Origin of the sequence: Streptomyces plumbidurans (assembly GCF_019857225.1) — a bacterium.
Lineage (GTDB): Bacteria > Actinomycetota > Actinomycetes > Streptomycetales > Streptomycetaceae > Streptomyces > Streptomyces plumbidurans.
This window is the reverse complement of the sequence record NZ_JAFJSY010000001.1, coordinates 56436-170261: the sequence shown is the minus strand read 5'-3', so window position 1 is coordinate 170261 and position 113826 is coordinate 56436. Positions and strand designations below refer to the sequence as shown.

100 protein-coding genes (2 of these 100 running past the window's edge) are annotated in these 113826 nt (G+C 71.1%); 36 read left to right on the top strand and 64 right to left on the bottom strand.

Annotation, left to right across the window (positions count from 1 at the left end; all coding sequences use genetic code 11):
- From JYK17_RS00755 to JYK17_RS00735, 5 genes are all read right to left on the bottom strand, one after another.
- Positions 1–173, bottom strand: partial view of a metallophosphoesterase gene (locus JYK17_RS00755; protein ID WP_128803819.1) — the 5' portion only. Its footprint begins 1057 nt before the window's first position; only the first 173 of its 1230 coding nucleotides appear in the window; it begins with the start codon at positions 171–173; the stop codon falls past the left edge of the window.
- A 105-nt stretch (positions 174–278) separates the two neighbouring features.
- The gene (locus tag JYK17_RS00750) at positions 279–1481 is read right to left on the bottom strand and encodes an FAD-dependent monooxygenase (RefSeq protein WP_128803820.1); all 1203 of its coding nucleotides are present in this window, start codon (positions 1479–1481) and stop codon (positions 279–281) included.
- A gap of 32 nt (positions 1482–1513) precedes the next feature.
- The gene (locus tag JYK17_RS00745) at positions 1514–2332 is read right to left on the bottom strand and encodes an enoyl-CoA hydratase-related protein (RefSeq protein WP_164932314.1); all 819 of its coding nucleotides are present in this window, start codon (positions 2330–2332) and stop codon (positions 1514–1516) included.
- Complete coding sequence (locus tag JYK17_RS00740) at positions 2329–3225, bottom strand: fumarylacetoacetate hydrolase family protein (RefSeq protein ID WP_108009658.1); 897 nt, start codon at positions 3223–3225, stop codon at positions 2329–2331. Before JYK17_RS00740 ends, JYK17_RS00745 begins: the two co-directional genes overlap by 4 nt.
- A gap of 19 nt (positions 3226–3244) precedes the next feature.
- Positions 3245–4558, bottom strand: coding sequence for a CaiB/BaiF CoA transferase family protein (locus tag JYK17_RS00735; protein ID WP_108009656.1), 1314 nt, complete (start codon positions 4556–4558; stop codon positions 3245–3247).
- Between the two features lie 167 nt (positions 4559–4725).
- Here JYK17_RS00735 and JYK17_RS00730 point away from each other — a divergent pair, with 167 nt between their 5' ends.
- The 5 genes from JYK17_RS00730 (at position 4726) to JYK17_RS00710 (ending at position 9888) form a co-directional block, all read left to right on the top strand.
- Positions 4726–5979 carry a DUF3500 domain-containing protein gene (locus JYK17_RS00730; protein ID WP_108009654.1) on the top strand — a complete coding sequence of 418 codons (1254 nt, stop codon included), beginning with the start codon at positions 4726–4728 and terminating at the stop codon, positions 5977–5979.
- Between the two features lie 127 nt (positions 5980–6106).
- A complete protein-coding gene (locus JYK17_RS00725) occupies positions 6107–6856 on the top strand; it encodes an IclR family transcriptional regulator (protein ID WP_108010160.1) in 750 nt (249 codons plus the stop codon).
- 172 nt (positions 6857–7028) lie between these two features.
- Positions 7029–7421: a nuclear transport factor 2 family protein gene (locus JYK17_RS00720; protein ID WP_108009652.1), complete on the top strand. Its 393-nt coding sequence runs from the start codon at positions 7029–7031 to the stop codon at positions 7419–7421.
- 7 nt (positions 7422–7428) lie between these two features.
- Complete coding sequence (locus JYK17_RS00715; RefSeq protein ID WP_108009650.1) at positions 7429–8421, top strand: amidohydrolase family protein; 993 nt, start codon at positions 7429–7431, stop codon at positions 8419–8421.
- Positions 8422–8454: 33 nt separating this feature from the next.
- Positions 8455–9888: an aldehyde dehydrogenase family protein gene (locus tag JYK17_RS00710; RefSeq protein ID WP_108009648.1), complete on the top strand. Its 1434-nt coding sequence runs from the start codon at positions 8455–8457 to the stop codon at positions 9886–9888.
- Between the two features lie 106 nt (positions 9889–9994).
- Here the strand turns inward: JYK17_RS00710 and JYK17_RS00705 are convergent, their stop codons facing one another.
- Positions 9995–11482: an MFS transporter gene (locus JYK17_RS00705; protein WP_108010158.1), complete on the bottom strand. Its 1488-nt coding sequence runs from the start codon at positions 11480–11482 to the stop codon at positions 9995–9997.
- A 147-nt stretch (positions 11483–11629) separates the two neighbouring features.
- Between JYK17_RS00705 and JYK17_RS00700 the strand changes: the two genes are divergently transcribed.
- The gene (locus JYK17_RS00700; RefSeq protein WP_108009646.1) at positions 11630–12235 is read left to right on the top strand and encodes a TetR/AcrR family transcriptional regulator; all 606 of its coding nucleotides are present in this window, start codon (positions 11630–11632) and stop codon (positions 12233–12235) included.
- Between the two features lie 91 nt (positions 12236–12326).
- Here JYK17_RS00700 and JYK17_RS00695 read toward each other — a convergent pair whose 3' ends face one another.
- The gene (locus JYK17_RS00695) at positions 12327–12809 is read right to left on the bottom strand and encodes a MarR family winged helix-turn-helix transcriptional regulator (RefSeq protein ID WP_164932315.1); all 483 of its coding nucleotides are present in this window, start codon (positions 12807–12809) and stop codon (positions 12327–12329) included.
- A gap of 71 nt (positions 12810–12880) precedes the next feature.
- Here JYK17_RS00695 and JYK17_RS00690 point away from each other — a divergent pair, with 71 nt between their 5' ends.
- The 3 genes from JYK17_RS00690 (at position 12881) to JYK17_RS00680 (ending at position 15495) form a co-directional block, all read left to right on the top strand.
- The gene (locus JYK17_RS00690; protein ID WP_128803825.1) at positions 12881–13699 is read left to right on the top strand and encodes an SDR family NAD(P)-dependent oxidoreductase; all 819 of its coding nucleotides are present in this window, start codon (positions 12881–12883) and stop codon (positions 13697–13699) included.
- 25 nt (positions 13700–13724) lie between these two features.
- Entirely contained in the window at positions 13725–14561 is an 837-nt protein-coding gene (locus tag JYK17_RS00685; protein ID WP_164932316.1) for an SDR family oxidoreductase, read from the top strand.
- A 91-nt stretch (positions 14562–14652) separates the two neighbouring features.
- Complete coding sequence (locus JYK17_RS00680) at positions 14653–15495, top strand: SDR family NAD(P)-dependent oxidoreductase (protein WP_234547448.1); 843 nt, start codon at positions 14653–14655, stop codon at positions 15493–15495.
- Positions 15496–15587: 92 nt separating this feature from the next.
- Here JYK17_RS00680 and JYK17_RS00675 read toward each other — a convergent pair whose 3' ends face one another.
- From JYK17_RS00675 to xylB, 11 genes are all read right to left on the bottom strand, one after another.
- Positions 15588–17360, bottom strand: a complete 1773-nt coding sequence (locus JYK17_RS00675) for an ABC transporter permease (protein ID WP_206660212.1) — start codon at positions 17358–17360, stop codon at positions 15588–15590.
- 5 nt (positions 17361–17365) lie between these two features.
- Positions 17366–18103: an ABC transporter ATP-binding protein gene (locus tag JYK17_RS00670; RefSeq protein WP_108009636.1), complete on the bottom strand. Its 738-nt coding sequence runs from the start codon at positions 18101–18103 to the stop codon at positions 17366–17368.
- Positions 18100–18633, bottom strand: a complete 534-nt coding sequence (locus JYK17_RS00665; RefSeq protein WP_128803827.1) for a PadR family transcriptional regulator — start codon at positions 18631–18633, stop codon at positions 18100–18102. Before JYK17_RS00665 ends, JYK17_RS00670 begins: the two co-directional genes overlap by 4 nt.
- Before the next feature lie 563 nt (positions 18634–19196).
- On the bottom strand, positions 19197–20720 hold the full coding sequence (gene exaC, locus JYK17_RS00660; protein ID WP_128803828.1) for an acetaldehyde dehydrogenase ExaC: 1524 nt from the start codon (positions 20718–20720) through the stop codon (positions 19197–19199).
- Between the two features lie 540 nt (positions 20721–21260).
- Positions 21261–22556, bottom strand: coding sequence for a GAF domain-containing protein (locus JYK17_RS00655; RefSeq protein ID WP_222809540.1), 1296 nt, complete (start codon positions 22554–22556; stop codon positions 21261–21263).
- Between the two features lie 132 nt (positions 22557–22688).
- The gene (locus tag JYK17_RS00650) at positions 22689–23288 is read right to left on the bottom strand and encodes an N-acetylmuramoyl-L-alanine amidase (protein ID WP_222809539.1); all 600 of its coding nucleotides are present in this window, start codon (positions 23286–23288) and stop codon (positions 22689–22691) included.
- Positions 23289–23511: 223 nt separating this feature from the next.
- The gene (locus JYK17_RS00645) at positions 23512–24525 is read right to left on the bottom strand and encodes an acetamidase/formamidase family protein (protein ID WP_222809538.1); all 1014 of its coding nucleotides are present in this window, start codon (positions 24523–24525) and stop codon (positions 23512–23514) included.
- A complete protein-coding gene (locus tag JYK17_RS00640) occupies positions 24522–26006 on the bottom strand; it encodes an APC family permease (RefSeq protein ID WP_222809537.1) in 1485 nt (494 codons plus the stop codon). The genes JYK17_RS00645 and JYK17_RS00640 overlap by 4 nt, the downstream gene beginning before the upstream one ends.
- A gap of 216 nt (positions 26007–26222) precedes the next feature.
- Positions 26223–26771 (bottom strand): heme-binding beta-barrel domain-containing protein, encoded by a 549-nt coding sequence (locus JYK17_RS00635; protein ID WP_222809536.1) that lies wholly within the window; start codon positions 26769–26771, stop codon positions 26223–26225.
- Between the two features lie 189 nt (positions 26772–26960).
- Entirely contained in the window at positions 26961–28169 is a 1209-nt protein-coding gene (locus JYK17_RS00630) for an ROK family transcriptional regulator (protein ID WP_222809535.1), read from the bottom strand.
- Between the two features lie 10 nt (positions 28170–28179).
- Positions 28180–29625 carry a xylulokinase gene (xylB, locus tag JYK17_RS00625; RefSeq protein WP_108009619.1) on the bottom strand — a complete coding sequence of 482 codons (1446 nt, stop codon included), beginning with the start codon at positions 29623–29625 and terminating at the stop codon, positions 28180–28182.
- A 186-nt stretch (positions 29626–29811) separates the two neighbouring features.
- Here xylB and xylA point away from each other — a divergent pair, with 186 nt between their 5' ends.
- Both xylA and JYK17_RS40360 read left to right on the top strand, forming a co-directional pair.
- Complete coding sequence (gene xylA / locus JYK17_RS00620) at positions 29812–30978, top strand: xylose isomerase (protein ID WP_108009617.1); 1167 nt, start codon at positions 29812–29814, stop codon at positions 30976–30978.
- Positions 30979–31209: 231 nt separating this feature from the next.
- Entirely contained in the window at positions 31210–31758 is a 549-nt protein-coding gene (locus JYK17_RS40360) for a hypothetical protein (RefSeq protein WP_261995249.1), read from the top strand.
- Between the two features lie 21 nt (positions 31759–31779).
- On the opposite strand, the gene JYK17_RS00610 is transcribed toward JYK17_RS40360, so the two are convergent.
- Complete coding sequence (locus JYK17_RS00610) at positions 31780–33120, bottom strand: esterase-like activity of phytase family protein (protein ID WP_222809534.1); 1341 nt, start codon at positions 33118–33120, stop codon at positions 31780–31782.
- Positions 33121–33299: 179 nt separating this feature from the next.
- Here JYK17_RS00610 and JYK17_RS00605 point away from each other — a divergent pair, with 179 nt between their 5' ends.
- On the top strand, positions 33300–33950 hold the full coding sequence (locus tag JYK17_RS00605; RefSeq protein WP_108009613.1) for a class I SAM-dependent methyltransferase: 651 nt from the start codon (positions 33300–33302) through the stop codon (positions 33948–33950).
- A 90-nt stretch (positions 33951–34040) separates the two neighbouring features.
- On the opposite strand, the gene JYK17_RS00600 is transcribed toward JYK17_RS00605, so the two are convergent.
- Both JYK17_RS00600 and JYK17_RS00595 read right to left on the bottom strand, forming a co-directional pair.
- A complete protein-coding gene (locus JYK17_RS00600; RefSeq protein ID WP_108009611.1) occupies positions 34041–35324 on the bottom strand; it encodes an SWIM zinc finger family protein in 1284 nt (427 codons plus the stop codon).
- Positions 35321–38212: an SCO1167/SCO6262 family helicase gene (locus tag JYK17_RS00595; protein ID WP_181362416.1), complete on the bottom strand. Its 2892-nt coding sequence runs from the start codon at positions 38210–38212 to the stop codon at positions 35321–35323. Before JYK17_RS00595 ends, JYK17_RS00600 begins: the two co-directional genes overlap by 4 nt.
- 360 nt (positions 38213–38572) lie before the next feature.
- Between JYK17_RS00595 and JYK17_RS00590 the strand changes: the two genes are divergently transcribed.
- A complete protein-coding gene (locus tag JYK17_RS00590; protein WP_108009607.1) occupies positions 38573–39628 on the top strand; it encodes a fatty acid desaturase family protein in 1056 nt (351 codons plus the stop codon).
- Positions 39629–39759: 131 nt separating this feature from the next.
- Positions 39760–39942 (top strand): tail-anchor membrane protein, encoded by a 183-nt coding sequence (locus JYK17_RS00585; protein WP_108010152.1) that lies wholly within the window; start codon positions 39760–39762, stop codon positions 39940–39942.
- Positions 39943–39961: 19 nt separating this feature from the next.
- Here the strand turns inward: JYK17_RS00585 and JYK17_RS00580 are convergent, their stop codons facing one another.
- The 6 genes from JYK17_RS00580 to JYK17_RS00555 form a co-directional block, all read right to left on the bottom strand.
- On the bottom strand, positions 39962–41353 hold the full coding sequence (locus JYK17_RS00580; RefSeq protein WP_108009605.1) for a tannase/feruloyl esterase family alpha/beta hydrolase: 1392 nt from the start codon (positions 41351–41353) through the stop codon (positions 39962–39964).
- A gap of 278 nt (positions 41354–41631) precedes the next feature.
- Positions 41632–42531: a hypothetical protein gene (locus tag JYK17_RS00575; RefSeq protein ID WP_108009603.1), complete on the bottom strand. Its 900-nt coding sequence runs from the start codon at positions 42529–42531 to the stop codon at positions 41632–41634.
- 137 nt (positions 42532–42668) lie between these two features.
- Entirely contained in the window at positions 42669–42965 is a 297-nt protein-coding gene (locus tag JYK17_RS00570) for a hypothetical protein (protein ID WP_108010150.1), read from the bottom strand.
- Between the two features lie 363 nt (positions 42966–43328).
- Positions 43329–43928, bottom strand: coding sequence for a class I SAM-dependent methyltransferase (locus JYK17_RS00565; RefSeq protein WP_108010148.1), 600 nt, complete (start codon positions 43926–43928; stop codon positions 43329–43331).
- Positions 43929–44110: 182 nt separating this feature from the next.
- Positions 44111–44644, bottom strand: a complete 534-nt coding sequence (locus tag JYK17_RS00560) for a GNAT family N-acetyltransferase (RefSeq protein WP_222809533.1) — start codon at positions 44642–44644, stop codon at positions 44111–44113.
- 281 nt (positions 44645–44925) lie between these two features.
- Positions 44926–45354 carry a PPOX class F420-dependent oxidoreductase gene (locus JYK17_RS00555; protein WP_108009601.1) on the bottom strand — a complete coding sequence of 143 codons (429 nt, stop codon included), beginning with the start codon at positions 45352–45354 and terminating at the stop codon, positions 44926–44928.
- Between the two features lie 93 nt (positions 45355–45447).
- Between JYK17_RS00555 and JYK17_RS00550 the strand changes: the two genes are divergently transcribed.
- Together JYK17_RS00550 and JYK17_RS00545 are read left to right on the top strand one after the other, a co-directional pair.
- On the top strand, positions 45448–45861 hold the full coding sequence (locus tag JYK17_RS00550; protein ID WP_108009599.1) for a roadblock/LC7 domain-containing protein: 414 nt from the start codon (positions 45448–45450) through the stop codon (positions 45859–45861).
- Positions 45862–45989: 128 nt separating this feature from the next.
- A complete protein-coding gene (locus JYK17_RS00545; RefSeq protein WP_234547446.1) occupies positions 45990–47042 on the top strand; it encodes a DUF6397 family protein in 1053 nt (350 codons plus the stop codon).
- Between the two features lie 21 nt (positions 47043–47063).
- Here the strand turns inward: JYK17_RS00545 and JYK17_RS00540 are convergent, their stop codons facing one another.
- Both JYK17_RS00540 and JYK17_RS00535 read right to left on the bottom strand, forming a co-directional pair.
- Entirely contained in the window at positions 47064–47930 is an 867-nt protein-coding gene (locus JYK17_RS00540) for an acyl-CoA thioesterase (RefSeq protein WP_108009597.1), read from the bottom strand.
- A 19-nt stretch (positions 47931–47949) separates the two neighbouring features.
- Positions 47950–50463, bottom strand: a complete 2514-nt coding sequence (locus JYK17_RS00535; protein ID WP_108009595.1) for a DEAD/DEAH box helicase — start codon at positions 50461–50463, stop codon at positions 47950–47952.
- Positions 50464–50608: 145 nt separating this feature from the next.
- Between JYK17_RS00535 and JYK17_RS00530 the strand changes: the two genes are divergently transcribed.
- Positions 50609–51403, top strand: a complete 795-nt coding sequence (locus JYK17_RS00530) for a metal-dependent hydrolase (protein WP_108009593.1) — start codon at positions 50609–50611, stop codon at positions 51401–51403.
- 27 nt (positions 51404–51430) lie between these two features.
- On the opposite strand, the gene JYK17_RS00525 is transcribed toward JYK17_RS00530, so the two are convergent.
- The 4 genes from JYK17_RS00525 to JYK17_RS00510 all read right to left on the bottom strand — a co-directional run bounded on the left by JYK17_RS00525 (position 51431) and on the right by JYK17_RS00510 (position 53674).
- Entirely contained in the window at positions 51431–51703 is a 273-nt protein-coding gene (locus tag JYK17_RS00525; protein ID WP_222809532.1) for a type B 50S ribosomal protein L31, read from the bottom strand.
- Positions 51704–51732: 29 nt separating this feature from the next.
- The gene (locus tag JYK17_RS00520) at positions 51733–52203 is read right to left on the bottom strand and encodes a DUF5709 domain-containing protein (RefSeq protein WP_222809531.1); all 471 of its coding nucleotides are present in this window, start codon (positions 52201–52203) and stop codon (positions 51733–51735) included.
- 195 nt (positions 52204–52398) lie between these two features.
- A complete protein-coding gene (locus JYK17_RS00515; protein ID WP_222809530.1) occupies positions 52399–53085 on the bottom strand; it encodes a cupin domain-containing protein in 687 nt (228 codons plus the stop codon).
- Positions 53048–53674: an RNA polymerase sigma factor gene (locus JYK17_RS00510; RefSeq protein WP_222809529.1), complete on the bottom strand. Its 627-nt coding sequence runs from the start codon at positions 53672–53674 to the stop codon at positions 53048–53050. The genes JYK17_RS00515 and JYK17_RS00510 overlap by 38 nt, the downstream gene beginning before the upstream one ends.
- Positions 53675–53772: 98 nt before the next feature.
- Here JYK17_RS00510 and JYK17_RS00505 point away from each other — a divergent pair, with 98 nt between their 5' ends.
- Complete coding sequence (locus JYK17_RS00505; RefSeq protein ID WP_222809528.1) at positions 53773–54315, top strand: COG4315 family predicted lipoprotein; 543 nt, start codon at positions 53773–53775, stop codon at positions 54313–54315.
- A 212-nt stretch (positions 54316–54527) separates the two neighbouring features.
- Here JYK17_RS00505 and JYK17_RS00500 read toward each other — a convergent pair whose 3' ends face one another.
- Together JYK17_RS00500 and JYK17_RS00495 are read right to left on the bottom strand one after the other, a co-directional pair.
- The gene (locus JYK17_RS00500) at positions 54528–56312 is read right to left on the bottom strand and encodes an ABC transporter ATP-binding protein (RefSeq protein ID WP_222809527.1); all 1785 of its coding nucleotides are present in this window, start codon (positions 56310–56312) and stop codon (positions 54528–54530) included.
- Complete coding sequence (locus JYK17_RS00495) at positions 56309–58285, bottom strand: ABC transporter transmembrane domain-containing protein (protein ID WP_108009581.1); 1977 nt, start codon at positions 58283–58285, stop codon at positions 56309–56311. Before JYK17_RS00495 ends, JYK17_RS00500 begins: the two co-directional genes overlap by 4 nt.
- A 134-nt stretch (positions 58286–58419) precedes the next feature.
- On the opposite strand from JYK17_RS00495, the gene JYK17_RS00490 reads away from it, so the two are divergent.
- Entirely contained in the window at positions 58420–59157 is a 738-nt protein-coding gene (locus JYK17_RS00490; protein ID WP_128803840.1) for a L,D-transpeptidase family protein, read from the top strand.
- A 115-nt stretch (positions 59158–59272) separates the two neighbouring features.
- Here JYK17_RS00490 and JYK17_RS00485 read toward each other — a convergent pair whose 3' ends face one another.
- Entirely contained in the window at positions 59273–59728 is a 456-nt protein-coding gene (locus JYK17_RS00485; RefSeq protein WP_128803841.1) for a MarR family winged helix-turn-helix transcriptional regulator, read from the bottom strand.
- 118 nt (positions 59729–59846) lie between these two features.
- Between JYK17_RS00485 and JYK17_RS00480 the strand changes: the two genes are divergently transcribed.
- Both JYK17_RS00480 and mltG read left to right on the top strand, forming a co-directional pair.
- A complete protein-coding gene (locus tag JYK17_RS00480) occupies positions 59847–61649 on the top strand; it encodes an ABC transporter ATP-binding protein (protein ID WP_108009575.1) in 1803 nt (600 codons plus the stop codon).
- Positions 61650–61692: 43 nt separating this feature from the next.
- Entirely contained in the window at positions 61693–62538 is an 846-nt protein-coding gene (gene mltG, locus JYK17_RS00475; protein ID WP_108009573.1) for an endolytic transglycosylase MltG, read from the top strand.
- Positions 62539–62556: 18 nt separating this feature from the next.
- On the opposite strand, the gene JYK17_RS00470 is transcribed toward mltG, so the two are convergent.
- A complete protein-coding gene (locus tag JYK17_RS00470) occupies positions 62557–63654 on the bottom strand; it encodes an NAD(P)-binding domain-containing protein (protein ID WP_108009571.1) in 1098 nt (365 codons plus the stop codon).
- Positions 63655–63739: 85 nt separating this feature from the next.
- Between JYK17_RS00470 and JYK17_RS00465 the strand changes: the two genes are divergently transcribed.
- The gene (locus JYK17_RS00465; RefSeq protein ID WP_108009569.1) at positions 63740–64162 is read left to right on the top strand and encodes a YjbQ family protein; all 423 of its coding nucleotides are present in this window, start codon (positions 63740–63742) and stop codon (positions 64160–64162) included.
- Between the two features lie 60 nt (positions 64163–64222).
- On the opposite strand, the gene pntB is transcribed toward JYK17_RS00465, so the two are convergent.
- Together pntB and JYK17_RS00455 are read right to left on the bottom strand one after the other, a co-directional pair.
- Entirely contained in the window at positions 64223–65689 is a 1467-nt protein-coding gene (pntB, locus tag JYK17_RS00460; protein WP_108009567.1) for a Re/Si-specific NAD(P)(+) transhydrogenase subunit beta, read from the bottom strand.
- A 6-nt stretch (positions 65690–65695) separates the two neighbouring features.
- Positions 65696–67255 carry a Re/Si-specific NAD(P)(+) transhydrogenase subunit alpha gene (locus JYK17_RS00455; RefSeq protein ID WP_222809526.1) on the bottom strand — a complete coding sequence of 520 codons (1560 nt, stop codon included), beginning with the start codon at positions 67253–67255 and terminating at the stop codon, positions 65696–65698.
- Positions 67256–67546: 291 nt separating this feature from the next.
- Here JYK17_RS00455 and JYK17_RS00450 point away from each other — a divergent pair, with 291 nt between their 5' ends.
- A complete protein-coding gene (locus JYK17_RS00450) occupies positions 67547–68809 on the top strand; it encodes an MFS transporter (protein WP_222809525.1) in 1263 nt (420 codons plus the stop codon).
- A 3-nt stretch (positions 68810–68812) separates the two neighbouring features.
- Here the strand turns inward: JYK17_RS00450 and JYK17_RS00445 are convergent, their stop codons facing one another.
- The 11 genes from JYK17_RS00445 to JYK17_RS00395 all read right to left on the bottom strand — a co-directional run bounded on the left by JYK17_RS00445 (position 68813) and on the right by JYK17_RS00395 (position 80337).
- The gene (locus JYK17_RS00445; RefSeq protein ID WP_108009561.1) at positions 68813–69325 is read right to left on the bottom strand and encodes a hypothetical protein; all 513 of its coding nucleotides are present in this window, start codon (positions 69323–69325) and stop codon (positions 68813–68815) included.
- Between the two features lie 24 nt (positions 69326–69349).
- Positions 69350–70528, bottom strand: a complete 1179-nt coding sequence (locus JYK17_RS00440; protein ID WP_108009559.1) for a lipid II:glycine glycyltransferase FemX — start codon at positions 70526–70528, stop codon at positions 69350–69352.
- 3 nt (positions 70529–70531) lie between these two features.
- The gene (locus JYK17_RS00435) at positions 70532–71803 is read right to left on the bottom strand and encodes a nucleotide sugar dehydrogenase (RefSeq protein WP_128803847.1); all 1272 of its coding nucleotides are present in this window, start codon (positions 71801–71803) and stop codon (positions 70532–70534) included.
- 21 nt (positions 71804–71824) lie between these two features.
- Positions 71825–72895, bottom strand: coding sequence for a GNAT family N-acetyltransferase (locus JYK17_RS00430; protein WP_128803848.1), 1071 nt, complete (start codon positions 72893–72895; stop codon positions 71825–71827).
- A gap of 38 nt (positions 72896–72933) precedes the next feature.
- The gene (locus JYK17_RS00425) at positions 72934–73905 is read right to left on the bottom strand and encodes a glycosyltransferase (RefSeq protein WP_108009553.1); all 972 of its coding nucleotides are present in this window, start codon (positions 73903–73905) and stop codon (positions 72934–72936) included.
- Positions 73902–74567 carry a sugar transferase gene (locus tag JYK17_RS00420; RefSeq protein WP_108009551.1) on the bottom strand — a complete coding sequence of 222 codons (666 nt, stop codon included), beginning with the start codon at positions 74565–74567 and terminating at the stop codon, positions 73902–73904. The genes JYK17_RS00425 and JYK17_RS00420 overlap by 4 nt, the downstream gene beginning before the upstream one ends.
- Positions 74548–75966, bottom strand: a complete 1419-nt coding sequence (locus JYK17_RS00415) for a hypothetical protein (RefSeq protein ID WP_108009549.1) — start codon at positions 75964–75966, stop codon at positions 74548–74550. The genes JYK17_RS00420 and JYK17_RS00415 overlap by 20 nt, the downstream gene beginning before the upstream one ends.
- Positions 75963–77597, bottom strand: coding sequence for a lipid II flippase MurJ (locus tag JYK17_RS00410; protein ID WP_108009547.1), 1635 nt, complete (start codon positions 77595–77597; stop codon positions 75963–75965). Before JYK17_RS00410 ends, JYK17_RS00415 begins: the two co-directional genes overlap by 4 nt.
- Entirely contained in the window at positions 77594–78403 is an 810-nt protein-coding gene (locus tag JYK17_RS00405) for a polysaccharide deacetylase family protein (protein WP_108009545.1), read from the bottom strand. Before JYK17_RS00405 ends, JYK17_RS00410 begins: the two co-directional genes overlap by 4 nt.
- A 7-nt stretch (positions 78404–78410) precedes the next feature.
- Positions 78411–79193, bottom strand: coding sequence for a hypothetical protein (locus JYK17_RS00400; RefSeq protein WP_108009543.1), 783 nt, complete (start codon positions 79191–79193; stop codon positions 78411–78413).
- A gap of 64 nt (positions 79194–79257) precedes the next feature.
- Positions 79258–80337 carry a Gfo/Idh/MocA family protein gene (locus JYK17_RS00395; protein WP_108009541.1) on the bottom strand — a complete coding sequence of 360 codons (1080 nt, stop codon included), beginning with the start codon at positions 80335–80337 and terminating at the stop codon, positions 79258–79260.
- A 364-nt stretch (positions 80338–80701) separates the two neighbouring features.
- Between JYK17_RS00395 and JYK17_RS00390 the strand changes: the two genes are divergently transcribed.
- From JYK17_RS00390 to JYK17_RS00345, 10 genes are all read left to right on the top strand, one after another.
- On the top strand, positions 80702–82357 hold the full coding sequence (locus tag JYK17_RS00390; RefSeq protein ID WP_108009539.1) for an FAD-dependent oxidoreductase: 1656 nt from the start codon (positions 80702–80704) through the stop codon (positions 82355–82357).
- A gap of 162 nt (positions 82358–82519) precedes the next feature.
- Positions 82520–82996, top strand: a complete 477-nt coding sequence (locus JYK17_RS00385; RefSeq protein ID WP_108009537.1) for a hypothetical protein — start codon at positions 82520–82522, stop codon at positions 82994–82996.
- Between the two features lie 121 nt (positions 82997–83117).
- Complete coding sequence (locus tag JYK17_RS00380) at positions 83118–83831, top strand: class F sortase (protein ID WP_222809524.1); 714 nt, start codon at positions 83118–83120, stop codon at positions 83829–83831.
- A gap of 124 nt (positions 83832–83955) precedes the next feature.
- The gene (locus tag JYK17_RS00375) at positions 83956–85098 is read left to right on the top strand and encodes a SchA/CurD-like domain-containing protein (protein ID WP_222809523.1); all 1143 of its coding nucleotides are present in this window, start codon (positions 83956–83958) and stop codon (positions 85096–85098) included.
- Between the two features lie 63 nt (positions 85099–85161).
- Positions 85162–85572 (top strand): cupin domain-containing protein, encoded by a 411-nt coding sequence (locus tag JYK17_RS00370; RefSeq protein ID WP_234547434.1) that lies wholly within the window; start codon positions 85162–85164, stop codon positions 85570–85572.
- Positions 85569–86837, top strand: a complete 1269-nt coding sequence (locus tag JYK17_RS00365) for a beta-ketoacyl-[acyl-carrier-protein] synthase family protein (RefSeq protein ID WP_222809522.1) — start codon at positions 85569–85571, stop codon at positions 86835–86837. Before JYK17_RS00370 ends, JYK17_RS00365 begins: the two co-directional genes overlap by 4 nt.
- Complete coding sequence (locus tag JYK17_RS00360) at positions 86834–88075, top strand: ketosynthase chain-length factor (protein WP_108009527.1); 1242 nt, start codon at positions 86834–86836, stop codon at positions 88073–88075. Before JYK17_RS00365 ends, JYK17_RS00360 begins: the two co-directional genes overlap by 4 nt.
- A gap of 35 nt (positions 88076–88110) precedes the next feature.
- A complete protein-coding gene (locus tag JYK17_RS00355) occupies positions 88111–88365 on the top strand; it encodes an acyl carrier protein (protein WP_108009525.1) in 255 nt (84 codons plus the stop codon).
- Between the two features lies 1 nt (position 88366).
- Positions 88367–88846 carry an SRPBCC family protein gene (locus JYK17_RS00350; protein ID WP_222809521.1) on the top strand — a complete coding sequence of 160 codons (480 nt, stop codon included), beginning with the start codon at positions 88367–88369 and terminating at the stop codon, positions 88844–88846.
- A gap of 23 nt (positions 88847–88869) precedes the next feature.
- Positions 88870–89202, top strand: coding sequence for a TcmI family type II polyketide cyclase (locus JYK17_RS00345; RefSeq protein ID WP_108009521.1), 333 nt, complete (start codon positions 88870–88872; stop codon positions 89200–89202).
- Positions 89203–89280: 78 nt separating this feature from the next.
- Here JYK17_RS00345 and JYK17_RS00340 read toward each other — a convergent pair whose 3' ends face one another.
- Together JYK17_RS00340 and JYK17_RS00335 are read right to left on the bottom strand one after the other, a co-directional pair.
- Positions 89281–90309, bottom strand: coding sequence for a methyltransferase (locus JYK17_RS00340; protein WP_108009519.1), 1029 nt, complete (start codon positions 90307–90309; stop codon positions 89281–89283).
- Positions 90310–90340: 31 nt separating this feature from the next.
- Positions 90341–91399 (bottom strand): right-handed parallel beta-helix repeat-containing protein, encoded by a 1059-nt coding sequence (locus JYK17_RS00335; protein ID WP_108009517.1) that lies wholly within the window; start codon positions 91397–91399, stop codon positions 90341–90343.
- A gap of 120 nt (positions 91400–91519) precedes the next feature.
- On the opposite strand from JYK17_RS00335, the gene JYK17_RS00330 reads away from it, so the two are divergent.
- A complete protein-coding gene (locus JYK17_RS00330; protein WP_222809520.1) occupies positions 91520–92695 on the top strand; it encodes a cytochrome P450 in 1176 nt (391 codons plus the stop codon).
- A 91-nt stretch (positions 92696–92786) separates the two neighbouring features.
- On the opposite strand, the gene manD is transcribed toward JYK17_RS00330, so the two are convergent.
- Positions 92787–93995 carry a D-mannonate dehydratase ManD gene (manD, locus tag JYK17_RS00325; protein WP_234547425.1) on the bottom strand — a complete coding sequence of 403 codons (1209 nt, stop codon included), beginning with the start codon at positions 93993–93995 and terminating at the stop codon, positions 92787–92789.
- A gap of 112 nt (positions 93996–94107) precedes the next feature.
- On the opposite strand from manD, the gene JYK17_RS00320 reads away from it, so the two are divergent.
- A complete protein-coding gene (locus JYK17_RS00320) occupies positions 94108–94833 on the top strand; it encodes a GntR family transcriptional regulator (RefSeq protein ID WP_222809518.1) in 726 nt (241 codons plus the stop codon).
- 61 nt (positions 94834–94894) lie between these two features.
- Here JYK17_RS00320 and JYK17_RS00315 read toward each other — a convergent pair whose 3' ends face one another.
- Positions 94895–95887: a helix-turn-helix transcriptional regulator gene (locus JYK17_RS00315; protein WP_222809517.1), complete on the bottom strand. Its 993-nt coding sequence runs from the start codon at positions 95885–95887 to the stop codon at positions 94895–94897.
- Positions 95888–96011: 124 nt separating this feature from the next.
- Here JYK17_RS00315 and JYK17_RS00310 point away from each other — a divergent pair, with 124 nt between their 5' ends.
- A complete protein-coding gene (locus JYK17_RS00310; RefSeq protein ID WP_222809516.1) occupies positions 96012–96410 on the top strand; it encodes a VOC family protein in 399 nt (132 codons plus the stop codon).
- A gap of 33 nt (positions 96411–96443) precedes the next feature.
- Here the strand turns inward: JYK17_RS00310 and JYK17_RS00305 are convergent, their stop codons facing one another.
- From JYK17_RS00305 to JYK17_RS00260, 10 genes are all read right to left on the bottom strand, one after another.
- Positions 96444–97919 carry a tryptophan 7-halogenase gene (locus tag JYK17_RS00305; RefSeq protein WP_234547423.1) on the bottom strand — a complete coding sequence of 492 codons (1476 nt, stop codon included), beginning with the start codon at positions 97917–97919 and terminating at the stop codon, positions 96444–96446.
- A gap of 25 nt (positions 97920–97944) precedes the next feature.
- Complete coding sequence (locus JYK17_RS00300; RefSeq protein ID WP_222809515.1) at positions 97945–106176, bottom strand: type I polyketide synthase; 8232 nt, start codon at positions 106174–106176, stop codon at positions 97945–97947.
- Positions 106177–106364: 188 nt separating this feature from the next.
- Positions 106365–106598, bottom strand: coding sequence for a hypothetical protein (locus JYK17_RS00295; protein ID WP_222809514.1), 234 nt, complete (start codon positions 106596–106598; stop codon positions 106365–106367).
- A gap of 48 nt (positions 106599–106646) precedes the next feature.
- The gene (locus tag JYK17_RS00290) at positions 106647–107021 is read right to left on the bottom strand and encodes a hypothetical protein (protein WP_108009501.1); all 375 of its coding nucleotides are present in this window, start codon (positions 107019–107021) and stop codon (positions 106647–106649) included.
- Between the two features lie 100 nt (positions 107022–107121).
- Complete coding sequence (locus tag JYK17_RS00285) at positions 107122–108714, bottom strand: MFS transporter (protein WP_108009499.1); 1593 nt, start codon at positions 108712–108714, stop codon at positions 107122–107124.
- A 166-nt stretch (positions 108715–108880) separates the two neighbouring features.
- Positions 108881–109723 (bottom strand): PaaX family transcriptional regulator, encoded by an 843-nt coding sequence (locus tag JYK17_RS00280; RefSeq protein WP_308011618.1) that lies wholly within the window; start codon positions 109721–109723, stop codon positions 108881–108883.
- Positions 109724–109784: 61 nt separating this feature from the next.
- A complete protein-coding gene (locus JYK17_RS00275; protein WP_222809513.1) occupies positions 109785–110591 on the bottom strand; it encodes a hypothetical protein in 807 nt (268 codons plus the stop codon).
- Positions 110588–111853: a glycosyltransferase family 4 protein gene (locus JYK17_RS00270; protein ID WP_222809512.1), complete on the bottom strand. Its 1266-nt coding sequence runs from the start codon at positions 111851–111853 to the stop codon at positions 110588–110590. Before JYK17_RS00270 ends, JYK17_RS00275 begins: the two co-directional genes overlap by 4 nt.
- A gap of 118 nt (positions 111854–111971) precedes the next feature.
- Complete coding sequence (locus tag JYK17_RS00265; protein WP_222809511.1) at positions 111972–113330, bottom strand: vWA domain-containing protein; 1359 nt, start codon at positions 113328–113330, stop codon at positions 111972–111974.
- A protein-coding gene (locus tag JYK17_RS00260) for an AAA family ATPase (protein WP_128803858.1) crosses the window boundary here: on the bottom strand, positions 113327–113826 show its 3' portion. 733 nt of this gene lie beyond the right edge of the window; the window shows 500 of its 1233 coding nt (coding positions 734–1233); its start codon lies beyond the right edge, outside the window; its stop codon occupies positions 113327–113329. Before JYK17_RS00260 ends, JYK17_RS00265 begins: the two co-directional genes overlap by 4 nt.

The window sequence follows — 113826 nt, the reverse complement described above, 5'->3', positions numbered from 1 at the left end:
AGCGTGACGGGCAGCGGCCAGTCCTGGCCGCCGTAGAGGAGCACCCAGCAGGGCACGGCCCACAGCAGGACGGGGGCGACCATGGGGATGTAGCGCAGCAGGCGATGCAGGCGGCTTTGCCGCGGCGCCCGCGCCTCACCGTCGGCGGTCCGTGTTTCGCTGGTGTCGGTCACGCTTCCCCTCCTGACCAGGCTGCCCTCTCGCGCACTGTATCCGGTGCGCTTCGGGGCGGCTGGACCGGAGTTCCCGGGGAGGTTCCCTGCGGACTGCGGTGTCGCTCACGGCCCCACGGAAGCCAGCTTCGCACGTGCGGCAGCGACATCGTCACGGACGTCGTGGCCGAACAGCCAGGCGTTGGCGCGCAACGGGCTCGGGCTGGCCGGATCACCGAGGAAGGCATCGCGCCGCTGCTGTTCCGGTCCGTCGGGGAGGTGGAACGTCGTGGCGTTGCGGAACGAGGCGTCCTGGACCTGCCGGATGCGTGGCACCCGGATGCGGGAGTAGGCCGACAGCACCCGGTCGAGGCCGAGGGCCGGTGCGTCGGCGACCAGGGCGCTGAGTACCGCCGCGTCCTCGAGCGCGAGGCTGGCGCCCTGCGCGAAGAAGGGCAGGACCGGGTGAGCGGCGTCGCCGAGCAGAGCGACCCGGCCGAAGTCGAGTCGGTCGCGGACGGGACGGTCGTACAGGCCCCACAGGGTGACCGAGTCGGTCGCGTCGAGTATCCGCCGCACCCGAGGGTCCCAGCCGGTGAACGCCCGGCGGACGTCGGCGATGTCGCCCGGTGAGCTCCATGCCTCCGTCTCCTGGCGGGAGGTCGGCACGATGGCGACGAAGTTCAGCAGCTCGCCGCCGCTGATCGGGTAGTGGACGAAGTGCCGGTTCGGGCCCAGCCAGGTGTTGTGCGACTCGCCGGTCTCCGCGATCAACTGCCGGGGAGCGAAGCCTCGGTAGGCGGCGAAGCCGCTGGGGCGGGCAACCGTCGATTCCCCGAGGGCGGCCGCCGCGGCGGAGCGCGTCCCGTCGGCGGCGATCACGAGATCGGCGCGCTCGACCGTGCCGTCCTCGAACGTGACGGTGACGCCCTCGTCGTCCTGGACGAGACCGCTCAGGCGCTTGCCCAGGTTCAGGGTGCCGGGCCGGAGGCCGGTGGCGAGCGCGTCGAGCAGATCCGCGCGGTGCATCGCGACATAGGGGGCTCCGAAGCGTTCGACCGCGACCGGCCCCAGCGGCTGCTCGCTGATGGTGCTGCCGTCCTGCCATCGGCGCAGGTGCAGTGTGGGCGGCTGCACGCTGCCGGGTACCGCGTCGATGCCCCACTCGTCGGTGAGCAGGCGGTGGGAGTTCGGGGCGATGATGACCCCCGCGCCGACGGGCGTCACGGCCGACGCCTGTTCGAACACCGCGACGTCCAGGCCGCGTTGCTGGAGACCGAGGGCCATCGCGGTCCCTCCCACTCCGGCACCTATCACGACGATGTGCATCAGTACTCCCGCTGGTTGTCGGTGTCGGCCCGTCAGCGGCCGGTGAAATGGGGTGTCCGCTTCTCCAGGAACGCGGTGGTTCCCTCGCGTCGGTCCCCGGAGGCGGCGCAGCGCGCGATCTCGGCCTCGGCGCGGCGTGTGATCTCGTCGTGGTCCGGCGCGATGCCTGCCGTACGGCGCACTGCTGTGATGGCGGCTTTGGCCGCCCGGACCGAAAGGGGCGCGTTGGCGGCGATCGTCGCCGCGAGTCCGTCGACGACCTCACCCAGCCGCTCGGGCTCTACGACACGATCCAGCAACCCCATGGCCAGGGCCTCGGCGGCGGGGACACGGCGGCCGGTGTAGAGCAGGTCGGCCGCGGCCGAGGGCCCGACCGTGTGGACGAGGTCGGCGGTTCGCGCCAGTGGATAGCCGATGCCCAGCCTGGCGGCCGGGATGCTCAGCACCGTGCGGGTGTCGGCGCAGCGCAGGTCCGCGTGGAGCGCGACCGCGACGCCGGCGCCCAGGCAGTGGCCGTGAATGCGGGCGATCAGCGGGACGGACAAGTGGGCGAGGCGGGTGAACAGCCTGTCCAGCGCCGCGTCGAAGCGCTCCTGTGCCTCTTCCCTCCCGGCGCCGAACTCGCTCTCGCTGAGGTCGGCCCCCGAGACGAACGCTTCCTCGCCCGAGCCGCGCAGGACGACGACGCGGACATCGGGGTCGGAGTCCAGGGCGTGCAGGGCCGCGGAGAGATCGAGCATCATCGACACCGACAGCGCGTTGCGACGGGGCGGGTTGCTGATCTCGATCGTGCCGACGCCGTCGTGCACCCTGGTCGTGATCGCCGGTTTGCCGGTGGTCGTGGCCGTCACCGGGGCACCTGCTCGGTGACGTAGCGGTTGCGCAGCGAGCCGATGCCCTCGATGCGCACCTCGAACTCCGAACCGTCCGCGAGCCACAGTGGTGGTGTCCGGGCGGCCCCGACGCCTGAAGGGGTCCCCGTCAGGATGAGGTCACCGGGCTCGAGCGTCATCACCGTGGTGATGTAGGCGATGAGTTCGGGAATGCCGAAGAGCAGCTTCGCCGTCCGGTCGTCCTGGACGACCTGGCCGTTGAGCAGCCCGGTGATCGCGAGATCGGGGCGGGCGCCGCCCAGCTGTTCGGCGGGCACGACGACCGGCCCGAGCGGAGTCAGGGAGTCCCACGCCTTCCCGGCCGTGCGCTGGCCGGTGTGGACCTGGTAGTCGCGTACCGAACCGTCGCCGGCGGCGGTGTACCCGAACACCACGTCGGCGGCGTTCCCTGCGACGACCCGGCGGGCGCGTCGGCCGATGACCACGGTCAGTTCGCTCTCGTAGTCGATCTGGTCGGACTCCGGCGGCAGGGGCACGTCGCTGTAGGGGCCACTGAGGCATGTGTGCCACTTGGGGAACAGGTCCGGATGCGCGGGGCCGTCGGTCCGGCCCCCTTCGTGGACGTGGTCGAGGTAGTTCTGGCCGACGCAGATGATCTTTCCCGGCCGGCCGACCGGGCTCAGCAGTGCCCGGTCGGGAGCGTCGAGCGGGTCTCCGGCCGTGATGCGCGACGGATCGCCGTCGGCCGCCTCCAGCAGAGCGGGCAGGTCCGGAAAACGCCGGCCGTCGACGAGTGCGATCGCGGCGGCGGGATCGGCGTCGCGGCGCAGAACGACGAGGGGCCCGTCGCCGGTCGCGGTCCGTGCGAGCCCCAGGCCGTCGGACCAGTCGACGGCGGAGTATGCGGTCATTGCAGTGTCTCCTGTCTCATCACGGTGTCTCCAGTCTCATCGGGTCGTGGCGGGGGAGACCGGGCCCGGTCGACGCGTCGGCACCCGTCGGGACCGGTCGCTGGTCGACGTGGCCCGTTCCGACCGAGGACGCGGCCACCACGCCGGCCTCGATCAGGGCTTCGACGCGCTGTTCGTCGTAGCCGAGTGAGGCGAGGACCGTGCGGGTGTCCCGGCCCAGTTCCGGCGCCGCTCCCCGCGCCCGGGGTGCTCCGTCGGAGATGATCGGCGTGTTGACGATCGTCGGCTGACCATGGCGGTCCTCGTCGTGGACGAACAGTCCGCGCGCGAGGAACTGCTCGTCGCCGACGATGTCGCCGATCCCGTTCACCGGCCCGCACGGCACCCCGGCCGCCCGCAGGGCCGCCATCCAATGGGCACGGTCGGCGGTGACGAACTGCTTCTGCAGGATCTCCGCGAGGGGCTCGCGGTGCACGAAGCGTTCGTATTCCGTGGCGAATCGCGCGTCGCCGGACAGGTCGATGCCCAGCACCCGGCACAGCGCCGTCCAGGCGCGCTCGACCGCACCTATGACCAGCGTGTTCCCGTCGGCGCAGCGGAAGGCCTCGTAGGGTGCGGCCAGCCGGTGCGCCGTGCCGAGCGGCCCGGGCTGTACCCCCGTCGCGAGGTAGTCGGCGACCTCCCACAGCGACCACGCCGCCACCGAGTCGGCCAGGGCTACGTCGATGTGGGCGCCGCCGCCACCGGCCCGGGAGCGCAGCAGAGCGGCGAGCACGCCGATGGCTCCCCACATGCCGGTCCCGACATCGGACACGGGAAAGCCCGCCTTCGCCAGCCGGCCGTCGGGCGAACCGGTCACCGACATGAGGCCGCTGTACGCCTGCGCGATCAGATCGATGCCCTTCGCGTCGCGCATCGGTCCGAACTGCCCGAAGCCGGAGATCGAGCAGTAGACGAGGTCGGGGCAGTCGTCACGGAGGTCCTCATAGCCGAGCCCGAGCCGGGCCATCGCTCCGGCGCGGAAGTTCTCGACGAGGACGTCGCTGCGCCGGGCCAGGTCGCGGACGATCTCTCTGCCCTCGTCCGACTTCAGGTCCGCCGCCAGGCTGCCTTTGTCGCGATGGATGAGATCGAAGGGCAGCGGTCTTTGTCCGGGCCCCATCCGCCGCGTGCGCATCGTGTCGCCGCCCACCGGCTCGACCTTGAGCACCTCGGCTCCGAGGTCGGAAAGGATCGTCGTGCAGTAGGGGCCGGCCAGGGCGCCGGTGATGTCCAGAACACGTACGCCTTGGAGGAACGGAGGCCCGTTCGGACGGCTGGTGGATGTCGTCATCGTCTCCCGACCTCTCGCCTATTGGTCCACGATGCGGACCACTGGACTGCATTGCGATCCTCTGGCAAATTAGGTCGGGCGTTCCGGAGGCGTCAAGAGCGGCGTGCCGGTGGACGCGTCAGGGTTCGGACGGGTCGTCGTAGTCCCGTCCTCTGGCTGGAGGTGACATGGCCGGCGATTTCAGGGATCACGTTTTCCCGCTGGACCACCCGCGGTTGGCGGCGTATCGGTCGTGCGACCCGCGCAGCTACGTCGACGAGATGCGTCAAGTGCCCGCGGTCGACGAGGCGTTGTCCGGCTGGACCGAGCTGTTCGAGAAGACCCGGTTCAAGGGCGTCACCACCGACGGGTACGTGCGACCGGGCCTCTTCGAGCTGGGGCCCGACGAGGCCGCGCCGACGGGTGCGGCGGTGGCGGCCGCCGAGGCGCTGATCCGCTCCCTGAGCCCCCAGGAGCGGGAGGCGACCGTGCACCCGCTGGACAGCAGGGTGTGGCGCGCGTGGATGAACCCCGAGTTCTACCTGAACCGCTTCGGGATCCGCCTCGAGGAAGTCGACCGTGCGGTGCGGAACCGCGTCTTCGATCTGGCCGACGCGTCCTTGAGCCCCACCGGCGCACGGACGGTCCGTGACGTCATGCACGTCAACAAGTTCCTGGGCGAGCTGGTCGGCCTGCCACGCATCCTCAACGAGAACAGCTACAACCTCAATCTGTTCGGAACGCCCTCGGCGTCCGAGCCGTGGGGCTGGAATCTGTGGGGCCATCATCTGGCTCTGAACTGCCTGTTCGTCGGCGGCCGGCAGGTGTTCACGCCGGTCTTCTTCGGGGCCGAGCCCAACCGCGTCGACCGCGGCGAGCGCGCGGGGCTGACGCTCTTCGGGGAGCAGGAACGGGCGGGCCTCGCCCTCGCGCAGAGCCTCACGGACGAACAGGCCGGGCGTGCCGTGCTCTACCGGCACAAGCGGGACCCGGCGATGCCTCCGGGCCGACTGCACCCCGGCGACGAACTCCACCTGGGCGGCGCCTTCCAGGACAACCGCGAGATCCCCCTGGAGGGAATCCCCGCCACGGGGCTCGACGGGATGCAGCGGCGGCGGCTGCTGGAGATCGTGCAACTCTTCCTCGCCTACCAGCCGGACGGCCCCCGCGCCGCGCGGATGCGGGCGGTCCGCCGCCACCTCGACGAGACGTACTTCTGCTGGATCGGCGGCCGCGGGCACGACGACCCGTTCTACTACCGGATCCAGAGCCCGGTCGTACTCGTCGAGTTCGACCACCACGCGGGGATCTTCCTGGCCAACCCCGAGCCGGAGAAGTTCCACACCCACACCCTCGTGCGGACGCCGAACGGCAACGACTACGGAGTCGAGCTCGTCCGGCGGGCGACCGGCGGCGCGGGTCTCCTTGACGGTCCCGAATGAGAGTCGAAGAATGACGGCCGGATACACGGAACGCAGCGAGTACGAGCCAGTGACCATCGCGTTGACGAGCGTGCGCGGTGATCGAACGGAGGACACCGTGCCAACCGCCGGGAGACGTGGCACGGCCATGCGCAGCGTGACCACCGCGCTCCAGGTCCTCGAAGCGGTGGCGGTCGACCAACCCGTCGGGCTCAGCGCGCTGGCCCGGACCCTCCGACTGCCCAAAGCCACGGTGCAACGCAGCCTGGCCACGCTCGCCGAGGCGGGTTGGATCGAGCCGTACGAGGACACCGGTCGCTGGCAGGTCGGGGTGCGGGCCTTCGTGGTGGGCAGCGTCGTCAGTTCTCGCGGAGGGCTTCGATCGGCAGCGCTGCCGGTCATGAAGGCCCTCAGTGCCGAGGTGGGCGAGACCGTGCACCTCGTGGTGCCCTCCGGTCGCGACGCCGTCCTCGTGGAGCGGATCGACAGCCCACGGCCACTGCGCGCGGTGGTGTCGCTGGGCACCCGCGGCGCGTTGCACGCCACGTCCAACGGCAAGGCGATCCTGGCCTCGCTTCCGTCCGAGGAAGTCGAGGCTTACCTGGCGGAGGGCCTGGCGGCCACCACCAAGCGGACCATCGTCGACCCCGCCGTACTGCGTGCGGAGCTCGCGAGGATCACCGAGCTCGGTTACGCGGTCTGCCACGAGGAGATCGAGGAAGGCGTCGTCTCCGTCGGCGCCGCGATCCGGCAGGGTGGCCACACCGTCGCTTCACTGTCGATCTCCGGGCCCGCGAGCCGGATGCCCGACGAGCTGCTCGACGACTACGGCAAGAAGGTCCACCGGGCCGCGGAGTCGATCTCCGGCGCCCTGCCGGCGCGATCCGACCTGACCTGACCTGGCCTCACCTGGCCTGACCTCACCTGACCTGGCCTGATCCGACCCCAGGTACTTCTCCACTCCTTCCCGACCGACCGTCCGCCCCGGCACCACGGGGCGGTCGTCGGCGACGCCGTATCCACCTCGGGAGCGTTCCACCTCGGGAGCGCATCCACCTTGGGAGGAAGACATGACCGACGCATCCTCTGTCCCGAACGAGGTCGCGGCCTACGACGACGCATGGCAGAAGGCCATGGGCGCCGGAGACATCGCGACGCTGCGCAAGCTGCTGCGACCGGACGCAGTCGTCGTCCACCACGACGGCCGGTTCGAGACCGGTCGCGCCTACCTGGACCGGAACGAGCAGAGCGACGGACCGCGCATCGTCGAGTTCACGATGACCGAGGGGCCGAGCCTGCACTTCGACCACACCGCCGTGATCACCGGCAAGATGCAGGCCACCGTGGCCCGCGGAAACCAACGACGCCCCTTGGTGGCCAGCGTGACGCGTACCTGGGTCCGGGACAGGTCCGCAGACGGCTCCGGCTGGAGTCTCGTCGCCACCGCGTCGAGCGGGAGCTGAGGCCAGGATGAGGATCATCGCCCTGGAAGAAGCGTTCCGGATCGCCCCGCCCCGGTCACCGGACGTGCCCCCCGGCGGCCGGCCGATGAGCGCGGTGGAGCGCGTCATGCAGCCCGCCATGCTGACCCATGTCAGGCAACGCATCAGCGACTTCACCGAGTACCGGATCCCGGACATGGACGAGCACGGCGTCGACGTGCAGGTTCTGTCCCTGGGATCGCCCGGCGTGCAGGGTCGGACGGACGCGGTTGCGGCGGTCGACGACGCGCGGCGCGCCAACGACTTCCTCGCCGAGGTCATCGCCGCGCACCCCACCCGTTTCGCCGGGCTCGCCGCGCTGCCCCTGCAGAACCCCGACGCCGCCGCCAAGGAACTGCGGCGCGCGGTCGTGGAGTTGGGGCTCAGCGGCGCACTCGTCAATGGCCCGACCCTGGGTCACTACCTGGACGAGCCCCGCTTCGACCCGGTCTGGGCCGAACTGGAACAGCTGCGCAAGCCGCTCTATCTGCACCCCCATCCGGCGCCCGCCGACGACGCGTGGAAGGTGCTCGACGGCCACCCGGAACTCGGCGGTGCCATGTACCGCTGGGCATCCGACACCGGAGCCCACGCGATGCGCCTGGTCTTCGGGGGTGTCTTCGACAGGTTCCCGGGTGCCCGTCTGATCCTGGGGCACATGGGGGAGTTCCTGCCCTTCCAGCTCGCCCGGTTCGACTCCATGGCGCAGAAGATCAAGCTGCCTCGTGAACTGACGAAGCTTCCCTCCGAGTACCTCCGGCAGCGCCTGGCGATCACCACCAGCGGCGTGTGCTCACCGGCCGCGCTGATCGGTGCCGTCCACGCCCTCGGCATCGACAACGTCATGTTCGCCATCGACTACCCGTACGAAGAGACCGGCCCGGCCGTGCGGTTCCTGCACGAGCTGGCTCTGGCGCCCGCGGACAAGTGCAAGATCGCCCACAGCAACGCCGAGCGCCTGCTGGGCCTGGACCCCGTCTGAAAACAGCACCCGCACCGTCGAAGGAGTACAGCAATGACGCTGACCACACCTGACCACGCCCCCGACGCGGGACCGGTGTTCGAACGCCTGGAGCCGCTGACCGGCAAGGTCGCGAGCACGGCGCCCGCGATGACCGTCGCCGAGGCGACCGCCGCGGTCGACCGGGCCGCTGCCGCCTTTCCCGAGTGGTCACAGACCAAGCCCATCGAACGCAGGCGGCTGCTCCTGCGGGCGGCCGACCTCCTCGAGAAGCGCGGGCCGGACCTGCAGCGGCTGCTGACGTCCGAGGTGGCCGCGACCGGCCGCGCGATCGGTCACAACATGGCTATCGGGGCCAACAACCTGCGCGAGGCCGCGTCGGTGTGCACCCGGATCAACGGCGAGGTGATCCCCTCCAACCTCCCCGGCGTCTTCACCATGAGCATCCGTCGGCCGCTGGGCGTGACGCTGGGCATCGCGCCGTGGAACGGGACGATCTCGCTGTCGACGCGTTCGGTCGCGATGCCGCTCGCGTGCGGCAACACCACGGTCATGCGCGGGTCCGAACTCAGCCCGGCCACCCATCTGCTCATCGGTGAGGTCTTCGCCGAGGCGGGCTTCCCGGAAGGGGTGGTGAACGTGGTCGTGAACGCACCCGAGAACGGCCCGGACATCGTCCGCGCGCTCGTCGCTCACCCCTCCGTACGGCACGTCAACTTCACCGGCTCGTCGAAGGTCGGCAGGATCGTGGCCGCCCTGGCGGGCGAGCACCTCAAGCCGGTGCTGCTCGAACTCGGCGGGAAGAACTCGATGATCGTCCTGCGGGACGCCGACCTCGACCAGGCCGTGTCCGCCGCGACGATGGGCAGCTTCCTCTACCAGGGCCAGATCTGTATGACGACCGGCCGGATCCTCGTGGAGGCGCCGGTCGCCGACGAGTTCGCCCGCCGGCTCGCCGAGCGCACCGCCACCCTGAGGGTGGGCGACCCCCGGCTGGGCGAGGTCGATCTGACGTGCCTGATCGGCGAGGAACAGGCCGTACGGGTGAAGGAACTCATCGACGACGCGGTGTCCCGCGGTGCCACCCTGCTGACCGGTGGCGGACGCGACGGGACCTTCATCCAGCCGGCGGTCCTCGACCATGTCGACGCGGGCATGCGCATCTACACCGAGGAGACGTTCGGGCCGGCCGCGTGCATCACCCGGGTCGACAGCGCCGAGGAGGCCCTCGCCATCGCGAACGACACCGCGTACGGCCTGGCCGGCTCGATCTTCACCAGCGACATCACGCTCGCACTGGAGATGGCCGGCCGCTGGGAGAGCGCAAACGTGCACATCAACGGCTCGACGTTCGCGGTCGAGTCGCATGTGCCCTACGGCGGCGTCAAGGACAGTGGCTACGGCCGGTTCGGCGGCGCCGGGACGATCAACGAGTTCACGTACCTGCAGACCGTGACCATCAACCGCGATCAGCACTTCCCCCTCTGAGACGCCCCTGACGGGCACCGGCCCGGACCCGGCCTGTGGTGGCCGGGTCCGGGCCGGTGCCGGTTGCGAACCGCTGGGCGCGGTTCGTCGGACCGGACGTGGACGCTCAGGAACTCACGGGCTCCGCGTCGGGCGCGGTGTCGTGGCTGCGGCTCCGGTAGAGCAGCCCGGTGCAGAGGGCGCCGAGCCCGAAGATGCCCGCCGCCCACCAGAACGCGGTGGTGTAGCTGTGCAACTGCGCCTGGGCGAGGACCGACTTGCTGGGGACTTTGCCCTTCAGGTAGGAACTCACGGCACTGGTGGCGATGGTGTTGAGCAGGGCGGTGCCGATGGATCCGCCGATCTGCTGCATCGTGTTGGTCGCGGCCGACGCCGCGCCGGCGTCGTCGCGGCCCACTCCGGCCGTGGCCGTGCCGAGGGCGGGCGGCACGACATGTCCCAGGCCGAGGCCGATCACCAGCAGCGGCGGCAGGACGTGCGTGTTGTACGAGGTGTCGAGGCCGATGTTGGTCAGCCAGACCATGCCGACGGCGGCGAGGGCCATGCCCGTGGGGACCGCCACACGTACGCCGACCTTCGTAACGGTGAGGTTGGTGGCGAGCTGTGCGGAGATGACGATTGCGGCGATCATCGGCAGGAACGCGACACCGGTGCCGACCGGCGTGTACTTGAGCGACACCTGAAGGTAGTAGGTGAGGAAGAGGAAGATGCCGAACATGCCGGAGGCCGCGACGAGGATCGCCGAGAACGAGGCTGCGCGGTCGCGGTCGTTCAGGATGCGCAGCGGCAGCAGCGGGTTGGCGGCACGCGCCTGCCAGAAGCCGAACGCCGCGACGAGCACGAGGCCCAGGACCAGGAAGCCCCATGTCATGGCCGAGGACCAGCCGTGCGTATCGGCGTTGCCAAGGCCGTAGACGATGCCGAAGAGTCCTGCGGAGACCAGCAGGGTGCCGGGAATGTCGAGGCGGGCCGTGTCGTCGTGGCGGCGCTTGTCCAGCAGGAGCACGCCTCCGATGACGGCGATGACCGCGAAGACGAGGTTGACGTAGAGGGTCCAGCGCCAGTTCAGGTGCTCCGTCAGTACGCCGCCGAGCAGCAGGCCGATGGCGCCGCCCGCGCCCGCGATGGCGCCGAAGATGCCAAAGGCCCTGGCGCGCGGTTTGCCCTCGGGGAAGGTGATGTTCAGCAGGGAGAGGGCCGCGGGTGCCAGTACGGCACCGAACACGCCCTGGAGCGCTCGACCGCAGACCAGGAGCGTGAAGCTGTCGGCGGCACCGGCCAGGGCGGACGAGACCGCGAAGCCCGTGGCGCCGACGAGGAAGACGATCTTGTGGCCGAGGAGGTCCGCCAGGCGTCCGCCGATGAGCAGCAGGCTGCCGAACGCCAGTGAATAGGCGGTCACCACCCACTGCCGGTCCGCGTCGGAGAATCCGAGGTCGCGCTGCGCCGAGGGGAGCGCGATGTTCACGATCGTGGCATCCAGGACCACCATCAGCTGGGCGACGGCGATGACGGCGAGGATCCACCAGTGACGCGGGGCTGCCCCGTCGTCCTGTGATGCTGCCGACTGGGTTTGCGGTGTGTCGATGGGCATGAGTGGGCGCTCCCGCGCGGAGAGGGTTTCGATGGACACGGCGATAAGGCGGCCATGATCAGGCCGCTAGACTTCATTTCATCGCGTGATGAAATTTAATTCTGCGGTTGATGAAATGCGCTGTCAACCCGCGCCAGGAGGTGCACGATGTCCACACGCCCCCCACGCGGCCGCCGCCCGGGCGATGCCCGCGCCAAGGAGGCGATCCTTGACGCGGCGCGCCGTCAGTTCGCCGAACTCGGCTACGACCGGGCCTCGTTGAGACGGATCGCGGCGGACGCCGAGGTGGATGCCGCGCTCGTCTCGCACTACTTCGGTTCCAAGCAGCAGCTGTTCGCCGCCGCGGCGCCCTTTCCGATGGACCCCGAGGAGGTGCTGGCGGACCTGCTCGGCGGGCCGCGGGAGACGATCGGGCAACGGCTGGCCCAGCACGTCCTGCGGCTCACCGAAAACACGGAGGGGCGTCAGAAACTCACCGGCCTGATGCGGGCGGCCGCCTCGGAGGAAGCGGCCGCCCGCATGGTCCGCGACCGGATCACCGGAGCCATGCTCCTTCCGCTCGCCAAGGGACTGGACGCTCCCCAGGCCGAGCTGCGCGCGGCTCTGGCCGCCTCACAGATGGTGGGCCTGATCATGGCGCGTCATGTGGTGGGAGTGCAGCCGCTGTTGGACAGCGGTACGGACGTCCTCGTCGCCGCGATCGGCCCCGTCCTGCAGCGCTACCTCACGGAGCCCATCGCCGGAATGGACTAGGGCAACCAGGAAGGTGCGCCCAACTGGATTTGCGAGGCCGCAAGGGTCGGCTCATCCCGGCGGCAGGCGGTCGGGCTCCGTCGGAAGCGGGTCAGCCGGGCTGCGGAGGCGTCCAGCTCGGCAGGTCGTCGATCACTTGGCCCAGCAGCTCCCGCAGCTGGTGGTAGCGCGCGTCGCCCAGGGACCGGCGGATGTGTTGCTCCAGGTCGCTGACGATGCGTTCGGCTTTGGTGAGTTCCGCCCGGCCGGCGTCGGTCAGATGCAGTTCCTGGATATTGCGGTGGCGCGGGTGCGGGCGGCGCTCGACGAGCCCCTGGTCGGTGAGCTTGCCGACCAGCAGGGCCACCGCCTGCGGGGTGACGCCGATGAGACGGGCGAGTTCCGCACCGGTCAGACCGGGGGTGGTCTGCAGGCTGATCAGGACCGAGTAATGGGACCCGGGCACGCCGACGTCGCGCAGCGGGCGTTCCTTGGCGGTCTGCAGGTTCAGGTCGGCGCGGCGCAGTGCCCAGGCCACGCGGGCGAATACGTCCTCGCCGGTGGGGGGCGCATCCGGGGCCGGTCTGTCACTCATGAGGGTCAGCGTACAGCCATTGGCGAATGTCAAGAACTTGATGACACTCAACCAATTGCTATGGTGGGAGCATGGCTACACGTCCTCTCGCCCTGATCACCGGTGCCAGCAGTGGCATCGGCGCCGAACTCGCCCTGACCTTCGCCGACCGCGGCTACGACCTCCTGCTGCTCGCCCGGAACCGTGACCGCCTGGAGCGCGTCGCGGCCGAGGCCGAGAAACGCGGCGCCGCGGTGGAGACGTTCATCGCCGACCTCGCCACGCCTCAGGGCCTGGCCTCGGCCGCCGAGCGGGCCGCGAACGGCGACGTGGACCTGCTCGTCTCGAACGCGGGCAACGCCGGGTACGCACCGCTCAAGGACGTACCCGCCACCGACGTGGACGGGCTGTGGCGGCTGAACGCGACCGCGCCGGTCACCCTGGCCCACGCCGTCCTGCCCTCACTGCTGGCCAAGGGCGAGGGCGGCATCGTCACGGTCGCCTCGCTGCTGGCGTTCAGCGCAGGGATGCGGTCCTTCACCTCGGCCAACGCCACCGCGCCCCTCACCATGCCGCCGCGCACCCTCTACGCCGCGGCGAAGTCCGCCACCGTGGCATTCACCCGCACTCTCGCGGGCGAACTGGCGGGGACCGGTGTCAGCGCCACCGTGGTCTGCCCCGGCCGGGTCGCGACCGAGTGGTCGGCCGGCCGGAACCAGAACGGCGCGGACATCATGTCCGCCCAGGACGTCGCCACCGCGACCGCTGTCGCTGTCGAGCGCGGCGACACCGTCTGCGTACCCGGACTCGCACATCCCGAGCTGCTGGAGCAACTCCTGGAAGTCGAGTCCGCCCTGGTGCGAGACGGCAACCGAGCCGTGCTCGCCGACCGGTACCAGACCCGCCCCTGACCACACGCGGCAGAAAGGCAAGCCCTTGATCGCGATCACCGCCGCCGCAGGCACCACCGGCCGCCACATCCTGAGCGCACTGCACTCGGCCGGTCTCCCGGTACGCGCCCTGGTCCATTCCCCCGAACGGACCGAACGTGTACGCGCGTTGGGCGCCCAGGAGGTCGTCGTCGCCGACCTCACGCACCCGGGGGAGGTGCAGACCGCTCTCGAGGGATGCACCGCCGTCGTCCACATCGGGCCGCCCATGCACCCGCGGGAGATCACCATGGGCCAGAACGTCATCGACGCCGCCCAGCGGGCCGGCGTCGAACACGTGGTGCAGATGTCGGTGACCCACCCGCAGCTGGAACCCCTGCTGAACCACCAGTCCAAGCTGGCCGTGGAACAGCACCTGCTCGCCTCGCGCCTGCCGTTCACGATTCTGCAGCCCATGCACTACATGCAGAACGTACGGGTCGCCGACTGTCTGGCCACCGGCCGCTTCGCCCAGCCGTACTCGCTGGACCGGCCGCTGTCGTTCGTCGACCTCGCCGATGTCGGTCAGGTCGCCGCGACCGTCCTGACCACCCCGCAGGAACACCTGTGGGCGACGTACGAACTGTGTGGCACCGACACCCTCACCGGACACCAGGTCGCCGAGATTCTCAGCGACGTCGGCGGCACTCCCGTCCGTGCCGAACTGGTCCCCCTCGACGCCGTGCTCCCTGAGCACGCCCCCGACTACACGATCGACGGCTTCACCCGGCTGGTGAACCAGTACGACCGCTACGGCATTCTCGGCAACCCCAACGTGCTGCGCTGGCTCCTGGGCCGCCCGCCCACCACGTTCGAGCAGTACGTGCGGCGCGAACGCGACTGACCGGCCTCCCCACGTGCACAACCGCTGCTGACGTCCGACGTCCCCCACCTGACGCCTGCCTGGGCAGGCACGAGCCATGAGGAGCACCACCTTGGAGACAGAGACGCACTCCCCAGCCGTCCGTCCCGGCACCGCCGTGGTGACGGGCGCCTCGTCCGGGATCGGCGACGAGTACGCGGCCCGACTCGCCGCGATGGGCCACGACCTGGTCCTGGTGGCCCGCCGTACCCACCGTCTGACCCGGCTGGCCGAGCGTCTCCAAGGCGAGTACGGAGTACGGGCCGAGACGGTGACCGCCGACCTCGCCGAGGCGGACGACCTGGCGAAGGTCGCGGAACGGGTCGCGGGCCCCGACGTCACGCTGCTCGTCAACAACGCCGGCATCAACGGCTACGGCCCCTTCACCGAGGTCGACCCGCAGCTGCAGGCACGAGTGGCCGCCGTCAACGTCACCGCGCCGACGGTGCTGGCCCGGGCCGCACTCCCGGGGATGATCGAGCGGGGACATGGCGCGCTCATCAACGTGGCCTCACTGCTGGCCTTCTCCGGTGGCATGCCCACACGCCCGGGCATGGGTCGTGCCGTGTACGCGTCCACCAAGAGCTACCTCGTCACGTTCTCGCGGATTCTCGCGGGCGAACTGGGCGCCGATTCGCCGGTACGCGTACAGGTCGTCTGCCCCGGATACACCGCCACCGAGTTCCATCTGACCCAGGGCGACCGGCCGGTCGACGGGGACACCCCGATCGCCGAGGGCGACGGGATGTCCGCGCCGGACGTGGTGACCGCCTCGCTCGCCGCGCTGCGCACGGGGGAAATCGTGTGCATTCCCGGTCTCACCGACCCTGCGGCCCTCGAACAACTGGGCACCGCCGAGGCAGAGATCCGCACCGCGATGGGCGGGCAACTCGCCTCGCGTTATCAGGACGCGTGACGCGACAACAAGGCAAGTGGAGTCGGGCTTTTCAGGACGGGTCGTGGGAAATCACGAAGCCGGCCGTCTCGGCGGCGCCGGCAACCGGTGTCTCAGACCGTCCCGACGCCGAGGGCCTCCGTCACGGAGCGGCGTGCGGCGAGGCGTGCCGGAACCGCTGTCAGTGCCACGGTCGCCAGGAGCGGGGCCAGTGCGGCGGACAGGAGCAACCAGGCCGGTGGATAGGAGGGTTGGTCGGAGACGAGGGGGAGGAGCAGCAGCAGTGGCATGCCACCGAGGACGCCGAGCAGGGCCGGCAGGAGCTGGGCGAGGGAGAGTCCGGCGGTGATCTGGGCGGGAGTGGCGCCGAAGGTGCGGGCGACGGCCATGGTGGGCCGTGCCTCCAACGCGGTCGTCCAGGTGATCGTGACCGTGTTCACCAGTGCGAGGACGGCCATGACGACGGTGAGAGCCAGCAGAACGTGCCGACCGTGGACCATCCGCAGATCGGTCAGTGTCGTTGCACCCAGGTCGTATCCCTGTGTCCGGTCGGCGTAGACCAGGAGCAGGAAGGTGATCCCGGTCTGCGTGGTTGCCGTGCCGCACGCGTGCAGGAAGGCGCGGCCCGGACGGCGGGCGACGAGGCGTACCCCGAGCAGGAGGGACGTCGGCAGCACTGCGGACACCGCGGTCGACCGGGGCCGGTGCCTGGGCGTGCGGGCCGGGTCGGCGAGCGCCTTGACCGTAGCGGTGCGCAGGGCACGCAGGGTCGGCGCGAGGGTGGTGAGCGTCGCCGTGGCCAGCGCGAAGACAGTGGTGATGACGGCGACCGTGCCGGTGGGAGCGGTGCTGGTGGAGATCAGCCCGGCGCCGGGGTTGGTGAGCGCGCCCGAGGTCAGCGTTGCGGCTGTCAGACCCAGGGCGTCGGCGATAAGGGCCAGGGTCAGGTACTCGGCGAACAGGACGGTGGCGACGAGGCCGGGCGTGGCGCCGACGGCCTTGAGCAGACCCATTCGCCGGGTCTGGGCGGCGGCACGTCCGGCGGCGAGGGTGGCGACTCCGGCGACGGCCACGAAGCCGAGCATCCAACTGCCCATGACCAGGATGGTCTGCAGGCCGCGCAGCATGAGGGCGTCATGCTCGGCGATGCGCTGCCAAGTGAAGAAGTTGACGGGGGCTGCGGGGTCGCGGTGGGAGTCGGCGAACGCCTGGGCGGCGTCGGGGTTACGCAGCTTGAGGTAGAGCAACGAGGTGGTGGGCACGTGTGCGGAGACAAGCGGGCGGGTGTCCGCCTCGTCCAGCCAGACCAGTCCGCTGTGGTCGGTCGGGCCACTGCCGGGGCCGCTCATCGTTGCCCAGGGATAGATGGGACTGGCCGCGGTCACGGCGATCCCGACGACCGGCAGGGCGCGGCCCGCGACGCCTACGCGGTCTCCTACACGAATACCGAGGGCGGCGGCGAAACCGCGCTCGACCACGACGCCCCCAGGCCGCACCCAGCGTCCCGACGTCACCAGCGGGCGGTCGATCGGACCGGGCCTGGCGTCGGCGCTCTGCGCCACGGTGCGCACGGAGGAGCCCTGGGTGGTGAGCGTCGTCGAGTAACGCTGGTACGTCCTGCTGTGGGCGACCACTCCGGGCGCGTTCCGGAGAGACCTGAGCGCCGACGGGGCGGTGCCGTCTCCGTTCACGACCGCCACCAGATCCGGTCCGGCGGTCGCCGCGCGGGTGTTCTCGTAGAGTGCGTCGGTCGCCCGGGACAGCGAACACCCCAGCGCCAGCACGGCGGTTGAGACGGTCAGCGAAAGAAGGAGCAGCAGGGCCTGGGCGGGGTGCCGCCGCACGTCGGCCACAACAAGGCGCAGTACGACCAGGGAACGGCTCACGGCGTTCAGTCCTCCCATCCGGCGAGGCCGCCAAGTCCGCCGACGCTGCCCGCCAGTTGGGTGTCGTCGACGAACCTCCCGTCACGCATCGTGATGAGCCGGTCCGCGCTCGCCGCGACCCGCTCGTCGTGCGTGACGATCACCAGGGTCTGCCCCGCGCCGCGCAGGTCCTGGAAAAGGCGCAGCACGTCGAGCGTCGCCGCGGTGTCCAGGTTGCCGGTCGGCTCGTCCGCCAGCAGCACCAGCGGTTCGTTCGCCAAGGCGCGGGCCATGGCCACCCGTTGGCGCTGTCCCCCCGACAACTCGCAGGGCAGATGCCGGGACCGGTCGGCCAGTCCGACCTGCTCCAGCAGCAGACGCGCACGGCGTCGCGCAGCACGCGCGGACCGTCCCGCCAGCAGCGCGGGCAGCTCCACGTTCTCCGCCGCCGTCAACTCCTCGATCAGATGGAAGGCCTGGAAGACGAAGCCCACGGAACGGCTGCGCAGCCGGGCGAGGGCACGCTCGCCGGCGGTGTCCGTCCGGTGGCCCGCCAGCCATGTCTCTCCGCGGGTGGGCCGCTCGAGTCCGCCCAGGAGATGCAGCAGTGTGGACTTCCCGCAACCGCTGGGCCCCATCACCGCCAGGGTCTGTCCCGTCGGCACCTCCAGGTCGACTCCGTCGACGGCGCGTACCAGGCTCTCGCCGCTGCCGTGCTCCTTGGACAGTCCCCGAACCCGCAACACAGCGTTGAACTCGCTCATTCTTCCTCGGATTTGTTCTCGAAGTTCGCCCAGACGCTGTCGCAGGCATCCAGCCACCGCAGATCCGCCTGCAGCCGCAACGCGATCCCTTCCAGCAGCAGTCCGGTGGTCGACCCCTCCGGTTCGCCCAGAACGGCCCGCTGCACTTCGTGCAGGCGCTGCCTCAGAGCGTGGCGCTGAGCGGCCACCAGCTCCGTTGGGTCGGCGAGACGGCCCGCGCTCGCCGTGGCGACTTTGAGATGGAACTCCACCAAGTCGGGTTTCGGCAGCTTCAGTTCGGACAGCCAGGCGGCCACCCGCCGCTGCCCGGCCTCGGTGAGCTCGTACACCTTGCGGTCCGGACGGGCCGGCTGACCGTCCGCACGGTGGTGGACGACGAGTCCGGCCTTCTCCAACCTGCCCAAGGTCACGTAGACCTGACCGGCGTTCATCGACTCCCCGAGCGGCCCCAGTGCCCGTCGCAGGCGGACGCCGAGGTCGTAGCCGTGCGCAGGCTCCTTCGCCAGCATCGCCAGTATCGCGTCCTGCATCCACCACCCCTAACGGCTAGGCATGGATAGCAGTTGGCCGAGACGACCGTCAACAAGAGGGGCCCGCCGGACGGGACGGCCATTGAGCCGGTGCGCGCACTGGTTAGCGGCCTGACGTCGCGCACGGACGCAGGAGGGCTATGGCTTTTTTCAGGAGTAGCCCACGCAGGGCCGGTCCGACCCCATGCCCGGTGACCAGGAGGAACCCGGCGGTCTGCGGGCCCTCATCGGCGGCGCGGGCATCCGCGCCATCCTCCGGTCACGGCCGCTCCCGTACCTTCTGACAGACAACGGGGCGGCCTCGGCGTGCGCCAGGAACGCTACGCCGCCGTCAGACAACTGCTGCCCTCCGTGGTCGGAGAAAACAAGGACCTTTTCGCGGTGCTTGGGCCAGGGGCTGGACAGCTGGACAACCTCTCGCGGCTGCCCGCCGCGGGAATGGCGGCCCGCATCGACTTCGGGGTGGCCCGCGGTGGACGGCAGTTGGGCACCGCGGTCGGAGTGTTCGCGCGTGGCCGGTTGCCTGGAGCACAACGACGTGTCCAGGCAACCGGCTTGAGGCTCTAGAAGAAACCGAGTTTCTGTGGGCTGTAGGAAACCAGCAGGTTCTTCGTCTGCTGGTAGTGCTCCAGCATCATCTTGTGGTTCTCGCGTCCGATACCGGACTGCTTGTAGCCGCCGAACGCCGCGTGTGCCGGGTAGGCGTGGTAGCAGTTCGTCCAGACACGGCCCGCCTGGATGGCCCGGCCCGCGCGGTACGCCGTGTTCATGTCCCGTGTCCACACGCCGGCCCCGAGGCCGTACAGCGTGTCGTTGGCGATCTTGATGGCGTCGTCGAAGTCGTCGAAGGAGGTCACCGAGACGACCGGGCCGAAGATCTCCTCCTGGAAGATCCGCATGCGGTTGTCGCCCTCGAAAATGGTCGGCTGGACGTAGTAACCGCCCTTCAACTCACCCTCGTGCTCGACGCGTTCACCGCCGGTGAGAACCTTCGCGCCCTCCTGCCGGCCGATGTCGAGGTAGGAAAGGATCTTCTCCAACTGGTCGTTGGAGGCCTGGGCGCCGATCATCGTGTCGGTGTCCAGGGGGTGCCCCGGCTTGATCAGTTCGGTGCGGGCGACCGCCGCCTCGATGAACTCGGCGTAGTTGCCGCGCTGGACGAGCGCCCGCGAGGGACACGTGCACACCTCGCCCTGGTTGAGCGCGAACATGGTGAAGCCCTCGAGCGCCTTGTCCCTGAAGTCGTCGTTCTGCGCCCATACGTCGTCGAAGAAGATGTTGGGCGACTTGCCGCCGAGCTCCAGGGTGACCGGCTTGATGTTCTCGGAGGCGTACTGCATGATCAGCCGCCCCGTCGTGGTCTCACCGGTGAACGCCACCTTCGCCACCCGCGGGCTGGACGCGAGCGGCTTGCCCGCCTCCACACCGAAGCCGTTGACGATGTTCACCACACCCGGCGGCAGCAGGTCCGCGACCAGGCTCATCCAGTAGTGGATGGAGGCCGGCGTCTGCTCCGCCGGCTTGATGACCACCGCGTTGCCCGCGGCGAGGGCGGGCGCCAGCTTCCAAGTCGCCATCAGAATGGGGAAGTTCCACGGGATGATCTGTGCGACCACGCCGAGCGGCTCGTGGAAGTGGTACGCCACCGTGTCGTCGTCGACCTCGCCCAGCGATCCCTCCTGCGCGCGGATCGCGCCCGCGAAGTAGCGGAAGTGGTCGATGGCCAACGGGATGTCGGCGGCCAGCGTCTCGCGCACCGGCTTGCCGTTCTCCCAGCTCTCTGCGACCGCCAGCTTCTCGAGGTTCGACTCCATCCGGTCGGCGATCTTCAGCAGGATGTCGGACCGCTCGGTCACCGACGCACGGCCCCAGCCGGGCGCGGCCGCGTGCGCCGCGTCGAGTGCGCGCTCCACGTCCGCCGCCGTGCCGCGCGCGACCTCCGTGAACGGCTGCCCGTTCACCGGCGAGGGGTTCTCGAAGTACTGCCCGCGCACCGGCGGGACGTACTCCCCACCGATGAAGTGGTCGTAGCGTGCCTGATAGGAGACGATCGCGCCGTCGGTCCCGGGCGCCGCGTAACGGGTCATGCTTCTCAGCCTCCTTGGCGGTGCCGCCCGCCGTTGGGCAGCTTCCGTCCGGAGGGTAGGGAGGGGGAGGTTGCAACTACGTTGCCTGCGGTGTTGGGGCAACACGTTGCCGTACGTCGCTGGGTGGGGATGACTGTCGTCGGTGGGGCCGGTGCGGGCGCGAGGCAGGTTCGTGCGGGCGTTGCGGTTGCTTGTGCGGGCGCGGGGCGGGCTCGTGCCGAGACGGGAGGCGGGACTGGGCGGGCAGGGGTAGGACTGGGCGAATAGGGGTGGGACTGACGGGCAGGGAGTAGGACCGCGCAGGCTGCGCTGGCTTGCGCGGGCGCGGCGGGCAGGCTCGCGGGCGTGGGCGGTGACTTGCGCGGGCGCGGGGCCGGATCGCGCGGACGTGATGCGGTCCGTGCCGACGTTTCGCAGTCCGTGCGGACGGGACGAGGTCCGGTGCAGACGTGGCGAGATTCAGCGCGGACGTGACGAGGTCCGGTGCGATGTGCGATGTGCGGTGCCGCCCGATGCGGTGCGCTGGGCCCGTTTGGGGCGCTACGTCGGCGTGGCTCCCCGGCGCCCCGTGGCACCCGGCCAGTCGGACGGTGCCGCCAACTCGCCCTCCAGGGCGGCCAGTCGGGACCTGACCGGCGCCGTCGGTCGGACCGCAGCGAGCGCCCGCCATACGTCGAGGTCGTCCTCGCCCCACGGCGAGTGTGCCCAGTCGGTCAGCAGGTCGGGGTCGCGGCGGGTGATCAGTGCCGTACGGAGGCCATCGGCGAGGAGGTGCCTGAGCCGCACCACCGCCGGGGCCTGGGAACCCGGCAGCAACGGCCCCGTGTACGCGCTCGCCGCCGCCGTGACCGCCCCGGCCTCCAGCCGTCGTTCCACGACGGCGACGTCGCTTTCGACAGGTGTCGTCAGCCGGTAGGGCCGCGACGCCAACAGCCCCGGGCTCAGCACCCTGCGCAGCCGCGCCAGTTCGGCTCGCAGGGTCACCGGCGTCACCGACTCGTCCTCGTAGAGCGCGCACAGCAACTCGTCGCCGGTCAGCCCCTCCGGGTGGCGGGCCAGCAGCACCAGGATCTCGCTGTGCCGTCGGCTGAGCCTGATCCGGCGCCCGCCGACGAGCAGTTGCGCCTCGTCCCGGCCCAGTGCCGTCAGCTCGGGGGTGTCGGCGGCGGACTGCTCCGGCGCGAGCAGCGCCAGTTGGGACTCGGCGGCGCGGGCGACCGCCTGCACGAAGCCCAGGCTGTGCGGATGCGCGAGCCCGTTCCCGCCGGTGATGTCCACTGCCCCGAGCACCCGCCCGGTGCGCGGATCGTGCACAGGAGCCGCCGCGCACGTCCAGGGCTGCACACGCCGGATGAAGTGCTCGGCCGCGAACACCTGCACGGGCCTGTCGACGGCGACCGCCGTCCCCGGCGCATTGGTCCCCACCGCAGCCTCGGCCCACCGCGCACCCGGCACGAAGTTCATCCGCCCCGCGTTTCGCCGGGTCGTGGGATGTCCCTCGACCCACAGCAGTCTGCCGTGCGCGTCGCACACCGCCAGCAGATGCTCCCCGTCGGCCGCGAACGTCCCCATCAGCTCACGGAACAACGGCATCACCCGCGCCAACGGGTGCTCGGCCCGGTAGCTGCCCAGGTCACCGTCGACGAGCTCCACACTCGCCGTGCCGTCCGGCCCCACGCCGGCCCGTGCCGAACGCCGCCACGACTCGGCCACCACCGAGCGCACCGGACGCGTCACCGTGCCCGCCTCGGTGAACGTCTCATGCGCGCGGCGCAGCATCCGCGCGTGTTCGGCGGGGTCGGCCCCCGGCTCGAGGGCCACCCACGGATCGGTCAAGTCGGCCTCCCGGCGTGGCAGTGCGGCTGGTGACATCGTCACTCCGGGTACGCACTCGGACAACCTTTTCGACCCAGGTCACCCCGAAGGACGGAGCTGCCGCCGAGGCCGGCGGCAGCCGTCCCGCCGCGGTCAGGCGAAGTTGACGAGTCTGATGTAGCGCGTCCAGTCCCAGAGGGGCCCGGGATCGGTGTGGTCGGTGCCCGGCACCTCGTAGTGGCCGATGATGTGTGCCCGGTCCTTCGGGAGGCCGTACTTGGTGCAGAGCGCCGCGGTGAGCTTGGCCGACTGCTCGTACAGGGCGTCGGTGAAATAGGCGGGCTGGTCCACCCAGCCCTCGTGCTCGATGCCGATGCTGCGCGTGTTGTAGTCCCAGTTGCCCGCGTGCCAGGCGATGTCGCGTTCCCGCACGCACTGCGCCACGTGTCCGTCCGCCGAGCGCACCAGGTAGTGAATGGACACCTGCTTGGCGGGGTTCTGGAAGATGGAGAGTGCGTCGGCGTATGTCTCCTGCGTGACGTGGATGACGACGTAGTCGATGGGATAGGCCGTGGGGCGGTTCGACGACGTGTAGTTGGACGTGCTGGCCGGCTGCCATTCGGCGCCGGGGTAGTCGACGGCCTGGGCCTGGGCTCCGGCCTGCGTGTCGGGAAGTAAGGCGTAGGGCACGGCGGCGAGGGCGGCGCCCTTCCGAAACCGCCGCCTGCTGGTGGTCGGTCTTGCCCGTTCCATGAAGTGCCTTTCGGTGGGGGGAGATGAATCGCCCGATGGGCTGCGGCCAGGGCGCCGCAGGTGTGGTGTTGTCCCGCGGGTGGTGCCGTATCCGCGGGGTGTGGTGCCGCCCCGCGGGGTGTTGCGCGACCCCGCAGGGCGGTGCGCGACCCCGCGGGTACGGCTGTCCCGCAGATGTGGCGCCGCCCCGCAGATGCGGCACCGTCTCGCAGGTGTGCGTGGCTCAGCCCCGCAGGGTCGCTGCGATCTCCCGCAGTTGCGCATGCATTCCGCGGTGAGTCTCGCGCGCGGGCAGCCACTCTTTGCGGATCTTGGCCACGCAGGTGTAGTTGGTGTCGCAGACGTTGGCCAGCGGCGACTCGACCGCCTGGGTCGCGAACTGGTACGCGTCCAGTTCGCTGAACCCGTAGTCGCGCACCAGCCACTGCACCAGGTCGAGCTGCGAAATACGGAACGCGTCCTCCAACGGGCGAGCCGAACCAGTCGAGACGATGTGCGTGTCCGACTCGATGCGCGGCCAAGGTGTCGCGACGCCCTTGAGCAGTTCGACGATCACGATTGTGTTCATCGCGCACTCGACGGCGACCCCGCAGGTCTCGCCTTCGCCCTGTCTGGCGTGCCCGTCGCCGAGGCTGAGCAGGGCGCCCTCCACGTTCACCCCGAGGTAGCAGGTGACGCCGGCGCGCATCTCGGGTGTGTCCATGTTCCCGCCGTGCGCGTCGGGCACGAGGGCCGAGCGGACCTCCAGATTGGCAGGGGCCACCCCCACGGTGCCGTGCATCGGGTCCATGGGCAGCTCGGCCTCGATGTCGCTGTCGTGCGCCCGGAACATGGCGGTGCGCCGCGTTCGGTCCAGCTGCCAGATCCACACGGTCTCGGGCAGCGGCGGCTGCAGGGTGGCCGTGGTGTGCGTGGAGGTGAGCGCCCCGAACAAGGGGACCGTCGTCGACGCGGCCCAGTCGCGGGCCGGTTCGATCGAGACGAAGTGCACGGCGACCGTGTCGCCCGGCTCGGCGCCCTCGACGTGGAAGGGACCCGTCTGCGGGTTGAGGAAGGGGAACTCGCAGACCTCGGACACCAGGTCCTTCTCGGACCGCACCCGCCCGGCGAAGCAGTCCTCCGTATACAGGTCGAGGACGGTGCCGGGCGCGATCCGCGCGACGGGCGGCGCGCCGCCGAACGTCCAGGCGTAGTCGCCCGGTTCGGGCCGGACGGTCAGGATGCGGGGGTCGCTCATGCTTGCGCTGCTCCGTTCTGCGAAGGACTGACGGGGGCGGGGTCGTCCAAATGGACGCGGGCGGTCTCGGCTATGCGCTCGGGGTGACGTCGCATCAGAACGAGCAGCACCACGACTCCGGCGGCCATCCACACGCCGACGATGGGACCGGCGTAGGAGACGGGAGCGGTCAGCTCGGTGACGAAGTCGAAGACGGGCAGTCCCGCGGCGGTCAGCAGGGCGGGCACGAACGCGACGATGCCGAGCAGGGGCAGCAGCAGATGACGTATGGGGCGGAACAACTCCCGTCTGCGGCGCAGGAAATACCCGGCGCAGGCGACGTTCACGACGATGTAGACGCCGATCACCACCGTGACGATCACCGTGGCCAGAAGCAGGAAGGCGGTCACCGGGTCGTAGCCCAGCCCCAGGCCCAGCACCGCGCCCACCGCCACGATGGTCTGCACGGCGATGCCGGTGGCGGGGGAGCGGTGCTTCGGATGGAGCACAGCGAAGTAGCGGGGAAGGACGCGGATGCGGGCCAGTGCGAAGGCGGTGCGCGTGGAGACATTGGCGCACGCGTTGGCGTTGGCGATCGTCGAGTTGACCACGGCCAGGAAGACCAGCACCCAGAACAGTCCGAACGACGCCCTGGCCACGCCCTCCCAGGACGCGTCGCCGGAGGCCCCGAATTTCGCGAACCTGTCCGGTCCGAAGTACACCGTCATGGCGTAGGTCGTCACCACGTAGAAGAGGCCGATGCCGAGGGCCGCGCCGAGAACCGCCCGGTGCATTGTCCGGCGCGGGTCGCGAGTCTCCTCGGCGAGCGGAGCAGCGGCCTCGAAGCCCGCGAAGGCGAGCACCGTGTACACCGATCCGGCGAAGACGCCGCTGATCCCCTCGTATCCGTCGGCCGTGTGCGAAGTGCCGAACACCGTGAGGCTGTTGTCGCCGCCCGCCTTGACGATGAGCCAGACGGCGAAGACGAGGAGGACGAGGACCTCGAAGATGCCGAGGACCGTGCCGAAGCGGGCCGAGGCGCGCACTCCGAAGTACCCTGCGGTCGCGATGATCGCGGCACCTGCAAGTGCCCAGGGCCACCACAGGTCCGCCGGATACGAGGACCATTCCTGGTGCAGGGTGCCGGCCGTGGTGAAGCCCAGTTGCAGAAGCAGCAGTGGCGGCACCAGTGCCTCCACGAACACATAGCCCCAGCCGACGAGGAAGCCGACGGTCGGATGCAGGCCCTGCGCCGCATAGGTGGACACCGAGCCCGCGGCCGGCAGCTCGCGCGCCAGCTCGGCCACGCACGACGCGGTGAACAGACAGGCCACCAGCGCGATGAGCACGGCGAGTGGCAGGCTTCCGCCGGCGAAGGCGGCACCGGACGGAATGGACGCGGCGACCGCGGCGGCCGGCGCCATGGCCGTGATGCTCTGGAACAGGACCTCGCGCAGCCCGATCGCGTCGCGCCTGAGACCTGCGACTTCGTCCCCCGACATGTGAACCCCCCTTAATTCACGCCGACTTGTCCTGTGCCACCCGACTCGACGGGTGCGTCTCGCGTGATTCACGGTACGGCGCTTGCGAGTTGGGCAGAAGGGCGTGGCGTGCTTCGGTGGACGGCGGCGCGCATGTGGAGAACTCGACCACCCGAACGGGTGAGGACCGCGAGCGTGAGCTCAGCGGTCGGCCGTGCTGGGCCGGGTCGGCGCGGCCTACCGGACGCGTCGCAGGCTCGCGGAGAGATGGTGTTGCAACGGTCGGCCGACCGCGCCGAGGTCGAAGACGAATGTGAGGGTGTCGCCGCCGGTCAAGGTGTAGCGGCGGCGGGTGGCCTCCACCTGCTTGGCGGTGGGCGTGACAGCCACTTCGTGGGTGGACAGGTCGATCGTGTCCTCGCTCGCACGGCCGACCGCGATCTCCGCGATGCCGGTGGGCTGGGTGATCAGGGCTTCCACCCGGCCGTCGGGCTGAAGCCGCCACCAGCCGCTCTCGCGGGCCGCCGGGCGCAGCGGCGCGTCGTCGGCATTCGCGTCGACCAGCCAGGCCCGGGCTTCGTAATGAAGGAAGGGCCGGCCGTCATGGCTGAAGGTGACCTCCTGCCCGTACACGAAGTCCGCGTCGAGCGTCGGATACCCGCCCTGGCCCCGCCCCCGCCAGGTACCGAGCAGACCGAGCACGGGCGTGAGCAGCGCGTGCGGTGCGGGGGTCGCGTCGGGCCGGTGGCTGTCGGGGTACGGGTGTTCCGGGGCGGGGTCGATCACGGTCGAGCTCCTCTGGGTACGGGAGTTGACGTCGGCGCTGACGCAGGGCGCAAGCCTAGGGCTTGGCCGTGGCGCCGATGCGGTACGCCGCCTCGCGGCGCCGGATCTTGCAGCAACCCGACCCGACCCGACCCGACCCGACCTGACCCGACCTGACCCGACCCGACCCGCCGGACACGGACGCCGCGATCAGCCCCGCTCGGCTACCGCCGCGGGATCGTCCAGCACCGCCCGCACCACCGACTGCGCTGCCCCAAGCAGCGGTCCTTCGGAACCCAGCCGGGACACCATCACCGGACAGGCCGGGCCCGCGCTGCGCCCTTCCAACTCGGCCTCCAGCGTCGGCAGCAGCCAGGGTGCGAGCCCGGCCAGTGCGCCGCCGAGCACGACGCTCTCGGGGTCCAGCAGATTCACCGCTCCGGTCAGCGCGATGCCGAGCGCCGTGCCCGCGTCGCGCAGCGCGCCCCGTACGTTCTCGTCGCCCTCGGCGGCCCGGTTCGCGAGCAGCCCGACGTGGTCCTCGCCAGGCTCCAGACCGGCGGCGCGCAGCACCGCCTCCTCACCGGCGTACTGCTCCAGGCAGCCGCGCCCGCCGCACGGGCATGCGGGCCCCTCCGGTCGCACCGGCACATGCCCCAACTCGCCCGCGAAGCCGCGCGTGCCGCGCAGCAGCCCGCCGGCCACCACGACCGCCGCGCCGATACCGATCTCCGCCGAGACGTGCAGAAAGTCCTGGGGAGTGCGCTCGCCGAGCCAGAGTTCGGCGAGCGCACCGAAGTTGGCCTCGTTGTCGACGGTCAGCGGGATGTCGGCGGGCAGCAGGGCACCGAGGTCGGTGTCGTGCCAGTCGAGGTTCGGCGCGCGTACGACGGTCCGGGCGTCGCGGGCCACCAGACCCGGCACCGCCACCGCGAGCCCAGCAGGCCACAGCCGCTCACCCTCCGCTTCGGCGACGACCCGGCGTACGAGCGCGGTGAGCTCTTCGAGCACCGGCTCGGGGGCGCGACCGCGGTTCGCGCCGTGCCGCACGGCACGCGCGCGTACCCGTCCCCGCAGATCGACCGCGCAGACCGCGAGATGATCCACACCGACCTCGGCGCCTATCCCGGCCGGACCGTGTCCGCTGACGGCGAGCGCCGAGCCTGGACGGCCCACCCGCCCGGGCCGCTCGGGACCCAGCTCGTCCAGCAGTCCCGTACGGATCAGCTCGTCGACCAGAGTCGACACCGCAGCCCGGGTGAGGCCGATGCGCGAGGCGACGGCCGCGCGGGAGAGCGGCCCATCGGCGCTGACGGTGTGCATCACCCGGGCGAGATTGCGGCGGCGCATGCCCTGCTGGGTGTCGGACAGCACTCGTCCGGGGCCGGACGGGTGGGCCTCGTGCAGCGGTGCGGTCATGCCCCCGTCCTCAATGGCTGTCCGTGCTCCGCTCCAGCAGCGGGGCCGCGTCGGAGAGTACCCCGGCGATCCTCGCCAGCGTCTCCTCGTCCCGTTCCACCGCGTCCAGCACCGGGCCGGCGGCCGTGTTCCAGCGCCGGGCGACCGCGGCCGGGTCCTCGCCGGTCAGGAGGCCCGCTGCCTGCGCGGCGGCGCCGAGCGCGACCAGTTCCTTGGCCTGCGGGACCTGGACCGGGCGGCCCGACAGCCGACGTACGGTCTCCTGCCAGGCCGTGCCGCGGGCGCCGCCGCCGATCAGCAGCAGCGGGACAGAACGGTCCGCGTCCTCGTCGAGGACCAGGTCGAGCGCGCCCAGCAGCGAGTGCACGGCGCCGTCGTAGGCGGCCTGCAGCAGCTGACCGCCGGTGGTGTCGTGGCGCAGCCCGTGCAGCAGACCGGAGGCGTCCGGGAGGTTGGGGGTGCGTTCCCCGTCCAGGTACGGCAGGAGGGTCACGCCGGTGGTGGGCTCGACGGCCTCACGGTCCAGGTTCAGCAGCGTGGCGACGCGGTCGACGGCGAGCGTGCAGTTCAGCGTGCAGGCCAGGGGCAGCCAGTCCCCGTGGGCGTCGGCGAAGCCCGCCACGGTGCCGGTCGGGTCGGCGGGGCGCCGCTTGCTGACGGCGTACACCGTGCCCGAGGTGCCGAGACTGAGCACCGGGGTGCCCGGGCGCAGCCCGAGGCCCATCGCGGCGGCGGCGTTGTCGCCGGTACCCGGAGCGACCAGAGTGCCCTTGGAGAACGGCAGGCCGTGGATGTCGCGCACGGTGCCCGCCACCTCGCCCGGCCGGACCACACGCGGCAGCAGCGCGGGATCCAGGCCCACATGCGCGAGGGTCTCCTCGTCGTACGACTCCGTCCCCGAAGCCCACCAGCCGGTGCCCGAGGCGTCCCCGCGGTCGGTGGTGCCCTGCCCCGTGAGGCGCTCGGTGAGGTAGTCGTGGGGCAGGCGCACCGCCTTGGTCGCGCGGATCGCCTCCGGTTCGTTCTCGGCGAGCCACGCCCACTTGGTGACCGTGAACGAGGGGCCGGGCACGCTTCCGGCGCGCTCCGCCCAGGCCTTGGGGCCGCCCAGCTCCTCGACCAGGCGGCGGGCCTGCGGCGCCGAGCGCACGTCGTTCCACAGCAGGGCGGGGCGGACCGGCTCGCCCTGCTCGTCGAGTGTGACGAGGCCGTGCTGCTGCCCGCCGATCGAGACCGCGGACGCCTCGTGCGCGGCCTCGCCGCACTGGTGCAGGGCCTCGCACAGGGCGTCCCACCACTGGCGCGGGTCGCTCTCGCGGCCGGCTCCGGAGGAGACGGTGTGCGGCGCCTGGCCGCTTGCGACGACCTGGCCGGTGGCCGCGTCGACGACGAGCGCCTTGGTGGACTGGGTGGACGTGTCCACGCCGACGACGAGCGGACCCTCGGCTGCTGACATCGGGCTCTCCCTTTTACGCGGCTCTCTTGCGCGGCTCTGCGAGACGAAGACTGGGGCTGTGAGGTGACAAAGACATCTTGTCTCTTCCCAGAGCTGCGTCCGCATACTAATTTGTAAACTGCCATGACGAAATAGTCGGAGCAAGTGATCCGAAGCAAGTACGTCGAAGCAGCAAGGAGCCGCGGCATGAACTACCAGCCCACCCCCGAGGACAGGTTCACCTTCGGCCTGTGGACTGTCGGCTGGCAGGGAAGGGACCCGTTCGGCGACGCCACGCGGCGTGCCCTCGACCCGGTCGAGTCGGTGCAGCGCCTGAGCGAGCTCGGCGCCTACGGCGTCACCTTCCACGACGACGACCTGATCCCCTTCGGGTCCTCGGACACCGAGCGCGAGTCGCACATCAAGCGCTTCCGCCAGGCTCTCGACACGACCGGCATGACCGTGCCGATGGCCACCACCAACCTCTTCACGCACCCCGTCTTCAAGGACGGCGCGTTCACCGCGAACGACCGCGACGTGCGCCGTTACGCGCTGCGAAAGACCATCCGCAACATCGACCTCGCCGTCGAGCTCGGCGCCAAGACCTACGTCGCCTGGGGCGGCCGCGAGGGCGCCGAGTCCGGCGCCGCCAAGGACGTGCGCGTCGCCCTCGAGCGCATGAAGGAGGCCTTCGACCTCCTCGGCGAGTACGTGATCTCCCAGGGCTACGACCTGAAGTTCGCGATCGAGCCCAAGCCCAACGAGCCGCGCGGCGACATCCTGCTGCCCACCGTCGGCCACGCCCTCGCCTTCATCGAGCGCCTGGAGCGCCCGGAGATGTACGGCGTCAACCCCGAGGTCGGCCACGAGCAGATGGCCGGGCTGAACTTCCCGCACGGCATCGCGCAGGCCCTGTGGGCGGGCAAGCTCTTCCACATCGACCTCAACGGCCAGTCCGGCATCAAGTACGACCAGGACCTGCGCTTCGGTGCCGGCGACCTGCGCGCCGCGTTCTGGCTGGTCGACCTCCTGGAGACCGCCGGCTACGAGGGCCCCCGCCACTTCGACTTCAAGCCGCCGCGGACCGAGGACCTCGACGGCGTGTGGGCGTCGGCCGCGGGCTGCATGCGCAACTACCTGATCCTCAAGGACCGTGCGGCCGCCTTCCGTGCCGACCCGGAGGTGCAGGAGGCCCTGCGCGCCTCGCGCCTGGACCAGCTCGCCCAGGCGACCGCCTCGGACGGTCTGCAGTCCCTGCTGGCCGATCGCAGCGCCTTCGAGGAGTTCGACCCCGAGGCGGCCGCCGCGCGCGGGATGGCCTTCGAGCACCTCGACCAGCTGGCCATGGACCACCTGCTGGGGGTCCGCGGCTGAACGCACGCACGCGTGCGTGGGCCGAGCGACGTCCACGCGCGCGTGCACGGTGTTCACGCACCCTGGTGCCCGCGCGTGCCCGGTGTCCGTGACAGAGCTGCACGCGCACGCGCGTGAGCGATCTCCGTGCGGAATGCTCCGGAATCATGCGGTCCAGGCCATGGATCCGTATCAAGTTCCGTACGGGGGTCGCCTCCTGCCCGGAGTGCGGCGACTCTGGACGGTATGGCCATGCCGCCCGTACCGCCTCAGCCGCCCGGGCCGCCGGGTGACACGCCGCCTCCGGGCGGCGGCTTCGGACCGCCTCCCGACAACTACGGCTCCGGCCATGGAGCAGGAGGGGGCTACGGGACCGGAGGTGGGTACGGCCCTCCGCCGGGAAGCAACGAGCCGCCCACCTACGCTGACTGGCAGCCGCCGCAGCCGCCGCAGCCGCCGCAGCCGCCGCAGCCGCCGCAGCCGCCGCAGCCGCCGCAGCCGCCGCAGCCGCCCAGGAGGCGCCGCAACCCGCTCGTCCTCGCCCTGATCGGCCTCGTGGCGATCGCTGCCGTGGTCGTAGTCGTCCTGATGGCGTCCGGGAACGACGACTCGCCCGACAAGAAGGGGCCCGGAGGCGCGAGCACCGGCCCCTCGTCCAAGCCGTCGCTGAGCATCCCGACGGAGCTGCCGAGCAGACTGCCCAGCGAGCTGCCGTCGAAGTTGCCCAGCGAACTGCCCAGTGAGATCCCGAGCGGCCTGGAATCACTCATTCCGTCCCTGGGGGACATCGAACTGCCGTGACCGCCCGACCGGTCGCGGTGGTCAGATGCCGTGCGGCAGCCGCACGTACGTCACCGTCGTCTCGATCCCGCTGTCGACCAGCCGGCCCTGCGCGTCGAACGCGCCCGCGCCGTCCGTCATGCCGAAGTCGTTGTCGTTGACGAGGGCGAGCGTGTCGTGGTCCACGCGCGCGATGCCCTCGATCTTCCCGGGCACCCCCGCGACCTTGCCCAGGTCGACGACCAGCCGCTTGCGCAGCACCGGCACGCCCGAGGCCGCCGGGTCCTCGAGCTGCTCCAGCGACGGGGACGTCGTGTCGTCGTCGTATGAGCCACCGAGGATGTTCGCGCGCCGGTCCAGCTTCACCAGCTGCAGTCGCGCGGCCCTGTCGGTGCGCTCCTCCACGAGCAGCCGGTCGCCGCCCACGGCGACCACCGAGGAGATCTTCAGCTCCGAGGTGTCGTCCTCGCTCGGGTCCACCACGTTCACCGGGTCGAAGCGGTACGCGTACTCGGCGGTGACCGCCTTCTTCCTCGGCGAGAAACGCAGCAGACGCGTGGTGCGCGACGCGTCGCCCGCATCTTCGTCCGGCAGCGACAGCGGGCTCTGCAGGGCCATCACCAGGTCACCGCCCGGCAGTTGGGCGAGCCCCTCGAATCCGCGGTTGATCTTCCGGTGCAGCAGGATCGCGGGCAGCGCCTCCACCACCGGGTAGTCGGTGCCCGTGAGGTTCAGCCCCTCGGGCACGTAACGCGTGAGCACCCTCCCGCGCGCTGAGACATGCACCAAGGAGGGCCCGTACTCGTCGACGAGCCAGAAACCTCCGTCCTTCGCCCGCACGATGCCCTCGGTGTCCAGCCCGTTCGGGTTGTACGACAGCGGCTTGGAGGCGTCGTAGGAGTACGGCGCCTCGTCGCGGCTCGCCTGGTTCGACAGGCCGGTGACGGCCTTGCCCGACGAGGTGGTGATCGGGATCGCGTCCAGCACATTCACGGTGTCGCCGGACACCCGGATCTTCACGATCGCCGGATCGAAGCCCGGCACCGGGAAGGTGCGGCGCTTCGTGCCGTCCACCTTGATCTGGCCGTTGGGGCCGCGGTCGGTCACCGTCCAGAACTCGCCCTTGCGGCCCGCCGGATAGACGTCACTGCCGATGCCGCCGAGGTCGACGCCCCGGTCGTCGTCCACCGTCCCGGGCAGCAGCGCATTGCTGAAGGCGCCGAGAGGAATGTCGCCGAGCGTCGCGGTGCGGACGACGTGCGCCTCCTGCGACGCCGCACTGGCGGGCGGACAGGCCGCGACAAGGGCCGCGATCACAGCAAGCGGAACGCCGGCTGCGACGGAGCGCCGGACCTGCGGCCGACCGGTGGCGTGCGGGGACATCGAGCCTCCTGAGGAGCAACTGTGTTGACAGCGGTTACATTCGGGCCCTGCGGCGAACGTGTCGCCACCGGAGGGTGAACACGGGGCGTCGGGTTTCGGAGCACACGGGCTACCGCAGCAGGCCGAGCGGCAAAAAACAGTTCGCAAGGACCTTCCACCGCTGGCTACGTTCACGCAGCGTGGACACCGAGGAGCCCAAGAACCCCGAGGACCCCAAAGACATCGTCCGGCGCGGGTACGACGCCGTCTCCCGGCTCTACGACGACGCCTACGGGTCCGACACCAAGTACCAGGTACTGCTCGGCGAACTGTGCCGGGCGATCCCGGCCGGCAGCGCGGTACTGGACATCGGATGCGGAAGTGGGGTGCCGGTCGCGCGGGATCTCGTGGCCGCCGGTCACCGGGTCACCGGCATGGACATCAGCGAGGTGCAGATCAGCAGGGCCCGGGAGCGGGTGCCGCAGGCGCAGTTCATTCACGGTGACGCCACCGCAGCCGCCTTCGAGCCCGCCTCCTTCGACGCCATCGTCTCCCTGTACGCCCTCATCCACATTCCGCTGATGGAGCAGCCGCCACTGCTGCGGAGAATCGCCCAATGGCTGCGTCCGGGCGGCTGGTTCGTGGCCACCACTGGACACGCCGCCTGGACCGGAACCGAGCCGAACTGGCTCGGCGGTGGGGCGCCGATGTGGTGGAGTCACGCGGACGCCGCGACCAGCCGCGCCTGGATCCGCGAGGCCGGACTGACCGTGGAGCGGGAGGAGTTCCTGCCCGAGGGCGACTCGGGACACGCCCTGTTCTGGGCCCGGCGCCCCACCGGGCAGGACTGAGCCACCACCCGATGGGGCGCCGGTCGCCCGTGAACAGCCTGCCGCACCTTCTGTACGGCTCAGACGGGCTCCTGCCCGGCTCTGCCCGGCTCAGACGGGCTCCGCCCCGCCCACCGCCTCCATCGACGCCAGAGCGGTCGCCGGGTCCTGGCAGGCGGCTCCCGCGGGCATCCAGCGACCCCGCTCCTTGCGATACGGCCACCACCGCCCGTCCCGCCCCAGGCGCAGCTGGGTTGAGGCGCCGACGACCGTCCAGCGGTTGCCCTTCGCTCTCAGCGACGGCCGTTCGTCCTCGTCCCAGGTGGACTCCAGCGCGGCACGCGCACGTGCGAGCGTTTCACCCCTGACGGCCCACTCCTCCTCCAGCACGGACAGCGCGGCCGCACCTCCGAGGCACCACGCGCGCGTGGCGCGCGCCAACCCCTCCCGATCCCGCGCCGACCCGTCGGCCAGCCGGTCCGCCACCGCCCTCCCGGGCCCTCCCGCCGACAGCCGCACAGCATCCTGTCCGACCGTCAACTCCCCTTCGGGAGGCAGCTGTTCCGCATCAAAACGAAGAGCCCTGGCAAGCAGACGATGGGCCTCCACTGCGGTCTGCGCGGCCAGGTGCCGCAAGGCGTCCGGGTCGACGCCCGGCCCGGGCGGCGTCTCGGTGTCCAGGGACGGCGGTGTACCGGCTTCCGGGGGCAGCTCCGGGGGAGGGGGCAGCGGCGGCAGGATGTCGGCGCTCCTGTAGGCCTCGACCGCGTCCACACCTTCCGGCTCCGAGGAAGCGTCGGTGCGCCGGGTGCTGCGGGCCTGCAGGTCGTCGAGCAGGGTGTGTTCGCCACGCCCGCGCATCATCAGCAGCACGAACGGATCCTGGTCCAGCAGCCGCGCCACCTGGTAGCACAGGGCCGCTGTGTGCCCGCAGTGGTCCCAGGCGCCGCAGTCGCACTCCGGCTCCAGATCGCCCAGGCCGGGCAGGAGTTCGATGCCCGCGGCCGCCGCGTCCTCCACCAGATACGGCGGCATCTCGCGGTCCAGCAGCGCCGCGACGTGTCCCGCCCGCTCGACGGTCATGTCCAGGAAACGGTCCCACTGTTCGCCGTCCAGCTCCTCCAGCAGGACGTCGGCCCGGTGCGCCGTGCGATCACTGCCCTGGACCACGGCCGTGATCCGCCCCGGGCGCACGGAAACCGCGCCCACGGCTCCCGCGCGCGCGAGCCTGCGCCCCGCCTTCAGCTGCTGTGTGTCGAGCGCCGTGTCCTCCAGCGCCTTCAGCCAGGCCTGACCCCACCAGGTGCCCGCGAACCCCCGCCCGTGCGCGGGCGGCAGCGCGGCGAAGGTGCGTTCCACGTCCCGGTGATCGCGTTCCATGTCCTCGTGGTTCATCGCCCGCCCCCTCGCAGTTCCACCAGATCGGCCAGTTCGGCGTCCGTCAGCTCCGTGAATGCCGCCTCGCCGATGCCCAGGACCGCGTCTGCCAGTTCCTGCTTGCGGCCGAGCATGTCGGCGATGCGGTCCTCGACCGTCCCCTCCGCGATCAGCCGATGCACCTGCACGGGCCGGGTCTGGCCAATGCGGTACGCGCGGTCGGTGGCCTGCGCCTCGACCGCGGGGTTCCACCAGCGGTCATAGTGCACGACATGCTCGGCCCGGGTCAGGTTCAGACCCGTGCCCGCGGCCTTCAACGACAGCAGGAACACCGGGACTTCGCCGTCCTGGAAGCGCCGCACCATCGCCTCGCGCTCAGCGACGGGCGTCCCTCCGTGCAGGAACTGCGAGCCGACGCCGCGGGCCGTCAGATGACGCTCGATGATGCGCGCCATGCGCACGTACTGCGTGAAGACCAAAACGCTCGCCCCCTCGGAGAGGACGGTGTCGAGCAGCTCGTCCAGCAGCTCCAGTTTCCCCGAGCGGCCGGGAATGCGCGGGCGCTCCTCCTTGAGGTAGTGCGCCGGGTGGTTGCAGATCTGCTTCAGCCCCGTCAGGAGCTTCATGACCAGCCCTCGGCGCGCCATGGAGTCGGCGCCGGAGATCTCCGCCAGCGTCTCGCGCACCACCGCCTCGTACAGCCCCGCCTGTTCCTTCGTCAGGGACACCGCACGGTCCGTCTCGGTCTTCGGCGGCAGCTCCGGCGCGATCCCCGGGTCCGACTTGCGGCGCCGCAGCAGGAACGGGCTCACCAGCCGGGAGAGTCGCTCGGCGGCGGCCGGGTCCTGACCGCCCTCGACGGCCTGCGCGTACCGCGCGCGGAAGGTGCCGAGCCGGCCCAGCAGCCCCGGGGTCGTCCAGTCGAGGATCGCCCACAGCTCCGAGAGGTTGTTCTCCACCGGGGTGCCGGTCAGCGCCACGCGCGCGCGTGCACCGATCGACCGCAGCTCCCGCGCGGTCGCCGAGTACGGGTTCTTGACGTGCTGCGCCTCGTCCGCCACGACCATACCCCACTGCGCATCGCCGAGCCTGCGCGCGTCCAGGCGCATCGTCCCGTACGTGGTGAGCAGGAACTCCCCGTCGGCCAGGCCCTCCAGGCTGCGCCGAGACCCATGGAAGCGGCGCACGGGTGTGCCGGGCGCGAACCGCTCGATCTCGCGCTGCCAGTTGCCCATCAGGGATGTCGGGCACACCACGAGCGTCGGACCGGCCGTCGCGGCAGCGCTCTGCCTGTGCAGATGCAGCGCGATCAGCGTGATGGTCTTGCCAAGCCCCATGTCGTCGGCCAGACAGCAGCCGAGCCCCAGGGACGTCATCCGGGCCAGCCAACTCAGACCTCGCCGCTGGTAGTCGCGCAGCGTGGCCGCGAGTGCGGCGGGCTGTGCGACCGGCTCCTGTGCCTCCGGGGCCGCGAGCCGCTCCCTGAGGCTCGCCAGCCACCCCGTGGGGTCCACCTCGATCCGGCGCCCGTCGATCTCCGCCGAGCCCGTCAGCGCGGCACCGAGCGCCTCGATGGTGCTGAGCTTGCGGTCCTGCTGGGTACGGACGCGCTGCATCTCCTGCGGGTCGACCAGGACCCACTGCCCGCGCAGGCGCACCACGGGGCGGTTGGCCTCGGCGAGTCGGTCCAACTCCTCGCGCGTGAGCCGCTGGTCGCCCAGCGCGAACTGCCAGTTGAAGGCGAGCAGCGCGTCGGCGGAGAGGAACGACGGCGCCTGCGAGACGGCCCGCCCGCTCGACGGCTTCTCGTCCGACGGCTCCTCCTCCGGCGGGCCGATCACCGCGCGGCCGGTCAGCCCGCGGGCCAGTTCCTTCGGCCAGTGCACGTCGACTCCGGCCCCGGCCAGCGCCCGGGAACCGTGTCCGAGGAGTTCGGTGACCTCCTCGTCGGCGAGTTCGACGGCATCCGGCACGCTCGCCGAGAGCAGGGGCGCCAGCGGCGGCCAGGTCCGGGCGGCGCGGCGCAGCGCCAGCAGTGCGTCCATACGCGCGCGTGGACCGAATGCAGCGGCTGCGTCCCCGGAACCTCCCCCGTCCGAGGACCCGCCCCAGATGTCAGCAGCGTCCGCCATCAGCGTCGGATCGCTGACACTGTGCACCTGCAGCACCGCCCGGAACGGCACTGCGGCGGCGTCCCGCGTCAGATCGGCAAGACCGGGCACCTCGACCCGCAGCGAGAGCCGTACGCCCGCGTCATGGCCCGCGGCGACATCGGCGGCCCACGCGCGCTGCTCGGGCATGTGCTGCGGCTTCTGCGCCGCATAGGCGGGCCCGCCCGTCACGAGCGGGGCGGCGGGGGAGCGCGGGAGGGTGTCGGCCACCGCATTCAGGAAGGCGCGCAGCAGCCGCTCCGCATCGGGCAACCGGGGCGGTCCGGCGTCGTCCAGGGGGACTGCGTGCGCCTCAGGCGGCATCGCGGCGGCCAATCGGCGTACGCGCTCGATGTCCTCCAAGGGCAGGGGGCCGACCCGCCACGCGTCGTGGTCACCGGGGGACAGGCCGGGCAGCAGCAGCCCGCGCGCCACGCACTGCAGGGCCAGGACCGTGGCCGCACCCCAGAAGGCGGCTCCTCGGTGTCCGTGCGCATCGGTACGCGCGCGCGTGAGGACCGGCAACGCGGCCCGCACCGGAAGCAGGACGGCAGCAACCCGTGCCGTATCGACACCCTCGCCGCACGGCAGGACGACATTCAGGTCCTCGACGGACCCAGAGGCGATGCCCGAAGGGGCGTCGCCATCGGGTCGCCAGAAAGCGACCCGGCCGCTGCGGGCCGGGTCTCCGGGCAGGAAAACGGCACTGCAGCGGACCAGTTCAGAGATCTCGGACGGTGTTGCCGCGGGGAACATCTGCACAGCGAAGCCGCGCTCCTCAAATTTGACTACCCAGTCGGGGCCGCCGAGGGTACATCAATTTTTCCGGTCACGGGCATCGCCTCGTCTGTCCGTGGTCAGCGCCATCTGCCGTCGGAGGACGCGGCGCGCCCCGGACGTAGCAACGCGCCGGCATTGGGACCGCTGTACTCCCGCCATCCGTGCCGACGTACCCCCGACATGCCCACCGTCGTACCCCGGGGTGTTGCCAGCCCCCCTGTCTGCCACGGGCTGGCCCCCTCCCCTACCCGGGGGATGGCGTCATGGCCGCCGTAGGTCGTCAGCTCATACGTTTTCACAGGTCAGCTCGTTGCCCGAGAGAGCCGGAGACCGGACATGCCCGAGCCCACCACAGCCGTCGCCGAACCGTTGCGGGGAACAGCGGACGGCCTGTCCGGGGGAAGCGACTTCGCGCCCCTTCTGCGCACGGTCCGGGGCCAGGGTCTCCTGGAACGACGCCCCCTCTGGTACGCGCTGCGCATCGCCGTCAACGCGATCGCACTGGCCGCCATCGTCACGGGCGTCGTCCTCATAGGCAACTCGTGGTGGTCGCTCCTCCTGGCCCCGCTCCTGGCGGTGTTCTGCGCACGCACGGCCTTCATAGGGCACGATGCGGGCCACTCCCAGATCACCGCCGACAAGTCGGCCGCCCGCGCGATCGGCCTCGTCCACGGCAACCTGCTGCTGGGCATGAGCTACGCCTGGTGGAACGACAAGCACAACCGCCACCACGCCAACCCCAACCACATCGACAAGGATCCGGACGTCGTCGCCGACGTCCTGGTCTTCACTGGTGAACAGGCCAAGGTGCGGTCGGGTTTCCGACGCTGGCTGACCCGCAACCAGGCCTGGCTCTTCTTCCCCCTGACCCTCCTCGAAGGCGTCGCCCTGAAGGTCCACGGCTTCAGGGATCTGCGCCGGCAGCCTCTTCGAGAGCGCATCGTCGAGGGACTGCTCCTGCTGGCCCACGTCTTCATGTACGCGACCCTGCTGCTCACGTCGATGTCCCCGGCCAAGGCGCTCGTCTTCGCCGCCCTCCACCACATGCTGTTCGGCCTGCACCTGGGGATGGCCTTCGCGCCCAACCACAAGGGCATGGAAATGCCCGACCCGAACGGCGAAAGGTGGGGCCATCTGCGCCGGCAGGTGCTGACCTCGCGCAACATCCGCGGCAGCCTGTTGACCGACTGGTTCCTCGGCGGTCTCAACTACCAGATCGAGCATCACCTCTTTCCCAGCATGCCCCGCCCGCATCTGCGGCTCGCCCAACCACTGGTGCGCGCGCACTGCCTGGGGTTGGGTGTTCCCTATGCGGAGACCGGGCTCGTCGACTCCTACCGGCAGGCACTGCGTCATCTGCACGAGGTGGGCGAGCCGCTCAGGGCGGAATGATCGAGCGGGCTCTCAGGGGCGCGTCGGGGTTGCGCATCAGGGACGTCTCAGGGTCGCGGTCCGGAACCGTCGGCGGCCCGGGCCCGTTTTCAGGACAGAGAGCGGCAGTGGCCGCGAAGGAGGCGACGCACATGTCGAAGAACGCGAAGATCGCCGCAGGGGGTGTGGCGGTCGGGCTCATCCTGCTGATCTGGCTGCCGTGGTGGGCCTCGCTCCTGATAGTCCTGGGAGTGCCGACCGCCGCGTACCTCATGCTGGACCCCTCGCAGCGGCGCAGGCTGCGTCGCGTCACCCGCAAGGAGCTCGGTCGCTGACACCCAACCCGCGGATCCGCTACCGCACGGAATCGACCCGCTCGGACAGCTTGCAGGAGTCGACCACATCGCCGTCCGCCGGTCGTGCGACGGTGTGGTCCGCGGGCGGTCGGACGCCCTGCTGCACCCAGGTCACCAGCGCGTCGAACGCCGACCGATAGCAGGGCAGGATCGGCCGCAGCCGGTCTGGAAAGGTGTCGTACAGCCCGTCGACGTGTGTGCCGCCCTGGATCGTGTAGTAGCGGTGCAGCGGGCCGCGTCCGCTCGCGTCGATCATGCGCGCGTACACATCCGAGTCGGTCGCCTTGGGCAGCAGGGAGTCCAGGTCGCCGTGGAGCGTGATCAGAGGTCTGCCGATGCGCCCGGTCAGCGACACCCGGGCCACGGCCCGGCGGACGGCCGCGGGGCGTGCTGCGTAGTCGTACGCTGCGTCGCGGGCACATGGCGAGAGGATCTGCTCCGGGGTGCTGCCCGCGGAGGGGCCCGGGCAGCCGGGGTCGTAGGCCGGGTCGAACTCGGCGCGGTAAGTCTTCTGCGTGATCCCCCAGTACGCCTTCTCGTGGTAGGGCCACAGGAACTCGGAGCCGCGCGCGAAGCCGACCGCGTACATGTCCTCGTCGTTCGCCGAGCCCAGCGTCCGGGCCACAGCGGTGGGCAGCGAGGTGAGCAGGCTGGGGCCGTCGGCGGTCCACAGAGCGCCTTCCCAGTCCACGCCGCCGTCGTAGAGCTCAGGATGGTTCTCCAGCTGCCAGCGGGTGAGGTAGCCGCCGTTGGAGATGCCGGTCATGTAGGTGCGGCGGGGCGCGTGCCCGTAGCGCTGGGCGACCGCGCGCTTGGCCGCTCGGGTGAGCTGAGTGGTCCGTGCGTTCCATTCGGCGATCGCGTCTCCGGGTCGGGCTCCGTCGCGGTAGAAGTCGGTGCCGCTGTTGCCCTTGTCCGTCGCGGCGTACGCATAGCCCTCGGCGAGCACCTGGTCGGAGATCGCGGTGTCCGTCGCGTACTGCTTGCGTGTGCCGGGAGCGCCGGTGACCACCAGGCCACCGTTCCAGTGGTCCGGCATCCGGATCACGAACTGCGCGTCGTGGCGCCATCCGTGGGTGGTGTTGAAGTGCGAGGAGTCCGGGAAGTAGCCGTCGATCTGCACCCCGGCAACCCCGGACGGTGTGCGGGTGGCCTTCGCCGTCAGCCCCGCCTGGTCGGCCATGTCGGTGTACGGCGTACCGGCGAGCCCCGTCGTGGTGAGATCGGGCAGACAGGCGCTCTGTTGGAAGGCGGCGCCCGGCACATGCACCCGGTCGAGGCGGGCGCAGTGACTGCCGCCGGCTGTGCCGGCCTGGGCGGAGGCCGGCCAGACGAGGGCGGCTGTCACCAGGGTGGCGGCAGCGAGCGGAACACTGCGGGACGGACGCATGACGGCCTCCGGGGCAGGGAGCGAAAGGACGACCGCAGGAGTGCGGGCGCCGCGGGCTGCCCCATGGTGTGGTCCGGCGCTCATGGCATCCATGTGCCGGGACCACAGTGAAGGCCTTCATGGCATGGCGGTTCAGTACAGGGTCGTGTGTGCAGTCCGGCGTAAAGCGAAGTCCCGCGCGCAGGAGGGAGATCGGCGAACAACGGTCCTTCGAGGTGAGCGTGCAAGGACCGATCCGCCGTCAGGTGCCCACAGTTGGGTGACCGCGGAGCGGGAACTCAACTGGGCCGGACAGCCATTTTTTCGAGCGCCTCCAGGAGGCCGGGCAGTTCCGGTCCTCGGCCGACCGGGAGTACCTCGCCGGGCTCGGCGTCAAGGAGGACGAACGCGATGTCGTCGGTCCTGGCCACGAGCGACCAGCCCGGACCATCGGCGCGCAGCGTCCGCGCGTCGCCGGGTGCGAAGGAGGACCGGACACGGCCGAGCGGCGGCGGCTTTTCCACGTAGCCGCGTGCCTCGGCGAGCACGCGCCGTATCCCGCCGTGCTTGTCGGGACCGTCGACCTGCCCGTCCTGTCCGTCCTGCGCGGCGTGCTCGTCCTGCTCGGTGTCCTCGTCCTTCACTTCCTTCTCTGCTGCCTCAGCGGATCCGTCGGATGCCGAGGCCTGGTTCGAGAAGGAGGCATCGTCGATCTGCTCCCGCCAGATGGCCCACTGCAGCGCGATCTCGTCGGCGCCCAGGCGCCGTTGGGCGGGCCCCCATCGGCTCGTGTCCGGCGGCGTGAGAGGCGGACCGTCCGCCACCTCGGGGTCGGGATCGTGTGGCGCGGGCACGCCGGGAGCCGCGACGGCGACCGCGAGCGGCCAGCCCGGTAGCGCGGCCACTACCGAACGCTCGTCGGGAGACAGGTCGTACTCCATCCCGCAGTCCCAGGACGCGATGGCGACCGCGACCAGGGAGACGTCGTCGACCACGACGGTCCACCGGGCACCGTCGCCGTCCTGGCCGAGTACCAGGCCGTATCCGTCGGCGAGCGGCGCGAGACCGAGCGCCGAGCAGGCCTCCGGATAGTCGTCGCCGAGCACGCTCGGGAACTTCGCCGGCGTCAGAAGTACCGCCGTGAGCACATAAAGCGCTTCGTCCGCGGCGGCGACGGCGTCCTCGTCCGTCCCGGCCATGCCTGCCTCCCCATCGATTCATCCGATCGCGCGCACCCTAATGCGCGCGGAAGCAGCTTGTCACGACTCGGAAGCACACGTGGACCTGCAGTTTTCCGGCTGGACGGGGCGAATCGGCCACTCCCGACGCGATGTCGTCAGCCCGCCGGGAGCCCCAGCAGCGCGCGGGCCACCGTCCCCGGCGACTCGTCGCGCTCGCGGGCCAGTGCGATGACTGCCCTGCATGCCAGCTCATTGACCCCGAAGGACAGAGCCTCCGGGGACACCCAACCCGCCGCCTCGTCGATACGGTCCTGGTCGTCCTCCGCGCAGGCCGAGACATAGGCGGCGGCGGCTTCGAAAAGATTGTGTGTACGTTTGTCCCGACCGTTGCCGAGGTCCGCGCGTACGGCGTTGAGGAATCTTGCACAGGACTTGCGCACCCTGCCCAACATGCTGACCACCTTCCCCCTGCGTGGTTGCCCATGGCCGATCGTTCATCTCCTGCTGTTCAACCTAGAGTTGGAATCCGGGCGGCAGAAGGGTGACGGGCGCGTGAAGCGATCGACTGCACATTCGTTCACACTCACGGTCGCCGTCGAGGTCGCCCGTCGGCGGCTGGACCTCGCTTCCCGGCCGGTTCTCACGGAGGCCAACCTGGACGCCGAGCGGTCGCCCACCTGCGGGCAGCAGCAATATCGCCTCCTACGAGGTGGAAGCGTTTGTGGACGGTAGCCACGCGCGCGTGCCGGCAAATGTCGGTCCCCTGGGGGTAGGGCCCATGCGGCGGGATGATGCGGCCGGGCCCGAGCTGAGACTCAGCCCTCCCGGACGGCCAGCGCCAGGAAGCGGGCGTCCTCGTCGACGTACGAGGTCATACGCCATCCGGAACCGGCCAGCAGGGGCCGCAGGTTGGGTTTCGCGCGCAGGTCGTCGGGGGTGATCTGCCGACCCTGGCGTGCGGCCAGTGCCGCGCGGCCGATGGGGTGGAACAGGGCCAGCGTGCCGCCCGGGCGCACCACCCGCGCCAACTCCCGCAGGTTCTCCTCCGGGTCGGGAAGGTGGGCGATGAGGCCGGCGGCGAACACCGCGTCGAGCGACCGCGACCGCAGCGGCAGCACCGCCACGTCAGCCAGCAGCAGCTGCCCGTCGCGGTGCCTGCCGGCCCGTTCGGCGGCCTGCAGCATGGCCGGGGTCAGGTCCGCCCCGACGACGACTCCCGAAGGCCCCACGGCGGCACGCAGCGGCGTCAGGGCCCGACCGGTGCCGCATCCCGCGTCGAGCACCCGGTCTCCTTCGCGCAGCTGCAGATCGGCGACCGCGGCGGCGTAGGCGGGGCCGTCGTCGGGGAACCGGCTGTCCCAGTCGGCGGCACGGGCACCGAAGAACTCCTGAACGTGCGTGTGGTCGTCGCTCATGTTCCGCATGATCCCTCACCGACACCGATGACTCCGCGGTGCACACGTTCGAACCCTACGTCGTCGTACTGATGCACATCTGCGCCATGTTCCAACGGGAGCGCCTGCGTGACCAGCGATCCCGCCTGGTTCCGTCACCAGCACGTCGACAGATCCGAGGTGTCGGGCTCAACCGGACGGCACTATCGCACTATCGGGGCCCGCAAGCCCAGCCACTGATCGGCGTCCCAGGCCCGGAACCGCTCCACCTCGGTAAACCCCAGCTTCGCCGCGAGACGCATCGAACGGACGTTGGCCGTCTGGGTGGTGAGCACCACCGGCTCACCCGGAAGGACGCCTGCGAGCCAGTCCAGGGCAGCCGCGCACGCCTCGGAGGCATACCCGAATCCCCACGCCCGCGGCAGGAAGAGGTAGCCAAGATCGACCTTCCCCACGGCAACGGGACACAGGTGCTCTGTTGCCCTCCTGAGCAGGATCTGACCGATCATCGCCCCGTCGAGATCGACGACGAAACTCCCGGGCCGCCGCCCGGGCACCCCGGGCATCTCGCGCTCGAGTTCGTCACGCGGGCGAGGGCCGCCGAGATAGGTGTGCACCTCCGACGAGGCGTACAGCTCAAGGAACGACGCACGGTCCCGGGCCTCAGGCTCACGCAACACGAGCCTCTCGGTCTTGATCGGTACAGGCGGCCACACTACGGGTCCGAGATCATCCATGTCGGCCAGCCAATCAGCGGCCACCTGTAACGATCAAGACTCCCGGCCCCTCTTGCTTCTTGATCCCTGCGCACACCGCGCTGGACATCGCGGAGAACGCGATCACGGGCGGCACCCTGGGCCTGACCACCGCCACACCCGAGACCACCTGGGCTGTGCCGCGTTGCCGCTCGGCCTAGCCGCAACCGCGACGCCGGGCGGATGCACACCGTCCGGCGTCGCGCCTCGGCCGGCTGACGGCCACCCTCCAAGAGGATCCGGCCGCCCGGGGACAGGACCGCTCAGCTCGCGATCGCCTTGTGCGCCAAAACCTTCTCGATCCCGACGCGCACAAGGAGTTCGCCCGGAACGCCGTTGCGCTCCCCGAACTCCTCCGCACGTTCCTCACCCATGTACCGGGCCCCGATCCTGGCGGCCCAGTGCCGCACCTCCCCGAGATCCTCCGAGATCCGGGCACGGCCCTGCAGCACCACGAAGTCGAACGGCGGCCGGTCGTCGTCGACGCATAGGGCGACTCGGCCGTCGCGAGCCAGATTCCGTCCCTTGACCGTGTCTTTGCCGGTATTGAACACCAGGTCGTCCCCGTCGAGCACGAACCAGATCGGCGCCACATGCGGGCTTCCGTCAGCCCGGACGGTCGACAGCTTGCCGGTGCGCGTGCCGTGTGACACGAACGCCCGCCATTCCTCATCGGTCATCTTCTGAGCCATGCCCCTATCCTCCTTGCTCGTGGGCCGGTGGTGGTGAAGGGTGGCGAGGAGATCCTCCGGCCAGGGGGAGTCGTCACACGGGGAGACCGGAACATGGAGCAGAACCAGGGGCTTGACTGGCTGCTGGACGATCTGACCGAGCGTGTCGAACATGTACGGCACGCTCTGGTCCTGTCCAACGACGGGCTGGTGACGGGGGCAAGTACGGGGCTGCGGCGCGAGGACGCCGAACACCTTGCCGCCGTCTCGTCCGGGCTGCACAGCCTGGCCAAAGGCTCGGGACGTTACTTCGGCGCGGGCAGAGTACGCCAGACGATGGTCGAGTTCGACGACGCGGTGCTGTTCGTCACCGCCGCCGGAAACAGCAGCTGCCTGTGTGTGCTCAGCGGCGCGGAAGCCGACATCGGCCAGATCGCCTACGAGATGACCCTGCTCGTCAACCGGGTCGGAGAGCACCTCGACGTAGAGGCTCGGCAGCCCGAGGGAAGCCCGACCGCAGATTCCTGACCTGCGGGTTCGCCCTCTCCCGTGGAGTTATCCACAGGCCCGCCACAAGATCGGCCGAAGCGGCTACGGTTTTTTCACCGAGGTCGCGCAGACGGCGCCGACCACTTGCTCCACGGGGGAGACCGACCATGTCAGGCAACATCGTCACGCAATCACCCAGCGCCTCCTGCACGCCGAGCCGGGCCTGCCGGGAACTGGGTCTCAGGCGAGGGGAGTTCGACCTCGCGGTGAATCTCGGACACATCCGCACGATGCCCGATGAAGGGGGCGGGGGGCTGCGGGTCGCCCGCAGCGAGATCGACCGGCTGCATGCCGAAGAGGGTTTTCCCGAGGCGCTGAAGAAGCGGGTCGAGACCGTGGGCGCCCGGGAGGGCGCGGAGCTGCTGGAGGTGTCCCACGGCAGGTTCACCAGGCTGGCCCGGCTCGGCGTCGTCGTCCCGGTGCGGTTCTATCTCAACCGCTATCGGGCCGTCGTCTGGCTCTATCTGGCCGAAGAGCTCGCCCAGTTCGAGGCCGACGAGACCAACGCGCCCTTGCTGAGCGGCCGTACGCCCGCCGATGTACGCGGACAGCTGGCGGACGGGCTGGATCTGCGGCCCCGGAACTGGCGGGGTCGGCATCTGGGCTTCCTGCGGCGTCAGGCCGGCGACCATCCTTGGGCGCATGCCGCCGCCGTGGCGTCGCTGCTCGATGCCGTTCAGGTCGCGGAGATCGTGCAGGACCCCTATGAGCGCACCCACTTGAACCGGTTCCGGCCCAGGACTCCGGCTCACGGCGCCCCCGACTCGCCCGCCGCGCACCTGGCCGAGCGCATCACCATGGCACAGGACCCGGACGAGATCGGCTGGCTGCGGGCCGACCTCGCCCAGGCGGTGAGCGACGCACGCAGGCTCCAGCCCGCGCCGCGCCCAACCCCGGCGCTGCGTCCAACTCCCTCGCCATGCCCAGGCCCCGTGTCGCGCCCGAGCCCCACACCGCGCCCAAGCCTCACACCGCGCCCAAACTTCGCGCCGCTTCGGTCGACTCCCGCCCCACGCCCGGCTCCCGAGCCAAGGCCCGCTGAAGTACCGAAGCAGACACAACCCACACCACCGGCAACCATCGAACAGAGCCAGCCAACCCCCCAGGAAGCGGCGCGCCCCCGCACCCTGCTCGGCTGGCTGCGCCGCAAGACGGAGTGAGACGTCACAGGACCGCGTGACTCACAGCGCCCGGAACAGACCTTCCTGGACCACGGACACGAGCAGCCGGCCCTCGGCGTCGTAGATCCGTCCACGAGCCAGGCCCCGTCCGCCCGTCGCGATCGGCGACTCCTGGTCGTAGAGGAACCACTCGTCCGCGCGGAAGGGCCGGTGGAACCACATGGCGTGGTCCAGCGACGCGATGTCGAAGGTGCGCGGGCCCCACAGGGGTTGGACCGGGATGCGGACGGCGTCCAGGAGGGTCATGTCGCTGGCGTAGGTCAGCGCGCAGGTGTGCACGACCGGGTCGTCCCCCAACGGTCCGACCGCGCGCATCCACACGGCGCTGCGTGGCTCGGCGTCCTTGACCTCTTCGGGCGTCCAGCGCAGCCGGTCCACATAGCGGATGTCGAAGGGCTGGCGGCGTGCCATCCGCTCCAACTGCTCGGGCAGATCGCCGTGATGCTCACGGATCTCCTGAGTGACCGTCGGCAGGGACTCCGGGTCGGGGACCTTGCGAGCCGGCGGCAGCTGATGCTCGAAGGATCCTTCCTCAGGCTTGTGAAAGGAGGCGGTGAGATTGAAGATCGTGCGGCCCTGCTGCACGGCGGTGACCCTACGGGTCGTGAACGATCTGCCGTCCCGCACCCGTTCCACCTGGTACACGATCGGAACGCCCGGCCGCCCCGGGCGCAGGAAGTACGCGTGCAGCGAATGCACCGGACGATCACCGTCCGTGGTGCGTGCGGCGGCGACCAGTGCCTGGCCCGCCACCTGCCCGCCGAAGACCCGTTGCAGGGACTCGTTCGGGCTGCGCCCACGGAAGATGTTGACCTCGATCCGTTCCAGGTCGAGCAGGTCGACGAGGCTCTCGGCCGGGTTCGTCATGCGTGGGGTTCTCCTTGGCTCACAGCTGGCCGACGTCGGTGACACGTACGATCGCACGGCCCTCGGCGTCGGATGCAGCGAGGTCGATCTCCGCGCTGATGCCCCAGTCGTGGTCGCCGTTCGGATCGGCGAAAGTCTGGCGGACCCGCCACAGGCCGTGCTCCGCGTCCTCCTCGATGATCAGCAGCTTGGGGCCGCGCGCATCCGGGCCGGTGCCAAGGTCCTCGTACTCGTCCCAGTACTTGTCCATGGCCTCGCCCCACGCGTCGGCGTCCCATCCGGCGTCGGCGTCCATCTCGCCCAGCTCCTCGACCTGGTCGAGGGCGGCGAGTTCGACGCGCCGGAACATGGCGTTGCGGACCAGGACCCGGAAGGCGCGGGCGTTGCTGGTGACCGGCTTGACCTCGTCGGCCTTCTCCTGGGCCTCCTCGGCGGTCAGCTCCTCCGGGTTGGCGAGCTGTTCCCACTCGTCGAGCAGGCTGGAGTCGACCTGGCGGACCATCTCGCCGAGCCACTCGATGAGGTCCTGCAGGTCCTCGGACTTGAGGTCGTCCGGGATGTTGTGGTCGAGGGTCTTGAAGGCGCTGGCGAGGTAGCGCAGCACGATGCCCTCGGTGCGGGCCAGCTCGTAGAAGGACACCAACTCCGTGAAGGACATGGCCCGTTCGTACATGTCGCGGATCACGGACTTCGGCGACAACGGATGGTCGCCCACCCACGGGTGGCTCTTGCGGTAGGTGTTGTACGCGTGGAAGAGCAGCTCCTCCAGGGGCTTGGGGTAGCTGATGTCCTGCAGGCGCTCCATGCGTTCCTCGTACTCGACGCCGTCCGCCTTCATCGCGGCCACCGCCTCGCCCTTGGCCTTGTTCAGCTGGGCGACGAGGATCTGCCGCGGATCGTCCAGTGTCGACTCGACGACGGAGACCATGTCCAGGGCGTAGGACGGCGAATCGGGGTCGAGCAGTTCGAACGCGGCGAGGGCGAACGTGGACAGCGGCTGGTTGAGGGCGAAGTCCTGCTGCAGGTCCACCGTGAGGCGGACGATGCGGCCGGTGGCGTCCGGCTCGTCGAGCCTCTCGACGATGCCGCCGTCCAGCAGCGAACGGTAGATGGCGATCGCGCGCCGAATGTGCCGAAGCTGCTGCTTGCGCGGCTCGTGGTTGTCCTCCAGGAGGTGCCGCATCGCCTCGAAGGCGTTGCCCGGGCGTGCGATCACCGACAGCAGCATCGTGTGCGTCACCCTGAAGCGGGAGGTCAGCGGCTCCGGGTCGGAGGCGATGAGCTTCTCGAAGGTGTTCTCCGTCCAGGCGACGAAGCCCTCGGGTGCCTTCTTGCGCACGACCTTGCGGCGCTTCTTGGGGTCGTCGCCCGCCTTGGCGAGCGCCTTCTCGTTCTCGATGACGTGCTCGGGCGCCTGCGCGACGACGAAGCCCGCCGTGTCGAAGCCGGCCCGCCCGGCCCGCCCGGCGATCTGGTGGAACTCACGGGCGCGGAGCGTGCGCACCCGGCTGCCGTCGTACTTGGTCAACGCCGTGAACAGCACGGTGCGGATGGGGACGTTGACGCCGACTCCGAGAGTGTCCGTGCCGCAGATGACCTTCAGCAGCCCGGCCTGCGCCAGCTTCTCCACCAGGCGCCGGTACTTGGGCAGCATGCCGGCGTGATGGACACCGATGCCGTGGCGGACGTAGCGGGAGAGGTTGCGGCCGAACTTGGTGGTGAAGCGGAAGTTGCCGATCAGGTCGGCGATCTGGTCCTTCTCCTCGCGCGTGCACATGTTGATGCTCATCAGCGCCTGCGCCCGCTCCACCGCCTGCGCCTGCGTGAAGTGCACGATGTAGACCGGCGCCTGCCTGGTCTCCAGGAGCTCGGTGAGCGTCTCGGTGAGCGGGGTGAGCCGGTACTCGTAGGACAGCGGCACGGGACGCGTCGCCGAGCGGACCACCGCCGTCGGGCGGCCGGTGCGCCGGGTGAGGTCCTTCTCGAACATCGAGACGTCACCGAGCGTCGCGGACATCAGGACGAACTGCGCCTGTGGCAGCTCCAGGATCGGGATCTGCCAGGCCCAGCCGCGATCGGCCTCCGCGTAGAAGTGGAACTCGTCCATGACGACCTGACCGATGTCCGCGTTCTTGCCGTCACGCAGCGCGATCGAGGCGAGGACCTCGGCGGTGCAGCAGATCACGGGCGCATCGGAGTTCACGGACGCGTCACCGGTCAGCATGCCGACGTTCTCGGTGCCGAAGAGCTTGCACAGCTCGAAGAACTTCTCCGACACCAGCGCCTTGATCGGTGCCGTGTAGAAGGTGACCTCGTCCCGGGCGAGGGCGGCGAAGTGCGCACCCGCCGCGATCATGCTCTTGCCGGACCCGGTGGGCGTCGACACGATCACGTTCGCACCGGAGACCACCTCGATCAGCGCCTCCTCCTGGTGGGGGTAGAGCGTGAGACCGCGCTCCCCGGCCCACGACTCGAAGGCTTCGTAGAGGGCGTCGGGGTCGGCGGTCTGCGGCAGCTGATCGATGAGGGTCACGCACCCATCTTGCCTGGCGTCCCCGCTCATGGGGGAATCGGTTGCCGGCACGAAGATCACGAGCAGTACGCTGTGACGCCGACGGAGTGTCAGCGCACCCGGTCAACTGGACAGCGGCACAAGAGGAATGGGGCGGGGAACGGCCATGATGGGACCAGCACACTCATTGTCGGGCGCGGCCGCCTGGCTCGGCGTCGGTGCGGCTGCCGCCGCGGCCGGGCATTCCATGCCCTGGCCGGTCCTCCTGGTCGGCTCGCTGATCTGCGCCGGAGCCGCACTCGCCCCGGACCTGGACCACAAGGCCGCCACCATCTCCAGGGCCTTCGGCCCCCTCTCCCGCGCGCTGTGCGAGATCGTCGACAAGCTCTCCTACGGCGTCTACAAGGCGACGAAGAAGAAGGGCGACCCGCGCCGCTCCGGCGGCCACCGCACACTCACCCACACCTGGCTCTGGGCGGTCCTGATCGGCGGAGGTACGTCGGTCCTCGCCATCACGGGTGGCCGCTGGGCGGTCCTCGCCATCCTCTTCGTCCACATGGTGCTGGCCATCGAGGGCCTGCTGTGGCGGGCGGCCCGCGGCTCCAGCAGCGACGTCCTGGTCTGGCTGCTGGCCGCCACCAGCGCCTGGATCCTCGCCCAGGTCCTGGACAAGCCGGGCAACGGCTCGCACTGGCTGTTCACGGAGCCGGGCCAGCAGTACCTGTGGCTGGGGCTGCCGATCGTGCTGGGCGCGCTGGTGCACGACATCGGGGACGCGCTGACGGTCTCCGGCTGCCCGATACTGTGGCCGATCCCGGTGGGCCGCAAGCGCTGGTACCCGATCGGCCCGCCGAAGTTCATGCGGTTCCGTGCGGGCAGCTGGGTCGAGCTCAAGGTTCTGATGCCGGTGTTCATGCTGCTCGGCGGGGTGGGCTGCGCGGCCGCGCTGAACGTCATCTGAGCAGCGCGGCGCCGGCCGGCCGCGGGTTCAGCCCGCGGTGCCCGAGCCCTGGCCCGCGCCGCCCCCGTAGCGTCGCTCGAACTGGGCGACACGGCCCTCCGTGTCCACCGTGCGTGCCTTGCCGGTGTAGAAGGGGTGGCTCTCCGAGGAGATCTCCACATCCACCACCGGGTAGGTCTCGCCGTCGTCCCACTCGATGGTCTGCTCACTGGTCGCGGTGGACCGGGTCAGGAAGGCATAGCCCGCGGCACGGTCGCGGAAGACCACCGGGTGGTAGTCGGGCTGCTTGTCCTGCTGCATGCGTCCTCCTCGGGCTGGTGGGCGTCCGGTCAGCCGGCCAGGGCGTCCCCGTCGACGATGTGCATCGCCGCTTCCTCGGCGGACGCGGCGGCACCGTCGATGCCCACGTCCGTGGCGATCAGCGCGCTCTCCTCATCCTCGTGCACCCCCTCGTCCGGGGCCACGAGACGGCCGGAGCGGGTGGCGCCGACCTCGTCGTCCAGGAGTTCCCCGTCGGAGCCGTCGCAGTCTCCGATGCCGTCGCCGTCGGACATCACCAGCTCCGGCAGTTCCTCGGCGAGCCGCTGCTCCAGGGTCTCCCCGTGACGGCGCTCCGCCGCGGTCACGTCGTCGCGCTCCACCGCCCACGGCCTCTCCGGAGGGGACCAGCCCCGGTCGAGGGGGTCGTCAACGCCGTCGTCGTCGAGCGTGTCCTCCACGTCGAGCAGTCCGGAGTCCTCCTGGATCTCGGATCCGTCGGGCTGGTAGACGTCGTCTCCCCATCCGTCGACGCTGTTCACGGATACCTCCAGGTGATGGGGACGGGCCCGCTTCTCACCGCGTCGGGCGCCGGCCGCCGTCGCGCGGAGCACCGGCTGCGCCCGGAGGGACCTCGGGTCCCTGGGCGCTCCCCGAGCCCGTGCCGATATCCAGCCTTCCACCCCTTTTCGGGACTGCGCAACGGCACGGCGGGAGGAGGCGGGCAGCGGCCCGCGTCAGGTGCGCGGTACGGCCGAGGACCAGACGTGGCCGTCGTCCGTCACCAGTTGGACGCGATCGACGGAGCCGGCCGATCCGTAGGCGATCCAGGTGGCCCGGCCGGACTGCGGCATCCACCACTGGCCGGCGTCGCGGGTGGAGCCGTCCTTGAGCAGCAGGCGGCAGGTGTAGTGGGTGCCGGGCCGCCCGGCCGTGATCTGCATGACGAGGACACGCTCGGTGCCGGCGCGGCTCGGCTCAACGGTTCCCACTGCCGCTCCCGAGCCGGTGACCAGCCGGGCCCCGTGGTCGCTCGCGGCCACCTGCACCGGGGCCGACTCGTGGTGAAGCAGTGTCGTGCCGCCCGCGCCCAGGCAGAGTCCGGCCGCGGCGGCCGCGGCGACCAGCAGCTGGGTGCGGTACCTACGGCGGGCGGGGGAGCGGCGGCGCAGTTCCAGGCGGTCGAGCACGCGGGTGTCGAAGCCCGGCGGTGCCGCGACCGAGGGGGCCGCCGGCAGGACGGCGTCGACGGCCGCGGACAGCTCGTCATAGGCGGCGCGGCAGGTCACGCAGGCGGTGAGATGGCGCAGCAGCGTGGCCGGCTCGCCGGGGAGGGTGCCGAGGGCAAGGGCGGTCAGTTCGTCCTCGTCAGGATGACGTCGCTCGTCAGGGTGGCGTTGCTCGTCGGGGTGGCGCTCCGTCACGGCTCTCCTCCTTCAGTGTCTCGCGCAGCCTGCGCAGGCCGGTGCGGATGCGGGTCTTGGCGGTGCCCAGGGGGATGTTCTCGTGCCGGCCCACCTCGGCGGCGGTGCAGCCGCCCAGCACGGCCAGCGCGACCGCGCGGGCCTGCTCCTCGGGCAGGGCCCGCAGTCGTGCCAAGGCACGCTCGCTCTCCAGGGCGAGCAGAGCCAGCCGCTCGGTGCCGTTCGTGTCGGCGGCCGACCGCAGGGTCACGTCAAGCAGCCGTTCCAGCGTCTCGGCCAGAACGGGAGTGGGGCGCCGCGCCCGGACGGCGTCGATGGCGGCGTTGCGGGTGATGGTCAGCAGCCAGGTCAGGGCCGAGGCCCGCCGGGGGTCGTAGTTGCCCGCCGCGCGCCAGGCCCGTACGAACACCTCCTGGCTGACGTCCTCGGCCAGGGCGCGATCGTGGGTCACCGATACGGCCAGGCCGAAGACCGCGTCCTGGAAGCGGCGCACGAAGGCGAGTGCGGCCTGCTCGTCGCCCAGGGCGAGGCCGGCGACGAGCGAGGCGTCGTCGACCCGGTCGGTGCGCGGGAACAGTTCCACATCCATAGGTACGTACGAAGGGGGCAAAGGGATTGAACGGAACCAGGTGCAATCTCTCGCCGCCTTTCGCCCGTACAACCTCCGTCGAAACGGACGGAGAGATCATGAGCATCAGCAGGATCACCGTGGCCGGGTTCGCCCTCGCGTCGGCGCTGGCGCTGGCCGGATGTGGCAGCGGCAGTGGTAGCAGCAACTCAGGCAGCGGAAGCCAGGCCGGCAGTCCGGCCCCGGCCGTCATGGACACCTCGACGATCAAGGTCACCAGTTCGCCGCTCGGCAACATCCTCACCGACGGCAGCGGACGCACGCTGTACCTGTTCACCGAGGACGGCAAGAACACCAACTCGATGAACTGCGACGCGGCCTGCATCAGGCTCTGGCCGCACATGGAGGGAAAGCCGCACGCCGGCAAGGGGGCGCAGGCGAGCCTCATCGGCGCCACGAAGGGCGGGGGCAAGGCGCAGGTGACCTACGCCGGACACCCGTTGTACTACTACGCCAACGACCGGGCGTCCGGCGATGTGAAGGGGCAGGGCATCGACAAGATCTGGTATGTCATGAACGCCAAGGGCACGGCGATCAAGACGGCCGCCCCGGCGGCGAGCAGCACGGACAACGGCAACAGCAGCGGTGGTGGTGGCTACTGACCTGGTCGGGAGCGGCGGTACGGGAGACTCCGGGCGAGTCGGTCGACCCCGCCCAAGGCACGGCCCCGGATCGCGCCTCAGACTCGGCCGTCCGCCCCAGACCCGGACTGGGCCCCGGCCCCGCCCCGCTCCGGACCGCGCCCTCACCCAAGTCCCGGCCCCGGAGAACCTGACCCCACCCCACCCCACCTCACCCGCAATCCCAACCTCCCTCACCCGTGCCAAGACCGCCAAAGCGCCGCGTACGCGCCGCCATCCACCGTCACCAGTTCCTCGTGGCTGCCGAGTTCGACGATGCGGCCGTTCTCGACGACGGCGATGACGTCGGCGTCGTGGGCGGTGTGCAGGCGGTGGGCGATGGCGACCACTGTGCGGCCGTCGAGGACTCGGGCGAGGGAGCGTTCGAGGTGGCGGGCCGCACGGGGGTCGAGCAGGGAGGTCGCCTCGTCCAGGACCAGGGTGTGCGGGTCCGCCAGGACCAGACGGGCCAGTGCGATCTGCTGGGCCTGGGCCGGAGTGAGGGCGAGACCGCCCGAACCGACCTCGGTGTGCAGGCCGTCGTCCAGCGCCCGCGCCCAGCCGTCCGCGTCGACCGCGCCCAGTGCCGCCCAGAGCTCGGCGTCGGTCGCGGAGGTCCGGGCGAGCAGGAGGTTGTCGCGCAGGGAGCCCACGAAGACGTGGTGTTCCTGGTTGACGAGTGCCACGTGGGAGCGGACGCGTTCGGCGGGCATCCTGGACAGCTCGGCGCCGCCGAGGGTGATGTGGCCGTCGCGGGGTGCGTAGATACCGGCGAGGAGCCGGCCGAGCGTGGACTTGCCCGCGCCGGACGGCCCGACCAGCGCCAGCCGGGTGCCGGGCGCGACCCGCAGGGACACCGTGCGCAGCACGTCGACGCCCTCGCGGTAGCCGAAGTGCACCCGGTCCGCGTGCACGTCACGGCCGTCGGGGGCCACCGTGCGGTCCCCGGCGTCCGGCTCGATGTCGCGCACGCCGACCAGCCTGGCCAGTGACACCTGGGCCACCTGCAGCTCGTCGTACCAGCGCAGGATGAGGTTGACCGGGTCGACGAGCATCTGCGCGATGAGCGCGCCCGTGGTCAGCTGGCCCACCCCGATCCAGCCGTGCAGCACGAACACGCCGCCGATGATCAGGACCGAGCCGAGCACAGTCGCGTGGGTGAGGTTGATGACCGGGAAGAGCACGGAGCGCAGCCACAGCGTGTAGCGCTCCCAGGCAGTCCACTCCTTCACCCGGCGGTCCGACAGGCCGATGCGGCGTTCGCTCAGGCGGTGGGCCTCGACGGTGCGTCCGGCGTCGACGGTCTCGGCGAGGGCGGCGGCCACGGCGGCGTATCCGGCGGCCTCCGAACGGTAGGCGGACGGCGCCCGTTTGAAGTACCAGCGGCAGCCTGCCATCAGCAGTGGCACGGCGATCAGGACGGCGGGCGCCAGCGGCGGCACGGTGACGACGAGTCCGCCGAGCAGCAGCAGCGCCCACACCACGCCGATCGAAAGCTGCGGCACGGCCTCGCGCATGGCGTTGGCGAGCCGGTCGATGTCCGTGGTGATGCGAGACAGCAGGTCGCCGGTGCCGGCCCGTTCCAGGATGCCCGGCGGAAGCCCGACCGACCGTACGAGGAAGTCCTCGCGCAGGTCGGCCAGCATCCGCTCGCCGAGCATCGCTCCGCGCAGCCGTACCTGCTGTACGAACACGGCCTGGACGACCAGTGCGAGCGCGAACAGCGAGACGGTGAGCGGGAGATGAAGCTCGCGCGCATCGTCCGAGACCCGCTCGACGAGGTCGCCCAGCAGCCACGGACCGGCCATCGAGGCGATCACGGACACCGTGTTGACGGCCATCAGGACCAGAAAGGCCCGGCGATGCCGCCGGAACAGCTCGGTCACATAGGCGCGTACGGTCGCCGGGGCGCCGACGGGCAGGGTGTTCGCCGTCGTCGGGGCCGCCGGGTCGTACGCCGGTGGCGCCACGCCGATCATGCCGACTCCTCGATCTCTTGGAGTTCGTTACGGTGAAGTTCGTCCTGGTGCAGTTCGTCCCGGTGCAGTTCGTCTCCCCGGAGGTCATCTCCCCGGAGTGCATCTCCACGGAGTTCGCCTCCACAAAGTTCCTCTCCACGAAGTTCGCCCCCACGGAGTTGCTCCCCGGGGAGTCCGGCCCTCGGCAATTCGTCGAGGACACCGTTCAGGGCGGCCTCCTCGTCCGTCTCCCGGGTCACCACGGCCCGGTAGCGGGGCTCGCTGTGGACCAGTTCGCGGTGCACCCCGACCGCGGCGACCGCGCCCTCGTGCACCAGCACGACCTGGTCCGCGCGGTCGAGGAGGAGCGGCGAGGAGGTGAACACCACCGTCGTGCGCCCCTCCCGCAGATCGCGCACCCCCTGGGCGATTCGTGCTTCGGTGTGCGAGTCGACGGCCGAGGTCGGCTCGTCCAGGACGAGCACCTCGGGGTCGGTGATCAACGACCGGGCCAGGGCGAGCCGTTGGCGCTGCCCGCCGGACAGTGACCGCCCCCGCTCGGTGATCCGGGTGTCCATCGGGTCCTCGGCGTCCAACGACCCCTGTGCCAGCGCCTCCAGGACATCGGCGCACTGGGCGGCCGTGAGCGCGTCGCGCGCACTGACGCCACCCGAGGCGGGTACGTCGAGCAGCTCGCGCAGCGAACCGGACAGCAGCACCGGGTCCTTGTCCTGGACCAGCACCGCCGTGCGGGCCGTGTCCAACGGCAGTTCGTCGAGGGGCACCCCGCCCAGCAGTACGGAGGTGCTCCGCTCGGCGGGGTGTCCGCCCAGCCGTTCGGCGAGCAGGCCCGCCGCGTCCGGGTCACCGCACACCACGGCGGTGAACCGCCCGGCGGGGGCGAGTAGACCGGTGGCGGGATCGTACAGATCACCGCCGGGCACACCGGCCGACCGCCCACCGTCGAGGTCAGCGGTGCGCACCCCGCCCGCGTCCGTGGCCCGCTCCAGCGCCAGCACCCCCGCGGCCCGTCGCGCGGAGGGGCGCGAGAAGGAGTACGCCATGGCGATCTCCTCGAAGTGCCGCAGCGGATAGCTCAGGATCATCACCGAGCTGTAGACGGTGACCAGTTCGCCCACGGTGATACGGCCCTCGCGGGCCAGATGGACGCCGTACCAGACGATTGCGACCATCAGCAGACCCGGCAGCAGCACCTGGATCGCGGAGATCAGCGCCCACATGCGTGCGCTGCGCACGGCGGCGCGGCGGACCTCCTGGGAGGCGCTGCGGTAGCGGTCGAGGAACAGCTCCTCGCCGCCGATGCCGCGCAGCACCCGCAGACCGGCGACGGTGTCCGAGGCCAGTTCGGTGGCCCGCCCCGCCTTCTCGCGCTGGAAGTCGGCCCGCCGGGTCGCCCGCGGCAGCAGCGGCAGCGCGGCCAGCGCCACCACGGGCAGGCCCGCTGCGACGACCACGCCGAGCGCCGGCTGGTAGACGACCAGGGCCACGCAGACCAGCACGACGGTCAGGGCTGCCGCGGTGAACCGGGAGACGGCCTCCACGAACCAGCCGATCTTCTCCACGTCACCGGTGGAGACGGTGACGACCTCGCCGGCCGCGACGCGCCGGGTCAGCGCCGAGCCCAGCAGGGCGGCCTTGCGGGCGAGCAGTTGCTGGGTGCGGGCGGCGGCCGTGATCCAGTTGGTGACCGCGGCACGGTGCAAGTACGTGTCGCCCAGAGCGATGCCGACCGCGGCAAGGGCCAACAGGCCGCCCGCGAGGGCGAGTCGGCTGCCCGAGCGGTCGACCGCCGCCTGGACGGCCGCGCCGACGCAGAACGGCAGCGCGCAGACGGAGGTGAAGTGCAGCAGCCCCCAGACCAGCGCCTTGACCTGGCCGCCCGGCTGATTGCGCGCCAGCCACCACAGGAACCGGGGACCCGAGCGCGCGTCCGGGGTGCCCGGGTCGGCGTACGGAAGGTCTTGAATCTGCATGACGACGGACGTCCCAGGGGCTCGTGTCAGGGGTGAGGAGGACAGCCGCGAACGGCGGCAGCAAACCGTGAAAGGTTCGCCTCGCAGCGTGGTCGGAAGCAAACGGTTTTCCGCGCGCGGTACAGAATGGGGCGATGCGAAAGAACGGTGCATCTCGTACGGCGGTCGCTGTGGCGTCCCTGGCAACCCTGTTGGCGTCACTGTCCGCCTGCGGCGGCACACATCAGAGCGACGGAGGCGACAAGGACGCCTCGGCCAGCGGGTCTTCCGCGCACCGGCCCGCCGTCGGCAGTACCCGCATCCCCGGCGTCGGTGACCGTCTGTACCGGCGGATCCCCGCCGACACCGGTCAGGTCGTGGCGGTCTACGGCGCCGGCAGGGACTCCGCGCGGTCCACCGCCGTGCTCTACACCCGGCACGGCAAGTCCTGGAGGCGGCAGGGCAGTTGGCCCGCGCACAACGGCAAGAAGGGCTGGACCACCCACCATCACGAGGACGATCGCCGCAGCCCGGTCGGCGTGTTCACCCTCACCGACGCGGGCGGCGTCCTCGCCGACCCCGGCACCCGGCTGCCGTACACCCGCGACGCGTCGTTCGCGGCCCCGCGCTGGTGGGCGAAGTCGCACTGGCACGACTTCGACTACGTCATCGCCATCGACTACAACCGCCTCAAGGGCACCCCGCCCGACGATCCGACCCGTCCTCAGGGCGACGCGAAGGGCGGCAGCATCTGGCTGCACCTGGACCACGGCAGCGGTACGTCGGCCTGCATCAGCCTCTCCGAGGCGGCGATGCAGTACCTGCTGCGAACGCTCGATCCACACCAGCATCCGGTGGTGGTGATGGGGGACAGGGCGAACCTGAAGGCGTAGGTGCCGGGCAGCGAACGCGTCCTGCACCCGGCGGGCTCACCCAGAACCGCGACGCTCACCGAGGCGACCCCCGCCCCAGACGTCGCCCGACCGCCCCAGACGTCGCCCAACCGCCTCAGCAGCGCCCCGTCGGTTCCGGCGCCCCGTCCACCAGTACGTCCAGCAGCCCGCCGAGGACCGTGCGCTGCTCCTCCGTGAGGGGTGCGAGCACCTCCTCGGCGGCCGCTCTGCGGGCCGCGAACACCGCGCGTACGGCCTTGTGCCCGTCCTCGGTGAGCTCGATCCGGATCACCCGGCGGTTGGTCGGGTCGGGTACACGGCGCACCTTGCCGTTCGCCTCCAGGCCGTCCACCAGAGTGGTCACGGCGCGGGGGACGACCTCCAGGCGTTCGGCGAGGTCCGCCATGCGCGGCGGCGCGTCGTACTGCGCCAGCATGCGCAGCAGCCGGGACTGGGCCGGTGTGGCACCCAGGCCCGCCCGTTCGATGTGGCGTTTCTGGATGCGGTGCATGCGCCGAGTGAACCGCAGCAGTTGCTCGGCGAGCAGGCTGTCGGGATCCGGGGTCGTCATGCGGGAACAATATCAGGACCTAGTTCATTGTGAGCATAGGTAACAATGAGCTAAGCTCCGCAAGTCGGTGCCGCACCGGATGCGCGCCGACGTTCGTCCTCCCATCCCGTAGGAGCCCATGAACCCCGATCGAGAACCCCGCTGGACACCGCCTGCCGACGCCAAGGAACAGCCGCGGCAGGTGCGTCGCATCCTCAAGCTCTTCCGTCCCTACCGCGCCCGCCTCGCCGTTGTCGGCCTGCTGGTCGGCGCCGCATCACTGGTCTCCGTGGCCACGCCCTTCCTGCTGAAGGCCGTCCTCGACGTCGCCATCCCGCAGGGCCGCACCGGACTGCTCAGCCTGCTCGCGCTGGGCATGATCCTCAGCGCCGTCCTGACCAGCATCTTCGGCGTCCTGCAGACCCTGATCTCCACGACCGTCGGCCAGCGCGTCATGCACGACCTGCGCACCGCCGTCTACGGCCGCCTGCAGCGCATGTCGCTCGCGTTCTTCACCCGCACCCGCACCGGCGAGGTGCAGTCCCGCATCGCCAACGACATCGGCGGCATGCAGGCCACGGTCACCTCCACCGCCACCTCCCTGGTCTCCAATCTGACCAGCGTGGTCGCCACCATCGTCGCGATGATCGCCCTCGACTGGCGGCTGACCGTCGTCTCGCTTCTGCTGCTCCCGGTCTTCGTGTGGGTCAGCCGCCGCGTCGGCAACGAACGCAAGAAGATCACCACCCAGCGCCAGAAGCAGATGGCCGCGATGGCGGCGACCGTCACCGAGTCGCTCTCCGTCAGCGGCATCCTGCTCGGCCGCACCATGGGCCGCTCCGACTCCCTCACGAGGTCCTTCGCCGAGGAGTCCGAGGACCTGGTCGACCTCGAGGTGCGCTCGAACATGGCAGGCCGCTGGCGCATGGCCGTCATCACGATCGTCATGGCCGCCATGCCGGCCGTCATCTACTGGACCGCGGGCATCGCCCTGCAGATGGGCGGCCCGCAGGTCTCGATCGGCACGATCGTCGCCTTCGTCTCGCTCCAGCAGGGCCTGTTCCGCCCGACGGTCAGCCTGCTGTCGACCGGCGTCCAGATCCAGACCTCGCTCGCCCTCTTCCAGCGCATCTTCGAATACCTCGACCTGCCGATCGACATCACCGAGCGGGACAACCCCGTCCACCTCGACCAGATCAAGGGCGAAGTCCGCTTCGAGGACGTCGAGTTCCGCTACGACGACAAGGGCGGGCCGATCCTCGACGGCATCGACGTCACCGTCCCGGCCGGCAGCAGCCTCGCGGTCGTCGGCCCCACCGGCGCCGGAAAGTCCACGCTCGGCTACCTCGTCCCGAGGCTCTACGACGTCACCGGCGGCCGCGTCACCCTCGACGGCATCGACGTGCGCGACCTCGACTTCGACACCCTCGCCCGCGCGGTCGGCGTCGTCTCCCAGGAGACGTACCTCTTCCACGCCTCGGTCGCCGAGAACCTGCGCTTCGCCAAGCCGGGCGCCACCGACGAGGAACTGCGCACGGCCGCCAAGGCGGCACAGATCCACGACCACATCGCGTCCCTGCCCGACGGCTACGACACGGTCGTCGGCGAGCGCGGCCACCGCTTCTCCGGCGGTGAGAAGCAGCGCCTGGCCATCGCCCGCACCATCCTGCGCGACCCGCCGGTCCTGATTCTCGACGAGGCGACCAGCGCCCTGGACAACCGCACCGAGGCAGCCGTCCAGGACGCGATCGACGCCCTGTCGGCCAACCGCACCACGCTCACCATCGCGCACCGCCTGTCGACCATCCGTGGCGCCGACCAGATCGCGGTCCTCGACTCCGGGAGCGTGGTCGAGCGCGGCACGCACGAGGAACTGCTGGATCTGGACGGGCGGTACGCGGCCCTCGTACGCCGGGATGCCCAACTGAAGCCGACGAGCTGAAGATATGCCGGGTTTGTGGCGTTATGCGGGTTACCGTGCCCGCATGCAGAAGAACACTCCGCCACGGAGCACGATTCGACTGACGCGGCGCGGCAAGCTCGTCCTCGTCGTGACCGGGGCCGTCGTGGCCGGCACCGTCGTGGCGGTGCCGCTGTGGATGATCCGAAGCGGCGAGGTCGCGCGGCCCGCGTCCCTGGTGATCCCCGAGGGCTGGCGCGCGAGCCAGATCTACGCCGCCGTGGACAAGGCCCTCACCCTGCCCGCGGGCAGCACCAAGAACTCGGTGGCCAAAGCCCACCTGAAGCTGCCCAAGGACGCCGAGGGCAACCCCGAGGGCTACCTCTTCCCGGCGACCTACCCGGTCCCCGAGAAGGCGACCCCCGAGTCCCTGCTGACGGCCATGGTCCGCACCGCCGACAGGAAGTTCAACGGCGCCCCGGTCGCGGCAGGCGCGCAGCGCAACGCCATGAACGTCTACCAGGCGGTCACCGTCGCGAGCATCGTGCAGGCCGAGGCCGCCTCGAAGGCCGACATGGGCAAGGTGGCCCGGGTCGTCTTCAACCGGCTGGAACGCGGGATGCCGCTGCAGATGGACTCCACCCTCAACTACGCCCTCAACCGCACGACGCTGAAGACGACCAGCGGCGACACCAAGGTCGACAGCCCCTACAACTCCTACCGGCGCATGGGCCTGCCGCCGACGCCGATCGACAACCCGGGCGAGGACGCGATGCGCGCCGCGATCAGCCCGACGCCGGGCGACTGGCTGTACTTCGTCACCGTCAAGCCGGGCGACACCCGCTTCACCGCCGACTTCGCCCAGCACCAGCGCAACGTGGCCGAGTTCAACGCCGGGCAGAAGAAGCCGTCGCCGTCGCCGTCCGCGTGAGCCCGGCCCGGCGGGTCGTCACGCGGCGGCAGGCTCCTGCTCGGTGGGCACGGCCTTCTCGGCGAGCAGCCGCCGGATGTCCCGTACGGCGGCACGGCCCGCCCGGTTGGCGCCGATGGTGCTGGCCGACGGGCCGTAGCCGACGAGATGGATCCGCGGGTCGGCGACGGCCCGGGTGCCCTCGACGCGGATGCCTCCGCCCGGCTCGCGCAGCCGCAGCGGCGCCAGGTGGTCGATCGCGGCGCGGAAGCCGGTCGCCCACAGGATGACGTCGGCGTCGACGTGCCGCCCGTCGTTCCAGGCCACCCCGTCCGGCGTGATCCGGTCGAACATGGGCTGCCGGTCGAGGACGCCGTCCGCGAGGCCCCGCCGGATTGCGTCGTTCAGCGGCAGCCCGGTCACCGAGACGACGCTCTGGGGCGGCAGCCCCTGCCGTACCCGCTCCTCCACCAGCGCGACCGCGGCCCGGCCGAACTCCTCGGTGAACGGACCCTCGCGGTAGACGGGCGGCCGCCGGGTGACCCAGGTCGTGGCGGCCGCGAGCGGGGCGATCTCCAGCAGATGCTGGGTGCCGGAGGCGCCGCCGCCCACCACGATCACCCGCTGGCCCGCGAACGCCTCGGGCCCGGGGTACCGCGCCGTGTGCAACTGCCGCCCCCGGAAGGTCTCCTGACCGGGATAGCGCGGCCAGAACGGCCGGTCCCAGGTGCCGGTCGCATTGATCAGCGCCCGCGTCGACCAGTCGCCGTCCGAGGTCTCGACGAGCAGACGCCCGCCCGAGCCCTCCCGCACCGCACGCACCTCGACGGGCCGCCGCACCCGCAGATCGAAGGTGCGCTCGTACGTGGCGAAGTACTCGGCGATGACCTCGGAGGACGGCCGCGCCGGATCGGCGTCCGTCAGCTCCATGCCGGGCAGCGAGTGCATCCCGTGGACCTTGCCGTACGTCAGTGACGGCCACCGGAACTGCCAGGCGCCGCCCGGACCGGGGGAGTGGTCGAGGACCACGAAGTCGCGCTCCGGCTCGAAACCGGTGCGCCGCAGGTGATAGGCGCCGGACAGCCCGGCCTGCCCGGCGCCTACGACGACTGCCTCGACCTCGCGCGTGTTGTTCACGCTTCTACCAACTCGGCCGCGGCCGCGGATCTTCCCCAGCACTCCTCTGCCCTCGGGAACGGTCCGCATGGGTCAGGATGGAGACATGTCCGATGCCTTCACCACGCGCGTGCTGAACGTTTCCACCGGCTCCGGCGAGCGGGTCGTCGACCTGACCCGCGACTGCGAGGCCTTCCTGCGGGAGGCGGCCGCCGGCCGTGACGGCCTGCTCAACGTGTTCGTGCCGCACGCCACCGCCGGTATCGCGGTCATCGAGACCGGCGCCGGCAGCGACGACGACCTCCTCGCCACCCTGCACACCCTCCTCCCCGCCGACGACCGCTGGCAGCACCGCCACGGCAGCCCCGGCCACGGGCGCGACCACGTCCTCCCGGCCATCGTCCCGCCCCACGCCACCCTGCCGGTGATCGGCGGACGGCTGGAGTTGGGCACCTGGCAGTCCGTCTGCCTCGTCGACACGAACAAGGACAACCCGGACCGCACGGTGCGGCTGTCGTTCCTGGCGTGAGCAAGGCCGTTAGGTGCGAGCCTCAGCGCCCCTCCAGAGCTTCGCCGTCCCCCCAAAGCCTCAGCGTCCCGCAAACGTCGTCTGGCGCCCCGCCGATGACTCCCCGTGGCCGCCGTCGGAGCCGAGCGCGTGCAGGATCGCCTCCACGCTCTGCTTGGCGTCGCCGAAGAGCATGCTGCTGTTCTCGCGGAAGAACAGGGGGTTCTGTACGCCCGCGTAGCCGGAGGCCATCGAGCGCTTGAAGACGATGACCTGCTCCGACTCCCAGACGCGCAGGACCGGCATACCGGCGATCGGGCTGCTCGGGTCGTCCATGGCGGCCGGGTTGACGGTGTCGTTCGCGCCGATGACCAGCACGACGGAGGTGTCGGCGAAGTCGTCGTTGATCTCGTCCATCTCCAGGACGATGTCGTAGGGCACCTTCGCCTCGGCGAGCAGCACGTTCATATGGCCGGGCAGCCGGCCGGCGACCGGGTGGACGCCGAACCGGACCTCGACGCCCCGCTCGCGCAGCCGCCGCGTGAGCTCCGCGACCGGGTGCTGGGCCTGGGCGACCGCCATGCCGTAACCGGGGGTGATGATCACCGAGCGGGCCTGGGCGAGCAGTTCGGCCGCCTCCGCGGCGCGCACCTCGCGATGCTCGCCCTCCTCCTCCTGGCCGCCGGACGGCGCCTCGATGCCGAAGCCGCCCGCGATGACGGAGAGGAAGGAGCGGTTCATGGCCTTGCACATGATGTACGACAGATAGGCGCCGGAGGAGCCGACCAGCGCGCCGGTGACGATGAGCAGGTTGTTGTTGAGCAGGAAGCCGGCCGCGGCGGCCGCCCAGCCCGAGTAGCTGTTCAGCATGGAGACGACCACGGGCATGTCGCCGCCGCCGATCGAGGCGACCAGATGCCAGCCCAGCGCCAGTGCCAGCACGGTCACGGCGATCATCAGCGGCAGGTCAGGACTGATCGTGAACCAGACGGTCAGCGCGACGAACGCGACGAGCGCGCCGATGTTGAGCGCGTTCTTGCCGGGCAGCATCAGCGGACGGGACTTGATGCGGGCGGACAGCTTCAGGAACGCGACGATCGAGCCGGTGAAGGTGACCGCGCCGATGAAGATGCCGATGAACACCTCGGCGTGGTGGATGCCCAGCAGGTCGGCGCCGATCCTGGTCTGAGCGTCGCCGTGCGACTCCACCTCCAGGTAGCTGTTCCAGCCCACCAGCACCGCGGCGAGGCCGACGAAACTGTGCAGCACCGCGATCAGTTCGGGCATCTGCGTCATCTCGACCCGGCGGGCGCGCCACAGCCCGACCGCCGCACCGACCGCGGTGGCGACCAGGATCAGTGCCACCGCACCGGCGCTGATGCTCTGCGCGGCCACCACGATCGTGGCGATCAGCGCGAGGGCCATGCCGCCGATGCCGTAGACGACGCCGGCGCGGGAGGTGCGGTGCTGGGACAGGCCGGCCAGGCTGAGGATGAACAGCAGGGCGGCGACCAGGTCGGCCGCGTGGGAGGCCGTCGTGGAGGTCATCTCGGCTCAGCCTTTCGAGAACATGGACAGCATGCGGCGGGTGACGGCGAAACCTCCGAAGACGTTGACGCTCGTCAGCAGGATCGCCACGCAGGACAGTGCGGTGACGAGGTTGTTCTCGTGCCCGATCTGCAGCAGGGCGCCGATCACGACGATTCCGGAGATCGCGTTGGTCACCGACATCAACGGCGTGTGCAGCGCGTGGTGCACCTTTCCGATGACGTAGTAGCCGATCACCACCGCCAGCGCGAACACCGTGAAGTCCTCGGCGAGTTGGGCCGGAGCGAACGCGACAAGCAGGAACATCGCGAGCATCCCCAGCCCGATCAGGCCGAAGCGGAGCGCGGGCGTGAGCCTCGGCCGCTCGGGCTCGGTCTCCACGGGTGCCGCCTCCGCCGTCTGCGCGACGGGCGCGGCCGAGACCGGGACGGGCGGTGGCGGCCAGGTGATCTCGCCGCCGCGCACCACGGTGACGGCCCGCTGCACGACGTCGTCGAAATCGACGGTCAGCCTGCCGTCCTTGCCGGGGGTGAGCAGCTTGACCAGGTTCGCCAGGTTGGTGCCGAAGAGCTGCGAGGCCTGGGCGGGCAGCCGGGAGGCGAGGTCGGTGTAGCCGATGATGGTCACGCCGTTGCCGGTGACCACCGTGCGGCCCGCCACCGTGCCCTCCACATTGCCGCCCATCGCGGCGGCCATGTCGACGATGACGCTGCCCGGTTTCATCGCCGCCACGTCGGCGGCCGTCAGCAGCCGCGGCGCCGGCCGGCCCGGGATCAGCGCCGTGGTGACGACGATGTCCACGTCCTGGGCCTGCTCGTGGTAGAGCTCGGCGGCGGCGCGGTCGTAGTCGGCGGAGGTCGCCTTGGCGTAGCCGTCGGTGCTCGCCTCCTGAACTACGTCCACCGGCAGGTACTCGCCGCCCAGCGACCTCACCTGGTCGGCGACCTCGGGGCGCGGGTCGGTGGCGCGCACGACGGCGCCGAGGGAGGACGCGGCGCCGATCGCCGCGAGCCCGGCGACGCCCGCGCCGGCGACGAGGACCTTGGCCGGGGGGACCTTGCCGGCCGCGGTGACCTGGCCGGTGAAGAACCTGCCGAAGACATGCGCGGCCTCGATGACCGCCCGGTACCCGGCGATGTTCGCCATCGAGGACAGCACATCCATCGACTGGGCCCGCGAGATGCGCGGCACCGCGTCCAGCGCCAACGCGGTCACCCCGGCCCGCGACAGCTCCTGCAGCAGTTCGGGATTCTGCGCGGGTGCGAGGAGGCCGGCGACGGTCGCGCCCTCCCGCAGCCGGGTGATCTCGGAGCCGGTGGGGGCGTTCACCTTCAGAACGACATCCGCGTCCCAGGCATCGCCGATCCGGGCGCCGGCCTCGACGTACGCCTGGTCGTCGAAGCCCGAGGCCTCACCGGCGCCGGTCTCGACGACGGCTTCGTAGCCGAGCTTCAGCAGCAGCCGCACCGTCGCGGGGGTCGCCGCGACGCGCGTCTCCCCGGAGGCCGACTCGGCGACCACGCCGATGAGCTGCGGAGGGTGGTGCGAGGATGCATCAGCCGACATGTCCGTATCTCTCGTCAGAGGAAGGTCCCAGGAGGACTGGCGCTCGCGAAAGTCGTACGACGTCCTTCTGCTTTGATCGCTGGAACCTACCCGCGGGGAGAGTGCGGGCCAACGTGATGTGCTTCACCTTGCGCAATCGGACGACAGCGCTCCGCGCGCAAGGGGGTGGGAGGTGCCTGCGCCAACTGGGTGCCGGTTTTAGACAATTGTGGTGTGCACTTTGCCGGTCTTTGCATTGTCGGCCGCTCGGCCCGCCCCTAGCGTGATCTTCGAAGCCGTGGGAGGGCGTGCATGCTGAAAACCGTCCGTGAACAGGCAACAGGTCTCACCAAGGACCAGCGCAACGCCTTCTTCGCCGCCTATCTGGGCTGGGCGATGGACGCCTTCGACTACTTCCTCGTCGTCCTCGTCTACAGCGAGATCGCCGACGACTTCGACGTCTCCCTGACCGACATGGCCTTCCTGACCACCGCGACGCTCGTGATGCGGCCGGTCGGTGCCCTGCTCTTCGGCATGTGGGCGGACCGCAAGGGCCGCCGCGTCCCGCTCATGGTCGACGTGATCTTCTACTCCATCGTCGGCTTCGCCTGCGCCTTCGCCCCCAACTACACGGTGCTGCTGGTGCTGCGCCTGCTCTACGGCATCGGCATGGGCGGCGAATGGGGCCTGGGCGCGGCGCTCGCCATGGAGAAGATCCCGGCCGAGCGGCGCGGCTTCTGGTCCGGCCTGCTGCAGAGCGGCTACTCGCTGGGCTATCTGCTCGCCGCCGTGGCCTTCTTCGGCATCGAGCCCGCCTTCGGCTGGCGCGGACTGTTCGCCTTCAGCCTGATCCCCGCCCTGGTCGCCCTGTGGGTGCGAACCCGGGTCGAGGAGAGCGAGGTGTGGGAGAAGACCGTCAAGGCCAACCGCACCCCCGCCTACCAGGTCTTCAAGAACCCGGCGGTGCTCAAGCGCTTCGTCTACCTCGTGGCGCTCATGACCGCCTTCAACTGGATGTCCCACGGCACCCAGGACGTCTACCCGACCTTCGTCAAGAAGGGCCTGGGACTGTCCCCGGACACCTCCATCGCCATCGCGGTGGTCTACAACATCGGTGCCATCATCGGCGGCGCCCTGCTCGGCGCCCTGTCCGAACAGCTGGGACGCCGCCGTACGATCATGATCGCCGCGGTCGGCGGCCTGGTGATCGTGCCCTTCTTCACCCTGTCCTCGATGGTGGGCTGGCTGATGCTGTCCTCCTTCCTGATGCAGGTGTGCGTCCAGGGAGCCTGGGGCGTCATCCCCGCACCTCTGACGGAGATGAGCCCGGACGCGATCCGCGGCTTCTACCCGGGCGTCACCTACCAGCTCGGCAACCTGATCGCCGCCCTCAACCTGCCCATCCAGGAAGCCATCGCCGACCACCACGGCTACCCGGCGGCGATGACCTGGACCGTGGTGCCCGCCTTCGCGTTGGTGATCGTGCTCAGCGCGGTCGGCAAGGAGGCCAAGGGCATCCGCTTCGGCAGCACGGGCACACAGGCACCGAGCACGGCGAAGGCCGACACGGCCTGATCCCTACGGAGCGAACAACGGCCCCTTGATCACGGGCCGTCCACGCGGTGGGCTGAGTTCGGCCGTGACATCGCCGGTGATCCGGTCCATCTCCGCGTCGACCTCGTCCGCCGGCGCGCCCTTGCCGCCGACCCACACATCGAGATGACCCTCGACCCCGGCCGGTGTCCTGCCGGCACCGCTGTCCTCGACGATCACGTACCGCCGGATGCCCGGCAGATAGAACCGGGTTCCGGGCGGCCACTCCATCGTGGCGCCGCTGCCCGGGACCGCCGCCGTGATCGGGTCGTCGTAAGTGCCGTTCCCCCCGGCCGACTTGTGCAGGACCGGGCAGCAGATGGTCGACGACCGGGCGGGGGAGTTGTCGTGATAGGCGTAGCCGGTCAGATAGACCCGCAGCATCCGATGCGCGAGCGACGGCGAGGCGGACGGCCCCGGCGTGTCCGGCATCTTCGCGGCCGGGGGCGCGCACGACATCAGCAGCGCCGCGGCCAGGGCGGGCAGGGCGCATCTCATGACTGCGTACGGTCGGTGCAACGGCTAACCCCTCTGCCCGTGCTGCGATCGAGAACTGCCGAAAACCTTCGGCGCGGTGCGCCGCTCCGCGCCACCACGCATCAGCCGCCGTGCCGCGTTCACGAGCAGCCGACCGCCGGAGCCGGAGCCGCGCAACCAGTCGTATGCGTTCCGCAGCAGACGTGAGGAGATCAGCTCGACCGCCTGCGGATAGCGGAACGGCTCACCGCCGAAGGACAGTTTGTACCTCGCGGGTCCGGTGAGTCGTGCCGCGAGGTCGTCCGCGCCCCGGCGGATCGGATCGACCAGGTCGGCGGGAAGGCCCCCGAAGTCGAAGTCCCGGTAACCGTGGCGCTTGGCCCAGACGATGGCGTGCCAGTCGGCCTGCCGTACGACATCGGCCCGGCGCACCTCGGCGTCCCCGCGCATCCCGACCAGGCGGCCGGTGAGCGTTCCCGCGCAGCCGGTGCACAGGATCATGGCGGCGGGAACGCCCTTCAGCTCCGCCACGAACATCCGCACATGCCCGTCGCGGGCCAACTCCCGGTACAGCACGCGGAGATAGCCCAGTGACAACGGCTCGAAGCGATGGTGTGCCGCCGACTCGGCCAGCAGCCCGGCGGCGAGCGGGAGGTCGTCCTCGCCGCCCGCGCGGACGGTGATGCCGCGGCGCGCCGCACCGCGGATGCTGCGGCGGTTGCTCGGCCGGATCCGGGCGAGGACGTCCTTCAGGTCGCCCGTCAGATCGACCCGGACCGAGGCGGCGGGGCTCACCCCTGCCGTGGACGGCCTGAACCCCCGCCCCAGCAGGTGCGCGGCGACGTCGTCCGCGCCGTACGGCGGCTGCACGAACAGGCCTGCGAGCCCATGGCCGAGCCTGGTGAGCTCGTCGCCGACGGCCTCTACGGCGGCGATCTGCGCCGGGCCGGGTGCGATCAGCGGGCCGTGGGAGACGTAGCCCACCGTCCCCAGCAGTGGCAGTGCGCGCTGCAGCACGAGCGCACCGCCGACGAGCCGTCCGGCGTGCCGGGCCAGCACATACCGGGGCGTGTATCCGGCCTCCCGCCGCACCGCGGCCCACGCCGACAGCTGGGCGACATCGCCGCCCCGCGTCCCGTCGACCAGCCGGTCCCAGTCCGCGAGGACCTCCGGGGGCGGCCGCGACGACACGGTCACCGACACCTCACCTCGCCCGTCCGGCATGGTTCACAACCCCTCGGCGGAGGCGGCTCGCAGCCGGTTGCGGGTGTCGAGGACCCGCCCCGCGTGCCGCTCGACCACCCTCCAGTCGATGGCGTCGTGGTCGGTCAGGACGACCACCAGGTCCGCCGAGGCGAGTTGAGCGTCGTCGCAGGGCACCATCGTGATGCCCTCGGGCACGTCGGCAGGGGCGATCAGCGGATCGACTGCCCTCAACTCCGCGCCCAGCGAGGCGAGTTGACGGGCGACCGCGAGTGCCGGGGACTTGCGGGCGTCACGGGAGTTGGGCTTGTACGTCAGCCCGAGAAGAAGCACCGAGCTGCCGTTGACCGCCTTGCGCCGGCGGTTGAGACACTGGGTCGCCCGGGAGACGACGTAGTCGGGCATACGGTCGTTGACGTCATTGGCGAGTTCGACGAACCGGAAGCCGGAACCCAGCGACCGCCGTGCCTGCCAGGACAGATAGGACGGGTCGATGGGCAGGCAGTGACCGCCGACACCGGGGCCCGGGGTGAAGCGCATGAACCCGAAGGGCTTGGTGCCGGCCGCGTCGAGCACCGACCAGACGTCGACCCCGGCCGCCCGGCAGTACATCGCGAGTTCGTTGACCAGAGCGACGTTGACGTGCCGGAAGGTGTTCTCCAGCAGTTTCGCCAACTCGGCCTCGCGCGGCCCCGGCACCGGGACCACCACGTCCACAAGAGCGCCGTAGAACTCACCGACCGCACGCAGCGAGTCCTCGTCCACACCTGACACGATCTTCGGCGTGTTGGCCAGGTGCCAGGACGGGTTGCCGGGGTCGATGCGTTCGGGGCTGTATCCCAGCCGGAAGTCGCGGCCCGCCCTCAGCGCGCCACCGCCCTCCAGCAGGGGCCGGAACACCTCCTCGGTGGTTCCGGGATACGTCGTGGACTCCAGGACCACCAGAGCGCCGGGGCGCAGGTGCCCGGACAAGGTGCGTGCCGCCTGCTCGACATGGGTGAGGTCGGGTGCCCCGTCCCGCAGGGGCGTCGGTACGCACACCACGGCGACGTCGAAGCCGCGGAGGTGCGCGGGGTCGCAGGTGGGCCGGTAGCGGCCCGTGGCCAACGCCCCGGCGACGGAGGCGGGGCCGATGTCCTCGATGAACGACTCGCCGCGTGCCAGCAGGTCGACCCGGGCCTTGTCGACGTCGAATCCCACGACGTCGAAACCGGCTTGGACCGCTCGCATGGTCAGAGGCAGTCCCACGTAGCCCTGCCCCAGGACCGCGACCCTGCGGCCGTGTGCGCTGTGCATGGATGCTCCCCTGACGCCGGCTCAGCAGAAGTAGCGGTAGAGCAGTGCGCCCGCTCTGGCCGTGATGTCGTCGGGCACCGTGTCCTCGGTCAGCAGGTCCGTGAGGTCCCGCAGCAGCCGGCCCGTCCCGGCGTCCGTGCCGTGCGCCGGGCGCGCCTGCCAGGTCCCGATGCGCCTCTCCACGCAGCCCCAGCGGCGCTTGTAGGCGACCAGCCCGGGTTGGTCCAGGTCGGACAGGCCCCAGTCCAGAAGGGTCAGGTGCCGCTGCACCGCCCACTGGATCGCGGACCAGGCGATGGCCTCGTTCGGCCGGACGGTCAGCCTGTCCATGTCCGAGGCGGAGTACTTGTAGTAGAGGACGTCGTTCCAGACCAGATAGACGGCTCCGGCCACGATCTCGTCGTCGACGTACGCCAGGAACGTCACCACACCGTCGCCCGGGGCGAACTCCTCCCACACGCGGTCCAGGAAGCCGAGCGGCTGGGCCAGCATGCGGTACTTCCGCTTGCGCAGGCCCACATGGAGCCGGTGGAAGGCGTGCACGGCCCACCGTTCGGTACTCGCCAGCACCCGTACACCCCGGCGCCGCCCCAGCCGGATGTTGCGACGGACGCCGCGCGAGAAGCGGTCCGACACGGCGTCCAGGGGACCGGAGAGCGGAGTCCCGTGCCATGCGGCCTCCCCGACCCGGACCATGCCCGGATCGCGCGACACCGGCGAGCCGTCGAAACACCGCACGCTGAACGGCACAACCGAGCCGAGGCAGTCACGCGCGAGCCTTCGCCACAGGTCGCCGGAGTCGCACAGCGGCTCGGCGCGATCGCTGAACGGCAGGCTGACCGCCCGCCTGCCACGGAGGTCGTCCACGACGGCCCAGGCAAAGCCCGCCACCGGCGCCCCCGCTCCGTCCACGGCGATGCGCGCCTCGGGAGTGAAGCCGTACGTTCCGCACACCGCGCTGAGCCACGGCGGCGAGGTGAACACGCTGCCCGCCTGCGATGCGGCCAGCCGCAGCCAGCGGGCGTCGGTGCGCGGGTCGACCGGCACGATGTCGTGGACGGTCGTGCGGTCGTGGGCGGATGCGCTGCTCATCTGTCCGGTCCCCCATTTCGTCGTCCGGTGATGTGAGGTCAGGCGAGTGCGAAAGCGGGCGCCTCCTTGTCCCTCACCACCCGCTTCGTGGCCGAGGCGAGCAGCTGCTCGACCGTCAGGTCGTCGGCGTCGGCGTGCAGGGCGAGGCCGCGGCGGACCAACTCCTCGGCGAGCTGCGCCTGATGGTCGTCGACGGCCTCCCCGTGGCGCCGGGTGCGCGGGACGAGCACCGGGAAGCGCCCTGCCCCGAGAACGGCGAGCGCCGAACCGGCACCGGCGTGACTGACCACGACGTCGGCCCGCGAGACGGCGCGGATCAGTTCGCGTGCGGGCAGGAACGGAGTGGCCCGCAGAGGCAGTTCGGCCACCGGGGTACCACCGGTCTGCCACAGCACCTCGACCACCCGGCCCGTCCGCCGCTCCAACGGGCCTCCCGGCGCGAGCAGTTGCCACAGACGCGTGAACAGCCGACGGAAGGGATACTCCGTGGCGGTGCCCACGGTCACCACCACCCGCAGCGGATCTCCCGTACCGCCCGCGGCCGGTACGGCACGGTAGCTGTCGAGGACGCTGCCCCCGTAGCGCCAACTGCCGTCGCTCCACTGCGGATACTGGGTGTAGGTGCGCACTCCGGGCACCCGGTGCAGAACCCGGCCGGTCAGCGAGGGACCCACGACCCGTGCCGCGCTCTCGATGTAGTGGCACCGCACACCCCGCGCCGCCAGATACGGCAGATACGCCAGGGCCAGCCCCGACCCGGTCGAATAGGCACGGGTGATACGGCGTCCGGCGTGCAGCCGGACGGCCCGGGGCAGGGTGCGGACGACGCCCGAGACGCTCCGCGGCCCCATGTACGGCACATACATGACGTCGCGGCCGGACAGCAGCGACCTGCTCTGCTCGTTGTCGTGCGTGACCCAGACCGCCGCCCCGTCCACCGGCAGCCGGTCCGCGAGTTCGGCGAGCTGGGCCAGATGTCCGCCCGTCGTCGCCACGAAAAGAGTCGTCATCGGGCGCCGTCCCCCCTCAGCAGCGCGGGACCGGTGCGCAGCAGAATGCTCAGATCCGTGCGCAGGGACCGGCTCTGCACGTAGGCGACGTCGAGGCGGAGCATGTCCAGGGTGCTCAGCCTGCTGCGGCCGCTGACCTGCCACAGGCCGGTGATCCCGGGCGGAACGCTGAACCGCGGCCGAAACTCGGGCGGGAACATCTCCGCCTCCCAGAGCAGACAGGGACGCGGACCCACCAGGGCCATGTCCCCGCGCAGCACATTGAGCAGCTGCGGCAGCTCGTCGAGGCTGGTCCTGCGCAGCACAGCCCCCAGGCGCGTCACCCGCACATCGCGGTCCGGCTTGAAGCTGCCGCGCTCGGGCAGCCGCTCGCCGCTCAACTCGCCCGCGATCTGCTCCCGTTCACCCTGCTCACGCGCGCCCACGCGCATGGAGCGGAACTTGTACATGACGAACGGCTCGCCGAACCGGCCCACCCGCGGCTGGCGGAACAGCGCGGGCCCGGGGCTGCCGATCCGTACCGCCGCCGCGATCGCAAGCATGGGAACGGCCAGCACCACCAGCAGGACCGTGGTCAGCACGAGGTCCAGCGCCCGGTGCGCCGCACGCGCGGGCCCGCGCGCCCGTCGCACGGCGCCGTCCTCAAGCGGGTTGTCGGTCACGTGAGCGTCCCATCACGAGAGCGAGCAGCGGGAAGAGGAGATCTCCGGTGCCGCGCACCGTCAGATGCGGATCGAGGACCGTGAGGACGAGCAGCACCCACCACAGGATCTCCAGCGCGGACGCGCACCCGCCCCCGACACCCGGTACGAGGCGGTCGCGGCGCACCGCCCGCAGCACCTCGACGGAGAGCCAGATGAAGGCGACGAGCAGCGGTATGCCGCCGATCCACAGGAAGTACAGATAGCCGGACTCCAGATAGATCACCTCGCGCCAGGTCTCCGGGGCGTTGAGCACCGGGTTCGGCGCCACTCCCAGGACGATGTGCGTGAGGTCGAAGCGCGGTAGGAAGAAGTTCGACAGGTTGTCCCACCGCCCCAGCCAGCTCTCGGGCACCCCCGAGCCGGAGAACTCGCCCACCCGGCGCAGGAACGCGGGAGCCCCGACCACCGCGGCCACCGCCACCAGAGGCGTCGCCCGCAGCGCCGGCCGGCGCAGCTCCGGCATCCGCCACAGCAGCAGGCCGAGCGCCACGACCGCGGCGATCCAGGTGGAGAACTCCCCGGCCGCGGGCACACCGGCGCACAGCACGATGCCCAGCACCAGGCTCTCCTTGCGGCCGAACAGCGCCCGCCGGTGACAGCAGAGCAGCAGCACCAGCGCGATCACCACGACATCACCGGTCGACAGCGGAGAGCCCAGCGTGGCACCGCCCCGGTCGCCGACCTCGCCCGCGGACTCGTCGGGTGCGTAGAACCGGTGCAGCACACCGATCACCGGGCCCACATGCAGGGTCTGCAGCAGGGCGATCAGCGCGACGACGGCCCCCGACCGGACCATCAGCCGTACCAACAGGGCACACTGATGCTCCGTCAACACCGTGTGCCGGACCAGGAGATAGAGCGCGACCAGCTTGCACACCGGCAGCAGCGAGGCCACGTCGAGGGAGGTCGGCCACGCACCCCGCACCAGTACGGACGTCACCGGCCACACCGTGGAGAACAGCAGAAACCCGGCGAGGGCCAGATCGACCCGGGTGAAGGACATCGGGGAACGCGCCCCGCCGAGAAACCGGTACCAGCCGCCGACCGAGGCGCCGACCAGGACGATCGACAGCAGCGCCTCATTGGGACGCAGCAGCGGAATGAGCGTGTTGCGGTCGATGCCGGCGACGAGACACACCGTCGACACATACACATACGTGCCGACGGCCGGACGCCAGGCCACGACGGCGATCAGGGCGCACAGCGCGAGAGCGCCCAGCACCGTCCAGCCCAGCACCGGGTCCGCCGCGGACGCGACCAGGCTCACCCCGAACGCGACCGACGCGGCACCCGGCACCAGAACCGCCCGGCGCAGACGTGCGGGCCCGGCGGCCCGGTTCGCCTCGACGCCGCTCATTGCGTCCCCACCCCGATCCGCGGCATCACGAGCCGCATCACGGCGGCATACGCGACCAGGGCGACCGGCCCGATGACCAACAGCATCCCGAGCGTCCCCGCCGGGGCGGGGTCGACGGCGGCGAGCACCCACCGGCCGGCCAGAGCGAGCGGAACCAGCGTGACCGCGCCGACCGCAGCGGCCCACACCAGGGGTGCGCCGAGCAGCGGTTCGGGGCTCAGCGCCGTACGCAGTCGCGCCAGCACGACCGCGGCCGCCGTGCCCTCCGACAGCAGTACGGCGCCGGTGAGCAGGAGCGGACGGTGGGCGCCGTCGACCGCCGGAGACACCGCGCACATGACCAGGACGGCCACCAGCGCGCAGGCGCTCGCCCGCGCCGGAACCCTGTGCTCCAGCCGCGCGAACAGCGCCTGCCGTCCCACGTCGTGCAGCCCGCCCACCAGCTGGGCGACCGCCACGATCAGCAGACAGCCCGCGAACCGGCCGAGCAGCAGCCCCTGTTCGCCTTCGAACCAGAACAGCAGGCCGGCGGTCGGCCGCGCGAAGACCGCCAGCAGGACCAGCGCGGGCAGGGCCGCCGCCACCGTGTGGAACAGGGCCGAGTGCCAGGCCGCCGCGAACCCCCGCCTGCTCGACCGGCCGGCGACGGCGGACAGCAGCGGCAGCACGACCATCGAGACCGCGCGCGGCCCGAGATAGGACAGCGCGGCGAACAGCTGGTAGGCCACCTGCATGAGCAGCACCCCGCCCGGCACCGTGGTCGCCGCGAGGAGCATCGCGCCCAGCCCGGTGGACGGAAACGCGGCCACACCGACCGAGCGGCGCAGCCGCCGGGCGGCCGCCAGCGCGTCCACGTCCCCCTTCAGACCCGGCCTCGGCCGCACCCGCAGCCCCGCCCGCGCGGCACCGGTCACCTGGATCGCGGCATGGGCGGCGACAGCTGCCGTGGACCCGGTCCCGACCACCACGACGAAGCCGACCGGCGCGCTCTGCAGCTGCCGCACCGGCCCGAACCACCCGTCCGCCAGCAGCACACCGGCGACGACAACGGCGTTCTCCACGGCCGGAGCGGCCGCCGCGAGCGCGAAACGGCCCCGTGCCTGTTGCGCCGCGACGCCCAGCGCGGCCACCACATAGAGCACGATCTGCGGGGCGACCAGGATCACCAGCAGCGTCAGCGACCGATGGACCTGTGCCGCCCGCTGGCCGTGGACACCCAGGCTGAGCAGCCTCGCGACCAGGGGCGATGCACAGGCCAGGGCGAGCGCGCAGAAGGCGGCGGCGAGCAGCAGACGAGCGCTGATGCGCCCCAGGACCTCGACGGCACGGACTTGTCCCGCGTCCGCCCCGACCCGTACCAGGACGGGGATGACGGTCATCATCACCAGCGAGCCCGCGACGACCGTGAACACCAGGTTGGGCACGACCAGCGCGGTCTGGACCCCGTTGGCGAGCAGGGTGGGCCCGAGGGTGGCGCCCAGGACGAGCACACGTACCAGCCCCCCGACCCGGCTGGCCAGCGTCCAGCCGGACACGACGAGCGAACGGCGGGCCGTGCCGTCCTCGGCGGGCGCCGCGGCGGACCTCAGGGCTTGGCCGCCGTCCGCCGTGCCCCCGCCGGCACACCTCACGTCCCCCCTCGCGCGACCACCCGGCGGACGGCATGCCGCAGCCGCCAGGCCCGCCCCGCCGCGCGGGACAACAGCCGGTAGGACAGGGAGAGTTTGAACCGGAACACGAGTAGCGAGTCCGTGCCCGAGACGCCGATCCGGTCCACCGCGAACCGGCCGCCCCGGCGGGCGACCGCGAAAGCCGCCAGATAGCCCGCCTCGGCCACCGCCCGCCGGGAGGCCTCGTCCCAGGTCCCGTACGGGTAGGCGAACGTTCTCGGTGCACCGCCGGTGACCGTGGCCAGCAGGTCGCGGGCCCCCGTGACATGCGGCGCCAGGTCCGCCGCGCTCAGCCCCCGCAGTCGGGTGTGGTCGTGCCCGTGCACACCGATCTCGACGCCCGCCCGGGCCAGTTCGCGCACCTGCTGGGCATCGAGCAGCCGCTCGGAGCCGTAGACGGCGTGGGACGACCAGGTCACCCGGCCGCCGAGGAGTCCCGCGGGGACGTACAGGACCGCCGGGACGCCCGCCGCGGCCAGGAGCGGCGCGGCTATCCTCAGGACCGACTCGTGTGCGTCGTCGATCGTGAGCAGATACGAGCGCCGCGGCGTCAAAGCGCCGTCGAGTGCGGCGAGATACTCGTCCAGCGTCAGCGCCCGCCAGCCGTGCCCCCGCAACCATCGCAACTGCTCGGCCAGCGCCTCCGGGCGGACGAACAGCCCGGCCGGATCCGCCCCGGCGGGCACGTCGCCGAAGAAGTGGTACATCAGGACGCGCGGCGCGCGCCGGCCGACCGCGCGAGGACGGGGCGTCCCGGACCGGCTCATGGCGTCCTCACTCCCGTGCCCATCGGCGCGCCTGCCACAGCGTCACGCAGCCCACGGTCAGCACCCCGACGAGCGCCCCGGTGACCAGCCCGAACAGCGGCCTGGGACTGACCGCGTCGGGATCCGAGTACGGCGGCACGACCACCTTCACCTGCGCACCGGCCAGGTTGACGCTGTCGAGCCGGTCGAGCAGCGTCATCTCCCTGCCCAGCAGCGTCTGGCGCTCGGAGCCGGACAGGCCCGGCTTGCGCATCTGGCCGCGCACGTCCGCGAGCTGCTTGTCCAGATACGACCGCAGGGTCGACGGCGCGACATGGTCGGCCACGGTCATGTACTGGTCGAGAACCTCCTGCAGCACCGCCCGCCCGGCCCTGCGCGAGGGGTCGTCGAGCCGCAGGTTCATCACCTCGGTGCCCGAGACCAGATCGATGTGCAGCTTGCGGCCGAGGTCCTTGTCCGTCAGACCGTGCTTGCGGGCGACCGGTTCGAGGACGGCCCTGCTCCGCAGCAGCTGCACCTGCGTCGAGAGGTTGCGGTCCTCGCGCAGGAATCCGGTGGGCTGCTCGTCCCCGAGCAGATAGACCAGCTGGGCCCGTGCCGCGTACTGCGTCGGAAAGGCGAACGCCACGCCCAGCCCGATGCCGGCCGTGACCACGACGGTCAGCACGGCCACCAGCACCGCGCGGGCCCTGCGCCCCGCGGGCAGCAGACGGCCGACGCGGGATCCGGACGGGCGAGCGCGGGCCTCCGCGGGCGGGGCCGTGTCGGCCGGTTCGGCGGACTCGGACATCACACTCACCCCCTTCCGGCCGGCCGGGCGGCACGACGCAGGAGGAGAGGTGCAGGTGCCCCGGTCACGAGGCCACCTCGACGGAGGTCCGGCCCCATCCCGCACCGGCCGCCGTGTGGCGCCGCGCCACGGTGGCCGGCGCTCCCGTGCTCGCCGCCCGGTCCGCGGCGGCCAGGACCCGGACGACGGCGAGGCCCTGCTCGCCGGGCGTCGCGGGCGGCGTACCGGCGCGCACGCAGTCGACGAAATGGGCGTCCTGCACCATCAGCGGTTCGGCGCCGGGAACAGGTGGGGAAACGATGTCACCGCAGCGGTGCACCACCGGGGAGCCGGAGTCCGTCGCCGCGTCATGGTCGGACAGGTCCACACCGACGTCGTGGATCCTCAGACGCTGGTCCCCGGCGAGGTCGTCGTAGACGGCGGTCTTCCTCTCGCCCACGACGGTGATGCGCCGGACCTTCTCCGGGGCCAGCCAGCTGACGTGCACGAAGGCGGAAACACCCGCTTCCGCGAAGTCCAGCCGGAGGTGGGCCACATCGGCGTGCGCGGCCCGCACCGCCGCCCGGTGGGTCCAGGCCGAGACCGTCGCGGGCAGCTCGCCGAGCAGGTGGGCGACGATCGAGATGTCATGGGGCGCCAGATCCCAGACGACGTCGCAGTCCTGCCGGTAGCGCCCGAGGTTCAGCCTGGCGCAGTCGATGTGCAGCACCCGGCCGAGCTCACCGGAGGCGATGACGTCCCGGAGTTTGCGGACGGCGGCGTCGTACGCGAAGACATGACCCACCATCAGCTGCACGCCGGCCGCCCGCGCGGCCTCCACGACCGCGACGCCGTCCTGTTCCAGCAGCACCAGCGGCTTCTCGACCAGAGTGGGCACTTTGGCGCCGAGCGCCTTGATGGCGAGCCGGGCATGGGTCGCGGGCGGGGTGACCACCACGAGTCCGTCGAGTCCGTCGAGCATGTCGTCCAGGTCCCGTACGACGCCCACTTCGGGATGGTCGGCCCGTGCCCGGCGTCTGCGCTCCTCGTCGGGCTCGATCACGGTGACCTGGACACCGGCCAGACTTGTCAGTACCCGGACATGTTTGGTCCCCCAGTAGCCGTATCCGGCGACTCCGATGCGCGTGCTCGGGCAATCGGCCATCAGTCCCCCGTGGTCCGTCCCGTTTACCTGCGTGCCGAGCGTTGGTCATTCGTAATCTCACACCGTCGAGCGCCGAACTCAAGGGCACGTTGCGTGCGTTGGGTGAAGAATCGCCGACCTTCGCGCGACCCGAACGCCCCGCGCGCGGCGCCCGCACCGATCGTCGGCACGGAGTGTCGCTGCTTGCCTTGTAGCCCCCCGCCGTACTCACACCCCGTCAGCTCCCCGCCCCGCACCGCCCACCGGGTGCCAGCCGGGTGAAGTCTGAGGTGTCGTCAGCTTGCCGGGGCATGCATGAGAACCCGGACCGATCCGGACGAGCGCATGAAACGGGCGCGCGGACGACGAGCGGAAGGCGAGCGTCATGAAGCAACGAGCCGATCAGGCCGACCACGGCACCCTCAGGGTCCCGGTGCTCATCGTCGGCGGCTCCCTGGTCGGCCTGTCGACGTCGCTGTTCCTGGGCCGCCTGGGCGTGCGCCATCTGCTGGTGGAGCGGCACGCCGGCACCTCCATCCATCCGCGCGGCCGCGGCAACAACGTCCGCACGATGGAGCTGTTCCGGGTGGCCGGCGTCGAGCAGGGCATCCGACGGGCCGCCGCCACCCTGGCCGACAACCACGGCATCCTGCAGACGCCCACCCTGGTCGGCGACGCCGGTGAATGGCTCTTCAAGGAGATCGACCCCGGCGGCGGACTCGCCCGCTTCAGCCCCAGCGGCTGGTGCCTGTGCAGCCAGAACGACCTGGAGCCGGTCCTCCTCGACCAGGCCGCGCGGCTCTGCGGCGAGCTGCGCTTCAACACCGAGATGATGTCGTTCGACAGCGACCCCACGGGCGTCACCGCCGTCGTCAAGAGCCGGGAGACCGGCGAGCACACCACCGTCCGCGCCGACTACCTCGTCGCCGCCGACGGCCCCCGCAGCCCCGTCCGCGAACAGCTCGGCATCGGCCGGAGCGGCCCCGGCGACCTGTTCCACAACGTCAGCGTCACCTTCCGCTCCCGCGCCCTCGCCGACGTCGTGGGCGAGCGCCGCTTCATCGTCTGCTATCTGACGAACCCGGACGCCGACGGTGCGCTGCTGCCCGTGGACAACCGCGAGAACTGGGTCTTCCACGCCCCCTGGCACCCCGAACACGGCGAAACCCTCGAGGAGTTCACCGACGAGCGGTGCATCGAGCACATCCGTCGTGCCGTCGGAGTCGCGGACCTCGACGTGGAGATCACCGGCCGCGCCCCCTGGCACGCCGCGCAGCGCGTCGCCGAGCGCTACCGCTCCGGACGGGTCTTCCTGGCCGGCGACTCGGCCCACGAGATGTCGCCCACCGGGGCCTTCGGCTCCAACACCGGCATCCAGGACGCGCACAACCTCGCCTGGAAACTGGCCGCCGTCCTCGGCCGCTGGGCGGGGGAGGGGCTCCTCGACAGCTACGACGCGGAGCGCCGCCCGGTCGCGGAGGCCACCAGCGCCCGCGCCGCCGTCCGCTCGGCCGAGCACAGCCATCCCGGATTCACCCCGCCGCCCGGCGCCGGCGGCGGCCCCCAGCGCGGCATCCTCAACGTCGCCCTCGGCTACCGCTATCCGCAGGGCGCCGTCGTCGGCGCCGACCCGGCGGCAGCCGTCGTACCGGAAAACCTCGACCTGTCCGGCGAGCCCGGCAGCCGGGCCCCGCACTTGTGGGTGCGGCGCGAGGAGGAGAGGGTCTCCACCCTCGACCTGTACGAGCGCACGCCGGTCCTGCTGTCCGACGCCGGCGACCCCAGCGGCTGGCACCGCGCCGCCGTCCGGCTGGCCCAGCGGATCCCGGTCCCGCTCACCTCCTACCGGGTGGGCACCGGAACCGGAGCGGACCTGGTCACCGACGGCGACGCGGACTGGGCGCAGGCCCACGGCGTCACCCGCGGGGGCGCCGTCCTCGTTCGGCCGGACGGGTTCGTCGCCTGGCGGTCGGCCGGCCCCGTCGCGGACGCCGAAACCGTGCTGCACGAGGTCCTCGCCAAGGCGCTGGCACGGGATTGATCACTCGATGAGCGCAGTCACGGGTGAAGCCGGGCCGCTTCACCCGGCTGATCGTCCCGACTGGTGGCCCGGACCCGAGTGACTGACGGTGGATCACGTCGGGGCCCGGTCAAGTCAGCTGACCAAGTCCCAGCTGCCGGGCCGTGACGGAAGGACCATCAGATGCGCTCTGCCCGCTTGATCCTGGCCACAGCGGCGGCCTCCGCCGCCCTGGCCTTCGGCGCCCCCGGCGCGTACGCCGCCGGAGGCAACTGGGATCACGACGACTCTTCGTACAGCGACGGATCCTCGCACGGCAAGGAGCAAGGCACGCACGAATCACCGCACGGCGGCATGCACACCGGTGGCGGTGCGCTGACCGCGGTGAACGACCACGACGACTGGGGCAGCTCGCGGGACCCGAAGACGGACCCCGACACCTACAAGGACAACGGCGGCAAGAGCGACTGGGGCGACCGCGACGGCGGCGGCAACGACTCCTGGGGCGGCGGGCACGAGAAGCCCAGCGGCGGAATGCACACCGGTGGCGGAGCGCTCGCCACCCCCACCACGACCGCCGGCGGTCTGGCCGTGCTGGCCGTTGCCGCCACCGGCCTGTACGCGGTGCGCCGCAAGAGGCCGGCCGGAAACCCGGCCTGACGACCCGTGCCGGATGCGATAGCGAAGCCGTGGCCGCCACTTGTGCCCCGAGTGGCGGCCCGGCCCGCTGTCCCCGCACCCGCTCCACCCCGCTGCCGTGTCCGATTGAGGTGGTTCTCCGATGGCAGCTCCCCCCTCTTCACCCACCGACGACGAGCCGGGCCCCGGCGGGCCGGGATCGTCCCGCTCGGGGGCGATGATGATGTGCGCCGCCGCCGGTCTGCTCCTGGTCGCGAGCCTGATCAGCGGCCACAACTCCGCGAACGACGCCTCCGGCCGTTCGACCGCCCCGCGCCCCGCCGCCGCGGCCCCCCGGCCGGTCGCGTCACCGTCCCACGACGCCGCCCCGGACTCCTCCGAGGACCGGCCGGTGGGCAAGCATCTGCGCCGCTCCGAGCCGGTGCGCCTGCGCATCCCCAAGATCTGGGTCGACGCACCCTTCACCGACCTCTACATCGGCCCCACCGGGCAGCTGGAACCGCCTCCCGCCGCGAACACCAACCTCGTCGGCTGGCACGCCAAGGGCGCCTCGCCCGGGGAGACGGGCACCGCGGTCATCGCCGGGCACGTCGACACCAAGACGTCCGCGGCCGTCTTCGCCAACCTCGGCGAACTGGAGAAGGGCGACCTCTTCTACGTCGACCGGGCCGACGGGAGCACGGCGACCTTCCAGGTCTACGACGCGCAGACCTACGAGAAGTCCGACTTCCCCAGCGACCGCGTCTACGACGACACCCCGCGCGCCGAGGCACGCCTCATCACCTGCGCGGGTGACTACGACCGCTCGGTCCACGACTACACCGACAACCTCGTGGTCTTCGCCCGTCTCGTCTGAGAGATCACCCGCGTAGTTCATACGAGTCGCGGGCTTCCGGGCACAGGCACACGATCGAGGAACGCCGACGCCGCATCACCGCGGCCGAAGGACCACTTCCGCCCTTGAAGGAGATGTGCGCAGGATGACCACCACGTCGGAACGTGCAACCGGTTCGCCCTCGCGACAGGTGTCGCCCCGAGTCTCCCAGTCCGTGTTCGACGGCTCCAGACTCCGGGTCGTCCTCCTGGTGGACGTCTACGACGGCGCCCAGCAGCAGTTCCTGGAGGCGTACGAACTCCTGTGCAACCAGGTCGCCTCCGTCCCCGGACACGTCAGCGACCAGCTGTGCCAGTCCATCGAGAACCCCTCCCAGTGGCTGATCACCAGCGAGTGGGAGAGCGCCCCGCCGTTCCTCGCCTGGGTCAACAGCGAGGAACACGTACGGATGGTGGAGCCGCTGCACAGCTGCGTCCGTGACACCCGGTCGCTGCGCTTCCACGTCGTGCGCGAGACCGGCGGTCCGGCGGCCGGCACCCAGTCCGCCGAGCGCCGCCTGCAGTCGGCGCCCAGGATCGGCGACGGCCTGATCCGGCACGCCCTCACCTTCACCGTCAAGCCGGGCAGCGAGGAGAAGGTCGCGAAGATCCTCGCCGACTACGCCTCGCCCGAGCCGAAGGTCGACGAGACCACCCGGCTGTGCCGCACCTCCCTGTTCATGCACGGCAACCGGGTGGTGCGGGCCATCGAGGTACGGGGCGACCTGCTCGCCGCGCTGCGCCATGTCTCCCGCCAGCCCGAGATCCGCGCCGTCGAGGAGGCCGTCAACCCCTATCTGGAGCAGGACCGGGACCTCAACGACCCCGAGTCCGCCCGGGTCTTCTTCACCCGGGCCGCGCTGCCCGCCGTGCACCATGTGACGGCCGAGCGGCAGGCGGGCCACGCGGAGCGGTACGCCCTGTCCTACCCGGCCCGGCCCGGCCGCGGTATGCGCCTGGCGGAACTGCTGGCCCGTCAGGACGAGGCGGCCGCCGACGACCTGCGCAGCCCGGTCGTGCGCAGCACCATCTTCCAGCGCGACGACGTCGTCGTACGGCTGGTCGAGGTCAGCGGCGGACTCGACGCCGCCGACCCGGCGCTGATCCTCGGCCTCGCGGACCCCGCGCAGGCCGTCGAGCTCACCGAGTTCCCCGCCGAGGCGTCCGCGCCCAGGGACGCCGAGCTGGCGCGCTTCGTGAAGCTCGCCCGCATGGATCTCGTCACCGACCGCCGCTCGCCCGAGGCCTGAAGTCCCACCGGGCCGTGGCGGGCAGACCCCCACGTCGATGCAGGACCTGAACGGAGGAACGTCGTGATCACATCCCGTCCCAGAATCGTGGATCTCAGCGAGGTCGCGCCCAACCGCCGGCGCGGCGGCGACCTGCGCGCCATGCTCACCCCCACCACCGTCGGCTCCACCAGCGGATTCATGGGCGTCGCCATCGTGCAGCCCGGCGACCGCATCGCCGAGCACTACCACCCGTACTCCGAGGAGTTCGTGTACGTCGTGTGCGGGGAGCTGGAGGTCGACCTGGACGGCGTCCCCCAACCGCTGCGGCCCGAGCAGGGGCTGATGATCCCCGCCCACATGCGCCACCGCTTCCGCAACGTCGGCAACGTGGAGGCCCGCATCGTCTTCCACCTCGGCCCGCTCGCACCGAGCCCGCAGCTCGGTCACGTCGACACCGAGGAGACCGAGCCCGTCGCCGAGGTCGGTTCATGAGCCGACGGGTGGCCGTCACCGGCATAGGCATCGTCGCACCGGGCGGCATCGGCGTACCGGCGTTCTGGGACCTCCTGGCCGCCGGACGCACCGCGACGCGGGGCATCACGTTCTTCGATCCGGCGGGGCTGCGGTCGCGGATCGCCGCCGAGTGCGACTTCGACCCGGCGGCGGGGGGCCTGGACGCCGAGCAGATCGCACGGTGCGACCGGTACATACAGTTCGCCCTGGTGGCCGGCGCGGAGGCGGTACGCGACGCCGGGCTCGACATGGAGCGGGAGAACCCGTGGCGCGTCGGGGTCTCCCTGGGCACCGCGGTCGGCGGCACCACACGCCTCGAGCACGACTACGTCCTCGTCAGCCACGACGGTGAGCGCTGGGACGTCGACCCCGACCGGGCCGAGCCGCATCTGCACCGGGCGTTCGCGCCCAGCACCCTCGCCTCGACGGTCGCGGAGCGGTTCCGGGCACGCGGCCCGGTGCAGACCGTCTCGACGGGCTGCACCTCGGGCCTCGACGCGGTCGGGTACGCCTTTCACACCGTGCAGGAGGGCCGGGCCGACATCTGCATAGCAGGGGCGTCGGACTCGCCGATCTCCCCGATCACCATGGCCTGCTTCGACGCGATCAAGGCCACGTCCCCCAACAACGACGACCCGGCCCACGCCTCGCGCCCCTTCGACGCCGACCGGGACGGGTTCGTGATGGGCGAGGGCGGCGCCGTACTCGTCCTGGAAGAGCTCGAACACGCCCGGGCCCGCGGCGCGCAGGTGTACTGCGAACTGGGCGGCTACGCCACCTTCGGCAACGCCTACCACATGACCGGGCTGACCCGTGAGGGCCTGGAGATGGCGAAGGCCATCGAGGCCGCCCTCGACCACGCCCGGCTCGACGGCACGGCCATCGATTACGTCAACGCACACGGCTCGGGCACCCAGCAGAACGACCGCCACGAGACCGCCGCCGTGAAACGGGCCCTGGGCCCGCACGCCTACGACACCCCGATGAGCTCCATCAAGTCCATGGTGGGCCACTCGCTCGGCGCGATCGGCGCCATCGAACTCGTCGCCTGCGTGCTGGCGCTGGCCCACCAGACCGTTCCGCCGACCGCCAACTACGAGACCCCCGACCCCGAGTGCGACCTGGACTACGTCCCGCGCACCGCACGCGCCCGGAAACTCGACAGCGTGCTCTCCGTGGGCAGCGGGTTCGGCGGCTTCCAGTCCGCGGTGGTCCTGACCCGGCCGAGGGAGAAGACACGATGAGCGGACCCCATTCACGCCGCGCGGTCATCACGGGCATGGGCGTGATCGCGCCCAACGGAGCCAGTACGGACACCTTCTGGAAGGCCACCAGAGAGGGCATCGGCGTCCTGGACCGGGTCACCCGCGAGGGCTGCGAGCACCTGCCGCTGCGCGTGGCGGGCGAGGTGCGCGACTTCGACCCGTCGGCCGCGGTGGAAGAACGCTTCCTCGTCCAGACCGACCGCTTCACGCACTTCGCCATGGCCGCCGCCGACCTGGCCCTGGAGGAAGCCCGCCTCGGCCGGACCGTCACCGACGCCGCCCCCTTCTCGGTGGGCGTGGTCACCGCGGCCGGCTCCGGCGGCGGCGAGTTCGGGCAGCGGGAACTGCAGCAACTGTGGGGCAAGGGCAGCCGGTACGTCGGGCCGTACCAGTCCATCGCCTGGTTCTATGCCGCCAGCACCGGCCAGATATCCATCCGGCGCGGCTTCAAGGGGCCCTGCTCCGTCGTCGCCGGCGACGAGGCCGGCGGCCTGGACGCCCTCGCCCACGCGGCGCGGGCCGTGCGACGCGGCACCGACGTGATCGTGGCCGGCTCGACCGAGGCACCGCTCGCCCCCTACTCCATGGTCTGCCAGCTCGGCTACGACGAGCTCAGCACCGAGAGCGACCCGACCCGCGCCTACCGCCCCTTCACCTCGGCGGCCTGCGGATTCGTGCCCGCCGAGGGCGGCGCCATGCTCGTCGTGGAGGACGAGCACACGGCCCGGGAGCGCGGGGCGCAGGTGCGGGCGGTGCTCGCCGGACACGCGGCCACCTTCACCGGCGCCTCCCGCTGGGAGGAGTCCCGGCACGGCCTCGCCCACGCCGTGCGGGGCGCGCTGGACGAGGCAGGCTGCGCCCCCGAGGAGATCGACGTGGTCTTCGCCGACGCCCTCGGCGTCCCGGAGGCGGACACCGCCGAGGCCCTCGCGATCGCCGACGTGCTCGGCACCCGCGTTCCGGTCACGGCACCCAAGACCGGAATCGGCCGCGGCTACGGAGCGGCCCCCGTCCTCGACGCCGTGGCCGCCGTGCTCGCCATGGAGCACGGCGTGATCCCACCCACCCCCAACGTCTTCGACATCTGCCATGACCTCGACCTCGTCACTGGCAGGGCCCGCACCGCCGAACTGCGCACGGCGCTGGTCCTCAGCCGCGGACTCATGGGGTCGAACTCGGCGCTCGTGCTGCAACGCCGCGCCACCGGAGCCTCGTGACGAGGCACCCGCGCAGCAGAGAAGGAGAACACGCCATGACCGATCGCATCACCGTCGAAGAGCTGGCCGAACTCATGAAGAAGTCCGCCGGCGTCACCGTCGCCCCGGCGGAACTCCGCGCGAACGACCCGGGCTTCGACAGCCTCGGCGTCGACTCGCTGGGACTGCTCGGCATCGTCGGCGAACTGGAGAACCGGTACGGCACACCGATGCCGCCCGACGCCGAACGCTCCAAGACGCCCCGGCAGTTCCTCGAACTCGTCAACAGTGCCCTCATGACAGGAGCGTGAGATGACCGGACACACACAGAACGACATCACCATCGCGGCACCCCTGGACCTGGTCTGGGACATGACCAACGACCTGGAGAACTGGCCGCAGCTGTTCAGCGAGTACGCCTCCGTCGAGGTCATCTCGCGGGAGGGCAACCGGACCACCTTCCGGCTGACCATGCACCCCGACGAGAACGGCACCGTGTGGAGCTGGGTCTCGCAGCGCGAGCCCGACCGCGAGTCGCTCAGCGTCAAGGCCCGCCGGGTCGAGACGGGTCCCTTCGACCACATGGACATCCACTGGAGCTACGAGGAGGTGCCCGGCGGCACGCGCATGGTCTGGACGCAGGACTTCGCGATGATGCCGGACGCACAGGTCGACGACGCGTGGATGACCGACAACATCAACCGGAACTCCAAGGTCCAGATGGCCCTGATCCGGGACCGCATCGAGAAGGCGGCCGCCGAGCGCGGGGCCACCCCGGGCCTGACGGGCTGAGCCGGACGGAGAACCACCCCCCCATGCACCAAGCCCTCATCGTCGCCCGCATGGCACCCGGATCGGCTCCCGACATCGCCAAGGTGTTCGCCGAGTCCGACCGGGGAGAGCTGCCGCACCTCGTCGGCGTCGTCCGGCGCAGCCTCTTCCAGTTCGGCGACGTCTACATGCATCTGATCGAGTCCGAGCGCGAGCCCGGCCCCGCCATCGCCAAGGTCACGCAGCACCCCGACTTCCGTGACGTCAGCGAACGGCTGTCCTCCTACGTCAGCGCCTACGACCCCGCCACCTGGCGGTCCCCGAAGGACGCCATGGCGCAGCGCTTCTACCTCTGGGAGCGCGACCCGGCCCGCTGAACCGGCCGGACACACCGGTGGCCGGACCCGCAGCGTCGCGGGCCCGGCCACCGGTGCGTCCGGATGTGAACGGCCGCGTCAGCCGGGCACGTGACAGTCGAAGGCGTGCAGATAGGGATTGACCGGCCGGATGTCGTCGATGACCAGACCCGCCTCGGTCAGCCGGTCGACCATGCTCTGCGTGGTGTGCTTGGCACCGCCGACGTTCAGGAGCAGCAGCAGGTCCATCGCGGTGCTGAACCGCATCGAGGGCGTGTCGTCGACGAGGTTCTCGATGACCACGACCCGGGTGCCCGGGCCGCCCGCCGCACGGACGTTGCGCAGCGTACGGGCGGTGCTCTCGTCGTCCCACTCCAGGATGTTCTTGATGACGTAGACATCCGCCTCGACGGGCACGGCCTCCCGGACGTCGCCGGGCACGATGCGCGCCCGCTCGGCGAGGTCGCCCCCGGGGCGCAGCCTGGGCACCGCGTTCTCCACCACCCGGGGCAGATCCATCAACGTGCCCCGCATCGAGGGGTACTTCTCCAGCAGGCTGGCCACCACGTGACCCTGACCGCCGCCCAGGTCGGCGACCGACGAACTCCCCGACAGATCGAGGAACTCGGCGACATCGCGCGCCGACTGCACGCTGGAGGTCGTCATGGCGCGGTTGAAGACGTCGGCCGACTCCGGGGCGTCCTCGTTGAGGTAGGGGAAGAACTCCTTGCCGTACAGGTCCTCGATGACGTTGCGCCCGGTGCGCACCGCCTCGTCGAGCCTCGGCCAGGCGTCCCACGTCCATGGCTCGGTGCACCACAGCGAGATGGCGCGCAGGCTGTCCGGAGCGTCCTCGCGCAGCAGCCTGGAGACGTCGGTGTGCGCGAACGTCCCGTCCGGCAGCTCGGCGAAGATGTCGTAGCAGGACAGGGTGCGCAGCAGCCGCCTTAGCGGGCGGGCCTCGGCCTTCACCGCGGCCGCGAGGTCCTCCACGGTCATCGGGCTGTCGCCGAGCGCGTCGGGTACGCCCAGCCGGGCGGCTGCCCGGATCGCTGCGGCACATGCCGCCGCGAACGCGAGCTCCCTCAGCCGCATGGACGGCGTCGGGGCGGTCTGTGCGGTCGTCATGTGCCGCTTCCCTTCTTCTCTCGTGTCCTGGTCAGCACAGCCCCGCGGGCTTGGACGCGCGGCAGGAGTTGCCCTGGAAGGTGTTGTTCTTGCCCAGGTCCGTGTTGACGAGGTCGGCCGGCGCGTTGCCCTTGAGCACGTTGCCGGTGATGCGATTGCGGTCGCTGGTGACGCCCACGAAGCTCTTGAACAGCACGATGCCGCCCGACATCGGGGACTTGCCGGCGTTGTCCTTGACCACGTTGCCCGTCACGGCGGTGTCCTCGGCGCCGGTCACGACGATGCCGGAACCCTGCAGCGCGTCCAGCCGGTCCGTCTTCGGGCACGACTTGTTGTTCTGCGCCACGAAGTTGTCGCGCACCGCGAGGTCGCCGGCCTTGGGCTTGTTCTCGTCACCGACGACGAACACGCCCGCGCAGTTGCCGGTGACGTGGTTGCGCATGACGGTGAGATCGCGCAGCCGCCGGACGGTGACGCCGATGCGGTTGCCCTCGAGGCGGTTGCTGTCGACGACCGTTCCGTGGGTGTCGGAGGCGCCCGCCTCCTCCTTGATGGTGTTGGCGAGGAACACGCCCGCGTCGCCGTTGTCCTGGGCGGTGTTGTCCCGGATCACGCTGCGCACCGAACGCTCCTGGGCGATGCCCCACACGCCGTTCTTCACCGCGGTCACGTTCCGCACGGTCAGACCGTCGGTCGCCATGCCGAACACGCCGCTCCTGGCGAAGCCGGTCACGGTCAGGGAGGCGATGGTGACGCCCTGGAGGTCACGGTCCTTCGTCCCCACGACACAGATGCCGTTGCCGCCCTCGGAGCAGCTCTCGGCGGCCTTCTTCGTGCCGGGTTCGAGCACCGTGCTGCGCCCCATGCCCCGCAGGGTCAGGCCGGGCGTGGTCACCTTGACGCTCTCGTGGAAGGTGCCGGGGGCCAGCAGGACGGTGTCCCCGCTCTCGGCGGCGTCCACCGCCTTCTGGATCGACTGGCCCGGCCAGACCACATGAACGTCGTGGTGAGCGGCCGGCGGAGCGGCACCAAGTCCCGTCCCGACGACCACTGCGGTACACATCAGGTAGGCGATGCGGTATTTGGTCATATTCCGAACGCTATGACCGGATCGGCCACTTACCGGGAGGATGGGCCATCCGGCGGCGTGTCATGACCCGGCAGTAGTCTGCCCTGTGATGAGTTTCTCCGCGCCCGAGCAGGGCCCACGATGAGCGTCGCCGCGGCCTTCCCGATCGGTGCCGCGACCACCCTTGCCGAACTCACCGCGGACCCCCACCCACGGCTCGCCCTGCTGCGCGAGCACGAGCCCGTGTCCTGGTTGCCCGAGTTGGGCGGCTGGCTGGTGACCCGGCGCGACCTGGCGCTCGACGTGATGCGGGACGCCCGCACCTTCACCGTCGACGACCCCCGCTTCTCCACCGCGCAGGTCGTCGGGCCGAGCATGCTGTCCCTGGACGGCGAACAGCACACCCGGCACCGCGAACCCTTCAACGCCCCCTTCCGGCCACGCCAAGTGCACGACGGGTTCGCCGCGTTCATCGAGCGGGAGACCGGGCGGCTCGTCGACGCGCTGGAACCGGCGGGCGCCGCCGAACTACGCCGCGCCTTCGCCGGGCCGCTCGCGGTCGCCGTGGTCACCGAGGCGCTCGGGCTGGCCGGCACCACCGCCGAGACCGTCCTCGCCTGGTACGACGCCATCGTCCGGTCGGTCTCGGAGATCACGGCCGGACGGGGCGCGGGCACCGAGGGCCCCGCGGCGTACGCGCAGTTGCGGGCCGCCGTCGAGAGCACGGTCGCCGACCGGCACAGCGCCTCGCTGCTCGTCGCGGCGGCGGACCGGCTGGAGCCGCCCGAAGTGGCCTCCAACGCCGCGGTCATGATGTTCGGGGGCATCGAGACGACCGAGGCGATGATCACCAACGCGCTGCTCCTGCTGCTTCGCAACCCGGACCAACTCGCCCTCCTCCGGGCCGACTTCGACCTCCTGGACGGTGCGATCGAGGAGTCGCTGCGGCTCGAACCCGGCGCCCTGGTCGTCGACCGCTACGCCACCCGCGACATCCAACTGGGCCCCGCCACGATCCGCGAGGGCGACCCGGTCACCGTCTCCCTCGCGGGCGCCAACCGCGACCCGGCCGTCTTCCCCGACCCCGACCGGTTCGACGTACGCCGCCCGAACGCACGCCTCCAACTGGCCTTCGCACATGGCCCCCACCACTGCATCGCCGCCCACCTGGCCCGCCTGGAAACCCGAACCGCCCTCCGCCACCTGCTGCAGCGCCTTCCGGGCCTGCGTCTCGACCCGGAGCGTCCGTCGGCCCCGGAGGGGTTGGTCTTCCGCAAGCCGACCACTCTGCATGTGCGGTGGGGCCGGGCGGCTTGACGCGCGGCCGTAAGGCAACGCCCCTGCCGCGAAAGCGAGTTCAAGCACCGGGGTGCTCGTGCCGTGTGCCCGCAGGGCCGGGGGCTCGCGTTCACCAGTCGTGTACCGAGCCGTCCAGGCGGCGGGCGACCGGGAGGTAGCGCCGTTGGTACGGGAAGTGTGCGGCGGCCTTGTCGTCGTAGTCGACGCCGAGGCCCGGCTCGTCGGAGGGGTTGAGCATGCCGTCGGCGAAGGTGACGCCGGTGCGGAAGACCTCGGCCGTCTCGTCGGGGTGGCCCATGTGCTCCTGGATGCCGAAGTTGGGTACGGCGAGGTCGAGATGGACGGCGGCGGCCATGCTGACGGGGGAGAGGTCGGTCGCCCCGTGCGAGCCGGTGCGCACCTGGTGGAGCGCGGCGAGGTCGAAGATCCGCCGCAGATGGGTGATGCCGCCCGCGTGCACGACGGTGGTGCGGACGTAGTCGATGAGTTGCTCGGTGATGAGGTCCTTGACGTCCCAGATCGAGTTCATCACCTCGCCGACCGCGATCGGCGTGGTGGTGTGCTCGCGGATGAGGCGGAAGGACTCCTGGTTCTCGGCAGGGGTCGGGTCCTCCATCCAGAACAGCCGGCAGCTCTCGACACTCTTGCCGAAGCGGGCCGCCTCGATGGGGGTCAGCCGGTGGTGCACGTCGTGCAGCAGGTGGAAGCCGAAGCCGAACCGTTCGCGGACGGCCTCCAGATAACCGGGCGCGAAGCTCAGATAGGCCTCGGTGTCCCAGGGCTGCTCGTCCGGCAGCTCGGTCGCGGCGGGCTCGTAGACCTTGCCCTCGCGCACGCCGTAGGTGCCCCCGACGTCGGGCACGGCGGCCTGCGCGCGCACGGCCTTGTAGCCGAGCTCCAGATAACGCTCGACGTCGTCGAGCAGGGAGGGCACGTCGGTGCCGCTGGCATGCGAGTAGACCAGCACGCCGTCGCGGGAGCGGCCGCCGAGGAGCTGGTAGACCGGGAGGCCGGCCACCTTGCCCTTGATGTCCCACAGGGCGGTGTCGACGGCGGAGATCGCGGTCATGGTGACGGGACCGCGCCGCCAGTAGGCGCCCTTGTAGATGAACTGCCACATGTCCTCGATGCGGGCCGGATCCCTGCCGATCAGCAGCGGCACCACGTGGTCGCGCAGATAGCTCGCCACGGCCAGCTCGCGGCCGTTGAGCGTGGCGTCGCCGAGGCCGGTGACCCCGTCGGTCGTCGTGATGCGCAGCGTCACGAAGGTGCGCCCCGGCGAGGAGACGAGCACCTCGGCCCGCTCGATTGTGCTCACGTGCGACTCCCATCCCTGTCGTACAGTACTTGTATACAAGCAGCTGTCGGGCAGCACGGCAACACCCGTTTCCGCTGCTACGACCGGTGGTGGTGCTACGTAAGATGTGGACATGGGCGAATCGAACGGGCGGCAGGCGGGTCGGCGGACCAGCCGGCGCGACATCTATCTGCGGCTGCGTCAGATGGTGCTGACCCTCGAACTCGCCCCGGGCGCCGCCCTGTCGGAGAACGAACTCGCCGCGGAACTGGGTGTCAGCCGCACCCCGGTGCGGGAGAGCCTGATCATGCTGGCCCAAGAGGGCCTGGTGCAGGTCTTCCCGAAGATCGGGTCGTTCGTGTCCCGCGTCGACCCGGCCCAGGTCGCCGACGCACAGTTCCTCCGGGAGGCGGTCGAGCTGGCCTCGCTGGACTACCTGCCCGAGCAACTCGACCCCGCGGTGGTCGGGGAACTGCGCGACAACCTGACACGCCAGCGACGCACGGACCTCGGCCTGGAGGAGTTCTTCGCCCTCGACGAGGCCTTCCACCAGGGCCTGATGAAACTGAGCGGCCACGGCAACGTCTGGACCACCGTCGCCGCCGCCAAGGGCCACCTGGACCGCGCCCGGCGCCTGGGCCTGCACGAAAAGGTGTCCCCGGCCGCCCTTGCCGACCAGCATCACGCGATCTTCGATGCGATCGTCGACGGGAATCTTGCTTCGGCCCGCACCGCCATGCGTGCTCATCTGCGGGCCGTCTTCAGCGACATCGAGCGGATCCGGGCGCATTCACCGGAGCTGTTCGCGAGCGGTGACTCCACGGTGCCGGTGCGGCGCAACGTCGTCGTCTGGGAGTGAGCTTCGCCTGCCGCCGACCTCACCGGGCCGTCTCGTGGCCCGAATTCCTGGCTCCTCGCCGTCAGGGCTTGCGGGCGCGGGACGCGAGGCGGTCGGCGAGTGCGACGACGAGATCGCGCAGTTCATCGGGGCGCTCGATGACGAACGGCCGGTCGAGGGCGGCGAGTACCGCGGGCAGCCAGTCGAGCCGCTCCACCCGTAGCTCGACGCGCAGCCAGCGCTCGCCCGCCCGGTCCCGGCCCGCCGGCGTCGCGGGCTCGTGCTCCGTCAACTTCGCGACTCCGACCGGGAGATGGGCGCGGATCTGCTCGGCCGTCCCCTGGATCCGCAGTGTCACCTCATGCCGGTACTCGGCCGTGGCGAAGCCCGACAACACGCGTTGCGCCGGATCGGGACCTTCCGGCACCTCGAAGGAACCGGGCAGGGCCCTCGCGTCCGCGATGCGATCCAGTCGGAACGTACGGTCCTCGCCGATCCGGGCGTCCTGGCCGGTGACGTACCACCGGCCCGCGTGGGCGACGATCCCGTACGCGTGCAACGTCCGTTCACTGCCCTGGCCCGCACGGTCGGTGTAGCGGATCGAGACCGGTCTGCGGTGACGGACCGCATCGGCGAGGGTGAGCAGGACGCCGGCGTCCGGAGTGTCGAGGGCGCCGGGCCGATCCGTGAAGGCGAGAGCATCCAGGAGCGTGTCGAGCCGCCCGGCCATGTGCTTCGGCAGCACGCGCCGGATCTTGGCCGATGCCGTCTCGCCCGCCGTGAGCTCCGTCGTCAGTCCCGTACGGCGGCCGGCGATCAGGCCCAGCAGCACGGCCAGCGCCTCGTCGTCGCTGAGCATGAGCGGAGGGAGCCGGTACCCGGGCGCGAGCCGGTAACCGCCGTAGCGGCCGCGCACCGATTCCACGGGTACGTCGAGGTCGAGCAGATGGCCGACGTAGCGGCGGACGGTACGCCCTTCGACGCCGAGCCGGTCGGCGAGTTCGGCCACGGTCCGGGTGCCGCCCGACTGCAGCAGTTCCAGGAGTGTCAGCACGCGGCCGGTGGGTCGGGGCATGTTCGCAGCCTAACGCCGATACAGGACCGATTCTGTCCCCTATCTCGCCTAACGTGCGGAACACAGCGATTCCCGCAGTCAGCGATTCCCGCAGTCAGGGATCCCACCAGCCGAGGAGACCTCCATGGACTTCGTCTCGATCCGCATCATCACCAGCGACGTCGCGCGCCTCGTCGAGTTCTACGAGCGGGCGACGGAGACGCCGGCGACGTGGGCCACCGAGGACTTCGCCGAACTGAGGACCGCGCACGCCACCCTCGCCATCGCCGGCGTCCGCACCGTCCCGCTGTTCGGCCCGGGCTCCGCCCGCCCGGCGGACAACCGCAGCGTGATCGTCGAGTTCCTCGTCGACGACGTGGACCGCGTGCACCGTAACCTGACCGGCTTCGTCACCGAGTTCGTCCAGGAGCCCACCACGATGCCCTGGGGCAACCGGTCGCTGCTGTTCCGCGACCCCGACGGCAATCTCGTCAACTTCTTCACCCCGGTCACCGCGGCGGCCGTGGCGAAGTTCGCACGCTGAGCCAAGTCGGCGGCCAATAAACGACTTTCAGTTTTACGGAGCGATCCAGGTGAGTCCGTCCTCCGACGCCACCAGGCCACCGGCCCGCAGAGGGGTCTCGGCTTCCAACGGGCCGCCCAGCAGGCCGCGTTCCTGGAGGATCGTGCCCTCCTGGAAGGTGTGGCGGAAGGTGGCGGACTCGTAGAGGGGATTGCGCAGGCCGTCGGAGTGCGGGAGGCGGGCGACGGTCTCGTCGAGTTGCGAGGCGGAGTTCGTCAAGCGGACGCTCGTCTCTTCCGGGCCCCCGAAGGCCGTGTCGCGGGAGGCGAGGCCGCCGACGAGATCCACGAACGCCTCCAGTTCCGTCGCGCCCACGTTCGTGACCTTGCGCGCTTTCCAGAAGTACGATCGCTCGTCCTGGTGCATGTCGTAGAAGGAGACCAGGAACTCGTAGAAAAGACCGTACTCGTGCCGGTAGCGGGCCTCGAACTCGTCGAACAGGCGCGGCTCGTCCAGCGTCCCGGCCAGGGCGCCGTTGATCGAACGGGCCGCGAGCAGGGCGCCGTAGGTGGCGAGGTGCACGCCGGAGGAGAGCACCGGGTCGACGAAACACGCGGCGTCACCGACCAGGACCATGCCGGGCCGCCACAGCTTCGACTTCCAGTACGACCAGTCCCTGCGCACGCGTACCTGGTCGTACGGCGCCTCGGTGGACTGTGCGACGCCGTGCAGGAGGTCGCGGATTTCGGGGCATGCGTCGACGAACCGGCGCCAGGCCGTCGCCGGATCGCGCTGGATCGCGGCGGCGCTCTCCCGGCTCACCACCGCTCCCACGCTGGTCAGGTCGTCGCGCAGCGGGATGTACCAGATCCACCCCTCCTCGAAGGCGGCGCAGAAGATGTTGCCCTCGTTCGGCGCCGGGAGCCGTTCACCTCCGGCGAAGTAGCCGAACACCGCGATGTTGCGGAAGAAGTCGGAGTACGTGCGGCTGCCGCCGACCTCGCCATGGATCCTGCTGCCGTTGCCGGAGGCATCCACGACATAGCGGGCCCGCGCCTCGCGCACCTCGCCGCCGAGGCCGGTCCAGCGGACGCCGCGCACCCGCTCCTCGTCCGCGAGAACGCCCGTGACCCGGCAGTTCTCGCGCACCTCCACGCCGACCCGACGGGCGTTGTGCAGGAGGATCGCGTCGAACCTGGACCGTTCGACCTGGTAGGCGAACGAGCTGGGATCGGCAAGCCGGGGAGACAGCGCGAAGGAGAACTGCCAGGGGTCGCGGTTGCGCCCCCAGCGGAAGGTGCCACCCCGCTTGGGCTTGAAGCCCGCGCGGGCGACCTCGTCCTCGACGCCGAGGATGCGGCACACGCCGTGCACGGTGGAGGGCAGCAGCGACTCGCCGATCTGATAGCGCGGAAAGGTCTGTTGCTCCAGAAGGAGAACGCGGTGGCCGCGCAGGGCCACAGCGGTGGCGGCGGTGGCACCGGCCGGCCCACCGCCGACGACGATCACGTCGAAGTCCTCTGCTGTCACTGTTCTGTTCTCCAGTGCTCGGTTGTCACTGTTCTCCTTCGCGAGCGGGAGAGTTGGGCCGGACCGGGAGGGAGTCGATCCAGGTGCGGACCGCCGCCACCGTGGTGCCGGCGTGTTCCTGAAGGAACGAGAAGTGGTCGCCGGGGGCGTCCAGTTGCGTATGCGGCAGCGGCCAGGAGGTGCGCCACTCGTCCGGCGCGGCCTGCGCCCCCATCTCGGGCGTCGGCCGGGTGGCACGCACGAGCAGGGTGGGAGTGGCGACCTGCTCCGGGTGCCAGCCGCGGAACATGCGGGTGTACGCCCCCATCGCCGCGACCCCGGCGTCCTCGTCGCCGGTGAACTCGTTGCCGCCCAGGTGCGGTGCGATGACCGCGGGCAGGGACAGCAGCCAGTGCTCGGCGCTGTTGCCGTCGTCGATGAGATACGTGTCCAGCAGCACCTGCGCGGCAGGCGCGGCACCCATCGCCTCCAACCGCCGGGTCACGGTGTGCGCCACGGCGCCCCCGGTGCTGGCCCCCACGACCACGAACGGTCTGCCGCCCACCTGCCGCAGCACCGACTCGGCGTGCGTGACGGCGAGAGCCTCCAGGTCGGCCGGTACGGCCGCGCCCGCGCCGATGCCGGGATGCGGGAACTCGAACACGTCCAACTCGCCATCGAAACAAGCGTGGAAGCGGGCGAACTCCCCGCCCGGCGCGGCGAACGGCGGGTTGGTGCCCGGGAAGAAGACGAGCACCGGGCCACGCCCGGAACCGGACGCGCGACGCACCGGGGGCAGCGCATGCCGCTGGTGGTCGGCCGCCTCGAAGGCCGGCACTGCCCAGGACGCCGTGACCAGCATGTGCATCGCGTCGACCACCCGGCCCGTCTCACAGACGCGCCGGTAGAGGGAGGCCAGGGTCTGCGGGGGCCGGGGCTGCGGCCGTTGCCTTTCGCTCGCTGATTGGCCGGCGTCCGGCGTCTGGATGATGTCCTGCGTCGGGATGGTGTCCGGCCCCCGCACGGCGTCCGGCGTCTGGGCAGGAAGGTCGTCCCGGAGCAGGTCCAGGACGAAGGCGGCCAGGTCCGCGGCCGTCGGATGCTCGAACACCATGGCGGCGGGCAGCCGGAGCCGCAGGGCCATACTCAGCCGGTTGCGTACCTGCACCGCCATCAGAGAGTCGAAGCCCAGCTCGATGAAGGACCTGCCGTCCGGAAGCGCGTCGGCGTCCGGGTAGCCGAGAACTGCGGCCACGTCCGCGTTCATCAACTCCACCAGTTTCGCCTGGCGTTGGCCGGCCGGAATCTCGGCCAGCACCTTGCGCCAGGCTCCCGGCTGCCAGGCCTGCTCAGGACCCGGTCGGTTTCCCTCGGTGGCTTGGCTCTGGTCGCGGGACGCGGCGGGGCGTACCAGGTCGCGCAGCAGAGGCGGCACCTGCTCACCGCCGGAACGGAGCGCGGTCCGGTCCAGCAGAACCGGCGCCAGCACAGGTTCGTCCGCACGGAGCGCCGCGTCGAACAGGGCCAGACCCTGCGCCGCGGACAGCGGTCGCAACGCGTCCCCCTTCGGCTGCAGCGCACCGGCCATACCGCCCTCGGACTCCCACGGGCCCCATGCCAACGACAGAGAGGGCAGCCCCAGTCGGGCGCGATGACGGGCCAGAGCGTCCAGGAACGCGTTGGCCGCCGCGTAGTTGCCCTGTCCGGCGCGGCCCAGCAGGCCCGACACGGAGGAGAACAGGACGAACGCCGTCAGATCCAACTCCTTTGTCAGCTCGTGCAGATGCCAGGCCGCGTCCACCTTCGGACGCAGCACCGCGGCCATCCGGTCCGGGGTCAGTGAGGCCAGTACGCCGTCGTCCAGCACCCCGGCCGCATGCACCACGGCGGTCAGCGCGGGGGCGCACCCCCCGATCACTTCGGCCAACGCGTCCCGGTCACCCGCGTCGCAGGCCACGATCTGCACCTCGGCACCCAACTTCTCAAGCTCCGCCCGCAGTTCCCCGGCACCCGGCGCATCGGGTCCGCGGCGCCCGATCAGCAGCAGATGGCGCACGCCGTACGAGGTCACGAGGTGACGGGCGAACTCCGCGCCCAGGGCGCCGGTGCCACCGGTGATCAGGACGGTGCCGTTAGTTTGGAAGGCGAGTGCTGGAGCGTCGGGGGCCGCCGCCCGGTCTTCGGTCTTCGCCGGGACTTCGGCCTTCGCCATGCCTTCGGTCTTCCCCGGGCCTGCGGCGGCGGCCGAAACCAGCCGAGGCACCGTCAACTGCCCATTTACAATGGCAATCTGGGGCTCCCCGGTGCCCACGGCCGCATGCAACCGCCGTAGCGAGCCGGGCTGTCCGTCGGTGTCGACAAGCACGATCCGCCCGGGAAGCTCCGCCTGCGCCGCCCGCACCAGACCCCACACCGCCGCCCCGGCCGGATCCGGATCCGGTGCGGTCGCTGACCGTGTGACGACCACCAGGCGCGAGCCCGCCGTCCGCGGATCGTCCTGCCAGTCCTGCAGCGTGCGGAGCACCTTGTCGGTCAGGAGCCGCACGCCGACGAGCGGATCGGGGTTCGTCGAGTCGGCAACGGCCGTGACAACGACCGTGTCCGGCTCCGGTACGTCGGTCTCGGACAGGCCGGGGAGCGACGCGCGCAGGTCCGGTGCGTCGTCCACGTCGTCCCGGAGGACCCAGCGCGCGGTGTCCGCGGAGTGCTCGCCCGCTACTTCGATCCACTCGGGACGGAACAGGGCGCGGCCCGTCAAGTCCTCATCCCGGCCAGGGAGTTCACGGGTGATCAGGGAGTCCAACTCAGCCAACGGGTGGCCGGTCGGGTCTTCCAGGGTCACCGTGACTTTGTCTGTCCCGCCGACAGTGATCCGTACCCGTGCCTGCGCGAGTCCCGTTCCGTGGAGCCGGAACCCGTTCCAGGTGAAGGGCACCCGTACCGCGCCGGGCGCGCCCGAAGAGTTCGCGGAACCGCCGAGAAGGGCAGCGTGAAGCGCCGCGTCCAGCAGGGCCGGATGGACGCCGAATCGGTTGCTGCGCCCCAACTCGGCGTCAGGCAATCGCACTTCCGCGAACAGTTCGTCCCCCCGCCGCCACATCGCACGCACGCACCGGAACGCCGGGCCGTAGGCGAGCCCGGTGTCCGCGAGGTCGTCGTAGGCGCCCGTGAAGTCGATCGCGGTCGCGTCCTGTGGCGGCCATGCCGTGTCCCGTGATGGGGGAGGGGTGGGGGCCGGGCCGAGCAGGCCCGTGATGTGCCGGGTCCATGAGGCGTCCGGGGTGTCCGGGCGGGCGTGGATGTCGACGGGGCGGCGACCCGATTCGTCCGCCGCGCCCACGACGACCTGCAGGCGCACGTCCGCAGCCGAGGGGAGCGCGAGCGGGGCCAGCACCACCAGCTCTTCGAGTGCGGCACATCCGATCTCGCGACCCGCCGCAACCGCCGTCTCCGCGAACACCGTTGACGGCACGACGACTTTCCCGGCGATCACGTGGTCGGCGAGCCACGGGTGGGCCGCGGTGGAGAGCAGACCGGTGAACACGGTGCGGTCGACGTCCGGCACGGCGAACGCCGGGCCCAGCCATGGATGGCCGTACGCGGACGCGGCGGGTTGTGGAGTGGGCAGGGCATCCAGCCAGTACCGCTGCCGCTGGAAGGCGTACGTCGGCAGGTCCACTGGTCGAGCACCGGTGTCCGCGAACACGGCGGGCCAGTCGATGCGCGCCCCGCGCACGTGGAGGTGGCCCACCGCGGAGAGCAGAGCCTGCGGTTCCGGCTCGCCGCCGCGAACAGCGGCGACGAACAGGGCCTCGTCGGTGAGGCAGTCCTCGGCCACGGCCGTGAGCCCGGCACCGGGACCGACCTCCAGGAAGGCCGAGGCTCCCTGGTCCCCGAGACAGCGCACGGCGTCCGCGAACCGCACGGGCCGGCGGACATGCCCCACCCAGTAGTCCGCGGAACACAGCTCAGCGGCCTCGGCCGGCCGGCCCGTCACTGCCGAGACCACCGGGATCCGCGGCGGCCGGAAGGTCAACTCCTGTGCCACCCGCCGGAAGTCGTCGAGCATCGGCTCCATCAGCGGTGAGTGGAAGGCATGAGCGACCCGCAGCCGTACGGTACGGCGGCCGCGGGCCTCGAACCCGGCCGCGACGGCGAGCACCGTCTCCCGTACGCCGGAAATCACCACCGAGCGCGGCCCGTTGACGGCCGCGATCGACACCCGCTCACCGGCGTTGTCGAGAGCCCTGCGGACCTCGTCCTCGGTCGCGTGCAGGGCCACCATCGCGCCGCCGGCGGGCAGGGCCTGCATCAACCGGCCGCGCGCCGCGACGAGTCGGGCCGCGTCGGGCAGATCGAGCACCCCGGCGACATGGGCCGCCGTCAGCTCCCCCACGGAGTGCCCGGCCAGGAAGTCGGGGCGCACGCCCCAGGACTCCAGCAGCCGGGCCAGGGCGACCTCGAAGGCGAACAGGCCGGCCTGGGTGAAGTCCGTACGGTCGAGGAGGGCGGCCTCCGGCGAACCCGGCCCGGCCGACATCACCGCGTCCAGCGGCCGGTCGAGGTGGCCGTCCAACTCCCGGCAGACCTCGTCCAGGGCAGCGGCGAAGACGGGGAACGCCGTACGCAACTCCGCGCCCATGCGCGCACGTTGGGCTCCCTGTCCGGTGAACAGGAAGGCCATGCGCAGCCCGTTGTCCGCGACGGCCCGCAACGGTCCGGGGCCGACGGCGCCGTCGGCCAACGCCCGCAGCGCGGCCCTCATGTGGGAGCGGTCCCCGGCCGGAACCATCGCTCGGTGGGCGAGCGCCGACCGCGACACGGCCAGGGACAAGGCGACGTCGGCCGACGAAAGGCCAGGGTGGGTGGCCAAGTGATCGGCGAGGCATTGGGCTTGGGCCCGCAGCGCCTGCTCGTCGGCGCCGGACAGCAGCCAGGGCGCCAGCGCCGCGGTGACGGTGGCGGGTTGCTTCGGTTCTTCGGCCTGGCTGTGCGGCGCCTTGCGGAGAGGCGCCGGCGCCTCCTCCAGGATCACGTGCGCGTTCGTCCCGCCGATGCCGAAGGCCGACACACCGGCCCGGCGTGGCGCGGAGTCGGTCGCGGGCCAGGGGCGGGGCTCGGTCAGCAGCTCGACCCGGCCGGACGACCAGTCGACATGGGGCGTGGGGGTCTGCGCGTGCAGCGTCCGCGGCAACTCCTCGTGCCGCATGGCCTGCACCATCTTGATGACCCCGGCGACACCGGCGGCCGCCTGGGTGTGCCCGAGGTTGGACTTGACCGAACCCAGCAACAGCGGCGGCCCGTCCTCGGGCCTGCCCTGTCCGTAGGTGGCCAGCAGGGCCTGTGCCTCGATCGGGTCGCCGAGGGTGGTGCCGGTGCCGTGTGCCTCCACCACGTTCACGTCGCCCGGGCGCAGTCCCGCGTCGGCCAAAGCGCTTGCGATCAGCCGCTGTTGGGCCTCCCCGTTGGGGGCCGTCAGGCCGTTGGACGCGCCGTCCGAGTTGACCGCGGAGCCGCGCAGCACGGCCAGGACGGGATGGCCGTGACGGCGGGCGTCGGACAGCCGCTCCAGCAGTACCAGTCCCACCCCCTCGGCCCAGGCGGTGCCGTCCGCCGACGCCGAGAAGGACTTGCAGCGGCCGTCGGGCGCCAGCGAGCGTTGCCGGCTGAAGGCCGTGAAGGCGTTCGGGGTCGCCATCACCGTCACCCCGCCCGCCACGGCCAGCGAACTCTCTCCGGAGCGCAGCGACTTCGCTGCCCAGTGCATGGCCACCAGTGAGGAGGAGCAGGCGGTGTCGATGGTGACAGAAGGGCCGCGCAGACCGTGGACGTACGAGATCCGGCCCGAGGCCACGCTGCCTGTCGAGCCCAGGGCCAGGTAAGCCTCCAGATCGTGCGGGTCGACGGGGCGCGCGGAGTAATCGCCGTGCATCACGCCCACGAAGACACTCGTGTCGCTGTCGCGCAGCGCCGCCGGGGCGAGACCGGCGCGCTCCCACAGCTCCCACGAGGTCTCCAGCAGCAGCCGCTGCTGCGGGTCCATGGCCAGCGCCTCGCGCGGGGAGATCCCGAACAGGCCCGCGTCGAACTCCGCGGCCCGGTGCAGGAATCCGCCGCTACGGGTGTACGAGGTGCCGGTCCGGTCTGGATCCGGGTCGTACAGGGCGTCCAGGTCCCAGCCGCGGTCGGTGGGGAAGTCCGAGATCGCGTCCCGGCCCTGTGCCACCAACTGCCACAGGTCCTCGGGCGATTCGACATCGCCGGGGTACCGGCAGGCCATCGAGACGATCACCACCGGATCGTCCGTAACGGTGTCTGTCACCTCGTCCGTAACGGTGTCCGTGGCGTCGTCCGCGGCGGGGTGCGCGGCAGGTTGGGCGGCGGTGGCGGTCTGCGGGACGAAGAGCGTGCGGTGCACCTGCCGGGCCAGCGCCGCGGGTGTCGGGTGATCGAAGACCAGTGTCGCCGGCAGCCGCAGTCCGGTCGCCTCGCCGAGTCGTTCGGTCAGGGTGACGGCGCCCACGGACGTCAGCCCCAGATCGGTGAACGGGCTGTCGGCGTCCGGCGGTTCGCCCGCTGCGCTACCGCAGACGTCGGCCGTCTCGGCGAGCACCGCCTCCAGCAGCGCGCGCTCCCGTCCCTCGGGCGGGAGGGACAGCAGCCGCTGCCGTAGCGAGGCTTCGATCTGCGCGGGACGGCGGTCCGCTTTGAGCACAGGCTCTGCGACGACCGCATGGCGGGCGATCTTGCCGGACGCGGTGCGCGGGACCGCCGCGATCTCCCGGATCTCCACGGGCAGTTTGTACGCGGCCAGCCGCGCCCGGCACGCGTCCAGTACGCGGCGGGGCTCGAAGCCCTCCGGACCCGGTACGACGTAGGCGACCGGCACCTCGCCCAGTACCTCGTGCGGGACGCCGACAACTACCGCGTCCCGTACGCCGGGACACTGCAGCAGAGCCTGCTCGATCTCCGTGGGATGGATGTTCTCGCCGCCGCGGATGATCAGCTCGCTGACCCGGCCGGTGAGGCGGAGGTGACCGTGCTCGACGCGGCGGCCGAGGTCTCTGGTGCGGTACCAGCCGTCCCGCAGCGCGGCCTCGGTCTCCTCGGGCCGGTTGTGGTAGCCGGTCATCAGGCTCGGACCGCGTACCCAGATCTCGCCCTCGTCGCCGTCCGCGGCGTCGGCGCCCGAGCCGGGGTCGACGATCCGCACCTGCATGCCCGGGAGCGGCGGCCCGCAGGAGCCGTCCACGCGCGGTGCGTCGAGGCGGTTCACGGCGATCATGCCGCAGGTCTCGGTGCTGCCGTACGCGTCGAGCAGCGGCGCCCCCAGCAGCGCCTCCACGGAGCCGCGGAGGGCTGCTCCGCTCGGCGCGCCCGCCACCACACAGACGCGCAGGCCGGGCGGGGCGGTCTGGTCCGAGGCCGCGGCCGAGGCCGTCAGCTGGTGGTAGGTCGCGGGCACCCCGGCCAGCATGGTGTAGGGACCTTCCAGGGCCCGGTGAGGTGTGCTCAGCTCGGCCAACAGGGCATCGGGTGCGAGGAGGTCGGGCATGATGCGGGCGCTCGCGCCGACGGCGGTGACGCCCAGGACGGCGAGTGAGTGCCCGAAGCTGTGGAACAGCGGCAGCGGCCACAGCAGCCGGTCCTCCGGCGAGAGCCCGAACAGCGGGGCGTAGCAGGCCGCCGTCGACCACAGCGCGGCACGCTGCGTGGACACCACGCCTTTGGGGCGGTGGGTGGTGCCCGAGGTGTAGAGCATCCAGGCCGGCTCGTCGAGCCCGAGATCGTCCCGGGGCGGCCCGCCGGGTTCGTCGGCCGCGGCTCGCAGCAGGACCGTGCCGTCCGGCGCGTTCGGCGGCACGGGGCCCGTGCCGGTGAGCAGGATGCGTGGACCGCCGGACGCGGGGCCGAGGTGGTGCGGTCGGGCCAGGTGCGCGGGGTCGGTGACGAGGACCGAGGCGCCGCTGTCCTGGAGGAAGTGGGCGAACTCGGCGTCGGAGGAACGGGGGTTGAGCGGCACCCCGACCGCCCCCGCCCGCAGGACGGCCAGCAGGACCTCCACCGTCTCCACGCCGTTGCCGAGGCGGATCGCGACCCGCTCGCCACGGCGCAGGCCCGTGCGGGCGAGATACGCGGCCAGGCGCGCGGTGCGCTGCTCCAGCTCCTCGTAGGTGACGGCGCGCGCGTCGTCGGCGTACGCAACGCGGGACGGCGACCTCTCCGCGTGCTGCTTCAGCAGCTCCGGCAGCGGCCGGATCAGCCCCTGGTGCGTCATTTCCCCGCCCCCTCCGACCGACGCCGAAGCACGGTCGACTTTCAACTTCCTTGCAGGCCAGCAGGGTTGAGCCTACGGGGAGAGGGGCCGAAAGATCGCAGATTCCGGGAGCGTGGCGCAAGGGCGCCGGTGCGTGCGCTCCGCAGGGGCAGTCGGCCGTCAGCCGGCGATCTGCCCCCGCGGCGCACTCACTGGTGCTGGGGGTGGTGGGGGTGCTGGGGGTGCTGGGGGTGGTGGGGCCCCTGCCGGTGGACAGGATGATGGTGCGGTGCGGGGACCTGTGCGTGGCCGCCGGGCGGCTGCGGTGCCTGGTGCTGCAGGTGCTCGGCCGCCACGCGGGCTTCCGCCACGACATCACCGCGCTCACGGAGCAGGCTTTCGTAGACCGGCAGATGTTCGTGTCCGCTGGATTCGGGTGTCACTTTCTCAGGACCTCAATCAGGTGGCGCGAGCCATTGGAGGAAATATGGTCAGACGCGGCTGAGCCGCACCGAGATGCCATGTCCGACGGCCAGATAAATCAGCGCCGGAAGACCGAAATTGAGGAGAACGCGCAGGCTTTCTGTGTCCATGGTGAAAATATCCTGTGACCACCAGGCCAGTGCGTTCGCCACGGAGTGCACGAACTCCACGAAAACATTGTCCCGGTTGGCTTCGAGCAGGTAGAGCACGATCCACAGGCCCAGAAAGGCGGCCGCGATGTCGGCGATCGTGTGAATGACCAGGGCCGCCCTGCGGGTCCCGCTGCCGGGGTCTCTGCGTTCGTTGCGGTGCGGGTACTCGGGGGGCCGGTCGTAGCTCTGATATCCCGGCGCGGGGTCGAAATTGCTCACTTGATTTCCCATCTGACGCGTCACTGTGCCTGTATGTCAGCGCGCGCGACCCGCTGCCGTGTTACACGTTCCCCGGGGTATCCGCGAAATGGTCACCTGTTCTGCAAATTGCTCAAATGCGGGAGCCTTGTTCGATGCCCGTCGTGGCGTCCTGGTCGCCCTTGCCGCGCAGCGCGACCACGCTCAGGAGGCAGCAGGCCAGGGCCGCGATGCCGCAGACGACGTAGCCGATCGCATAGCCGTTGCCGAGTGCCTCCAGGGCGATGGGGGCCGCGCCGCCGGGCGGGGACGACGGGGGCACGGAGTTCGCGGCGAGGGGGCCGCCCTCCGCCGCCACCTGGCCCGCGGCCGCTTTCACCTGTGCCGAGAGGCCGGAGGAGGCCAGCTTCGAGGTGAACTCGTCGGCGGCGTGACTCAGCGCGATCGCGCCGATGACCGCCGGGCCGAGCGTGAAGCCGAAGTCGCGCAGCAGGCTGGTCGAGGCGCTGGCCATGCCCGCGTAGTGGACCTCCACCGTGTTCACGGCCGTCGCGGTGATCGAGGAGACGGTGAGCGCGAAGCCGATTCCGACCAGGCCGATGGGCAGGATGAGCGAGGTCAGGGCGCGGTCGTGGATTGGCAGGGCGGCGGCGACGAAGTCACCGGCGGCCATGAGCCCCAGTCCCGCACCGAGGATCCACCGCGGGCTGACCTTCTCCAGCAGCCGGGAGATCAGCGGCATCAGCAGCAGGGTCCAGGCGTTGAGCAGGATGAAGGCGAACGAGCCGCGCAGCGGGCTCTGGTGCTGGATCGGGCCGAGCCGGATGCTGGTCGCGTAGGCCGTGCCGAGGTAGCTGAACATGCCGACGACCGCGACGAACGACGCCACCGCGAACGCCCGGTTCCTGAACAGGTCCAGCCGCAGCAGGGGTGAGGCGGCCCGGTGCTCGGCCACCACGAACAGGCCGATGAACACGGCGGCGACGGCATACGCGACCACGACAGGCGTCGCGGTCCAGCCGTCCTCCGGGCCCTGGATGACCGCGTAGAGCAGGGCGAACATGCCGACGCCGACGGTGATCTGACCCGCCGGGTCCAGCGAACGGCCCTGCGGGGCACTGGAGTTGTGCGCCAGCAGCTGACTGAGCACGGTGCTGATCAGCGCCAGGCCGGTGACGACGACGAACGCCCAGCGCCAGGAGCCGTAGTTGCCGGTGATCCCGCCCAGGACGGGGGCGACGAAGCCGCCGCTGGACAGGGCCGCCGCCCAGATCGCGATGGTGCGGGCACGGTCCTTGGCGGAATGCGTGCCCGCGGCGATCATCGCGAGCGAGGTCGGGAACAGCGCCGCCGCCCCCAGACCCGCGATGGCCTGGCCCGCCCAGAGCATATGAATCCCGGTCGCGCCGGCGGCGAGCGCCTCGCCGACCACGAGCAGTGCGCCGCCGCCGACCAGCAGACGCTTGCGGCCGAAGAGGTCGCCGAGGACGCCGAAGGTCAGCTCCAGGACGGAGACGGGCAGCAGGAACGCGTCCGATATCCAGGTCAGCTGGGAGCCGACGGGATGCAGGTCCTCCTGGAAGAGCCCGTTCAGCGTGGCCGGCATGGCCAGGGCGATCTGCGCCAGACAGACGGCGAAGCAGCCGGCGACGAGCGTGCCGACGGGCAGGCCGCCGGAGGCCGTACCGGTGGCTGAATCGGGTTGGGTGCGCGCTTCGGTGGACATGCTGGGCTCCCCTTTTGAGCGGGTTTACGGGGGATGTCGGCGTCGGGAAACGCTGTGAATGTAGGGCAGTTTTTCGACGGCGGTCAATGGCCTGCCCAATATTGAGAGGCAGGGGTGTCCGTCGCAGGGGGACCGGACGAGTGCCCGGCGGGTGTGGGAAGGAGGGTCAGGAGTCCGCCGTCGGCGTGATCACGTCCAGCACGCGCACGGCTTCCCGCTCGGCCGACTCGCCGTACCGGCGGGCCAGTTCACGGAACAGCTCTTCCGCGCGGGCGGCCGGCCAGTCCTCGGGAAGGTGCTCGGCCGGCAGATGCGGATCCTGACGGACCTGTTCCAGCCAGTCGGTGTGCAGCAGCAGCTGCCGTACGAGCGCGCCCGTCCCGTCGCGATCCACGGCGGCGTCCGTGTTCCACCGGGCCAGGAACGCCTCGTATCCCTTGGCGACGGACTCGACGTCGAACGCCGAGTGCAGGACCGTCCGGGCGTCGGTCGGGGCGACGGCCGTGGCCTCCTGGAAGACCTTGAGGTAGGCATCGAGGCCGAGCCCCGCGACCACCGCGGGCACGTCCACCGTGCCGGGCGCCACCCACAGACCGCTCTGCAGCGGGCCGAAGCCGTGCCACACCAGCCGCGACCGCAGATCGTGCCGCTCGCTGCGCCACGCCTCCGGCAGGGAGAAGCCGACGAGGGTCCAGGTGCCGTCCCAGTCCCGGTTGACCGCTCCGGTGTGCCAGATCCGGTCATGGCCGTCCCGCAGCACGCGAGTGGCGCGGGCGGTCGGGCCGAAGTACGTCCTGCGGCCCCTGCGGTGCCGCTCCAACAGACCGCGCCGGACCATACGGGTCAGCGTCGACCGCACGGCCTGCTCGCCGATCCCGGCCTGTGCGAACACATCGATCAGACTGCTCGCCGACACGGCGACGCCCCGGCCGAGTGCGTGGATGCCGAAGAACGTCAGCATCAGCGACTGCGGCCGGGGCGCGCTGCCCGCCTGATCGAAGCTGGTCACGGGGCCAAGGGTAGATCCGCCCCGCGGCGACGCGGCCGCCGGGCCCGGTCGGCCGTCCCCGTCAGCCGGGCCTCTTCACCTCCACGGACAGGTCGTTGTCGACCGTGTAGTACGGACGCAGTACCGCACCGTCGACGCCGATGCGCGGGTAGACGAAGACGTTCTTGCGGTCCGCCACGTCGTCGAGGAGACGCGCGACCCGGACGAGCGGCGCATCCGCCGCAGGCTGAACGAAGACGTCCCAGACGCCGCTCGCGGCGCCGGTCGCGGCGACCAGCTCCGCATGGTCGAGCGTGAAGGAGAAGGCCCGGCCGTCGTCCCCGGCCCGCGGCTGCACGGTGTGCACCACACCCCCGCCGCCCCGCAGACGCAGTCGTACGACCGCTCCCGTCCGCCGCGACGTGCCGTGCAGGCGGGCGCCTACGGTCGTCGTCCGCTCCGTGACGTCGACGCCGTCCGCCTCGGCGTGCGCGGGCCGCAGCCAGGCCCGTATCGCCAGACAGCCGTTCGTGGTGACGTAGGGGATCCGCACGGCCAACGGCGGTTCACGGTCCCGCAGATGCCCGTCGACCAGGGCCCGCAGATCACGCAGCCCCGGGCGCAGCCGCTGCCGGGGGGCGTCGCCTCCGCGCAACAGGAAGACGTCCCACCGGCCCTCCTCCAACAGGGGCGCCGGGCCGAGGACGGCGCGCACCCTCCCGTTGTCGGTGGGCTCCAAGTCCAGGGTGTGGAGCGTCCGTTCGGGCTGCCCCTTGCCGGGGCGGAGCCGCAGCAGCAACTGATGTCCCTGCGCGGGTGGCAGTGGCAGGTCGAAGGTGATGCTGCCGTCGGGGGTGGCCGTGCAGCTCGCGCTTGGTGCGGTGTTCATCCGCGCGTCCTCCGTATCGTCCGCCGCACGGTGCTCGCCGCGGTCAGCGCGGCGTCGCGGGCCGCGAAGCCCTGGCTGATCGCCACCTGGTGGGCGCGGGCACGGTCTCGTGCGACGCGCCGTCCGCTACGGCGCGCGGCGACCGCCGCCGCGAGCAGGTCCTCGGCCTGCGCGACCACCGGGCCGGGCGCGAATCGCCGTGCGTTCTCCCGTGCCGCACGGCCCGCACGCCGGCGCCGCTCGTCGTCACCCACCAGCTCCAGCAGGGCGGCGCCCAGCGCGTCGCGGTCCCCGACCGGCACCAGCCGGCCGTCGACCCCGTCCTCGATGATCTCGCCCGGGCCGTGCGGGCAGTCGGTGCTCACCACCGGCAGACCGCAGCGCATCGCCTCCACGATGGTCATGCCGAACGGCTCGAAGTTCGAGGCGGCGGCGCCGATCGAGCCCTTGACCCACTCCGCCTCCATCGGGGCCGCCGCGCCCATCAGGAACACGTTGTTCCACAGGCCGAGTTCGGCGACAAGCTTCTGCAGCCGGTCGTGCTCCTCACCCTTGCCGTAGATGCGCAACTGCCAGTCCTGGTGCGCGGCGGCGACCACGGAGAAGGCCTCGATGAGCAGGTCGTAGCGTTTGACCGGCACCAGCCGGCCGGCCGCCACGACCACCTTCGCGCTGTTGTCGGCGGCGGGCAGCACGGGATCAGGAACGCTGTTGGGCAGGGCCTCCACCCGTACGCCGGGCAGCCGCATCTTGCGCCGGTAGACGCGGGCGTCCGCCTCGGTCACCGTGGTGAGCACGTCGAGCCGCCGGTAGGCGCGGCGCAGCGCACCGCGCAGCCTGGGGGAGTGGTTGTCGAGGGTGAGGTGCTCCTGCCCGATCCTGGCCACATGCGGCGGAGCCTCCAGTGCGAGATGCACATTGAGGCCGGGCCGGGTGCCGATCACCACATCGGCGTCGGTCGTGGCGAGGCACTCGCGGATCCGCCGGTCGGTCAGCTCGCTGTACTGCCCGTAGCGGTACTCGGCACGCGGGAACACCCTCGCCGGCCTCAGATGTAACGCATGCTGTCTCTCCTGCCTGAGATCCACCAGGGGGCGCAGACTCACCCTCGGGTCCAGCACGAAGTTCGGCTGCTTGCGGTGGCGCAGCACGGAGACGATCTCCACCTCGTGCCGCTCGGCCAGCGCCTGGGCCAGGTTGAACGTGGTGGTGATGGTGCCCCCTATCCCGTAGGCGTTGTGGAGCAGGAAACAGATCTTCATGGTGGGCTGGACCAGAGCAACGCCCGGACGGTTGCTGTCTGTTACCACTTCGTAGCCGTCAACTGCGCTCCGTGACCGCTTCGTGGCCGCTTCGTGGCATTCGACGCGCCACGGACCGCTACCCGATGTTCACCACCCGTGCCCAGGCGGGCGGCGCCGTCGGCACATAGCCGGGATCGTCCTCGTCCGCGCCCGTGGACCACGGGCGGGGGAACAGCCCCACCACCGTCCGGCACGCCGGTCGTGCGGCCGGCCACGGGGTCTGTCCGTCGGTCAGCACCACGACCACGTCGGGCTGCGGATGCGTGCGCAGCGCCTTGGCGAAGCCCGTGCGCAGATCCGTGCCGCCACCGCCCAGCAGCGGAATCCCCTCGGCCCGGCACAGCGGATGCGCGATCCGGGCCGCCGCGTCGCACGGCACCACGGTGACCAGGTCGCGACGGCCGCCCACGGCACGCGAGATGGCGGTGACCTCCACCAGCGCGCTGCCCAGCTCCGTATCGCTGACCGAACCGGACGTGTCGATGATCACCGTCACCCGTGGCGGTCTGCGCCGCAGACTCGGCAGGACGACTCCGGGCAGCCCGGCCGCGCGCCGCGAGGGCCGGCCGTAGCTGTAGTCCTCGCCCGCGCCCGGCGCCGAGGCCGCCGAGCGGACCGCCGCTCCCAGCAACTCCCGCCACGGCTGCGGCGGATGGAACGCCTCCTCGGCCCACCGCTTCCACCCCTTCGAGGCGCGGCCCGGACGCCCCTTGAGACCTTCCGCCACCCGGAACCGCACCGCGTCCTGCTCCTGCGCACTCAGCCCGTGCGCACCGTCCGGACCGAGCTCCCACTCCCGGTCCAGTCCGTCGGCACCGCTGCCGCAGTCCAGCCAGGCCATGCTCAGCGTCCGCGCGCCCAGCGTGAACTGCCGCAGATAGTCCTCCATCAACTCCCCCTCGGAGAGCCCCAGGACGGCCGGCTCCACCGCGCCCTCCGGCCGGGGCAGCCCGTCGCCGTAGACGTCGTCGTTGATCTCGCAGTCCGCGGCGATGTTCATCCGCAGGCGTTCCCCGGGGCCGGTCAGCCCGCGCTCGCGGGCGACGCGGTCACCGCGCCCGTGGTGGTCGCGCAGCAGATGCGACGCCTCGTGCACCCATACGCTCGCCAACTCCTCCACCGGCATACGGTCCACGAACGCGGGCGAGACGTAGCACCGCCAGTACCGGTCCACGGCCATCGTCGGCACCTGCCGCGACTCGACGGTGTGCAGGGCGAACAGCGCGGTCGCGAGATAGGGCCGTGCGCGGGCGGCGTACAGACGGGCAGCGAAGAGCTTGTCGAGGTCGAGTCCGAGGGCGGCGGGTGTGGCCGGGGGCGCGGGGGTTGCGGGGGGTGCATCTTCCGTCGCGGCCGGTGCATCGGGCTGTTCGCGTACTCCGGGATGTTCGCGTACCCGCGTCGCGGCCGGTGTCCCGGCTTCGGCCCTGCTCATCGGCCCGCCTCCGCGGAGAGGGCGGCACGGGCCGCCGCGTGGTCCGCGCGCCGGGACACGGAGACCGCTCCGGCGAGTTTCTCGATCGCCGCCGGTACGTCCCAGTCCTCGCGGCGCAGCGTGGCGAGTGTGGTCGCAGGGACGACGACCAGGTCCGGCGCCCCGGTCTCCAGCGCATGGACCAGGAGTGCCCACGCCGCGTCCCAGCGGGACCTCTCCGGCCGGTTGCGGACCGCGGCCACCACGCCGTCGAGCACCGCCTGACGCAGATCGCCCCGCTCCGGCAGTTCGACAGCCGTCGGGTCGGCGAGCAGCACCTCGGGGTCGGGCAGGTCCAACCGGTCGAGACTGGCCAGGAGTTCGAGCCCGGGCCCGTCGCCCACGGTGCCCCGCACCAGCAGCGCGAGCACGTCCCGGGAGGAACCGGCCGCGGTCGCGAAGGCGATCAGGCTCAGGGTCATCTCCCAACTCCGGGGCGACGGCCAGGCACCCCCGC

Bases quoted from the DNA above. Each gene is read 5' to 3' on its own strand.
- exaC (WP_128803828.1), bottom strand. From the start codon at position 20,720: ATGACCCGTTACGCGGCGCCCGGGACCGACGGCGCGATCGTCTCCTAT.
- JYK17_RS00575 (WP_108009603.1), bottom strand. From the start codon at position 42,531: ATGGCCGGGACGGACGAGGACGCCGTCGCCGCCGCGGACGAAGCGCTT.
- JYK17_RS00695 (WP_164932315.1), bottom strand. From the start codon at position 12,809: ATGAGTGACAGACCGGCCCCGGATGCGCCCCCCACCGGCGAGGACGTA.
- JYK17_RS00275 (WP_222809513.1), bottom strand. From the start codon at position 110,591: ATGAACACCGCACCAAGCGCGAGCTGCACGGCCACCCCCGACGGCAGC.
- JYK17_RS00455 (WP_222809526.1), bottom strand. From the start codon at position 67,255: ATGTCGGCTGATGCATCCTCGCACCACCCTCCGCAGCTCATCGGCGTG.
- JYK17_RS00580 (WP_108009605.1), bottom strand. From the start codon at position 41,353: ATGCGTCCGTCCCGCAGTGTTCCGCTCGCTGCCGCCACCCTGGTGACA.
- JYK17_RS00560 (WP_222809533.1), bottom strand. From the start codon at position 44,644: ATGGATGATCTCGGACCCGTAGTGTGGCCGCCTGTACCGATCAAGACC.
- JYK17_RS00355 (WP_108009525.1), top strand. From the start codon at position 88,111: ATGACCGATCGCATCACCGTCGAAGAGCTGGCCGAACTCATGAAGAAG.
- JYK17_RS00710 (WP_108009648.1), top strand. From the start codon at position 8,455: ATGACGCTGACCACACCTGACCACGCCCCCGACGCGGGACCGGTGTTC.
- JYK17_RS00345 (WP_108009521.1), top strand. From the start codon at position 88,870: ATGCACCAAGCCCTCATCGTCGCCCGCATGGCACCCGGATCGGCTCCC.
- xylA (WP_108009617.1), top strand. From the start codon at position 29,812: ATGAACTACCAGCCCACCCCCGAGGACAGGTTCACCTTCGGCCTGTGG.
- JYK17_RS00425 (WP_108009553.1), bottom strand. From the start codon at position 73,905: ATGACGACTCTTTTCGTGGCGACGACGGGCGGACATCTGGCCCAGCTC.
- JYK17_RS00670 (WP_108009636.1), bottom strand. From the start codon at position 18,103: ATGAGCGAGTTCAACGCTGTGTTGCGGGTTCGGGGACTGTCCAAGGAG.
- JYK17_RS00380 (WP_222809524.1), top strand. From the start codon at position 83,118: ATGGCAGCTCCCCCCTCTTCACCCACCGACGACGAGCCGGGCCCCGGC.
- JYK17_RS00730 (WP_108009654.1), top strand. From the start codon at position 4,726: ATGGCCGGCGATTTCAGGGATCACGTTTTCCCGCTGGACCACCCGCGG.
- JYK17_RS00715 (WP_108009650.1), top strand. From the start codon at position 7,429: ATGAGGATCATCGCCCTGGAAGAAGCGTTCCGGATCGCCCCGCCCCGG.
- JYK17_RS00690 (WP_128803825.1), top strand. From the start codon at position 12,881: ATGGCTACACGTCCTCTCGCCCTGATCACCGGTGCCAGCAGTGGCATC.
- JYK17_RS00505 (WP_222809528.1), top strand. From the start codon at position 53,773: ATGAGCATCAGCAGGATCACCGTGGCCGGGTTCGCCCTCGCGTCGGCG.
- JYK17_RS00285 (WP_108009499.1), bottom strand. From the start codon at position 108,714: ATGTCCACCGAAGCGCGCACCCAACCCGATTCAGCCACCGGTACGGCC.
- JYK17_RS00570 (WP_108010150.1), bottom strand. From the start codon at position 42,965: ATGTTGGGCAGGGTGCGCAAGTCCTGTGCAAGATTCCTCAACGCCGTA.
- JYK17_RS00400 (WP_108009543.1), bottom strand. From the start codon at position 79,193: ATGTCCGAGTCCGCCGAACCGGCCGACACGGCCCCGCCCGCGGAGGCC.
- JYK17_RS00545 (WP_234547446.1), top strand. From the start codon at position 45,990: ATGTCAGGCAACATCGTCACGCAATCACCCAGCGCCTCCTGCACGCCG.
- JYK17_RS00735 (WP_108009656.1), bottom strand. From the start codon at position 4,558: ATGACGACATCCACCAGCCGTCCGAACGGGCCTCCGTTCCTCCAAGGC.
- JYK17_RS00500 (WP_222809527.1), bottom strand. From the start codon at position 56,312: ATGATCGGCGTGGCGCCACCGGCGTACGACCCGGCGGCCCCGACGACG.
- JYK17_RS00330 (WP_222809520.1), top strand. From the start codon at position 91,520: ATGAGCGTCGCCGCGGCCTTCCCGATCGGTGCCGCGACCACCCTTGCC.
- JYK17_RS00720 (WP_108009652.1), top strand. From the start codon at position 7,029: ATGACCGACGCATCCTCTGTCCCGAACGAGGTCGCGGCCTACGACGAC.
- JYK17_RS00480 (WP_108009575.1), top strand. From the start codon at position 59,847: ATGAACCCCGATCGAGAACCCCGCTGGACACCGCCTGCCGACGCCAAG.
- JYK17_RS00650 (WP_222809539.1), bottom strand. From the start codon at position 23,288: ATGGAACGGGCAAGACCGACCACCAGCAGGCGGCGGTTTCGGAAGGGC.
- JYK17_RS00600 (WP_108009611.1), bottom strand. From the start codon at position 35,324: ATGAACCACGAGGACATGGAACGCGATCACCGGGACGTGGAACGCACC.
- JYK17_RS00310 (WP_222809516.1), top strand. From the start codon at position 96,012: ATGGACTTCGTCTCGATCCGCATCATCACCAGCGACGTCGCGCGCCTC.
- JYK17_RS00540 (WP_108009597.1), bottom strand. From the start codon at position 47,930: ATGACGAACCCGGCCGAGAGCCTCGTCGACCTGCTCGACCTGGAACGG.
- JYK17_RS00315 (WP_222809517.1), bottom strand. From the start codon at position 95,887: ATGCCCCGACCCACCGGCCGCGTGCTGACACTCCTGGAACTGCTGCAG.
- JYK17_RS00565 (WP_108010148.1), bottom strand. From the start codon at position 43,928: ATGAGCGACGACCACACGCACGTTCAGGAGTTCTTCGGTGCCCGTGCC.
- pntB (WP_108009567.1), bottom strand. From the start codon at position 65,689: ATGACCTCCACGACGGCCTCCCACGCGGCCGACCTGGTCGCCGCCCTG.
- JYK17_RS00440 (WP_108009559.1), bottom strand. From the start codon at position 70,528: ATGCCGGACGGGCGAGGTGAGGTGTCGGTGACCGTGTCGTCGCGGCCG.
- JYK17_RS00435 (WP_128803847.1), bottom strand. From the start codon at position 71,803: ATGCACAGCGCACACGGCCGCAGGGTCGCGGTCCTGGGGCAGGGCTAC.
- JYK17_RS00595 (WP_181362416.1), bottom strand. From the start codon at position 38,212: ATGTTCCCCGCGGCAACACCGTCCGAGATCTCTGAACTGGTCCGCTGC.
- JYK17_RS00555 (WP_108009601.1), bottom strand. From the start codon at position 45,354: ATGGCTCAGAAGATGACCGATGAGGAATGGCGGGCGTTCGTGTCACAC.
- JYK17_RS00510 (WP_222809529.1), bottom strand. From the start codon at position 53,674: ATGGATGTGGAACTGTTCCCGCGCACCGACCGGGTCGACGACGCCTCG.
- JYK17_RS00630 (WP_222809535.1), bottom strand. From the start codon at position 28,169: ATGACCGCACCGCTGCACGAGGCCCACCCGTCCGGCCCCGGACGAGTG.
- JYK17_RS00340 (WP_108009519.1), bottom strand. From the start codon at position 90,309: ATGACGACCGCACAGACCGCCCCGACGCCGTCCATGCGGCTGAGGGAG.
- JYK17_RS00485 (WP_128803841.1), bottom strand. From the start codon at position 59,728: ATGACGACCCCGGATCCCGACAGCCTGCTCGCCGAGCAACTGCTGCGG.
- JYK17_RS00265 (WP_222809511.1), bottom strand. From the start codon at position 113,330: ATGAGCAGGGCCGAAGCCGGGACACCGGCCGCGACGCGGGTACGCGAA.
- JYK17_RS00360 (WP_108009527.1), top strand. From the start codon at position 86,834: ATGAGCGGACCCCATTCACGCCGCGCGGTCATCACGGGCATGGGCGTG.
- JYK17_RS00385 (WP_108009537.1), top strand. From the start codon at position 82,520: ATGCGCTCTGCCCGCTTGATCCTGGCCACAGCGGCGGCCTCCGCCGCC.
- JYK17_RS00445 (WP_108009561.1), bottom strand. From the start codon at position 69,325: ATGAGATGCGCCCTGCCCGCCCTGGCCGCGGCGCTGCTGATGTCGTGC.
- JYK17_RS00725 (WP_108010160.1), top strand. From the start codon at position 6,107: ATGCGCAGCGTGACCACCGCGCTCCAGGTCCTCGAAGCGGTGGCGGTC.
- JYK17_RS00290 (WP_108009501.1), bottom strand. From the start codon at position 107,021: ATGGGAAATCAAGTGAGCAATTTCGACCCCGCGCCGGGATATCAGAGC.
- JYK17_RS00610 (WP_222809534.1), bottom strand. From the start codon at position 33,120: ATGTCCCCGCACGCCACCGGTCGGCCGCAGGTCCGGCGCTCCGTCGCA.
- xylB (WP_108009619.1), bottom strand. From the start codon at position 29,625: ATGTCAGCAGCCGAGGGTCCGCTCGTCGTCGGCGTGGACACGTCCACC.
- JYK17_RS00430 (WP_128803848.1), bottom strand. From the start codon at position 72,895: ATGAGCAGCGCATCCGCCCACGACCGCACGACCGTCCACGACATCGTG.
- JYK17_RS00590 (WP_108009607.1), top strand. From the start codon at position 38,573: ATGCCCGAGCCCACCACAGCCGTCGCCGAACCGTTGCGGGGAACAGCG.
- JYK17_RS00640 (WP_222809537.1), bottom strand. From the start codon at position 26,006: ATGTCGGGGGACGAAGTCGCAGGTCTCAGGCGCGACGCGATCGGGCTG.
- JYK17_RS00705 (WP_108010158.1), bottom strand. From the start codon at position 11,482: ATGCCCATCGACACACCGCAAACCCAGTCGGCAGCATCACAGGACGAC.
- JYK17_RS00465 (WP_108009569.1), top strand. From the start codon at position 63,740: ATGTCCGATGCCTTCACCACGCGCGTGCTGAACGTTTCCACCGGCTCC.
- JYK17_RS00750 (WP_128803820.1), bottom strand. From the start codon at position 1,481: ATGCACATCGTCGTGATAGGTGCCGGAGTGGGAGGGACCGCGATGGCC.
- JYK17_RS00270 (WP_222809512.1), bottom strand. From the start codon at position 111,853: ATGAAGATCTGTTTCCTGCTCCACAACGCCTACGGGATAGGGGGCACC.
- JYK17_RS00395 (WP_108009541.1), bottom strand. From the start codon at position 80,337: ATGGCCGATTGCCCGAGCACGCGCATCGGAGTCGCCGGATACGGCTAC.
- JYK17_RS00700 (WP_108009646.1), top strand. From the start codon at position 11,630: ATGTCCACACGCCCCCCACGCGGCCGCCGCCCGGGCGATGCCCGCGCC.
- mltG (WP_108009573.1), top strand. From the start codon at position 61,693: ATGCAGAAGAACACTCCGCCACGGAGCACGATTCGACTGACGCGGCGC.
- JYK17_RS00350 (WP_222809521.1), top strand. From the start codon at position 88,367: ATGACCGGACACACACAGAACGACATCACCATCGCGGCACCCCTGGAC.
- JYK17_RS00335 (WP_108009517.1), bottom strand. From the start codon at position 91,399: ATGACCAAATACCGCATCGCCTACCTGATGTGTACCGCAGTGGTCGTC.
- JYK17_RS00530 (WP_108009593.1), top strand. From the start codon at position 50,609: ATGATGGGACCAGCACACTCATTGTCGGGCGCGGCCGCCTGGCTCGGC.
- JYK17_RS00585 (WP_108010152.1), top strand. From the start codon at position 39,760: ATGTCGAAGAACGCGAAGATCGCCGCAGGGGGTGTGGCGGTCGGGCTC.
- JYK17_RS00320 (WP_222809518.1), top strand. From the start codon at position 94,108: ATGGGCGAATCGAACGGGCGGCAGGCGGGTCGGCGGACCAGCCGGCGC.
- JYK17_RS00645 (WP_222809538.1), bottom strand. From the start codon at position 24,525: ATGAGCGACCCCCGCATCCTGACCGTCCGGCCCGAACCGGGCGACTAC.
- JYK17_RS00375 (WP_222809523.1), top strand. From the start codon at position 83,956: ATGACCACCACGTCGGAACGTGCAACCGGTTCGCCCTCGCGACAGGTG.
- JYK17_RS00365 (WP_222809522.1), top strand. From the start codon at position 85,569: ATGAGCCGACGGGTGGCCGTCACCGGCATAGGCATCGTCGCACCGGGC.
- JYK17_RS40360 (WP_261995249.1), top strand. From the start codon at position 31,210: ATGCCGCCCGTACCGCCTCAGCCGCCCGGGCCGCCGGGTGACACGCCG.
- JYK17_RS00550 (WP_108009599.1), top strand. From the start codon at position 45,448: ATGGAGCAGAACCAGGGGCTTGACTGGCTGCTGGACGATCTGACCGAG.
- JYK17_RS00490 (WP_128803840.1), top strand. From the start codon at position 58,420: ATGCGAAAGAACGGTGCATCTCGTACGGCGGTCGCTGTGGCGTCCCTG.
- JYK17_RS00740 (WP_108009658.1), bottom strand. From the start codon at position 3,225: ATGACCGCATACTCCGCCGTCGACTGGTCCGACGGCCTGGGGCTCGCA.
- JYK17_RS00525 (WP_222809532.1), bottom strand. From the start codon at position 51,703: ATGCAGCAGGACAAGCAGCCCGACTACCACCCGGTGGTCTTCCGCGAC.
- JYK17_RS00390 (WP_108009539.1), top strand. From the start codon at position 80,702: ATGAAGCAACGAGCCGATCAGGCCGACCACGGCACCCTCAGGGTCCCG.
- JYK17_RS00415 (WP_108009549.1), bottom strand. From the start codon at position 75,966: ATGAGCGGCGTCGAGGCGAACCGGGCCGCCGGGCCCGCACGTCTGCGC.
- JYK17_RS00300 (WP_222809515.1), bottom strand. From the start codon at position 106,176: ATGACGCACCAGGGGCTGATCCGGCCGCTGCCGGAGCTGCTGAAGCAG.
- JYK17_RS00495 (WP_108009581.1), bottom strand. From the start codon at position 58,285: ATGCAGATTCAAGACCTTCCGTACGCCGACCCGGGCACCCCGGACGCG.
- JYK17_RS00405 (WP_108009545.1), bottom strand. From the start codon at position 78,403: ATGAGCCGGTCCGGGACGCCCCGTCCTCGCGCGGTCGGCCGGCGCGCG.
- JYK17_RS00450 (WP_222809525.1), top strand. From the start codon at position 67,547: ATGCTGAAAACCGTCCGTGAACAGGCAACAGGTCTCACCAAGGACCAG.
- JYK17_RS00665 (WP_128803827.1), bottom strand. From the start codon at position 18,633: ATGCAGGACGCGATACTGGCGATGCTGGCGAAGGAGCCTGCGCACGGC.